Source organism: Nibribacter koreensis (assembly GCF_039541795.1).
Classification (GTDB): Bacteria; Bacteroidota; Bacteroidia; order Cytophagales; family Hymenobacteraceae; genus Nibribacter; species Nibribacter koreensis.
The window spans coordinates 346,029-461,371 of the sequence record NZ_BAABGX010000002.1; the positions used below are offsets into that span (position 1 = coordinate 346,029).

A 115,343-nucleotide genomic window follows, 5' to 3' on the forward strand; every position below is an offset into this window, starting at 1 on the left:
AAATGGCATCATACTGACCGTCTTGCAGCTTTTGGATGCGCGTTTGCAAGTTGCCCCGACACTCGGCGGTAATTACGTCTGGGTAAAAACGCTTGAGCATGGAGCGGCGGCGCGTAGAAGAGGTGCCAACCACTTGCTGGCCTTCGCCCAACTTGAACAGCGGGTCAAACGAAATGACCACGTCATGCACTTTCTCGCGCTCCATAAAGGCCAGCAGTTCTAAATCATCTGGGATAGTGGATTGCACGTCTTTGGCGCTGTGCACGGCAATGTCAATAGAGCCATCCCGCAGGCTTTCCTCCAGCTCTTCGGTGAAGACGCCTTTGGCGCCTATTTTGTCCAGAGACTTATCCAAAACTAAGTCGCCTTTGGTGGCGATGGTGACAATGTCAACTTCCATGCCGTGGGCCCGCAGGGTGTCGGCTACGTGGTGGGCCTGCCAAAGCGCCAGACGGCTTCCGCGGGTCCCGATTCTTATGATGGGTGAGTTTGTATCTGCTTGCATAAGTTCTATTTAAGCGACTGGCCTGATTAAGTGCGCAATCTGAATAGACGTATCTAAAAACGTAATCTTGGGATGCGCGTTCCGCTCAATGTGGTAATGCGCCTCATTTATCTGCTCAGAGAGCTGGGCACCGTTGCCCTGGTGAATAAGCTTTGAGAACTTCTGCACAAAGTCCAGTTCGGGCGCTGGCAGAAAGGTAATCAACTGACTGTCCACGCCATACAACAACACCTTACGCAACAAATTCAAGGCAAATTGCAGGAAGTTCTTCTGGTTCTCGCGGCCCAGCTTCTGGAAATCTTCGCTCTGCTCAATGATGCCGTCAAACTTGTGGTTGTAGCACAGACGCATCCAGCTCAGGAAAAACGTGAAGTAGTCTGAGGTCATCTCTTTGCTCAGCACCCGCGCCGCCTGCAAATTCCCTTCGGCCAACTGAGCCACCTGGTATGCGGTGTCCTTGTCAACGTTTTGCTGTTCTGTCAGGTAATAGATGACTTCCTCTTCTGTAAACATGCGCACTTTCACCAATTGCGTCCGCGAAAGAATGGTGGTCAGCACCTTGTCCGTGGAGTTGCTCACCAACAAAAACACTGTCGCGGCTGGTGGCTCTTCCAACAACTTGAGCAGGGCGTTGGCCGTGGTGGAGTGCAACAGCTCGGGTAGCCAGATGATGACTACCTTGTATTTGGCCTCGAAGGCTTTCAACGCGGTGGTTCTGATGAGTTCGCGGCTTTCCTCGCGGGCAATGTTGCCTTGCTTGTTGTCGGCGCCGATGTACTGCATCCAGTCGTTGAGTGTCTGGTACGGGCTGTCGGCCAGAAACGTGCGCCAGTGCTTGATGAAGTTTTTGCTCAAAGCCTCGGACTGGTCCTTGGTCTTGGTCACCGGCATCACAAAGTTAACGTCTGGGTGAATGAGCTTGCTGATTTTGGAACAGCTGGAGCAGGTACCGCAGGAATCTTCTGCCGTGGGCGTTTCGCAGTTGAGGTATTGAGCGTAGGCCAGCGCCAAGGCCAGGTTAGCCCCGCCCTCCGGCCCGAAGAACAGTTGCGCATGGGCCACGTGCTGTGCCTGCACCGAGTTCAACAGCAGTTGCTTGGTTTCCTGGTGGCCGTAAATTTGAGAAAACTGCACGATGGGTTTGGTTTAGAAACTAGGCGGAATGCCTTGTTTTCAAATGAATTGTAAAGATAAGAGAGTGACGGCGTTTTTAGGCTATTTTTCAGAAATCAAGCCAAAAACGGTTTTCTCCTGCCTTAGTTCTCTTTGCCAACCACGGATTCTCCCCTTGAGGATTATTCAAACGAGAGTTTGAGATAGCGAGCGTAGCTCAGCAGAGGGGTGTTTACATCAGTTGGTCATCCCGCCCACCGTTGTTGGTGTTCTCACCAACGACCTATACGGCCTATCATTGAGCAGTTACCTCCAAACTCTTCACTACTAATTACTCTTTCATACTTCCTATTCAGGTTTGTCACTTTTCTCCTTGATGAGAAAAGTAACCAAAAGAATCAAGAGCCCCCGAACTCGCTGACCGCTCAGACAGGGCGGGGGCTCACAGAGGTGCACCGTGAGAAGTGACTTGTTGCATTGTGAGCTTACGCCACTGCCACTTTATGAGTCACTGCTTTCTCCCTCGCGAAAAGAGACTTAAATTGACCAGTCTCTTTTCCCTCGGTCAAGGGCTGGCGGGCTGCTGCTGGAGGGGCTGCAATGCCGTCATCGCCCTGCAGGCGGAATGTTTCACAATAAAACTCCCGTTTTTGGCCTGTTTCCAGAGAAATAAGCCAAAAACGGGAGTTTCTGTTGTAACTGTGACTTATATCTTAAGCCGTCTTCTCCCAGTTGCGGGAAGGCTTGGTTTGTTCAAAGACGTGGGTGAGAATGTTTTTGTCTTCCTCAGTCAAAGTCAAACCGCGGCGCTCCAGGACTACTTGGACTACTTCAAAGACTTTGCGCAGCTGGAAGGTCTCATAGCCGGTAACGCCACCCCAAGAAAAGGATGGAATGAAATTTCTGGGATAGCCCGCGCCAAATACGTTCGCGCCCACGCCTACCACCGTGCCGGTGTTAAACATGGTATTGATGCCGCACTTGGCATGGTCGGCCATCATGAGGCCGCAGAACTGCAAGCCAGTGTCCACGAAGCGCTCTTTGGCGTGGTGCCAGAGTTTTACCTTGGCGTAGTTGTTCTTGAGGTTAGAGTTGTTGGTGTCTGCGCCAAAGTTGCACCATTCGCCTACTACCGAATTACCCAGATAACCTTCATGGCCTTTGTTGGAATACCCGAAGAACACGCAGTTGCCTACTTCACCGCCAACTTTGCAGTGTGGCCCTACGGTGGTATCGCCGCGCATCTTGCCGCCAATGTTGATGGTACTTTCTTCGCAGAGCGCAAACGGCCCTCTAATCACAGCACCTTCGTGCACCTGGGAGTTTTTGCCCAGGTAGATAGGGCCGTCCTCAGCATTGAGAATGGCGGCTTTGATTTTAACGCCTTCTTCAATGAAGACATTCTCTGGCGCATAGACAATGGTATGCGCGTCGTTGACCGGTTGGCTGGTTCTGCCTTTGGTCAAACGGGCGAAGTCTGCTTTAATCTGTGCCCCGTTGATTCTAAAAATATCCCATGAATTCTCTACCAACACCACGTCTGCGTCTTCCACGTTCATTTTCTCCGTGCTGAAGTTGGCATACAACTCCTCTATAGATGCATAGGAAGTAGCGCCGGCGTTGATGGCCAACAAGGTTTCGCCGCTGTACAACGCCTGGCCTTCTTTCAAGTCCTGTACCTGGGAGAACAGACCGTCTGTTGGGCACAAGGCGCCGTTCACATACAAATTGGCGTCAGTGATTTTCTGCGCGAACTTCTGCTGCAGGTAGTCCTGCGTCAGGAAGGAAACCTGTCCTTGGGAGAGATGCGCCCATTTCTCAGAGATAGTCTGGATTCCTACCCGTATCTCCGCTACGGGGCGGGTGAAGGTGAACGGCAATAGGTTGGCCCTAAGGGTGGGATCGTCGAAGAGAATGATGTTCATAGGTCAAAAATAAAAAAGTCTTCCCGAATATTTTCAGGAAGACCTTTATACGTTAGGGCGCAGAAAGCGCTTATTTCTTGTAACGCTGCTTGAACTTGTCAATACGTCCTGCAGTATCCACGAAAAGGTTTTTACCAGTGTAGAACGGGTGCGAAGCAGAAGAAACCTCTACTTTAACCACTGGGTAAGTCTTGCCGTCTTCCATGGTGATGGTCTCGTTAGAGTTCATGGTAGAGCGGGTGATGAATTTAAAATCTGAGGAAGTATCTTGGAAAACTACTTCTCTGTACTCAGGATGAATGTCCTTTTTCATTGTATTGCTGTATTTTTAAAGACGCATTTCTAGAATCAGGTGGCAAAATTAAGAATATCTTCTGCATATTAAAACTATATACCTAAAATATTTCAGAGCGTTGGTTTACGCCACACATGGCCGGATTGGCAAATATTTCAGTAATTTGGCTGCATATATCATGTTTAACTCTTGCCTTAGCCGATTATGGTCTATACCACTGACAACCTGATTCTGGACCGACAGGCCATCCTTCAGAAAATCACGCGCATTGCCTATGAAATCTATGAGCGCAATTTTGAGGAAGAGCGCTTGGTATTGGCTGGCGTGTATGAGAACGGCTACATCCTGGCCCAACTCCTGGAACAGGAACTGAAAAAGATTTCGCCGTTGACGGTTGAACTGATGGAGGTGCGCCTGCACAAAACCCAGCCCTTACAACATGAGCTTAACCTCACCCCCAGCCCAGAATCTTTGACAGACACGGTGGTGGTGCTGGTAGATGATGTCTTGAACACCGGCAAAACCTTAGCCTATACAGTAAGAGCGTTTCTGGACAAGGACTGCAAGAAACTGGAAATAGCCACGCTGGTAGACCGGCACCATCCCCTCTACCCCATTTCGGCTACCTATACCGGTTATTCCTTGGCTACTACTATTAAAGAACACATCAAAGTAGAGTTGGACGAAGAGAACTTTGGCGCGTACCTTATGTAATGATTAGTGAGTAATGAATAATGACTAATGAAAACAGGTTAATTCTCAATTATTCAATCATCATTCGTCATTACAAATTATTAATCATTGGTCATTAATCACTAATCATTATTATCATGAAAATCTGCTTCGCGTCTAACAATGCCTATAAACTTAAAGAGATACAGTCTTTGCTGGGTGCACCGTTTGAGTTGGTGAGCTTAGAGGAATTGGGTTGCACGGAGGAGTTAGCCGAAGACCAGGACACCTTAGAAGGCAACGCCCTGCAGAAGGCGCAGTATGTTTGGGAAAAGTACAAGACGCCTTGTTTTGCTGATGACACCGGGCTGGAGGTAGAAGCCTTAAACCAAGAGCCAGGCGTGTATTCTGCCCGCTATGCAGGACCAGAGCGCGACAACCAAGCCAACATGCAGAAGGTCTTGGACAATCTGAAGGGAAAAGAAAACCGCAAGGCGCGTTTCAGGACGTCAATTGCCTTGATTATGGAAGACGGCGAACCACATTACTTTGACGGCATCGTGGAAGGCCATATTCTGGAAGCACCCCGCGGCACTAACGGTTTTGGCTACGACCCCATCTTTGCGCCAGAGACCAGTTCGCTCTCCTTTGCCGAGATGACTGGTGAGCAGAAGAACGAAATCAGCCACAGGGCGCGTGCGGTGAAGCAGTTGGTTTCTTTCTTACACCACCGCTACGTGCAAACCGGCACCTGAGCAAATTCTTTTGGGGCATCGTTAGGCGGGGTACGTGTAAACACGTAATTTTGCACCCCGTAAACCAACTGCACTTATGCATCAAAAGCCGTTCATTGTAGGCATTACGGGAGGGAGCGCCTCAGGAAAAACCACCTTCTTGAGTAGATTACTGGCTTCATATGCACCTGAGGACATCTGCCTCGTCTCACAGGATAACTATTACCACGACCGTGACAAGCAGTTCAAAGATGACCAGGGCGTTCACAACTTTGACCTGCCCACCTCTATTGACAGCCACGCCTATGCCCAGGACATCCTTAAGCTAAGCCAAGGCCAGACTATCCACCGTCAGGAGTACACCTTCAACAATCCCAACGTGGTTCCGCGTCAACTAGAATTCAAGCCGGCGCCTATTGTGGTGGTAGAAGGCATTTTTGTATTCTATTTTGAGGAAGTGGCCAAGCTCCTGGACTTGAAAGTGTACATAGACGCCAAAGAATACATTAAGCTGCAACGCCGCATCATCAGGGATAAGGTAGAGCGCGGCTATGACCTGGATGACGTATTGTACCGCTACACCCACCACGTAGCCCCTACCTATGAGAAATACATCAAGCCGTTTAAGAACGATGCGGATGTGATCATCCCCAACAACCGCAATTTTGACAAAGGCCTAGAAGTGCTGGTAACCTACCTAAACACCAAAATAGGCAAATAATCCAAGGCGGTTTTCAGCCCCGCCGGAACTCTTTCTGAAAGCCTCTGCTTTACCTAGGTGTAAGGCAGAGGCTTTTGTTTTATGCAGGATTCCTATATCTTTGCTTATACAGATGAAAACCGGACAAAACATATCTCATCATTGGCGCCTGCTATGGACTAGCTTGGCCCTGCTGTTGGTATTGTCTGTAAACCATCAGGTACTGCCGGCGTTTGCCAAGTCTGCCGCCTCTACTGAGAAAACGTCAGTTAAGGCGCATACAACCCAAGAAGGCACTATTGTCAAGCAGAAAGTATCATTTGAGGCCACTACCTCTTTTGTAGACCTTGTTCTGGCAGAGCCAGATACACTTCCTACTTTTACCTTTTCAGCACCAGCAACCCAGAAACTTAAAACTGAGGCGCCGCTGGCCTATTGGACTTTTTTCCTACAGCAGCAGGCTACCCAACCTATTTCGCCCAACGCGCCCTAACGCGTCTTTGCCGCACTCATAGCTTTTCTGGCTATGGAATAGGCGTTCCCCTTCGATTTCTGCTTTACAACTGCCCAAATGTCCTGGTAAAACCTGGTCATAAAGCTGTTGAAGGCCTCTTTAGCATTATCAATACTTTTCTATACATTTTACAAAACCCATGCGTAACAAAGGATTTATTATTTTCCTGACGGTGATAGTCACGCTTCTGTGCTTGCACTACCTATCGTTCACACTAGTGTCACGCAACGTGGAGCAAGACGCCGCCACGTTTGCCACTGATGCCAAAGGCAATGTAGACCACTATAAAAAGCAATCTTATCTGGACTCTGTCTGGAAGACGCCGGTGTACAACTTCTTAGGTATGAAGAATTATACCTATCAAGAAATCAAAGAAAGCGAGCTAGGACTTGGTCTTGACTTAAAAGGCGGCATGCACGTAACGCTGGAGGTTTCTCCGGTAGAGATCATCAAAGCGATGGCCGGCAACCGCAAAGACCCGGCGTTTGAGCAAGCCATTGCCCAAGCGCAGAAACTGCAGGTAAACAGCCAGGAGAACTTTGTAGACCTGTTCTACCGCTCTTACCGCGAGATTGCCCCTAACGCCAAGTTGTCTTCATTGTTTGCCAACAGCGCCAACCGCAATTTGAGCTACGCCTCTACAGACCAGCAGGTATTAGCAGAGATCAACCGCGAGGTAAACGATGCCGTTGCCCGTTCATTTAACATCCTGCGCACGCGTATTGACAAGTTTGGCGTAAACCAGCCTAACATTCAGCAACTGAAAGGTACCAACCGCATCCAGATTGAATTACCAGGTGTAGACAATCCAGAGCGTGTTCGTAAATTATTGCAAGGAACTGCCAACCTGGAGTTCTGGGAAGTATGGCGCACAGATGAGTTCGCTCCTTATTTCACGCAGTTGAATGATTACCTGGTAAAAGAAGAGTCTGCCAACAAATTGAAGGGCACTTCTAAATCTGGCGCTTCTACCCTGGCCGCCGCCGCCGCTCCGGCAGACACTGCCCTTGCCAAAGCTTCTGGCGATACTACTGCCCTGGCTAACCAATTGGCCAAAGCTGACACAGCTGGTGCTAAGACTGATTCTTTGAACACGAACCAAAGCTCATTGTTGGCACGTTTGTTCACGCCGCTTCCGGGTGGCTTGGGTTCTAACGTACGTGACACGGCTAAAGTAAACGCCTTGTTTGCCAAGGAAGAAGTACGTGCCCTGTTCCCGCAGAACATGAAGTTCTTATGGGGTGTGAAGCCTATCGTGGCCAATGACGGTGCTGAGTTCCTAGAGCTTTTCGCGGTTAAAAAAGGACGTGATGGCAAGGCGCCTTTGACCGGTGAGTACATCGCTGACGCTCGTCAGGATTACAGCCAAACGGGTCAGCCAGAAATCAACATGGCCATGAACGTGGCCGGTTCTAAGAAATGGCAGCGTTTGACGGCAGATAATATTGGTCGTCAGGTAGCCATTGTGTTGGACAACTATGTATACTCTGCCCCTGTGGTACAGAATGAGATCAGCGGTGGTAACTCTTCTATCTCTGGTTCTTTCACTATTGACGAGGCTCAGGATTTGGCCAATATCTTGAAGGCTGGTAAAATGCCAGCTCCTACCCGTATTGTAGAAGAAGCCATTGTAGGTCCTTCTTTGGGTCAAGAGGCCATCAACCAAGGTTTGCTTTCTTCTTTAGCCGGTCTTGCGCTAGTGGTTATCTTCATGATTGCCTACTACGCCAAAGGCGGTATGATTGCTAACATTGCCTTGTTCTTTAACATCTTCTTCATCATTGGAGTGTTGGCACAGTTTGGCTCTGCCTTGACCTTGCCTGGTATTGCCGGTATGGTCTTGACCATGGGTATGTCTGTAGATGCCAACGTACTTATCTTTGAGCGTATCAAAGAAGAACTAGCCAGCGGCTTAAGCGTACCAGAAGCCATCAAGCTTGGTTACAGCAGAGCGTTCAGCTCTATTTTTGACTCCAACGTAACCACGTTATTGGCCGGTATCATCCTGTATTTCTTCGGATCTGGTCCAGTAAAAGGATTTGCCATCACGTTGATGATTGGTATTGCTACCTCTTTCTTCACGGCCGTTTACGTTTCTCGTATTCTGGTTGAGTGGATGTCTGCCGGCAAAAACGCCGACAGCCTTTCTTTTGCCACTCCGCTTTCTAGAAACTGGTTCAAGAACATCAAGTTTGACATTCTGGGCAACCGCAAGAAAGCCTACATGTTCTCTTCTGCCTTCATCATCTTGGGTATTGTGGCCATGGTGATCAACGGTGGTTTAAACCTGGGCGTTGACTTTAAAGGAGGCCGCGCTTACGTGGTAGACTTCCCTACGGCCATAGCCGCCTCTGACGTGCGCACCAACTTGTTGGATGAGTTTAAGGGCAGCGGTACCGAGGTTAAAACCTTTGGCGCCAGCAACCGCTTAAAAATCACGACCAGCTACCTAGCCGAGGATGAGTCTGCTCAGGCAGATGAAACCGTTCAGGCGGCGTTGGAGACTGGTTTACAGCAGTATGCAGGTCATAAAATACAGAGTTCTTCTAAAGTAGGGGCTACCATGGCAGATGACATCCAGAAGACGGCGTTGATCTCTGTGATCTTGGCCTTTGCCGGTATCTTCATCTACGTGGCCTTCCGTTTCAGCAGATGGCAGTACAGCTTGGGTGGGGTAGCCGCCTTGATCCATGACGTGTTAGTGGTGTTCTCTGCTTTTGCCATTGCAGACCTGCTAGGTTTCTCTTTTGAGATTGACCAGGTGTTCATTGCCTCCATCCTGACCATCATTGGTTATTCTATCAATGACACGGTGGTAGTGTTTGACCGTATTAGAGAGTACACCAGAGAAAATCCTCGTCTTAAATTCAGAGACATTGTCAACCCAGCCTTGAACAGCACGTTCAGCCGTACCATCATTACCAACTTAACGGTATTATTGGTGGTGGTTGTGTTGTTCATCTTCGGCGGTGAGACGTTGAGAGGCTTCTCCTTTGCCATGTTGATTGGATCATTGACGGGTACGTATTCTACCTTGTTCATTGCTACGCCAATTGTAGTAGATACTACCAACATTGACAGAGAGAACGTAAGCACGTCTGCCAAGCCAGTGGTTGTGTCTTAAGTACAACAACAGCATAAGTAAAAGGGGAGCCTAGCACATTGCCAGGCTCCCCTTTTTGTTTAATCTAAGCTTAGAGGAAAGGCCAAAGATAAGGTCGATTAAATTCAGCAACCGTTTTTGGCCTGATTTCCAGAAAACACGCTAAAAACGGAGAATCAATACCCAAACAAAAAGCCCCGGCATCACTGCCGGGGCTTTATTATATGCTTAAAGTCAAGCTTACAGGGTAACGCCTTCAGCTACTACTTCTTTCACTTCTGGCACCATGCGCTTTAACAGGTTCTCGATACCGGCTTTCAAAGTCACGGTAGCTGATGGACAGCCACTGCAAGAGCCTTGCAGGTTCACGGTTACAATACCGTCATTGTAAGACTTGAACGTGATGTTACCCCCGTCTTGCTCAACTGCCGGGCGCACGTAGTTTTCTAACAAGTCAATCACCTTCTGCGAGATGTCAGCGTCTTCAGCGGACAAGTTTGCAGGTAGTTCTGTAGTGGCCGCGCTGGTAGCCGCCGGGGTACCAATGAAAATTGGGCCGCCCGCCTCTACGTAAGACTTGATGAACGTTCTCAGCTCAGGGATCAACGTAGGCCACTGGTCTGCGGTGTTCTTGGTCACGGTCACAAAGTTGCTCGCAATGAACACTCTGGACACGTACTCAAAGTTGAAAAGCTCCTGCGCGAACGGCGAGTCCACGGCGGCCTCTACGTTGGCATAGTCTACGCTCTGCCCTTCTCCCAAAAGAGAAGAGTTGAGCACAAATTTCATGGACTCTGGATTGGGGTTGGCCTCTGCATACACAGAAACCGCTTTGGCTGTATTATCAATCATGGCTATATCTTGCTTTGTTATAAAAACCTGAGGCACTTGCTTTAAGTTTCCAAAATTAGGTAGAAATACAATAGGTTCTGCTTTACGCCCAAGCCAGACCGGTATGTTTTCTGAAACCAGCCTAGAAACGCCTGCCTGTTTGCCGCATAAACCGTAACTTTACCCCCATACCTGTTCCATCATTGCCCATCATCCATGTTTAACGTTTCTGTCCTGTTGTCTGTCACCCCGCATGACATTCCTGGTTTTCTCATCATTCCCTTTGTTCTCTTAATTGGCTTGATTGCCACCGGGCCCATCTTCTTTGCGCACTTCTGGCACAAGTACTACAAATACATTGCCGTGGCCTTAGGACTCTTGGTACTGGCCTATTATCTGGGCGTACTCCATGATACCCACCTGCCCGCCGAGACCCTGGCGGAATATGCTTCCTTTGCCGTCTTACTAAGTGCCTTGTACATAGCCGCCGGCGGAATTTACATCAACGCCAACGCCAATGCCACGCCCATCATCAACGTGGTCATCTTGTTTGTGGGCGCGTGTCTGGCCAACGTGATTGGGACCACGGGCGCGTCTCTCCTGTTAATCAGGCCGTTCATCAGGTTAAACAACCACCGCATACAGCCTTACCAGATTGTGTTCTTCATTTTTATAGTGAGCAACGCCGGTGGTATGCTCACGCCGCTGGGTGACCCGCCTTTGTTTATTGGCTTCCTGAAAGGCGTGCCTTTCTTCTGGACGTTCCAGCATTTACTAACGCCTTGGTTTATGGCCGTGGGTGGTCTTTGCGCCATCTTCTTCTTGAGAGACAGAATGAACAAAGAAGTCTTTCAGCCACGCGCCGAAGTGAAGGCCCGCCTGGAGGCCAAAACCGAATTCTACTTTACCGGCAAGCGCAACATTCTGTGGCTGGCCGTCATCATTGGCGCCACCTTCCTGAACCCTTCTACCTATGAATGGCTCCCGTACATTCCCTTAGAGGGCGGCATCAAGGTTTCTTTTGTGCGCGAACTGGTGCAGTTGACGGCCGCGTTCCTGTGCTATAAGTTTGCCAGTAGAACCGCCTTGAACGGTAACCATTTCTCTTTTGACCCTATTCTGGAAGTAGTGTTTCTGTTCTTCGGGATCTTCTTCACCATGATGCCGGCTTTACAGCTTTCTGCCGAGCTGGCTTCTAGCCCAGAATTCTCTGCCTACCTCACGCCTAGCATGCTGTACTGGACTACGGGCTCCTTGTCTGGCGTCCTGGACAATGCCCCCACCTACGCCAACTTCCTGTCACTGGGCATGGCCAAATACGGCATGAACTATGGCAGCGTGGACCATGTACAGCAATTTGCCCATGGGTTGAGCAACGCCCCTGAGACCTTATTGTCTTTAGAAGCCATTTCTATTGGCGCGGTATTGTTTGGCGCCATGACCTACATTGGCAACGGGCCCAACTTCATGGTGAAAGCCATTGCCGAGCAGGCCGGGGTCAAGATGCCGCCATTCTTCACCTACGTCTACAAATATTCGCTGGTGTATTTGTTACCCATCCTGTTCCTGATCTGGCTGGTGGTCATTTTGTAGATAAACCCTACATAGCAGTAGTCCCGTTTTTGGCCTGGTTTCTAGAAATCAGGCCAAAAACGGGACTACTGTTTTAAAAGGAACGCAGGACTGAAAACCGAATTAAAAGATGCGCCCGGACACCGTTTTTTGCCTCTTTTAGCCAAAACAGGCAAAAAACGATATTAGGCTAATCTATTGGCGCGTTGTCTCAAGACAAAGTCTGCCAGCACCAGCGCGGCCATGGCGTCTACAATGGGTACGGCTCTTGGCAATACGCACGGGTCATGACGGCCTTTTCCTTCCAGAAGGATTTCCTGCCCGCTCTGGTCAATGCTGGTCTGCGGTTGCAAAATGGTAGCCACCGGTTTGAACGCCACCCTGAAATAAATGTCCTGCCCATTCGAGATGCCCCCTTGAATTCCGCCGCTGTGGTTGGTGCGTGTTTTCACTTGGCCGGCTTCATCTGTGTAAAAAGCGTCATTGTGCTGAGAGCCGTACATACTTACGCCAGCAAAGCCGCTGCCGTATTCAAAGCCTTTTACCGCGTTGATGCTGAGCATGGCCTTTCCTAGTTCGGCGTGCAGTTTGTCAAAGACGGGTTCTCCCAAGCCTGCCGGCACGCCCTTGATTACGCAGGTCACCACGCCGCCAACGGTATCCAGTCTGTCTCTGGTTTCTTCTATGAGCTGAATCATGGCCTGGGCCGTCTCTGGGTGCGGGCAACGTACTATGTTGCTGTCCACTTGCGTTAAATCCAGCAACGCGTAATCTGCCGGGGCGTGGATGTTTCCTACCTGTGAGACATAGGCGGTGATTTGAATGCCTTGCTGCGCCAAGAACTTCTGGGCCAACACGCCGGCGGCTACGCGGGCCAGCGTCTCACGGGCCGAGCTTCTTCCGCCGCCGCGGTGGTCACGGGAGCCGTACTTGGCGGTGTAGGTATAGTCTGCGTGCGAGGGCCGGTAGGCTTGCTCAATATGCGAGTAGTCATGGCTGGCCTGGTCCTTGTTGAACACCGTGAGCGCAATGGGCGTACCCTGCGTCTGGCCGTTGAAAATACCAGATAGAATCTGCACCTGGTCTTTCTCGTCGCGGGGCGTAGTGATCTTGGACTGTCCTGGCCGGCGCCGGTCCAGGGCCTGCTGAATTTCTTCTAGGGTAATAGGGAGCCCCGCGGGGCAACCGTCCACCACCACGCCCACTGCCGTCCCGTGTGACTCCCCGAAGGTGGTAATCTTAAAGATGGATCCGTAGGTGTTGCTCATGAGTTCTTCTTGATGAATATAAAGAGGGCCACCACCAGCAGCACGCCTAAGGCAATGTTACTGTAGCGGCGGGCTTCCTGCATTTGGTCCAACAGGGTAATCCTGTTGCTTTCAGTGGCAATGATGTCATAAAAGCCGCCCACGCTTTGTGCCCTGATGGAGGCATTCTGGTCTTCTTGTCCCCGCACCCGCACGGTCATGGAAGGCCTAAGCGTGTCATACCTGGCGGTTACCGGATTAAAATACACCCATTGAAAAAGCGTGCGCATGGGGTACGCCCCAGGATGACGACCTACAATAAAATACCTGAACGTCTTGGTACCGGCTATTTTACCGTTGGCTCTGTTCACATACTGCCGTACCTCGGGCGGATAGATTTCAATGCCGCTAGACGCCCATAAGGTCTGCGGCGAAGGCATGGTGCCTATGCTTCCCTCACCGGCTATCATAAACTGGTACACGGCATTCTGGTTCACGGAAATTGTGCCTCTTGACAGCTGCTCCTGTAACCTGAACACGCCCACCGGCACCTGGTCCCTGAGCGGGTGCGGCGGCAAGGCCTGTACCGTGACAGTCTGCGCCCCAGATGTGTAGATTTTATATTCTGGCAGGCGGTTTTGGGTTAACAGGCTTGGATTCTTAGCCACCTTGTACTTGACCATCTGCAATTGCACCCCCGGAAAACTGAGCGCCTGTGCCGTGATGGGAAACAAGACCGCCTCATACAGTTTGTAGCGGGTAAAGGCCTTGTCGCCCACTTTTATTTTCTCAGGCTGAATCTCCTGCTGCTCCAACACTTCTTCCCAAGCGCTTTTCTGCTTTAGTTGTCGCACAATTTCTAGGATCTGGGTCTCAAACTGGTAGAAGTCCAGCAAGCCCAGATCTGTGTCTGCCACATAAAACCAGAGAGACACGGGCACGCTCTCGCCTACGTAGGCGCGTTTTTTGGGCACGTGCAAGGTAAGAAAGGCGTTCTCCTTTACGTCTACAAACTCGGGGGCAGGTGCTACCACGGGAACTGTAGGCAGGAGCGTGTCTGCCGCGGGCTTGACGGGTTGCGCTGGCCCCACTTTTAACTTATAGGCTTTGCCGGATACCGTCTTGCCGTCTATGGTAAGGGTAAAGGGCTTCACGGTCACCTCGCCTTCTTTTAAAGGGGCGTAGCGTTGCGTGAGCGTATAGACCACGGTAATCTGCTCACCGGTCTTGTAGGTAGAAGAAGACAGTTGGCGCGTGCTTTTCTGCAAACCCTCTACCTCTGGAAAGCCTTCTACCTTGACAGGCTTGGTAGGCGATACCTTTACGGAGATGGTAAAATACTGGTCTATGGGAATAGCGGCCGGGCCATACTCAATGGAAAGACTCTGCGCCAGGCCCGTGACCGCCCAAAGCAATAACATCCATACAAGTAACAGTGCCTTTTTCATCTAATTCTCCAGAAACAGGCCAAAAACGCTCTTTACTGTTTTGCCTGAATTCAAAAATACGAAATACTGCCGTAGTGCCCTCTCTTTCTGTGCAAAAGAGGCCAGAACCTCAAAGAATCCACGATTTGTAAAAAAAGTTTGCCCGGTCAAAATCCGGATGCGCTGGTTAGCCCGTAGGTCTCGCTGAAATCTGGTTGCCAAGGCACCTAAAATCTAAGGGCCCTCCCTTTTCACCAGAGAAGGAAGCACCAGCTTTGTTACACCTTCAAACTTTAAAACTATGGCAGAAAACCTAGAACCAACTCCTGTGGACGAGACCAGCAACAGGATCAACACCCCCTTCAACAGACGCAACTTTTTAAAGTACACCGGCCTGACCATGGCTGCCACCGCCATTGTGCTCACGGGTTGCGACGATGATGATGATGACACTACCCCTATGGCCGAAGGCTCAGTGAACCTGGGCACCGGTGACGTAGGAATTTTGAATTACGCCTACGCGCTAGAGCAACTAGAGGCCGCCTTCTATACCCAAGTGGTAGCCAACGCTGCGTTCTCTACGGCCTTCCCAAGTGCTTTGGAGCGTTCCATCCTCACAGACATCAGAAACCATGAGGTAGCCCACCGTGAGTTCTTCAAGGCGGCCATTCCGGCGGCGTCCAGAATTCCAGACCTAACGCCAGACTTCAGTGCCGTTAACTTCTCAAGCCGTGCTTCTGTGTTGGCCACTGCTAAAACCTTTGAAGACCTAGGCGTAGCCGCTTATAACGGTGCCGGTAAACTATTCACAGACACAGGCAACGGTCTTACTTATTTGACCCTGGCTGGCAAGATTGTTTCTGTAGAGGCCCGTCATGCGGCAGAGATCAGAGACTTGATCAGCAACGGCGACTTTGCCAAAGGAGACTCTGGCATCATTGCGGGCCGTCAAATTGTAGACACCAATGGACTGGATGTGGCTTTAATGCCTTTAGAGGTGTTGCAGCGCGCGCAACCGTTTATCAAGCAAACAATTGTAGCAACTGGTTTACCAACACAATAATCTAAAGAAGAAATAAAGCCATGAATATATTCAACGTAATTCAAGAGATTGAAAAAGTAGATCCAGAAGTATTTGACCGCCTGGATGCCCGCAGATCTGTTTTCAAGCATTTTGCCGGGTTTAGCAAAAAGTTGGTAGCCACGGCCGTTCCTTTGGCCTTCGGTTCATTCTTGAACAAAGCCTATGCCCAGACGGGCAGCAACAGCGCCATTGTAGAAGTACTGAACTACGCCTTGACTCTGGAGTACTTGGAGGCCGAGTTTTACAAGCAGGCCGCAACTGCTTCTGCCGCCGTGGGCGCCCCTGCCGCTGCGCAAGGAGCTCTGGCCCTGATCAGAGACCATGAGGTGGCCCACGTGGCCTTCTTGAGACAAGCCATCACTAGCTTGCAAGGCACGCCGGTTATGTTTACCGCGGCTAGCTTTGACTTTACCGCTGGCGGTGCGTTTGCAGACGTGTTCACCAACTACGGTACTATGCTGGCCGTAGCCCAGGCCTTTGAAGACACAGGCGTGAGAGCGTACAAAGGACAAGCCGGCAATCTGGTAGCCAACAATACCATTTTACAGGCTGCCTTGCAGATTCACTCTGTAGAAGCCCGCCACGCAGCCCACATCAGAAGAATGCGCAGAGACACGCCAACCATCATGGCCTCTGTAAAGCCTTGGATTACCGGTAAAGACAGAGGCGGATTGCCAGCTGCCACCCAACCCATCTATGACGGCGAGGAACTGACCACCCAGGCTACCGTTAACATCATCATGAACGCTGGTGGCATTAACATCAACGCAGATTCTGCCTCTGAGGCCTTTGATGAGCCATTGACCAAAACCCAGGTGTTGGCCATTGTGGATCCGTTCATAAGATAGACCATCTTTTTAACAGATTATTAACAAAATAAAAAAAGGTAGCCTTGCAGGCTACCTTTTTTTATTAAATTTGTATAAAATCACCCATTTATAGAGCATCTTTTACAATTTTAGCACGTATAGGTTAATCCATTCAATCTATACCTTACCTATAAACACTTATACACGCCATGTTGGAGTATGTGAAAATGATCTTGGACAAAGTGAGCTTTGATCAAAAACTATTTGAGAAAGAGCTTAGAAAAGGTCTGCGGATGCTCGTGAGAAAAGAACTGGAAAGCTTGAGAGAGTGGTGCTATAAGCGCTACGGCAACAACTATGACAGTATCTTAAACCGGGTCTTCGGCAACGTGATGGCTGCTTAGGCAGTTAGACGCATCGGCTACAAATCGCACGTTACGCAGTAAGCCACTGTACCCTGTGCGCTTGACGGCAGATTTCCTGAACAAATCCTGAAATACATCTTGAGTGAGCTCTTGCCAATCCCCCATGGTGAGGCGGAGCAACTCTGGATGTGGCGAAAACGCCGGCTCTTGGTGCGGTTTACTGAACCGGTTCCACGGGCACACATCCTGGCAGATATCACAGCCAAACACCCAGTTCCCAAACTTCCCGTCTACCTCATTAGGGATCTGGTCCTTCAATTCAATGGTAAAATAAGAAATACACTTGCTGCCGTCCACCACGTACGGCTGTGAGATGGCGTCTGTGGGGCACGCGTCCATGCACTTGGTACAGGTGCCGCAATAGTCTTTGATGGGCCCGTCTGGCTCCAGTTCCAAATCCAATATCAATTCGGCAATAAAGAAGAAGCTACCGGTGCCTGGCCTGATCAGGTTGCTGTTCTTGCCTACCCAGCCCAAGCCGCTTTTTTTGGCCCAGACCTTGTCCATGACCGGCGCCGAGTCCACAAACACCCTGCCGCCCACTTCGCCAATCTCTTCTTGAATGTAATTGAACAGCGTCTTGAGCTTGTCCTTGATGACAAAATGGTAATCCTGCCCGTAGGCGTACTTAGAAATCTTAAGCGTATCCTCAGCCTGCGTTTCCTCTGGAAAGTAATTCAACAGCAGACTCACCACCGACTTGGCTCCTTCTACCAACAGCCGCGGGTCCAGCCGTTTGTCAAAGTGGTTGGCCATGTACCCCATCTGCCCATGCTTGTTCTGGTTGAGCCAGTTCTCCAGCCGGGGCGCTTCCTCTTCCAGAAACTCGGCCCTGGACACGCCGCAGTACATAAAGCCCAATTCCTGGGCCTTCTGCTTGATGAGCTGCGTGTGTTTTGGGGCTAGGTTGATCATAGAAAAGAAGAGGTGCGTCTGTTGGGGAAACAAAATTGGCTGAAAAGAATTTCACTTGCCCTATAAATTCCGTTTTTGGGTTATTTTCTGGAAAACAGCGAAAAAACGACGGCGTCTGCCACTCCTAAAGGTGAATGGTTAAAAAGCGTTAAAATAGACGCGCATACTATTTTCTTTCGTTTCTTTATTTAGCTAAACTCACCTACCTATGAGAAACACCGTCATTGTTCTTCTTTTCCTGCTCATTGCCACCGCCCCAGCCTGGGCGCAAGACAAAAAAGCCGTGCCAACCCATGTGCCTGAAGGCACGTCCAAGACTTTCAGGGCCAACCAGGAGTGGAATTATGCCCAGGCCTACAGAACCGGCAACCTCTTGTACATCTCTGGCACGGTAGCGGCTGGCCCTATGGACAAAGCCATGGACCAGGTGTACAAAACCTTACAGGCAACTTTAAAGCAGTACAACCTAGATTTTACGCACGTGGTCAAGGAGAATTTGTACACCACCAACATGGACGAAACCGCCAAGCACAAAGACGTCCGGAAGAAGTATTATGGCACCCACACACCCGCCGCCACCTGGGTGCAGATAGTGCGCCTGCTAGAACCTAACACCGTGCTGGAAGTAGAATTAATCGTGGAGATTAAGAAGACCGAGTAACCAACTCATTCTTCCGGTTTTAGCCTACTTTTTGCAAAACAGGCCAAAACCGGAATCTAAATTTTGATAATAGATTAGGAGAATCACTAGGCTGATAGATTCTTTTATCTGACGCTTGAAACAACAAAAAAACCTCACAGGGTTTAAGCCTGTGAGGTTTTTCACTAAATGAGATATTCTAAGACTTTATCATCTGCTTAGCCTTTTACAATGGGCATGTCGTTTTTGGTCTTTTTTCCGGGAAACAGACCAAAAACGCCCTTATTCTGCCTGGTCAAACAAGGTACCGCTGCGCACGTGGTTAGGAGCAATCTTACCCAGGTGACGGTACGCGGCCTCAGTGGCTTCACGGCCCCGGCTAGTGCGTTTAATGTAGCCTTCCTGGATTAAGAACGGTTCATACACCTCTTCAATCGTTTCGGCCTCCTCACCGCAAGCGGTGGCAATGGTAGAAAGACCCACCGGACCGCCTTTGAACTTGTCAATGATGGTGCTCAGGATGCGTTTGTCCATTTCGTCCAGACCGTTGTGGTCTACGTCCAGGGCGTTCAAGGCAAACTGGGCAATGTCTACCGTAATGGTACCGTCTCCTTTAATCTGCGCGAAGTCACGGGTACGGCGCAGCAGGTTGTTGGCAATACGCGGCGTACCGCGGCTGCGGCGGGCAATCTCAAAGGCGGCGTCCTCATAGATAGGCGCACCCAGAATCTCTGAAGAGCGCATCACAATAGAGGTCAACAGCTTGGAGTCATAATATTCCAGACGCGAGTTGATGCCAAAGCGCGCACGCAACGGCGAAGTCAGTAAGCCAGAACGCGTAGTGGCACCAATCAGAGTAAACGGATTCAAGGTAATCTGCACAGAACGGGCGTTGGGGCCAGAGTCCAGCATGATGTCAATCTTGTAATCCTCCATGGCCGAGTACAAGTACTCCTCCACGATGGGGTTGAGGCGGTGAATCTCATCAATAAAGAGCACGTCGTTGCGCTCCAGGTTGGTGAGCAAACCGGCCAAGTCACTGGGCTTGTCCAACACCGGGCCAGACGTGATTTTGATGTTGGAACCCAGGGCGTTGGCGATGATATGGCTTAGCGTGGTCTTGCCCAGGCCGGGAGGTCCGTGCAAGAGCACGTGGTCCAGGGCCTCGCCGCGCATGATGGCCGCGCCCACAAAAATCTTGAGGTTCTCCACCACCTTCTCCTGACCGGTAAAGTCGCCAAAATCTAGCGGCCGAAGGGCTTTGTCATATTCCTTCTCTACGGGTGACAGGTTATCGGCGGAGCCGCTTAAATAATCTTCTCTCATGTGTAAAAATCTCTTGGCAGTTCAGCAAAGATTCAGTTGTAAAGATAACAGCTATTGAGGTAAAAACGCTCCATCCGGGCCGTCAAAAGCCCATCTTTTTGCTAGTATTTTTACCAAACAAAGCATGATTTCTAATATATTTAGCACACCTTTGCCTGCTCCCATCCGCCAGCCAACTCAGACACCAGAATATAAAACAATTAAATGGACCGATTATGGCATTGCCCTTGTTACCAAGCTATACCGGCTTACATTTACTAATACCCTAGTCATGAATATAGACACATTCGCCTCTTTAAAGGTCCTGATGGACAATCTGGAGTGCGAAGCCACAGACGAACAAAAAGCCTTGCACGAGCTACAGAAGCAGTGCAATGAAATTCTGTTCCTCATCAAAAACCTGCAGTTCAACAATGATTCTGCGCACGTACAGCTGGCTACCCGTCAAGCACTCCAGTACATTCATCGGGCTATTTCTGAAATTGACACGAAACGGATAGAGAACACTCCTGTGGGGCCAAACTCCAAAGTTGATTTACAGGATATTTGCGGCCCGGCCCATGCCAGCTTAGAGATCATCTTGAACCTGAACTATAAATAAAAGTCGTTTTCTGGCTGTTTACTAGTAAACAGCCAAAAAACGAAAAGGCCACTACAGAAATGTAGTGGCCTTTTTTATGCTCAAATCTGTAGCAAGTCCGCAGTATGCTCTGGGCAGGGAGCTTACTAACCTGTGTTTAGTCTGCTCATCCTGTTTTTGGACTAGCCCTATTTAGACTCATGCGCTTGCCACTCGTCTAACAATAAAATGGTTTGGTCTGCTGCCTGTTGCAAAGCGTCATATGGAACTCCAACCATGTAAGAAGCAAGCGTAATATTGGCCCAGACAATCCCGTGTTGAGCCGCATTGTATCCTGCAAAAGAAGTAACCTTAGAGTGATGGACCAAGTACTTTATTCCCAGACTATCCAATAGTTGTAGCGTGGTGCCCGTAACTGCGTCATCAGAAAAATCAATGACGGCTAGTTTGCCTTGAGCATAAAAAGCAGTTTCATCACTTAACACATTAGAGATGAGCGTAATATCATGTTTTTTATGGTTAGCTTGAGCCAACACGCCTTTCTCTGATGAATGAATACCATAGGCGACTACTCTCATAGCTCTGTATCTGTAAAACACAAAGCTACGTCACCCCGCAATCTGAAGGTTTGCTGCCTGACAGATTAAAGATTGACAGTGGTCAATTTTTGATATTGGCCAAGCGAGCCAAATCTAGAATCTGGATTTGCCTACCCTTTTTGACAATAAGCTTCTCACAAGTGAAATCTGACAGAATGCGGCTCACGGTCTCGGTGGCCATGCCCGCCATGGAAGCCATGTCTTCTCTGGATACCTGCAGACACTCCTGAGGCAGTATTGCCTTCTGTTCCTGTGCTAAACTAACCAATACGTTGGCCATGCGCTTGCGCACAGAATGGTAAGCCATCTGTAGCAACTGGGTTTCTCTCTCCCGGATATTCTGCGAAAGGATATGGATGAACTTCTGCCCAACGTCCGTAAAACGGTCAAGAAATGAGTCAATGGTAGCTTTGGGCAACAGACAGAAAGAGCTGTTCTCCATGGCAGTGGCATTGTCTGTATAGGGCTCACTTAACAAAAGGGCCTCTATGCCCATGTACTCATTCTGGGTGTACATGCCAGTAATGAGCTCACGGCCGTCATCTGCCATTTTACTGGTTTTCACGCGGCCGCTCATGATCAGGTAGATGCCTTTGGGTTGGTCTTCTACTTGGTAGATGTCCTGGCCTTTTTTCACCTGCCTTATTTTTAGACCCGCAATGACGTCCTGTAGTTGTGTAAGGCCACCTGACGTAGCGGCCAGAGCCCCTAGGCTCTCCAAAGGTTGGCTATAATAGGTCTGCTGTTGCTTTTGTTTGGCCAGGCGCCTTTCTACAGCCACCAGCAGTTCCATATCATCAAAGGGTTTGGTGAGGTAATCATCGGCACCCATTTCCATGCCTTTTCTTATGTCTACGCGCTCTGCCTTGGCCGTCAAAAAGATGAAAGGAATGTTGACCGTGTCTGGGTTTTTATGCAAGAGGTACAGAACCCCAAAACCGTCCAGCTCAGGCATCATGATGTCACAGAGAATGAGGTCTGGCAACTGGGCAAACGCCAGGTCTACCCCGGCTTTACCGTCTGGGGCCTGCAAAACGTCATACCCGCTCAACTCCAGAATTTCTGTAGAACTCTCTCTAATGTCAACATTATCTTCAATGATTAAGATGCGCTTTTTCATGGTTGTACCGGAAAAGTGAAGGTGACAGAAGTGCCATTATTTATATTACTCTCAAAGGTGATGGAGCCATTCATAAGCATAACGTAGCGGCGCACAATGTGTAGCCCCAGCCCCGTGCCTGGAATGGTACCCGTATTATGCGCCCTAAAAAAGGGTTCAAACAACTGGGCGTGGTCTTTTTCTGGGATGCCAATGCCGTAGTCCTTAATCACTACGGTTAGCACATTGCCCTCTATCTTGGTGTTAAACTCAATAAAGGTGTTTTCACCAGAGTATTTGATGGCGTTGGAGATGAGATTGATGATGCAGTTTTTGAGCAGATAGGGATCTAGTTTGTATTCACTCTCCACGCCGGTGTGCTGGTAAATAATATCCTGCCCGTCTTTTGAGACGAGTTGCATCTCCTCGGTGACTTCCTCGCCCAGGTGCACTACGTTGAACCGCGTAAAAGAAGGCTCTACCTTGCCTGCGTCCAGGCGCTCATGCAATAAGAAGTCATTTAAGATATTGGTAAGGTTAGTGACGGCGCTCTTTATCTTGTTGACATGCTTGGTGATGTTAGGATTCTCTGACAAGGCGTACCGCTCAATAAGCGATGCTGACAGTTGCACAGAGCTTAAAGGCGTCCTGAACTCATGCGAGGCCATAGACACAAACCTGCTTTTGAGCTGGCTCAGATCTATCTCTTTTTGCAGCGAGTTGCTTACGGTGTCTTTTGCGTTCTGCAGTTCCTTTAAAGACTTTTGAAGGGATTTGGTACGCTCTTTTACCAAGCCTTCCAATTCTATAGAGTGTTGCCTAAGTTGTTCTTCGGCTTCCTTTTCACGGCTAAGGTCATGGATAAACCCTGTGTAGATAATCCTACCAGCCAGTTGCACTTCGCTTAAAGCTAGCCTGAACGGAAACACTACCCCGTCTTTCTTAAGTCCTTTCACTTCGCGACCAATACCAATCATATGCGGGACCCGCGTCTGCTGGTAGCGCGCCAGATACTGGTCATGGTGGTCTCTGTCTGGCGAGGGCATTAAAATACAGATGTTTTGGCCTATCACCTCTTGTGAGGAATACCCAAACAAGTCACAAGCTGCCGGATTGATGCTTTCAATGATGCCCCGCACATCAATGGTGATGATACCATCAATGGCGTTTTGGATGATAGCTTGTACTAATGCGGTATTGTCTGAGCTAGATGTAGCCATAGTGGCCTAATAACACGAAAGCGTTTGACATCGTGCGTTTTAATTCAAACCACATCCCTCTTGACCAGCATCAAGTTTGGGCATAACCAGCGTCAGGTGCCGTGCCAAGGCCCTCCTCTACCTTTGTTTCAAATAAAACCTGACCGTTATGAAAGTTTCTTATACCAACTCCCGCCTTTCCTTTTTCGCATTCTTATATATGGTAGTGATGCTGGCGGTAGTGCCAGGACAAGCCAACTCCCAATCATATAGCCTGGTGCCCAAAGCGCAGACCTTCATGAAGGTTACGGGCACTTCTAATGTACACAGTTGGGATATGACGTCTACCACCATGCAAAGCAAAGGCGATTTTAAGTTTGACAAAAACCACCTGCTTACCTCTATCCAGAACTTTCAATTGTCTTTGGATGCCAAGACGCTAAAAAGCAAGCATTCTTCTCTAGACAATCGGGCTTATAAAGTAATGAAAGCCAGCCAGCACCCTAAGATTGTCTACAACCTTCGCTCTACAGATGTGACCACGCTTTCTAAAAACAAATACTTGGTAAAGGTCTTAGGCGACTTGACCATTGCCGGTAGCCGTCAGGTAATTTCTATGGATGTAAACGTGCAAGTAAACGCAGACAACAGCATTACCTGCACCGGCACAGAGAAAATAAAACTGTCTGACTACAATATTGCAGCGCCTAGTTACATGGCTGGCACTATGAAAGTAGGCAATGACCTCACCATTGGCTTTGCCCAGACTTACCATAAATAAAGATATCCATCTCAATCTCAGCATAACGCACACTATTATGAAACGCACCTTTACTTCTGCCTTCGCTTCCTTTTTTATAGCTGGCTGTTCTATTGCCTCCCTAACTGCCCAAGCCCAGGTTTTTGGGCCTGTTTCTAACCTGCGTCCGTATGACAAAAGCGGCATCAATGTGTTTGAAGACCCCAAGCAGGACAGCCTGGAGTTTGAGGGCATACGGGTGAAACTGGGTGCTGGCTTCACGCAGTCTTTTCAGGCTTTAAAGCACAGCAACAACGCAGGTAACCTCTATAAAATCACGCCGGGCCTGAACACGGCCAACGCCAACTTGTTCCTGGACGTGCAACTGGCAGACGGCATTAGGTTGAACTTGACCAGTTACTTGTCGTCCCGTCATCACAATGAGACCTGGGTGAAGGGCGGTTACATGCAGTTTGACAAGCTTCCTTTCAAGGGTGACATCTGGGAAGACATCATGAGGTACACTACCATCAAGGTAGGTCACATGGAAATCAACTACGGAGACCAGCATTTCAGGCGCTCAGATGGAGGTCACACGTTTTACAACCCCTTCGCAGAGAACTACATCTTAGACGCATTCTCTACTGAGATTGGCGGGGAGGTGTTAGTGCGCAAGAATGGTTTGTTTGGGATGGTGGGCGTGTCTAACGGCATGATCAAAGGCAACATTGACGAGCTGGCCCCAACCGCGGTAGATGACAACACGCATAAGTCACCTTCTTTCTACGTCAAGGCTGGCATAGACAAGCAAGTGAAGCCTGAGTTTAGAGTGCGGGCCTCTGCCTCTTATTACACCAACAACAGTTCTGGCGGACAGACCTTGTACGGCGGGGACCGCACCGGTTCCAACTACTTTATGGTGATGGAAAAACCGGGAGGAACTTACGCAGGCAATGCCTTCTCAGGCCGATTCAATCCTGGGTTCAGCAAGAAGGTGGATGCGGTGCAGGTAAACGGTTTCATAAAAGCCAGAGGGTTGGAACTGTTTGGGACGCTGGAATCTGCCCAGGGCCGCAGCAAAAACGAAACAGAGATACGTGACGTGAGTCAGTATGCCATTGATGCCGTGTATAGATTCGGGAGTAATGAAAACCTGTTTGTAGGCGCTCGTTACAACACAGTTTCTGCCACCTTGGCCAATGTGCCCGCTACCCTTACCACCGAAGCCATTGTCTACAACAATGACGTGAAGATTAACAGAATGGCCTTTGGTGCTGGCTGGTTTATGACCAAGAACATTTTGCTAAAAGGTGAATATGTAAACCAGGAATACAAAGACTTCCCGGCAGCAGACTACCGTGATGGTGGCCGCTTCAAGGGATTTGTAGTACAGGCTGCAGTCGGTTTCTAATCCTTAATTGAATGAACCAAGGGCCGAGCGGGAAGCATACTCCTTTTCGGCCTTTATTCACTTTTAACCTCTTCTTTTAATGCGTCCAACCTATATTTTTCTGCAAAGCCTGTTCTTCCTGCTTCTGCTGGGTAGTATAGCTTGGGTGCCCGTGGGCAAACCAAGACATAAGAACTATTGGGCGGTGAGCAGCAGTAGTAGCCTACAAGTAAAAGGCAGTACCAACCTGAACAAGTTTTCCTGTGAAATAAGCTCGTATGACCGGTTGGACACTTTGGAGGTCACCAAGAACAAAGACGCAGTAGGGCTCTCTGGCAGGTTAAGGCTAAACCTTAAAAGCTTTGACTGTCACCATCCCATCATGACCAAAGATTTGCGCAAAACGCTTAAGACAGACCAATTCCCTCACCTTTCCATCACCTTCCTTTCCCTGAACAAACTGCCAACATTAAGCCAGAAGCCAACCCCCATCACCGGCTGGGTTGACATTGACCTGGCAGGCACGCGCAAACGCGTAGAAGTGAAGTACCAGATTTCTGTAGACGCCCAGAACGTAGTGCATTTAGTGGGCCTGCGTGAGGTCAATTTCTCAGACTTTAACCTGGTACCGCCCACAAAGATGAAAGGCATGGTCAAGACGCACCAGAAGCTGGCCATTAGCTTTCACCTCAAAATGAAGCCCCTGGAGAATTTCATCTAAATGCGTTTTTGGCCTGTTTTCTGGAAAATAGCCCAAAAACGAAGTCTTAGTAAAAGGCCTGGCTCGTGGCATATTTGAATTTGGCAGAAACGCCCCATAGTTCCCCTGGCTTCTTGACGTATATCAATCTTTCTGGCAATAGGCATCAAGGGACAGCCCTTTCCTGCAAGGTACTTTTGTACACTATCCTAGCTACGCCATATGAAAGCATCTACGTTTCTCTCCCGCATCACTTTATCCATTTCCTTTACCATGGCTGTAGCGCTGGTAGGTTTCCCTCAGCTTTTGGCGGCCCAAACCATGTACAGCACCAATTCAGAAAACGCAGGCACTGTCAAGGTAAAGGGCACCTCAGATTTGCAGACCTGGACCATGACGTCTAAAGAGATAGAAAGCCAAGGCCTGTTCTTTCTGGATAATAAGAACCAACTCAAGAGTATTACTCAGTTTAGCTTTTCACTTAAGGCCAAAAGCCTGAAAGGCGGATTGAGACCCATGGACCACAAAGCGCACAAGGCCTTGAAGGCCAGCAAGCACCCAGACATCTTCTTTCAATTAGACAGTGCCGTTGTCTCACTCAATCAACTAAACCAACAACTCATCAAAGCTACTGGCTCGCTTACGCTTAAAGGCATTGCTCATACTGTTTCCTTAAACTTAATAGCGGTAACCAACCCAGATCAAAGCCTTACCATCACGTGTTCTAAAGCCCTGAAGTTCTCAGACTACCTCATCAAAGCTCCTAGTTTTATGGGAGGCGCCATGCAAGCGGGCAATGACATCACCATTGACTTTCTGCTCGTCTATAGCCCGCTGACCCAGATTCTGGCCGAAGTCAAGTAACATACCACCACCTCACGCATACAAGAGCATATCCGTACATCCTCAAAATGAAGACTCAGGAAATCATGAACACTGAAACATTCACTTCCTTACAGGAATTGATGAAAAACCTTAATTGCAAGGCCAAGAACACCCCCACTGCGGTGTTGGCCTTAAGATACCAGTGCGAGGAAATATTGGAACACATTGAGCATTTAGGGTTCACTAACAACTCGGCCCACGTACAGCTGGCCACCAAGCAGGCCTTGCAATATATCCACAGAGCCCTAGAGCAGGCAGATGCTTTTACCTTAGGAAAAGGCTCTAGGACGGGCAACCAGAAGAAGAACCTGATGGACATCTGCGGTCCCGCCCACGCCAGCCTGGAAATCATCCTGAACCTGAACTACAACTAAACCACCGACATCGTTTTTGGCCTGATTCCCAGAAAACAGGCCAAAAACAAAAAGGCCACTACATTTCTGTAGTGGCCTTTTTGTTTAAAATGATATTTAGAGACGTGTGGGCAATTTGTAAAGGAGGTGCCTTTTACTCTTTATGCACGTCCTTGAACTTAAGCATATCCAGAAGCTTTTGCTCTTTGTCATTGTCAAACCCACAGGAGGTCTTAAACTCCTTAGGGTTTTCATAAGTACCAAAAAGCATGTCCCACCAAACTATGTCGCCGTAGTTGTTGGTGTGCTTGTTGTACTCATGGTGGATTCTATGCATCTCTGGCCGCTGGAAGACATACCCCACCCACTGCGGCGTCTTTACATTGGTGTGGTAGAAGAACTCGCCCAAGGCTGTACACAAGGTGTAGATGGCCCCGGCCTCAACGCTTAAACCCAGAAAAGTAAAGACTAGCAAACTGCCAATAATGGAGTTCACCGTCATCTCCAGCGGGTGCTTATAGAAAGAGGTGATTACTTCTATGCGCTGGGGACTGTGGTGAATCTGGTGAAAATGCGTCCACAAAAAGTCTACCCTATGCCTCCATCTATGCCACCAGTAAAAGATAAACGTAGCAATGAAATAAGCGATGGCGCCGCCCACATAAGGATTGACATGGTCAGAGAGATTGAACACTGAGTATTGTGAAAACCATTTCTCCCAAGTGAGGCCTGCCACCGTCACTACCGCCAACTGCACAAAATTGACCGCCAGCACCCGTATGGTCCAGGTGGGCACTTCTGGTAATTTCCACCCCGGCACCATACGCTCCAAAATGAAGCAGAAGACAAACACCGCAAATATAATGAGGAGCATCAGGTCAGTTTCTTCTAAAAGCTGGACTATTATTTAAACGCCTGAATGCCTGTAATATCTGCACCGGTAATGAGCAAGTGAATGTCATGGGTACCTTCATAGGTAATCACGCTCTCCAAGTTCATCATGTGGCGCATAATAGGGTACTCACCCGTAATGCCCATACCACCGTGGATCTGGCGGGCTTCGCGGGCAATGTGCAGGGCCATGTCTACGCTATTGCGCTTGGCCATGGAGATTTGCTGGGTAGTGGCTTTGCCTTCGTTCTTGAGAATACCTAAGCGCCATACCATCAACTGGGCTTTGGTGATCTCCGTGATCATCTCGGCTAGTTTCTTCTGGATAAGCTGGAAACTGGCAATGGGCTTCCCGAACTGAATGCGTTCTTTGGCATATTTCAAGGCAGACTCATAACAGTCAATGGCAGCGCCAATGGCTCCCCAGGCAATACCGTAACGGGCAGAGTCCAGGCAACCCAAAGGTCCTTTCAGACCGTCAATGTTAGGTAACAGGTTCTCCTTAGGAACTTTCACGTTGTCAAACACCAGCTCGCCAGTCACCGACGCTCGCAAGCTCCATTTGTTGTGGATCTCTGGGGCGGTAAAGCCTTCCATGCCGCGTTCTACAATGACCCCTTTGATTCTACCTTCCTCGTTTTTAGCCCATACTACCGCCACTTGGCTTTCGGGTGAGTTGGAAATCCATAGCTTGGCACCGTTCAACAAGTAATGGTCGCCCATGTCTTTGATGTTGGTGGTCATGCCGCCCGGGTTAGAACCGTGGTCTGGCTCCGTCAGGCCAAAACAACCCAACCACTCGCCGCTGGCAAGCTTTGGCAGATACTTGTTGCGCTGTTCCTCAGACCCGTAGGCATAGATGGGGTACATCACCAGAGACCCTTGCACCGATGCCGTAGAACGCATCCCGCTATCGCCGCGCTCAATCTCCTGCATAATGAGACCGTAGCTGATGTAGTCCAGTCCGCCACCGCCGTATTGAGTGGGAATAGTAGGGCCAAACGCGCCTACGTCGCCAAATTTCTTAACAATCTCTGTAGGGAAATGCGCGTCCTGTGCCCACTTCTCAATGTTAGGAGAGATTTCACGCTTGACAAAGTCACGCATGGTCTGCCGGATGAGTTTGTGCTCATCTGTCAGGAGGTCATCTATGTTGAAGTAATCTGTGAAACCGGAAGTATCAGAAGCCATGAGAAATTGAGTTATTACTTGGTTAATGAGGACTATTGCCAAACTTAGCAAGAATTGAGGTGCCACCCAACAGAAAAAGAGTTGAGAGTTATAAGTTGAGAGTGAAAAGTTTGGCAACTTATCTAATCTAAAACAACTAGACCGCGCCGTTGTTGGTGTTCTCACTAATGACCTAGACTGTCTGTCAAGCTGCTTTTAATTCACTACTACCGTTGCAGTGCACTTCCGCTGGCTGTTCCCTTGGCATTACCGTCTATTCCGGTGCGCACTCACTGTCTTGTTGCATATTGTCAGGTAAGCGCTCAAGGTCGCGGGGCCCCGTCCCGGCCCTTCGCACTGCTGTTGTTTGTGGGACTTCGTCCCTGCCGCCGCTCGCCGCGGCGCACAAACACCAGAGGCGCTCAGGACTAAGGCTGGTTTCAGTACCAATGCTTCTAGGGCTGCTTGGTTGGTTTAGCTGGTTGCAAGCAATGACTGTTCCTGTCGCTGCAAAGTCACTAGTACTTAAGCACGGTCTGATTTAGCTTGGCTCACGGGGACGGCCGGGCCTGTGGCCAGACGACCTCGGGAATCGGGCGGTCTTTGGCTGCCGGAGGGTGCCTGCCCCGTAGCGGCGTTATACATAACGCCGTGTGCCCATGCAAAAAGTCAGCCTCCCGTTGAATGGACTGCCCTTCCCCAGTGCCTCTTTTGGAGAATATATAACGGCTGCTGGTGGCTTGTCAAGTCGTCTCTGCGCAGAGGCACGGCGTTATGTATAACGCCGCTACGGTCCAGCTAACTATGCAAAACCTTAGCTTCATTTTCAGCCTCTTTTCTGGAAACCAGGCTAAAAACGGGACAGGCATAAAAAAACGGCATTTCCTGCCTGCGCAAGAGATGCCGTTTTTGGGGTGTTTTCTGGAAATCAGGCTAAAAACGAAGGCTTACCTGAGCCAGGAAGTTTCTGGGCGCCTGGGGGAAATAGTAGTTATAGTCATAGCGATTCGGGTCTCCGCCGTACAGCTCGGTGAAGGTGTAGCCATTGGCCTCATATTCTTTACTGAAGACGTTATTCACCAAAAGTCCTAACTCTACTTCCTTCATCCAAGAAACTGGCTTAAAGATGTAAAACACCCGGGCATCGGCTACGCCATACGGCGATAATCTACGGTTCTGGTTGGCGGTGTTGTCCAAAAACTGCTCACTTACGGTCTTGTACTGGAAGGCCACGCGCAAGCCAGTCACCGGTCTTACTTGAATCTGTGAAGACGTTACCACGCTTGGTGAGTAGGCAATGGTGGTTTCATCGTACTTGTTCACCACCACGTCCTCTGGGTTGTAGTCAATGGGCAAAACCTCTGTGAACTGTTTGATGCGGTTTCTGGAGAAGGACAAGTTGGTGGTCAGGTCAACCAACTCGCCTATGAATAAGTTACCAGAGAATTCTACGCCGGTCCGGTAGCTTTCTGGGATGTTTGTTCTAAGTGCCGTGCCTACATCATTCAACTGACCCGTCAAGACCAGCTGGTCTTTGTAGTCCATGTAGAAGTAGGTTAAGTCTGAACGGAATAGTACGTTCTGCCCCGCCACCTGGCCCAGGCTGTGGTTAAACCGATAACCAGCTTCCCAGTCTACCAGACGCTCTGACTTGGCTTTGTCTCCGGCTGGCCGGTCTGTAAAGTCTGACCGCGTGGGTTCTCTATTGCCCACCGCCACTGACGCGTACAGATTGTGGTTGTTGGTGAGGTTGTAGGTAATACCTGCTTTGGGGTTGAAGAAAGCGTAGTCCGCACGGGTGGTCACGTCGCGGCGGTCATCATCAAAGCCGTCAATTTTATAGTCTACGGTGCGCAGCTGCACATCGCCAAACAAGCCTAATTGGTCAGTGACGGCCAGGTTTACTTTGCCATAGACGTTAAAATCGGTTTTATGGGCCTGGTTCTCATAGTAGCGGTGGTTTGGCCGAATGGTAGACGCGTATTGCGCCCAGATGACTTCGCCAAAGTGGTCACCGTCATAGCGGTTCCAGCCACCGCCCAGCGTAGCCGACAGTCTGCCTAGGCCTTGGTACTGCAAAGAGAAGGTGGTCCCGTAGAAATGATTGTCCAGCCACTTCTGGCGCACCAAGTCCGTTCTGGAAATGGTACTGCCTGGCGCCACCGGAATGGCATAGTTAGAAAAGCGCTCATTGACTTTGAACTGCTCATAAAACCCGAAGCCCCGCGTGTAATGCAAGGCGCCGTTCAACGTCCACTGCGGGCTGAAGGAATGTCCGTAGTGTAGTTGGTAGTGGTTTTGCTGGTAGTTGTCTACCTCATTGTCATACGGGATGTCTGTACTACCATAGTCGGTACCCGCGGAGTTGAAGGTGCGGTTGGTTTTGAGCGTCTCTTCATCCACGCCGTTCCAGGCCTGGTAGGTAATTTCCTTGCCACCAAAGACCACCAGTTTTAGGAAGTCATTCTTTCCGTGGTAGCTTCCAGATACATAAAAAGACTTAAGGTCTGAGGTGGCGCGGTCAATGTAGCCGTCAGAAGAAACCCTGGACAGACGACCGTCCACCGCGAACTTTCCGCCCAGCAAGCCGGTGCCAAACTGCACGTTGTTCTTAAAGGTGTTGTAAGAGCCATAGGCATTGTCTGTACGCGCATAGGCTTCTGGGCTGGCATCCTGGGTCTGCAAATTTAAACTGGCCCCAAACGCGCCCGGTCCATTGCTGGAGGTTCCCACCCCGCGTTGAATCTGCACGTCTTGCAGTGAAGAGGCAAAGTCTGGCATGTTCACAAAGAATACGCCGTGGCTTTCGGCGTCATTCACGGGTATGCCGTTCACCGTCACGTTAATGCGGGTGATGTCTGAGCCTCTAATGCGCAGGCCGGTGTAGCCCACGCCCGCGCCTGCATCTGAATTGGTCACCAAGGACGGCGTATTCTCCAGCAGATAGGGCAAATCCTGGCCAAAATTGCGGCTTTGGATTTCTTCTTTGCTCACGTTGCTGTAGGTGGTGCCGGTTTTCTCATTGGCGCGGGAGGCTGTTACCAACACTTCTTTGCTAGCCATGCTCCCCCGTGTCAAGGCAAAGTCTTTGGCTAGGCTTTCTTGTAAAGACACCAATTCTGTGGTAGTGGTAAACCCCACGTGGCTTATTTTAACGGAATAGTTGCCCGGCTGTACGTCTGAGAATTGAAAACTGCCGTCGGCCGCGGTTTGGGTGGTTAAACTGATTTCTGAAAGGGTGATGGTACTTCCAACCAGGGGTTGGCGGGTGGCGGCGTCCAAAACACGGCCAGATAAGGTGATTTGTGCCATGGCAAACCAAGGCAGCAGACAGCCCATAACCAGGGCTAATACTCTTTTCATGTGAAAGATGGTAATGGTAAAACATACAGGCCACACCAGGGGTCGGTGCACCCAAATTGTTTTGTTTCCCTTGTTTTTCCCTTCGCCGGTACTAACCGTATCAGGTTCAATGGGTATGATCTCAGCCCGTATTATTAAGGCACCCCTAAAACTAGGACAAAGCTAGCTCCCTGTTATTTTAAAAACAAACCAAGAACCTGTTTCATCCTGCCTATTTTTTTGACGCTTGCCCTAACATAGAGCCCCTGCTATACGTTGAACAAAAGACCCACTCCCCTGACAGTGAGTGGTATGTAAGACTCCTAACAGTTGATTCTTATGATCAGTATTGTATACTCCTTGGTAGTGCTGGCCATGCTGGCATTTTTTGCGCTGGTTCCGCGCAAGAAATACCGAGTGCCGCCCCAGGACGACAGCGACGACGATGGAGGCGAACCGCTCAATGACGGCTTGCCAGATTTAGACCTTCCGCCAGGCATCTGCCTGCCCATTAATGACTGGGAACCCACCTACAACCGTCCCCGCATTAAAGAGACCTTCTAAAGACAGAACCCCCTTCATGACAAACCCGAAAGCCTGGCGACAAGAACGCTGAGCTTCCGGGTTTTCTGCTTTATGACCCATCCTGGCAGGCATGAAAAAGCCGCCCGTCTTAGGCAGACAGGCGGCTTTTTTAGTAGGTATGGCGCAAGATTAGCTTTTGGCTACTTTTTCTTTGCCGGCTTTCTCTTTTTTAACTTTAGTCACCACTTCTTCCTTGGCCACCAGGTTAATCTTCAGCTCAATGTCATCCTGAATGGTTTTGTCACCCAGGTTCTCAAAGAAGTTGCCAGACCGGAACTTGATGTCAAACTTGGTACGGTCAAACTTTAGAGTGCCGGTAGCCGTGGCTACGCCTTTCTTTACCCACACCGCCGCCGGGAACACAATCTCATTGGTAATGCCTTTAATGGTTAGGTTACCAGTCACAATGAAGTTGGTAGAACCTACCTTGGCGTTTGCTTTTGGGGCAATGTTGGTGATGAGGAAATTGGCCGTAGGGTACTTGTCTACTGCAAAGAAATCATCTGCCTTTAAGTGATTCACCAGGTTCTTGTTGGAGTTGCCCTGTAAATCATTGCAGGTGATGGAGGTCATGTCCATGACAAAAGAGCCGCCGCGCAGGGCGTTTCTGTCAAACAGGATGGTACCGCTGGTCAGTTTCAGGTCGCCGTTGTGCTCACCGGTTACTTTACGACCTATCCAGCCTAGTTTGCTCTCAGAGGTCACCACCTTGAACGTTTGGATGGCCACGGCTGCTTTGGCAGGCGCGCTGGCCTCATGTTTGGCTGGAGCTAAGGTTGTAAAGGCGGTAGCACCTACAGAGGCGGCTACTAATACAGAAAGTAATGTCTTTTTCATGGGCTTAAACTGGGTGTATGTCCTGTAAAGGTTAGTCGCGTATTTTATCTAAGAGCAAGCTCAGCTGCTCGGCTTCCTCAGCGGAAAGGTTTTGAATGCCGTGTTTAGTTCCTTCCTGGATCTTGTCCAGCTCTTCCAGCATCTTCAGGCCCTTCTCTGTGATGACAATGTCTACCGTGCGGCGGTCTGACGGGCATTGCGTGCGGGTTACCAACTGCTTGGCCTCCAGCTTGTCTACTATGCGCGAGGCGTTGGACGTTTTGTCCAGCATGCGCTCAATTAACAGGTTAACGGTAGCCGGCTTGGGGTATTGTCCTCTAAGAATGCGCAGGATATTATATTGAGGCAAGGTAATGCCGTAGCTTTTTAATACCGTAGACTGGCCCAGCTGCAAACCGTTGGCCGTGTACACAATGTTGATGTACGCCTTCTGGAACGAATCCTTAAAAGTGCTTTGCTTTATTTCGTCTTCAATCTTCATATCACTACAAAATTAGCATATTAGCAAAGCAATATATGTTTTGTTATAAAGATTTTCCAAATCACGCTAAAAAAGGCTTTTCACCTAGCACCCTTAGGTTACCGGTTAACACGCATTGGCATTTGTGCGTATGGGGGTGAGATAGTTTACCCCGGCAGTATGGTCCTTTTGATTCTTTTAGCTTCTTTCTCAGATATTTTCTCCAGCCCAGAGAACATGATCAGGTACGGCGGGCTGGCCCTTATCTTGGCGGTGGTCTTTGTAGAGACGGGACTGCTTATTGGCCTGGTGATCCCGGGCGGCGATTCGCTTTTGCTGGCTACCGGCCTATTGGCGGGCGCCGATGTCCTGACCATTCCTTTGGGCTTGCTCTTAATCAGTATGACGGCCGCGGGCGTGGCCGGAGATCTGCTTGGCTACAGCATTGGTAAAAAGATGGGCAAGAAGCTTTACAAGAAGGAAGACACCTGGTATTATAAACGCAAGCACCTGGACAAGGCAGAGAAATTTTATAAGGAGAAAGGCAAGTCTGCCCTCATTCTGGGTAAGTTTGTGCCCGTGGTGCGCACCTTTAATCCCTTGCTGGCCGGAGCCACTAGCATGGAGCTGCCGCGCTTTGTGGCGTTGAGTGCCGTAGGTACGGCTTTGTGGGTTTGTTCTCTGGTGGTGGCCAGCTATTACCTGGGCCGGCAGTTCCCGCAGTTAAAAGACTATTTGCACTACGCTATCCCAATTATCATTGGCTTGTCTATCTTGCCAGGAATTATTCAGTACTTTAAGGAACGAAACGCCAAAACCAAGACAGAGCACTAGGCTTCCGTTTTTGGCCTGATTTTCAGAAAACAGCATAAAAACCATCATAAACCAAGTACAGACATGACCCGTTCTTTTGTTTTTACCCTTCTCTTGTTGCTTTGTTGTTTAGCGGGCTTCCAGAGCCAGGCCCAGCAAGCCTCTGTTTCTACGTCTATTAGTGGCAAAACCGTCACGCCCAGCGTCACTCCTTTTAGACAGGGCGTTATGATGCGCAACGGCAAAATGGTAGAGGTAAACAACCAGCAGATGACCCCGCTAGAAGCAACCAAGCGTTTCCCTAATGGTTCTACCGTTACGCCCAACGGGGTCTATGTAAACCGCGCCGGCCAGGAGATACAGATGCAGGAAGGTGACCGTGTAGACTTGATTGGCGTCTTCTCTAAGTCTCCTGTGATTATCAATGAGAGCACCGTGGTGACCGGTGACACCGCCGCCCTGCGCAATGAGTTACAACACGCCCAGCGCCTGCAAAACCGCCTGGATCTGCTGCAACGCAAACGCGAACTGCTGGAGCAGAAAAACGCCTTATTGGAGAACGCCGCTCAAAACAAGGCCAAATCAAAGGACCTCATCAAAGTAGAGGCAGACTTGAAAAAAGTACAGCAGCAACTAGGCCAAACGGATAAGAAACAATAGTGAATATTGATTACTGACTAATGATTAATTTCTGACTCTAATCATTAGTCACTGGTCATTAATCATTCGTGGCTTCGTTTTTGGCTTGTTTCTTAGAAAACAGGCCAAAAGCGAAGCCACGAATGAGTTAGAGGCTACGGTTGTTTTATGGGAGTGAGGATGCCGTCTTGCTCAGTAACATATTTAAACGGCTCGTCTTTGACCACCAGCATGCCGTCTAGGTCCAGGTAGTCTACGCCGTGGGCCAGTTGAATAGCCGACCAGATGCCCATAGACGTTTCCATCATGCAGCCAATCATGGTTTTCAGGCCCAAGGACCGCGTCTTCTGTAGAATGGCCAGCCCGTTCAGATAACCGCCCGCTTTCATGAGTTTCATGTTCACGCCATGGAACTGTCGTTTGAGCAGATCCCAGTCGGCGTGGTCTGTGACAGACTCATCTGCAAACAAGTCATAGGGCGAGTATGGTTTTAAATACAAATACTCCTCATTCAAGGCAGCGGGCATGGGTTGCTCCAGCATGAGAATGGAAAACTTCTTGAGCCCTTCCATGAACCTGATGAGCGCGTCTGGGTCTTGCCAGGCCTCGTTGGCGTCTACAATCAAAGGCTGGGCCGTGGCTTTAAAGACTTCAGACATCATGTCCAGGCCAGATTCTTCGTTCACCTTCACCTTTAAGTATTGGAACCGCTTAAGCTCATGCTCCTGGGCAAAGGCGGCAATCTTGCCCGGCTCCATGATGGGGAAGGTGAACGCCGTGGGCGTGGCGGTTACGGCAGGCACGCCTAAGAACTCAGGCACGGTCTTGCTGGCTTTTCTAGATAGGTAATGCACCAGGGTAGATTCCAGCGCAAACCGCAGGGCGGGCATCACGTTTTCGCGCTGGGTCAGATACTGCAATTCCTCTACCGTTTCTACGCTGGACAATCCGTTCTTTTGCAGGTTCTCAAACTGTTCCAATAAAAGGGCCGGGGTCTCGCCGTACCGGATGTTGGGCGCCGCCTCTCCCCTGCCTTGCACGCGCTCGTTGCCCACCGTCACAATGAGGTTGGTTTTAACGTCTGTGGCGTTTCTGGAGATTTTCCAGGTAAACTTTAGCGCCAGGTCCAGGGTCTCAATTTGCCAGGTCAACATAGGGGGTTCTGTAGATGAAAGCTAAGTTTAGAGCAAAAAAGCTGTAAATGCCAGAAAAAAGAGGGAAACTATCGCGGGCCTGTCCCTTTAGGAAACCATAGTTTTAAATTATATTTGGCATCGCTTTGGCGGGCTCCTTTCTTTTCATGGCCTGCTTGCATTCATCTAACTCACTGCCTAGCACCTTCTTCTGGGTGCGACCGCGAAACATCTTATGAAAAACTCTACTCTTGCGCTGGTGGCGTTTGTGGTGCTTACCATCTCTGCTGTCCTCACCGTTATGCACAACCACGCCATGGTGGCCATTCCGGACATGGTGTTGAACATTGCCCGCTGGATTGGCATCCTTGTCCTCATCCTGTTTGCCTACCGCAAAAGATCCCTCACTACCTGGATTCTGGTGAGCATGGTGATTGGCGCCGAGATTGGCTACAGCTTCCCGGAAACGGCCCAGAGCCTGAACGTGTTAAGCAAAATCTTCCTGAAGATGGTGAAAACCATCATTGCGCCATTGGTATTCGCTACACTGGTGGTGGGCATTGCCGGTCACTCTAACTTGAAGCAGGTTGGTAAAATGGGGGTAAAGGCCCTGGTCTACTTTGAGGTGGTGACTACCATTGCCCTATTCATTGGTCTGGCCGCCATCAACATCAGTAAGGCCGGCGAAGGCATTGTCCTGAAAGGCGAAACCAGCAACGAAATAAAAGCCGCAGAGCCGCAGACCTGGCAAGACATCATCCTGCACATCTTCCCAGAGAACATCGCCAAATCCATCGCCGAAGGCCAGGTTTTGCAGATTGTGGTGTTCAGTGTGCTGTTCGGGATTGGCCTGGCCATGCTGAATGAGCGCAAGCGCCGTCCCTTGTTAGAAGTGACGGAGAGCTTGGCAGAGACCATGTTCAAGTTCACCAACATCATCATGTACTTTGCGCCTATTGCCGTGGGCGCGGCCATTGCCTACACGGTGGGTCACATGGGCTTTGGTATCTTGATTAACCTGTTTAAACTTCTGGCTACGCTCTATGTGGCACTTATCTTCTTCCTTTTAGTGGTGTTGTTACCAATGGCCCTGTTCTTCAGGATTCCCATCAAGATGTTTGCCAAGGCCATTGCCGAGCCGGTGTCCATTGCCTTTGCCACCACCAGTTCTGAGGCTGCCCTTCCGCGCGCCATGGAAGCCATGGAGTCCATTGGGGTACCGCGTAAAGTAGTGGCGTTTGTAATGCCTATGGGGTACAGCTTTAACCTGGATGGAACGACCTTGTACTTGTCGCTGGCGTCTATCTTCGTGGCGCAGGCCGCGGGCATTAACCTTACCTGGGAACAGCAGTTACTAATGGTCTTTACCCTGATGCTTACTAGCAAGGGCGTGGCCGGCGTGCCAAGAGCGTCTCTGGTGATTTTGCTGGGTACGGCCGCCTCGTTTAACCTGCCGGTAGAACCAATCTTTATCATTTTAGGTATTGATGAACTCATGGACATGGCCCGCACTTCTGTGAACGTGATTGGAAACTGTCTGGCCACCGCCGTCATTGCCCGTTGGGAAGGCGAGTTTGTGGACCTAGACGAGCCAAGACCTATTGAGTCTGTCTAACTAAGTTCAGCTGCGGGTGTATCTATAAACTGAGAAGCTTATGAAAAATTACCTTCTTCTTTTTGCCACGGCCTTGGCCTTAGCCAGCTGTGCCGGTACTAAACAAAGCACCAGCACTACTACCGCGCATACAGGCATCAACCCCAATGAAAACCGCGAGGAGAAAAGCCCGGCCGGTGAGACCATCTTAATTGGCCCCACTACGCGCGTGGCCTTTGACCAGGCGCCGCACAGCAACTGGTTTCACCCCACGTACCAGCGGTACACGCCCAATGCCAAGATCATGGAAGAGCTGACGCCTCTGCTGGAGACCGTCACCTTTAAGGCCTTTGTAGGCAGCTGGTGCATTGACACCCAGCGCGACCTGCCCCGCTTCTTTAAGGTATTGGACATGGGCCGCGTGCCGCTTACCAAGCTGCAGATGTATAGCCTGCGTGAGGACAGAACCAGCCCTACCGGCGAGGAGAAGCCCTATAACATCACCGCGGTGCCTACCTTCATCGTGTATAACAAAGACGGCAAAGAGCTGGGCAGAATTGTAGAAGTAGCCTACCCTACCATTGAAATGCAGCTACTCAACATCATCAAAGGCACAGAGAAGAAGTAACCTCTGGGCTACAGATAACAAGAGGAGGAAGAACAGCGGTGACATGCTGGCTCTTCCGCCTCTTTTCGTTTACCACGCTTTGTCCTTATCCGTTTTTGGCCTGATTTGGCCAAAACAGACCAAAACCAAAGCGGCCTGCCTTCTAACAAGATGGGCAGGCCGCTTTGGTTTATCACTTGGTAAGAAAGGGATTAGTGCAAAGGTCTGCGCTTGATCATGCCGCCCTCTGTGTCATCAATGCTGTGCTGGAAGATGAAGGCGTTGGGGTCCAAGAGTTTTACCTCGTTCTTAAGGTCTAATAGCTCAAAGCGCGTCACCACGGTAAAGACAATGTCAATGTCTACGTTGGTGCTACCCCGCTTGCCAAAACCGCGCTTGCCCTGATAAATAGTCACGCCGCGCCCCAGCTTCTCTGTGACGGCCTGCCGTATCTTTTCACTGTGCTCAGACACAATGGTGACACCCGTATACTGCTCAATACCTTGTATAAAGAAGTCAATCATCTTAGAGGCGGCAAAGTACGTGAGGATGGAATAAAGCGCCGTCTCAGTGCCTAGCACCAACATGGCAGACAAGAAGATGAGAATGTTGAGCAGCAAAATCAAATCACTCACCTTTAACGGGTAGCTTTTGCTCACCACCAGGGCCGCAATCTCTGTACCGTCCAACACCGCGCCGCCGCGCATGGCCAGACCAATGCCAGAGCCAATGAACACGCCCCCAAAGATGGCTGTCAATAAGGTGTCATGGGTCACCTCCGGAAACTCAATGAACACCAACGCCAGGGACAGCCCAGAAATGGCCGCTGCACTCTTCAAGGTAAATCGCATACCCATCTGCTTGTAGCCCAACACAATGAACGGCAGATTAATAACCAGGATGAGAGCGGCCAGCGGCAAACCAAACGCCACCGAAAGCAGCATGGAAATGCCCGTCACGCCCCCGTCAATGAGGTGACTGGACAACAAGAAACCCTTTAAGCCAAACGCCGCCGAAAGAATGCCTAATACAATGAGAATGAAGTTTTTGATAGTGTTACTGAGGTTGTTGACGTTTTGATCCATTGGGGAATAAAAAGAGGGTGCTAATGGCCAAATCAAGGCTATTCACAAGCAGACGTAGCTAGACTGGTTAAAGATGCGAAATTAAAAAGACAACATTTTCTTTCTTTTAGCTCAACAAAGGCAAAAACGCCCTCTCAGGCAGGCTTGCCACGGTAGGCGCCGGTATCTTGAAAGATAGCAGCCCGTTTTCAGCCTGTTTTCTGGAAACCAGACCAAAAACGAAATCGATTTCTTGAGGGTTTAGGCTATTTTTGCATTTTATTTGCCTGTCACCCATGAGCCTATCCCCTTCCCTACCGTATTCGCGTCGCACCTACCGGGTGGCAGTGGGCTTCCTGTTCTTTCTGCTGGGCCTTTGTTTTGCCAGTTGGGGCTCCCGCATTCCCAGCATTCAGGCCAACCTACATCTCTCAGAAGCCCAGCTGGGCCTCATTCTGTTTTCATTGCCGGTGGGCCTGATGCTGTCGCTGCCGTTCACGGGCTGGTTGATTCCCAGGGTAGGCAGCCGAAACGCCGTGACGGTAGGCCTGTTGTTTTACAGCCTGGTACTGGTATCCATTGGTCTGGCTGAGACCACGTTTCAATTAGTGATAGCGCTGTTCTTCTTCGGGTTTGGGAGCAACATGGCCAACATTGCCGTGAACACCCAGGCCGTGGGCGTGGAGAACATGTACCGCAAGTCCATCATGGCGTCTTTCCATGGCTTATGGAGCTTGGCAGGCTTTACGGGCGCGGCCATTGGCACGTTCATGATTGGCGCCAACGTTATTCCCTTCCATCATTTTCTGCTCATCCTGGCCATGGTGGTAGTAGGCGTGGCGGTTTGCTTCAGGTATATTTTACCCCAGGATGATACGCCCAAAGAGAAGCAGCCGCTGTTTGTAATGCCAGACAAATCCTTGGTAGTGCTGGGCATGATTGCCTTCTGCTCGCTTATCTGTGAGGGGGCCATGTTTGATTGGAGCGGCATCTACTTTAAGAAAGTGGTGGGCGCTGAAAAGGCCTGGGTAGCCGCCGGCTATACTGCCTTCATGAGCACCATGGCCGGGACCCGCTTCATTGCCGACTGGCTCACCACCAAACTGGGCCTCCAGAAAGTCTTAGTCTTGAGCGGCTCACTCACCGCAGTTGGCCTGATGGTAGCCGTTTTGTTCCCGTACTTAGTGACAGCCATTATTGGGTTCTTGCTGGTGGGCATGGGCGTGAGTGCAGTGGTGCCCTTGGTGTACGGTGAGGCGGGCAGATCCAAGACCATGTCTCCCAGTACCGGTCTGGCCGCGGTGACCACCATTGGGTTTGCCGGTTTTTTAGTGGGTCCGCCGTTGATTGGGCTGGTAGCCGGCATGAGCAACCTGCGCATCTCCTTCGCGCTCATTGCCGTCATGGGCGTTACGGTGGCAGTCCTTTCCTCCAGAGCCAAAATGGAGTAAACACCCGTTTTTAGCCTGTTTCCAGTAAAATACGCCAAAAACAGCTTTCCTTTATTTCGTCTTATGTCCTTAAAAGGGTCTGCGCATGAAGTGAAGATAGAAGAAGCCAAAACCACACTTTCTTACACTTAGCGCCTACTATTCATAATAAAAAAAGCCTGCAGCCCACGTAGGCTTTTTTTTATTGCTGTGCTTTTTAATTTCAGGCTATTTTCCGTAAAACACACTAAAAACAGAAACACCTAAATGCATAATTCGCCCATGTTTCATTCATAAATAAAATATTTTTTCAATTTTAAAATCCAGTGGTAGAAGCGGCCTCGTAAGTGAAGCATTACAACACCAAAGCAATCTACCTCATTATGAAAAAGTCTATTGTATTTTTCGCGTTGGCAGGAGTTTCTTTCTTTGCCATTGACGCCTCAGCCCAAACCACTTCTAAAACCAAGATGGACAAGACCACTGGTATGGAGAAGAAAGAAGGAGTGCTGGTGGGCGGCGCCATGATGGTGCCTTCTAAAAACATCGTCACCAACGCCCTGGGCTCTAGCGACCACACTACCCTGGTAGCCGCCGTAAAGGCCGCCGGCCTGGTAGAAACCTTAATGGGACCCGGTCCTTTCACGGTATTTGCCCCTACCAACGCTGCTTTTGAAAAACTGCCTGCCGGCACGGTAGAGTCGCTTTTACTGCCAGAAAACAAGGCTAAACTAACGTCTGTGCTTACCTACCACGTTGTGCCCGGCAGACTGCAGGCCAAAGACTTAAAGAACGGACAGAAACTAAAAACTGTAAATGGAGCCACCCTAACTGTTACCCGCAAGGGCAACATGGTCATGATTGACGGTGCTACGGTTTCTATTGCAGACGTAATCTCTAGCAACGGCGTGACCCACGTAATTGATGCTGTAGTTTTACCTACTATGTAAACTTTGACAGATTTACATATGCATAAAAATCAGCCTGCTTTTAGTGGGCTGATTTTTTATATACATCCTATAATCATTACCCTTATCACGCAATTTAATAGCTAATTATTTACCATATTCAAACATTAGCGCAAATAAACTGTTTAGCTATTTTCTTAAATAAAACACGTATTAAACCACTTATTTAACTACACGCTTAGCACCTATTAACAGCTCACATTAAATCCTGGAATGCTTGCCTTCTTGTCTTGAGTTTATGGCGGGGAGCAGGGACTGGTGCTTGCCTGGTTCTAAATACAGTACAAGACCTTAAATATTCTTTAAAAACGGGCAGAGTAAATCTTCATTTTGCCGTACTTACTCCAAGAATTCTCGTTTAAAGCCGTGTATGCACTCCCAAGAATACCAGATAAGCGTTTCCACGTTTCCGTTTAAGGCGCTTTTCAGCCTTGTTCCTATCATCACTTACTGGCAAAATGAGCAATCTGGCTGCCGTAGTAGCTTTTCTCTCTGCTCTGATGAAATAAAGCGCCAATTGAAGGCCGCCCCAGAATTATTGCAGCCCATAGAGGATTTAAGCGTTTTAGAGAAGCACCACTGCCTCATAGACTTGCTCATGACGGCCATTTTTCCGCCGGCCACGCAAGAAGTGGAGGCCATTGGCACCGTGGGCCCCTTGTATGACGCCAGCTTCTACTACACAGACCTGTTTAAGCAGATCATCCTCAATGACCACAACCACCTCAAGCGCCCGCTCAACATAGATGAGAACCGCATGCTGTTTAACCGCGTGCGCATGATCTATTTTCTGGTGCTGGAGAAGTTTTACGGTGTGCAGGTACCCCATGAGGAGTTCCTGATCTACACCGTGCCAGACTACCAACTGGGCTTGTACCGCCACTTCAATGTGGAGATTAACACCCAGTTCCTGGAGATAAACGCGTTGCACACGCTCCCAGAGCTAGCTGAGTCTGACATCCAGTTTCTGTTAGACAACATCCGGGACATGGACACTTGGATGCAGGCCCTTCCGCCAGAGCTGTTTGAGATAAGCGGCTTTTACACCTTGCACCTGGTAGACGTGACCGTGCAGGAAGTACTGTCTTCACTTAAAAACGACCTCTTGGAACGGGACGTGATGCTGGCCCCAGACCGGTTTGAGCAGCTCCAGGAAAAAGTGCGCATCTTCTTTAAGCGTCCGCACTTGCAGCTGGGCGTGGCGGCCTTCCATAAGAATAGGAGCACGTTTGTCAACTTCGGGAATAAGATCAACCACAGCTTTTTGTTGCAGAGTGACCCAGACAGCAGCAGCTACGCCGGTTTCAAGTCCATCTATGACAACCTGGTGCGGGACGGCAAACCCCTGGTGATTAAAGACGTGTCTGTCACGCAGATGCTGCCAGACGGCGTGCGCGAAGAAATGCTGGGCATGGGCATTAAAAACATCATACTGGCCCTGTTGCGCTACGGCGACGAACCCATTGGCATTCTGGAACTGGGCTCGCCTAACCCCGGCGACCTGGATAACTTCTCCCTGGCCAAAATGGACCAGTTCCTGCCCTTGTTTGCGGTGGCGGTGAACAGAAACTCAGAAGAAGTTGAGTCACGCGTGCAGGCGGTCATCCGGGAGAAGTTCACGGCCATCCATCCGGTCCTGGAATGGCGCTTTAGAGAAGCCGCACTCAACATGCTCAACCGAGCCAACCAAACCAACGGACCCGTAGAGATGGAGCCCATTGTGTTCCCAGACGTGTACCCTTTGTATGCGGTGGCAGACGTGCGCAGTTCCAGCACAGAAAGAAACACCGCCATTCAAGGCGATTTAGCCGAGCATTTGCACCTGGCCGAGCGCATTCTCAAGAAAGCCATTGAAGTGCACACCCTGCCTATTTTGGACGAGCTGCGCTTCTCCGTGTCCAAGCATCTGCGCCAATTGAAAAAAGGTGTGCTTTTGCAGGACGGCATCTTGATCTTTGAGATGCTGCGCACGCAGGTAGAACCCATGTTCACGTTTCTGGAGGCCACGCATGAAGACTTAATTCCCTTCATCCAGAACTACCGCAACGCCATGGATCCGCAGCTAGGCATCCTGTACAAGCGTAGAAAAGCCTTTGAAGAAAGTCTTACCCTCATCAATGAAACGGTCTCTAAGTACATTGAGGAAGAAGAGCTCAAAGCGCAGGAGATGTACCCGCATTATTTTGAGAAGTTCAAGACAGACGGCGTAGAGTTCAACATCTACGTGGGCTCATCACTAGAGGAGAAACAGCCCTTTGACATCATGTTCCTGCGCAACCTGCGCCTCTGGCAGCTCATGGTCATGTGTGAAGTGACGCGTCTCACTGCCGCCTTAAAACCGCAGCTAGAAGTGCCCTTAGAAACCACACAGCTGATCTTGATGCACAGTCAGCCGCTGGCCATCCGGTTCAGGCAGGACGAGCGTAAATTTGACGTGGACGGCGCCTACAACATACGCTATGAGATTGTCAAAAAGCGGGTAGACAAAGCCTACGTGCGCGGTACGGATGAACGCCTCACCCAGCCTGGCAAGATTGCCATTGTCTACTCCCAGGCCCGCGAAGCCAATGAGTACCTGGAGTACGTGGAGTACCTGCAGAACAAGAACATTCTCACCGATGACGTAGAACAACTAGAAATTGAAGACCTGCAAGGCGTAAGCGGCCTAAAAGCCCTGCGCGTGAAAGTGAAGTGTTAGTTTTAGTGATTGAGAGAATGAATGATTGAAAACCCGTTTTTTGCCTGATTCCTGAAAAATAGCCCAAAAACGCCATGCCCAACAGCCACAGAATTCATCTGGTACAAGGAGACATCACCAAGGTACACACAGAAGCCATTGTCAACGCGGCCAACAGTAGCTTGCTGGGCGGCGGCGGTGTAGACGGGGCCATCCATAGGGCTGGCGGCCCCGCCATCTTAGAAGCGTGCCGTGCCATTGTAGCCAGACAGGGCGGCTGCAACACCGGCGAGGCGGTCATTACCACGGGGGGCAACCTGCCTGCCAACTATGTCATCCACACGGTAGGGCCGGTTTGGCAAGGAGGATCCAAGGGAGAACCAGAACTGCTGGCCAATTGCTACAGAAACTCCTTACTGCTGGCCGCGCAAAACGGCGTCAAGTCCATTGCTTTTCCTAACATCAGCACGGGGGTATATGGCTATCCCAAAGACCAGGCAGCCAAAATAGCGGTTGAGACCGTGCAAGCCTATCTGCAACAACATGCCTTTCCTCAAGAAGTATCTTTTGTAGTGTTTGACGCAGACAACCTGGCCTTGTATCAGAAGCTCCTCAAAAAAACTGACTAGGCCGCCAACCAAAGCTTTTCGTTGACTTTTGCTGAGATTTGGTTTTTGACCTGTTTCCAAGAAAATAAGCCAAAAACGGTCGCACCACCCTCATAAACCCTTGATTATAAAAAATGTATAGTTAGCTCTTTATTGTTCACTGCTACCTGCCCCCTATGTTTCATTCTCTCTGGAAGGCCTCTTCTGAGATGTGCTCGTCGCTCACCTCTTCTTCTACTTTGCGGCCCATGCGTTTCTGTACTTTTTTGAGCAGGTTAATGGCCAGAATAAGCCAGAAGAACCCCGCTCCCCAACCGGCCAGCACATCAGAGGCATAGTGCACGTTTAAATACACCCGGCTAAACCCAATCAGCAGGATCCAGATGGCAAACAGCGCGCTGAGCGACCAGCGCAGCCACCCACGCTCTAGGTTGGTCCAAATCAAATACAAGAGCAAGCCCCAGAAAGCGCCCCCAATCATGGCATGTCCGCTAGGGAAACTGTTGCCGCCCTGCTCTAGAAACGCCGTCTCGGGTCTGGGTCTGCCAAAAAGCCATTTCATGGTCTGGTTGAACAAGGTGGTGGTGGCGGCAATAGAGATGATCTTGAGCGCGTAGAACCGCCATTTCTGAAAGATGAAGAAGAACAGCGCCAAGCCCAGAGACCCAAAAATCAAGAAATACTTAGACCCGAAGAACGTGACAAAGTACATGGCGTCCGTGAGCTCTGGCGTGGTAAAGTCCCCCACAAAGGCAAAGGCAGCCTGGTCCAGCGCCTTTTCCTGCTCTACAAAGACTTTGGTCACCATCCAGAAAAACAACAGCGCACAGCCCACAAACACCAGCCAGATTAACAGCACCTGGATAGACAAGGCGGCAACCAACGCGCCTATTCTTCTGGCCCAATGTTCTTTTTTAGTTTCTGGTGGCAGCATGTACAACGGCTAGAATGATTGAATATGCCCTACGCTGGGGCTACGGTATCCAGCTATATACGCACCTTGCGGCAGAAGGCTTCTAGCGGCAAACGAAAATCCGGTCTAAGAATCCAGACGTATTTGCGGTTTCGTATATGTAGCATGAGGCACTTGGTACACTTTCTATGTTCAGACTTGGCGGGCCGGGCAGATTACCTGCTCACACATGGCAGGTTTCTGATGCTCAGCACCGAGCAGGACCAGGAAGTGCGCCTATACTGGACCCGTTATTTCTTGGCCGAAGTCTATTTCTGCAAAACCCACCACAGAACCGAGAAGATTGTAGCGCTCACAGATCACGCCGGCCTGGAACGCTACGTGGCCCACCTCAACGTTACTCAGCTTTTGCCCAGCAACTTCTAACCGCAAGAAAACCTGCATCTTACCACCACATCATCTAAAAACAAAAAGCCGACCTCCTAAGAGATCGGCTTTCTTTTTGTGCGCTGGGGGAGACTCGAACTCCCACACCCGAAGGCGCTGCCACCTGAAGACAGTGCGTCTACCAATTTCGCCACCAGCGCAACAAATGTCCCCTGCTTTGCCACAGGGAGCACAAAGGTAATAGTTTCTGAAAACCTACAAAGCCTGCGGGCCCACATTTTCAAAAGATTTTTAGGCTAGGCCACGGGCAGTTCGCCGTCTACCACCACAGGGTTGAGGGTGCGCTTGGAGTACTTCTCAATGACGCGCAGCAGGCGCACGGCCAGAATCACCCAGCCCAGTCCGGCGGCCAGGCCGGCCAGCACGTCTGTGGCATAGTGCACGTGCAAATACACCCGGCTAAACCCAATGAACATGATAAGGACACTCAAGAAGCCAATCAATGACCAGCGCACCACCTCGTTCTTCACGTTGTTGTACACCAGGTAGATCAAGAGGCCATAGAAAGACGCACTGATCATGGCGTGGCCGCTGGGAAAGCTCAACCCATATGAATCCACTAAATGCGGAATAAGGGGCCTGGGCCGGTTGAACAGGTATTTGAGCAACAAATTAAGCGAAATACTGCCCACGGCGATGACCGGCACTTTCAAGGAATACCACTTATGCTTTTTCACGAACAGGAAATAGGCAATGAGCATGAGCGCCGCCCCCGTGATAAAGTGCCTGGAGGCCAGAAACGTGACGCCCTTGATAAGTTCTGTCAGAAAGGTGCTGTTGATGCTGTCTGCCCAGGCAAAGGCGCGCCGGTCAAATCCCAGCTCGTGGCCGGGCAGCACTTCTTTGGCCAACCAGAAGAACACCACCAGGCACAGCAGAAACACTACCCAAATGACTACCAGCTCCAAGGTAAACAACGCAGAGGAGGCCAGGAATTTTCTTATTCGTTTTGTCATAGTAGCAGAGAGGTTCTGGGCTTTCGTTTTCGGGCTCTTTTCTAAAAATCAGGCCAAAAACAAAGCCAACCCCTAGAATACGTGCATCTGGACGGTACGTTGGCCCATGGCGTTCAACAGGCAACCCCCGGCGGCAAAAGGGAGTATGTTTTGGCAACGCCATCTACCTTGCCCATGAAACAGAAAGACCTTACCCCGCTGGTGCTCAAACTGAAAGACCGTAACCTTACCCTGGCCTTTGCAGAGAGCTGTACCGCTGGCAGCCTGGCCGCCGAAATCACCAAGGCCACCGGCACCAACGGCGTCTTTCTGGGCAGCATGGTCACCTATGACGAGGCCGTCAAGCAGAAGGTGCTCAAGGTCAAGAAGAAAACCCTGGACCTCTACACCGCCGAAAGCCAGCAAGTCACCAATGAAATGGTGCTGGGCCTGCACAGCCTACTGAAAGCCGACGTCTGCATTGCCGTGACGGGTCTCTTTGGCGGGGGCGCCTCAGAGACGGTAGAGAAACCGGTGGGCACGGTCTTCGTGTCCCTCCTTTTCCAGAAGAAGGTAGAAGAGTACCGCGAGGTGTTCAAAGGCACGCCAGAGAAAATGCGCGAGCAGACCGTGGCGTTCATCTTTCAGAAGCTCCATGACACCATGGAACGCCATTTTCTGCATGATTGATGGGGGTTGATTGGTTTTTGATGGATAGCTAATTGAATGCTCTGCTACAGGGCATGTGTTGGCTTTTCCTGCCGTAGTATGTGTTATCACGGCCGCCGTGGTTGGTGCCCTTACCCACCACCTTTACTAACCAACGGCTACGCTGTTCGGGATTTCTAATCCCGAACTACTCTGTCGGGGATTTCCAATCCCCTGAGGCATGTGCCTCACCCTGCGTATGCCCAGTCTATGCTACCGTCTGTTGTTGTTGTTGTTGTTGTTGTTGTTGTTGTTGTTGTTGTTGTTGTTGTTGCATAAGACCAACTTACGCCGTTGTTGGTGTTCTCACCAACGACCACTACTGCTTCACCAGCCGCCTTTCACTGAAATAAGGCTTTGGTGCACGCCTTTGGCTGTTCCCTTGGCAATGCCGTTGGCTCCGGTGCGCACTACCTTTCTTGTTGCATTTTGTCTGAAAAGCGCTCAAGGCCGCGGGGCCTCGTCTTGCCCCTTCGCACTGCTGTTGTACTCTGGGCCTTTGGCCCCGCCTTTCAGGCGACGAAACAACAGAGGCGCTCAGGACCAAGACTGGTTCTGGTTCCATTCTGCTCAGGCTTGTTGGTTGATTCTGGTGGTTGGAGGTAACTCCTGTCTCTGTCGCTGCAGAGTCATGCGTGCTAAGGCACGGTTGTAACTATCTGCTTGCACGGGGCCATGGTTCAAGTCTTTGACTTGGACCCATGATGGCGGGCAGTTTTCAACTGCCCTGAAGCGCTGGCTTAAGGCTACGCATTCCGTCCCCCTTCGGAGGGGGTAGGGGGAGGACAGGTGCTCCTTCAGACTTATGACTCAAAACTCAGGACTAGACAAGTAGCGTACGGCAGGACCTGCGAGCGTCTGTGCCATTGTCCTCACCATCTGCAGAATCCTCCTAAAGAGAAAGATAAGGTATATCCACCTCAGACAAGCACCACTACAGAATGGCTATTGGGGCGAGGTGGAGAGGCATCTGACCATCACCTCAAGGCTAGGCCTTTTTTCCTGTCATCGTTTTTGGCTTACTTTAGAGAAAACAGCCCAAAAACAGCTTCCTCTTTTGCCTATGCCGCAGCAACGCGCTTCTCCAGACTTTAACCTGATCGCTCCCGTGTATGATGGGTTGGCTCAGTTGGTCTACGGGAAAGCGCAACAGCGGGCCCAGCAGCATTTCCTGTCCTCCATCCCTCAAGGTGCCCGTGTGCTAGTGGTAGGCGGCGGCACGGGCTGGATTCTGACAGAACTATTGAGAACTGTTCAGCCGGCTCACATCCTTTATGTAGAAGCTTCAGAGAAAATGCTGGGCAAGGCCAGGGCCAGATGGCACCAAGGACCAAACTCTGCCAGCAATTTGGTTGAATTCAGGCTGGGCACAGAAGCTGACCTGTTACCGCAAGAGAAGTTCCACGTGGTGATGACGCCGTTCGTGCTGGACTTGTTCTCTACCCCAGAAGCCCGCCAGATGATGCAGAAGCTAAATACGCACTTACTCCCTGATGGGCTTTGGCTGCACACAGATTTTCAAGTGGCCCAAGAGATGTGGAGAAGGCTCTGGCAAAAGCCCATGCTGTGGGGCATGTACACGTTCTTCGGCTGGGTGAGCCATCTCTCGGCCCAGAAACTGCCGCCGTTCAAGCTGCTCTTTAATGAATTGGGATTGGTATTAGAGGATGAGGCTTTCTTTTACAGCCGTTTCCTCTGCGCACAGAAATACAGACAGCCCAAGGCTTAAAATCAGGGTGGCGCGCTATAGCAATCCTGTGTAACTTGAGGCGTAAATCTACGCTTCTATGAAAAAGAGCATCTGTGCCGCGGTAGCGGTCGCTATCTGGGGCTTCACCTCTCCTGCCCTGGCCCAACAGCAAATTAAATATACCGTCTCCTTTGAAAACGCGGTGCACCATGAGGCACAGATCCAAGCCGTTTTCCAAGGCGTGAAAACGCCGGTGCTGGAAGTGCGCATGAGCCGGTCTTCGCCGGGCCGCTATGCCCTGCATGAGTTTGCCAAGAACGTATACAGCGTGCAGGCCTTTGACAGCCAGGGCAAACCCCTTGCTATTACCAGGCCCAACCTGCACCAATGGAACGTGTCTGGCCATGACGGCACGGTACGCATGACCTACACCCTCTTCGCAGATAGGCCGGACGGCACCTACGCCGGCGTAGACAACAGCCACGCCAAGTTAAATGCGCCCGCCACCTTCATGTACGCCCACGGTTTTGAGCAGGCTCCGGCTATTGTAGAATTCAAAACCAACGGTGACAAAACGCAGTGGACGGCGGCTACGCAGTTAAAACCAGAACAGGAGGGCAAACTGACGTTCACGGCGCCCAACTTCCAATACCTCATGGACAGCCCCACCGAACTGGCCAATTTGCAATGGCGCGAGTGGAACATAGACGAGAAAGGCCGCTCCCAGAAAATACGCATTGCCATGCACCACCAGGGCACCGAGCAGGAACTGGACGATTACACCACCAAGGCCAAACGTCTGGTGACCCAAGCACAAGCCGTGTTTGGCGAGCTTCCTACGTTTGACTACGGCACGTACACCTTCCTGTCCTGCTACATGCCCGGCACACCCGGCGACGGCATGGAACACCGCAACTCTACCAGCATCACCAGCTCGCGGCCTCTGCGCACCGGCATGAGCGGCAACCTGGGCACTTTGGCACATGAGTTCTTCCATGCCTGGAACGTGGAGCGCATCAGGCCTAAAAGCCTGGAGCCGTTCAACTTTGCAGATGCCAACATGAGCGGGGAGCTTTGGCTGGCCGAAGGCTTCACCAATTACTACACAGACCTGCTTATGCACCGTGCCGGCGTCATCTCTGCAGATGAATACCTGCAAGCCGCGGCAGATGAAGTGGGATACGTTATCTACGCACCAGGCAAAAACTATTTCTCACCAGTAGAGATGAGCCAGCAAGCCCCGTTTGTAGACGCGTCCCGTTCGGTAGACCCGGTCAACAGGCACAATACGTTTATCTCTTACTACACCTTTGGCAGTGCCGTGGGTTTTGGGTTGGACTTGACGTTGCGCACCAAGTTTCAGGGCGTGACCTTAGATGACTACATGCGCCTGCTGTGGCAACGCCATGGCAAGCCAGAGAAACCGTACACCCTGCCAGAGTTAGAACTGGCGCTGGCTGATCTGACCAAAGACCCCGGCTTCGCAAAGGACTTCTTTCAACAGCATGTGTATGGCAAAGCATTGATGCCGTATGAGACCTTAGCCAAGAACATGGGCGTGGCCCTGCGCAGTGCGCACCCTGGCAAGGCCGTTCTGCACATGGAGCAACTACAGTTTGCCAATGACCAGGCTACCCTCATGAGCGGCACGCACATTGGCAGTCCTTTGTACAAGGCCGGTCTGGATAGAGAAGACGTATTAGTGGCCGTCAACGGTAAAAAACTGAAAGACCAGAAAACGCTCAACGAGGTACTGGCTAAGTTAAAACCGGGTCAAACCGTACAAGTAGACGTAGAGCAAAAAGGAGTTAAAAAGCAGGTGGCCGTCACCTTGATGCAAGACCCTAAGATTGAGATGGTGCTGTTGGAGAAAACCGGACAATCGGTAGCGCCAGAGGTGAAAGCCCGCCGAGAGGCCTGGCTGGGCAGCAAGACGGTTCAGTAGGACGTTCGTTTTTGGTCTACTTACTGAAAAACAGGCCAAAAACGATGTTCACGTTTAGGCAATTTTACAAGCTTATTTCGTTAGATTTGTAGAAACCCCGTTGGGTGTCAATGCTATGACTAAAAAGATAACTCTATATACTGCGCTGTTTACTGCCTTTTTACTGGGTGGTACAAGTGCGCAGGCGCAAGACCTTACGCATCTGCCAGAGGTAAGCAGCCAAGCGGCCGTGACCACCACTACTAAAGCAGACTCTGTTCAAGCCATTGCTTCGCCTAAATTCTCTTGGGTAAGTTACAGCCTGTCTGCGGGAGCGGCATTTAGTAACTTTGGGTCTGCCTCTTACCTGGAGCCGAGGGTGCAATACCATGTCACACCCAGGTTTAGCGTGTTTAGCAGTCTGATGATGGTGCAGGCTTGGGGCGGTCCCGCTATTTCTTCTGCCCAACATGAAGGGGGAGCTTCTCATTCTGTGATGGGAGATCCGGCTTCGCGCTCTTATCTGTTGCACGTGGGCGGCTCATATGCCATGTCTGAGAAGCTTTTGCTTTCTGGCAGCGTCTGGAAGAACATAGGCCCTACCTCGCCGGCACGCTATATGGCCAATCCGTTTACTTATGGCGGCTATCCGCAGCAAGGTTTCAATTTTCAGGCCCAGTACCAGTTGGCGCCTAACGTGACCATCTCGGGGGGTGTGCGGTACGGAAGCGGCAATACTGGCTATTTTGGAGCGCCGGGTGCTTTTTACAACAACGGCTCTGCTTTTGGCAATCCTTTTTAAGCCAAACTTAAATCCTCTTTCCCGGATAGTTATTATCCATGAAGCTCCTCCACGGCAAGACCTGGAGGAGTTTTTTGTTGGCGAGCCACCGGTAGTAGCAAAGCCTATCACTAAGCATGGTATGGTTTTTTGGTTATATTTGTCCTTAGGCCCTTGTTCATCTTAGGCCGATTCACGCTCCAACCTTGACTAAGCTATGTCATCAACGCTCATCTTAGGGATTATTTCTGCCTACTTCTGTGTGCTCATTTTAATCTCCTTCCTGACCAGTAAAAAAGGCGAATCTACAGACAGCTTCTTCCTGGCCAATAGACAGTCGCCGTGGTATGTGGTGGCTTTTGGCATGATTGGCACCTCCTTGTCTGGGGTGACGTTCATCTCCATACCGGGCATGGTAGAAAAGGCGCAGTTCTCTTACCTGCAGCTCATTTTTGGCAACATGCTGGGTTATTTTGTGGTGGCCCTGGTCCTAATGCCCTTGTACTACCGGCTTAATCTGGTTTCTATCTATACGTACCTAGAAGAGCGTTTCGGGTTCTGGTCTTACAAAACCGGGGCGGCGTTCTTTCTGCTATCCCGCACGCTAGGCGCCTCTATTAGAATGTTTCTGGTGGCGGGCGTGTTGCAACTGGCGGTGTTTGATGAGATGGGCGTACCGTTTGAGGTGTCTGTGGCTATTACCATTGCTCTGATCTGGGTGTACACGTTTAGGGGCGGCATGAAAACCATCATCTGGACCGACACCTTCCAGACGCTGGCCATGCTCTTATGCGTGGGCATTAGCATTTCCATGATCTCTAATGAGCTCAACCTGTCTTTCTCTGGCATGGTAGACACCATCAGTGACAGCAAGTACTCTCAGGTGTTTTTCTGGGACGTGAAAGATCCGCGCTACTTCTTTAAGCAGTTCTTCTCTGGCGCTTTCATCTCTATTGTGATGGTGGGTCTGGACCAGGACATGATGCAGAAGAACCTAAGCTGTAAAAACCTGAAGGAGGCCCAAAAGAACATGTTCACGTTCACGGTCATCATCATGATTGTAAACATCCTGTTCCTGAGCCTGGGGGCGTTGTTGTATCTGTACGCGGGGGCCAAAGGCATTGGTCTGCCTGCCAAAGGCGATGACGTGTTCCCGTTCCTGGCCTTGAACTATTTCTCTTCTTTTGCGGGCATTGCGTTTATCTTGGGCATCACGGCCATCACCTATGCCTCTGCAGACTCTGCCCTGACGGCCTTGACCACCTCCTTCTGCGTGGACTTTCTGGATTTCAAGAACCGCCCCGAGACAGAGCGCATCCGGTTGAAGAACTGGGTACACTTAGGCTTCTCGGTCTTTATGGGCCTCATCATCATTGCGTTTAAGTATTTGAACAATGAGAGCGTGGTGCAGGCGGTGTTCAAAGTGGCCGGTTACACCTATGGGCCGTTGCTAGGCTTGTACGCCTTTGGGGTGTTTACCCGTCTGGCCGTGCGTGACCGTCTTACCCCCGTGGTGTGCGTGCTGGCTCCTATCTTAACGTATATCATCAGCTCTAATTCTGTGCAATGGCTCTGGGGTTATGAGTTTGGGTTTGAGGTCTTGATCTTGAACGGCGCGTTGACCTTCTTAGGCCTGCTTTCCATCTCTTACAAAAAGACTGAGTTCATAGACACCTTGGCTGACTCTTAGATTTGTCCTTTTACCAGGGCTTCGTTTTTGGCCTGTTTTCTGGAAAACAGGCCAAAAACGAAGCCCTGGTTCTTTTACAAAGCGCTCAAATCTCCTTTACCTTTGCGGCAAGCCGACGGCGTTATTGTTGGTTAAAATCTTCCTTCGTTCACAGCATACATGTCACCCATTCTAATCCTTGGCATTATTGCCGCTTACTTTTGTCTGTTGCTGGGCGTCTCCTTTCTAACCAGCAAGCAAGGCGAGTCTACCAACAGCTTCTTTCTGGCCAACCGGCAATCGCCGTGGTATGTGGTAGCCTTCGGGATGATTGGGACAACGCTGTCTGGAATCACCTTTGTGTCAATACCGGGGATGGTACAGAAGGCGCAGTTCACGTATTTGCAGTTGGTATTGGGCTACGTGTTGGGCTATCTGGTGATTGCCACCGTATTGTTGCCATTGTACTACCGGTTGCAAAGCGTTTCTATCTACACCTACCTGGAGCAACGGCTGGGGAAATGGTCCTACAGATCAGGCTCGGCGTTCTTTCTATTGTCCAGGACTTTGAGCGCCTCATTACGATTGTACCTGGTGGCGGGCGTGCTTCAATTGGCGGTGTTTGACCCGCTGGGCATTCCGTTTGGCGTGTCGGTGTGCTTGACCATTGGGTTTATCTGGCTGTACACGTTTAGAGGCGGAATGAAGACCATCATCTGGACGGACACGCTGCAAACCACGGCCATGTTGGTGTGCCTGGGCATTAGCATCTACCTTATCTCTACAGAATTAGGCCTCTCTTTCAAGGGGTTGTTTTCTATTGTAGCAGACAGTCCTTATTCTAAGGTATTTGACTGGGAAGTGAATTCGCCCAGTTACTTCTGGAAGCAGGTGGTCTCTGGCGCGTTCATCACCATCGTGATGACGGGACTGGACCAGGACATGATGCAGAAGAACCTGAGCTGCCGCACCTTAGGCGAGTCGCAAAAGAACATGGGTTGGTTTACCGTCATTCTAGTTCTGGTCAATGTGCTTTTCCTGGGCTTGGGAGCGCTGCTGTATCTGTATGCGGGCACCAAGGGAATTGCTCTGCCAGAGAAGGGAGATGACGTATTCCCGTTCCTGGCGCTTACTCATTTCTCTGCCCTGGCGGTCGTTGCGTTCATTCTGGGCATTACGGCCATCACCTATGCCTCAGCAGATTCTGCCTTGACGGCTTTGACCACGGCTTTCTGCGTAGACTTTCTTTCTTTTAAAGACAGGCCAGAACAGCAGCGCATTCACCTCAAGAACAGAGTGCACCTGGGCTTCTCCCTGTTACTGATTGTGTTCATCTTGTTGTTTAGGGCCTCTCAGAATGAAAGCCTGATCCTGCTGCTCTTTAAGATTACGGGGTATACCTATGGCCCGCTGTTGGGGCTTTTTGCTTTTGGTTTGCTGACCAAGCGCGCGGTAAAGGACCGTTTGGTGCCAATTATCTGCCTATTGGCTCCGGTTCTCACGTATGTATTGGCGGCTAATTCTAAGGAGTGGCTGGGCGGCTATGAGTTTGGCTTTGAGGTCTTACTGCTCAACGGGCTGCTGGCATTTTTTGGATTATGGCTGGCCTCCTCTTCTTCTACTGAGAAAACCTCTCTGCGGCCCAGATAACTAGACTGTGGCAAATCAACAGGAATCTCTACCTTTGCAAGTTGCTGACGCTGGAGGGCTGGTTCGTTTTTGGCCTACTTTCTAGAAAACACCCCGAAAACGGTTGTTCAGCAACCCCAATTTTTTTACTTTTTAGTATTACATGGCAAAACGCGGATTTGGGCCAAGCGCGGCTACAGGACCTGAGACAGAAGGCAAGGCAAAGCTGAACAAAGAAAACCTTCGTCGGGGTTTGAGCATCTTTCGGTTTGTACTCCCTTACAAGCGCAATTTCATCATAGGGCTCACGTTTCTGCTGTTCTCCAGTTTAACCTTTATGGCGTTTCCGGCTTTGACGGGCATTCTGCTGGACGCTGCCGTGGGCAATGCCAAGTTCTTCACGCAAGACTTAGACATCATTGCGCTTTTGTTGTTTGCCGTCATTCTCTTGCAGGGCATCTTCTCTTTTTGCAGGGTCTACTTTTTTGCGCAGGTAAGCGAGAACTCCATCGCAGATATTAGAAGAAGTTTGTATTCCAGGTTCATGGGCCTGCCCATCACTTTTTATGAGCAGCGCCGCGTGGGTGAGATTACCAGCCGCATTACCTCAGATGTGAGCTACATCCAGGACGGCTTCTCCATCACGCTGGCAGAACTGTTCAGACAAATCACCACCTTGCTAGTAGGCATTGGGTTTATCATGTACATCTCCGTGAAACTCTCTTTGTTCATGCTGGCCACGTTCCCGCTGCTGATCATTCTGGCCATGGTGTTTGGAAAGCGACTTAAGAAACTTTCCAGAAAGACGCAGGATCAACTGGCCACCACCAACGTGATTGTAGAAGAGACCTTGCAAGCCATACAAGTGGTGAAGGCGTTTACCAATGAGCTGTTTGAGATTAAAAGATACGGCAACGCACTGAGCAAATCTGTAAAAACGGCCATCAGTACGTCTTTCTACCGGGGCGCTTTTATCTCCTTTATTATAGTGGGATTGTTTGGCGGCATCATTCTGGTGATTTGGTACGGTGCCACCCTGGTGCAACGCGGCGAACTGACCATTGGCCAATTAACGTCCTTTATCTTATACACTACCTTTATTGGGGCCTCGGTGGCTGGATTGGGCGATTTATATGCCAAAGTGCAGGTTTCCATTGGGGCCTCTGAGCGTATTCTGGAGATTCTGGAGCAGGAAACTGAACAGCCAGAACTAGAGATGACCACGCCTACCCAATTACGCTTGAACGGACACGTCTCTTACAACCACGTGGGCTTCTCCTACCCTACCCGTCCAGACCTGGCGGTTTTGCAGAACATCCATTTTGAGATTGAAGCCGGCGAGAAGATAGCCTTGGTGGGGCCTAGTGGCGCAGGCAAGTCTACCATTGTACAGCTGCTCATGAAGTTCTATGCCGTTGACCAGGGTGCCATCTCTGTAGACGGCAGAAACATCTCTTCTTTACCTTTGCATGAGCTACGGCATAACATAGGCATTGTGCCACAAGAGATTCTGTTGTTTGGTGGTACTATTAGAGAGAACATTGCCTACGGCCGGCCAGACGCCTCTGAAGAAGAGATTTGGGAGGCCGCGCAGAAAGCCAATGCGCTGCAGTTTATCCAGTCGTTCCCAGAGGCTTTTGACACCGTGGTGGGCGAGCGCGGCATCAAGCTGTCTGGCGGTCAGCGCCAGCGCGTGGCCATTGCCCGGGCCATTTTAAAGAACCCGGCCGTTCTCATTCTAGATGAGGCCACCAGCTCCCTTGACTCTGAATCTGAGAAATTAGTACAGGAGGCCATGGATGAATTAATGAAGAACCGCACCACCATTATCATTGCCCACAGACTGGCAACCATCAGAAAAGTAGACAAGATTCTGGTAATTGATAAGGGACAGATTGCAGAGCAAGGAACCCATGACCAACTTTCCTCTGACCCTAACGGCATGTATACCAATCTACTACGCCTGCAGTTTGACCACCGGTAAGACAAGCGCCTTTTAGTTAAAGCCTTAATTAAACATAATGTATTATGTTTAATTAAGGCTTTTTAATTTTTAATTGTTGCTAACTATTCGCTTTTTAATTCGTTTAATTAAACTGTCAATTCCACTAATAATATTTTACCTAATTATTTAGAATTAAATCCCCAATTCTCAAATAAACATTATGTAAAATACAAATTCAAAACAGGTGGCACAGGGTATTGACGCGCTCCTCTCCTCTCTTTTGCTCTGCCTCCCGGCAAAGCCTTGCATAAGACATAACTAAGATTGCATTATACCTTACTAATTCTATTCTACCCATATTTAATTGCAGGCCATTCTGCAGCAATAGTGCAAAAACCAAATATTACCTGTCACGCAAATCAGTTAAGCAAAGAATTTCTGTTCTAGTTTTCATTTTTTATTTTAATTAAAGGTTTAATTAAAATAGTAGGCAAATGACTTGTGGTTTCTTGAATAATGACGCCAAATAACCAGCCACCGGCCAATGATTCAGCAGAAAGTTTTTGTTTTACCTGAATTCTTCTTATCATTAACCATTCATTTATTTACACAAACCATTAAACCAAACCAACATGAAAAAAATCTTACTCTTGAGTCTTTTCTTGTTGTCGGTGCTTCTGAACGAAGCCATGGCACAAAATAGGACTATCACAGGAAGGGTGACAGATGCTGGCAACAACGAAGGGTTGCCAGGTGTTACCGTTTTGGTGAAGGGCACTTCTAATGGCGCCTCCACTGATGCGAATGGAAACTTTCAGTTATCCATTCCAGCAGGCAACGCCACTTTGGTATTCAACTACATTGGATACGTTGCTCAAGAACGCGCAGTAGGTAACTCTACTACTATTAACGTAGCCTTGTCTTCAGACACTAAGGTATTGCAAGAAGTAGTAGTAACGGCCTTGGGTGAATCACGTGAGAAAGAAACTCTTCCTTACTCTGTAGGGGTGGTAAGCGGAAACCAATTGACGTTAGCTAAGTCTAATGACGTGAGTTCTTCTCTTGCTGGTAAAGTTTCTGGTGTTCAGCTACAAGGTTCTCCTTCTTCTACTTTTGACAACGCGTCTATCGTGATTCGTGGTGCTAACAGCATCTTGCCAGGCAACCCGCTTTACGTAGTAGACGGTGTTATCACTGAGCAGCAGAACGTGATCATGGACAACGTTGCTAACATCTCTGTTTTGAAGGGTGCTGCTGCAACGGCTCTTTATGGTAACCGTGCTGCCAACGGTGTGGTTATCATCACCAGCAAAAAAGGAGAGAAAGGCAAAACAACAGTTGAACTTAACTTGAGCGCAACTGCTGAGAAATTGTACTTGTTACCTCCATACCAGAACTCTTACGCAGGTGGTTATACCTCTTCTGTAAACAGCCCAGCCTCTTACGGCGCTGGTCCATCTGGTAACTACCTGGATGAGGCTGGTAACTACATCTTCCGTTACGATCCAGACGCAGGTCACCCTGCTGAGTGGGCTGCTTTTGACGGTCAGAAAATCCTTGAGTACGGTGCAGATGAGAGCTGGGGTCCAAAAATCACTGGCCAGACGTACCGTCCTTGGTACTCTTGGTACCCAGGTGAAGACTTTGGCAAGCAAATCCCAATGACAGCACAGCCAGACAACATCAGAGATTTCTTTGAGACTGGTATGTTCTTGAACAACTCTATTGCCTTCTCTGGCGCAAGTGATGCCGTTAGCTACCGTTTAACGTATGCCAACCAGCACAGAACACTTACTATCCCAGAAGCCAAGCGTAACCAACACCAATTAGGATTGAACTCATCTTTCACAGTTTCTCCTAAAATCACGGTTACTACAGATGCAACTTTCACTTACACAGACACGAAAGGTGCTCCAGCGGAAGACTATCGTAATGATGGTTTGAACGTAACTCAAGGTTTCAACCAGTGGTTCCAGCGTCAATTGAACCTGGACGATCTTAGAAACTACAGAACGCCAGACGGCCGTTTCAAGTCTTGGAACATTGGTGACCCTAATGCTTCTGGTGACATTGACGCTATCTTGACACCACAGTACTGGGAGTCTCCTTACTTTGTACAGGAGAACAACTTTACTACACAGCAAAACACTCGCTTATCTGGTAACTTAGGTTTGAACTACAAACTGACTGACCACTTAAGCGTACAGGGTAACGCTAAAATGTTCTACAGAGGTGGTAGAAATGATGGCCGTATCGCCTTCGGTTCTATTGCCACTCCTCAGTATACCTTAGCTCAGTTCACCATCCGAGAATTCAACTATGAAGGTTACTTAAACTACAAGAGAGAGTTTGGTGATTTCTCATTTGATGGCTTTGTGGGTACCGCATTGCGTTTGAATGACACTGATATCATGTCACAAACTACTCAAGGTGGTTTGAGCGCTCCAGATTATTTTGACATCTCTGCTTCTGTGGCTCGTCCGCTTTCTACTAGAACTTTTGAAGAAAGAGAAGTACGTTCATTATTGGGTCGTGCGTCTGTGGGTTACAAAGGCTTCTTGTTCTTAGACGGTACCTTGCGTAACGACTGGTTCTCTACCCTTCCTACAGAAAACAATAGCTTTATGTATGGTTCATTGGGAGGTTCATTGGTATTCACTGAGCTGTTGAACAATGAGAGCTTGAAGCGTGTGCTTTCTTCTGGTAAATTGAGAGGTTCTGTGGCTCAGGCTGGTCAGGACATCGGGTTTAACCAAGTGAATATTGTAAACAACAACGAGGTTGCTTATGGCAACAACTCTTCTGCCTCTGTGGGTAACCAATACAGAAGTGGCCAGATCAAGCCTGCTTTGACTACCTCATGGGAAGTTGGTGCTGACTTTAGATTCTTCAACCGCTTTGGCCTAGACTTCACGTACTACAATGACGTGAGCGAAGACCAAATCCTTGGTTTAGAGATTGACCCTACCACTGGTTACAACACTGCCCAGGTAAACGCCGGTAAATTTGTTAGAACTGGTATTGAATTGTCATTGAACGGTACTGCCGTACAAACTGACAACTTCACTTGGGATGTAATGATCAACTGGTCTAAAAACCGTTCTAGAGTAGATGAGCTAGTTGAAGGCGTTACTACTTACCTGGTAGGTACTGACTGGAACAACACTCGTTTAGAGCACAGAGCTGGTCAAGACTGGGGTATGTTAGTAGGTAGAAGATGGAGAAGAAACGACCAAGGCCAGATCTTGGTTGGTGCCAATGGTGTTCCTCAATATGACATAGGACAAGAAAGAGGTTCTGTACAGCCAGATTTCACTGGTGGTGTATTTAACTCTTTCTCTTACAAGGGCTTTAACTTAGGCTTCTCGTTAGACTTCCAGAAAGGTGGCTTGTTCTACTCTTCTACCAAGCAGTTTAACTTAGGTGGTGGTCTACATGAGGCTACTGTAGGTCTAAATGATAAAGGCAATGACTGGAGAGACTACCCATCTAACGGTGGTGGTTACAAGATTCCTAATGCGGTATTCGCGCCAGGTACTCCTAAAGCTGGTCAGCCAAATGATGTATACATGCCAGCTCGTCGTTACTTCTACACCTCATTGCAGGCAGGAGCCATTGACGAGTTTGTATTGGATGGTTCATACTTGAAACTAAGAGAAGTTCGTTTAGGTTATGAAGTTCCTAAGTCTATCTTGGGCACGCTGCCAATCTCTGGTGCTAACATTAGCTTCATTGTAAACAACGCTTGGTTAATCAGTGCTCCTGCCAAGGAGTATGGTATTGATCCTTCAGAATTAGAAGACTACTGGACAGAAGGCGGTCAGTTGAGCTCAACTCGCTCAATGGGTGTGAACTTGAGACTTACTTTCTAATCAGTAAAAAATTACTAAGATGAAAAAGAGAATTTTATCAATTGCTACGGGTCTTCTAGTATTCCTAGGAGCCTGTGATTTCAGCGACTTTGGTGACACCAACGTGGATCCAACAGCTTTGCCGGCGGTTTCCAACAAGGCCTTGTTGACTTTTTCAGAGCAGGCCATCTCTTGGACTACCTGGAGTGCCCCCGCTAGACAAGGTGCCGTAGGTACTGCTTCTTCTACTGCTGGTTATGCCAATGATTACATGGTATTGTACGCGCAGTATCTGTCTGAAGGTCCATACCCAGAGTCTCAGAACTACAGTGACCGTAACTTGTCATGGACTGAGTGGTACAGAGGCCCTTTGGCTAACTTGCAGACCATTATTGACAACAATAATGCTGGTAACGCTGCTGCAGATCCTGCCAACGGTTCTAAGAACAATCAGATTGCCGTTGCCCGTATCCTTAAGGCTTATTACTTCTGGTATTTAACAGATACCTATGGTGACATTCCTTACTCAGAAGCTTTGAAAGGTAATGAGAATAGAACTCCTAAGTATGATGCTCAGGAAGCTATCTACAATGACCTTTTCAAAGAAATGACTGAGGCTCAGGCTCAAATTGAGTTGGCTGGATTCCCGGTACAAGGAGACATTTTGCTGAACGGCGACATGGCTGGTTGGAAGCGTTTTGCTAACACGGCCCGCATGTTCATGGCATTGCGTTTAATTAAGAAAAACCCTGCTAAAGCAAAGGCTGAGTTTGAGGCTGCTATGACTGCTGGTGCCATCACTAGCAACGATGAGAACATTGTTTATCAGTTCTTAGGTGGTGATCCAAACAACTGGAACCCATGGTATGAAAACTATAGCAATGACAACCGTAATGATTATGCCCTTAGCGACAGAATCGTTACTGCCATGCAAGGTGATCCACGTTTGAAAGTATATGGTGAGTCTATCAACGGCAACATCATTGGTCTTCCTTACGGTACTGCGGTAGCTAGAAACATTCCTTCTGCTTACAGCCGTCTAGGTGAGAGATTCCAAGGTGCTGGTGTTATCGCTCCTATCTTCACGTATTCTCAAGTATTGTTTGCAAGAGCTGAAATGGCCAACCGTGGTCTTACTTCAGAGAACGCTGGTGCATTGTATGAGCAAGGCATTGAAGCTTCTGCTGAGTTCTACGGTGTAGGTCCAATTCCTCACGGTGCTTACGCAGGTAACAACGCCGCAGGTTTACAGCAAATCATCACCGAGAAATGGAAGCACCAATTCTTGAATGGTTTTGAAGCATGGACAGACTGGAGAAGAACTGGTTACCCATCTTTCTTGGTACCAGGTGAAGGTTCACTAGATGCCCGTGGTATTCCACGTAGAATGAGCTACCCAGCTAACGCTAGAACTGTGAACCAGGCTGGCTATGACGCTGCAATTGCTCGTCAAGGTGCAGACACTAACTACACCAGAGTATGGTGGGATGTTCAATAGTCTGAACTAACCTTAAAATTACAAAGAGCCGGGCACCTTGCCTGGCTCTTTGCTTTTAACCCAGTTCCTACTCCCCATCTCTGCCACTCACCTTATATCTCAAGGCCAACTATACCCAGATAATTGCATTCCTTTCATATTAAATAAAACCCAAGTCACATAATGGGGAATAAGGAAGGAAAAATGAACCAAGGCGTTGCAATTCTCATTTTTTATCTGAAAACTTTGCAGACAAGCGGTCGCCGCATTTATAGCTTTATCTAACAAAATGAATAAAAAGTCTATTTTATCAGTTGTGCCCACAACGGTAAAACGCTCCCTCACCGGGAGTGCGCTTTTTTCTGTTCTCTCCAGAACAGTTTTTTCTTCTGCTATTATCCCTACCCGATCCAGGCGCTAGGCCACCGGCTGGCCTAGGTTACTAAGCGTAACCATACCGGATGCCCTTTCATGCCCGCATTTGACTGCGGACAAAAGGACCCTATTTACCTTTCTCTTTTACTCATTTTAATACCATTGCGTATGAACGCTACGGCTATACAGTCGCAGCCTATTGCCTCTGTCTTCATGGAAGTACAACCTGATTTTACAGTGGTGGTAGCCTCACCAGAGCACACCCCCTTCGCCCAACAAATCTGTGATGAGATGGAAGCCTCTGCCAAGGCCCGTGGCACCGGTATTGCTAAACGCTCGCCGCTCTACGTGGCCCAGAAAATGGAAGAAGGCAAAGCAGTCATTGCCTTTGATGCGCAAGGCGCATGGGCTGGGTTCTGCTACATTGAAACCTGGGGCCACGGCGAGTACGTGGCCAACTCCGGGCTGATAGTAGCCCCGCACCTGCGCAAGAGCGGTCTGGCCAAGCGCATCAAGGAGAAAATCTTTGAACTGTCGCGCACCAAATACCCACACGCCAAAATCTTCGGGTTGACCACGGCCTTGGCGGTCATGAAAATCAACTCAGACCTGGGCTACCGCCCTGTAACCTATTCAGAGCTCACCAAAGACGAAGAATTCTGGAAAGGCTGCCGCAGTTGCGTCAACTTTGACATCTTAACCATGAAAGAGCGCAGCAACTGCCTCTGCACGGCCATGCTTTTTGTTCCGCCAAAGGCGGAAGACAATGAGTGATTGAGAGATTGAATGAATGAGAGAATAATATTTCCTACTCATTCATTCAATCTCTCAATCACTCAATATAAATCTCTCAATCATTCAAAAGTATTCAATCTCTCAATCACTCATTACCACCATGAAAAAAGTAGTTCTCGCGTTCAGTGGCGGCTTAGACACATCCTTTTGTGTGAAGTACCTACTGGAACAAGGTTATGACATCTATTCGGCCATTGTGAACACCGGCGGCTTCTCTGAGGAGGAATTGGTGGAAATAGCCCGAAGGGCCGAGAATCTGGGCGTGAAACAGCACGTAACCTTAGACGAAACCGATAACTACTACCAGTCTTGCCTGAAGTACCTCATCTTCGGGAATGTGCTCAAAAACAACACCTATCCCCTATCGGTGAGCGCCGAGCGTATCTCGCAGGCCATGGCCATTGCCAAATACGCCCAAGAAGTGGGCGCCGAGGCCGTGGCCCATGGAAGTACTGGCGCCGGCAACGACCAGGTGAGGTTTGACATGGTGTTCAACATCCTCATTCCCAAGGTAGAAATCATCACACCCATCCGGGACCTGAAACTGTCCCGCGAGGAGGAGATTGCCTACCTGAAAGAGCGTGGTGTGGAGATGGATTTCCAGAAGGCGCAGTACTCTATTAATAAAGGTATCTGGGGAACATCCGTAGGCGGTAAGGAAACCCTGACCTCCCACCAGGCTTTGCCTGAATCGGCGTACCCTACCCAACTGACTAAAGAAACACCAGAGCGCATCACGCTGCATTTCAAAAACGGTGAGCCGGTAGGTTTGAACGATGAAATGTTCGAGAACCCCGTGCACGTGATTCAGAAACTGCAAGAGATTGCCGGAGCCTATGCCATTGGCCGCGACATTCACGTAGGCGACACCATCATTGGCATTAAAGGCCGCGTAGGGTTTGAGGCGGCGGCCCCGATGATCATCATCAAAGCGCACCATGCCCTGGAGAAACACACCCTTACCAAATGGCAACTGTACTGGAAAGACAGCCTGGCCACCTGGTACGGTAACTGGATGCACGAAGGCCAGTTCCTAGACCCTACCATGCGCAACATTGAGACCTTTCTGGAAGACACGCAGAAAACCGTGACCGGAAAAGTGTACGTGTTGCTAGCGCCTTTCCGCTTCCAGGTGGAAGGCATTGAGTCAGACCATGATTTGATGTCGTCTAAGTTTGGCTCTTACGGCGAGATGAACAATGCCTGGACAGGCGAAGACGTGAAAGGTTTCTCCAAAATCTTCGGGAACCAGACTATGATGTACCGCTTAATCAACGGCGAAGATGGCGCAAAATAACAAGATACAAGTGGGCATAGTGGGCGGAGCGGGCTACACCGGTGGTGAGCTCCTGCGCCTGCTGGTGCACCACCCGAACGTTGCCATCAGCTTTGTGCATAGCCAAAGCCAGGCCGGCAAACCGGTGGTAGACACCCATACAGATTTGCTGGGTGATACGGAGTTGGTCTTTACCAACGAGCTGGGCACCAATGTAGATGTGCTGTTTCTCTGCGTAGGCCACGGCGATGCCCGGAAATTCCTGGACACCAACCCCATTCCGGACTCGGTGAAAATCATTGACCTGAGCCAGGATTTCCGGTTAACGGAGAAGTCCAGCATTGGCAACCGTCAGTTTGTGTACGGCCTGCCTGAGCTGAACCGCGAGCAGATTAAAACCGCTTCTAACATCGCCAATCCGGGTTGTTTTGCCACTGCTATTCAGTTGGCCTTGCTCCCGCTGGCGCAGAACGGTTCTCTGCCCACTGAGGTGCACGTGAGCGGCATCACCGGCTCTACCGGCGCGGGTCAGAAACTAGCTGAGACCTCTCACTTCAGCTGGCGCAACAATAACATCTCCAGCTACAAGGTCTTCGGGCACCAGCACCTAGATGAGATCACGGAGAGCCTTCAGACTCTGCAGGCAGACGCCCAGCCAGCCATCCGGTTTGTGCCGTACCGCGGTAATTTCAGCCGGGGTATTCTGTGCACTACCTACATGACCTCAGATGTGAGTCTGGAAGAAGCCCAGGTTTTGTTCACACAGTTTTACCATGGCCACCCTTATACCCTGGTCACCGACAAGAACCCAGACTTGAAACAGGTAGTGAATACGAACAAATGTCTCTTATATATAGAGAAACACGACGACCAACTGGTCATCACCAGCCTGATTGACAACCTGTTGAAAGGCGCCTCGGGCCAAGCCGTGCAAAATATGAATCTCATGTTTGGGTTGGAGGAACGTGCCGGTTTGCAGTTAAAGGCCATTGGGTTTTAGCCTCCTTTTTTGGCTTGTTTTGCAGAAAAGAGGCCAAAAACGGGAAACATCAACTAAGCTGAAAAATTCAAAACAAAGCCACAATATCACTTCTTTTTTGTCATCCTGAAAGAATCTTGTGGGCGAACTAGCATTGCTTTCATAAGCGACTTTACCGTTGGCCCTCAAGATCTTTCCAAGATGACAAAGCTGGTTAGATTGTTCAGCTACTCCTGAAGGCACAGGTCTGAAGGCTCGCGTCAGAAAATAACACACCCTCCGTTTTTGGCTTGTTTTCCTGAAAACAGGCCAAAAACGGAAAGTCTTACAACTTGAATCTTACGTCTATAATATGAATCTCTTTGACGTTTATCCCCTTTTTGACATAACACCGGTTCGTGCCCTGGGCTCCAAGGTCTGGGATGCCAACGGCATTGAATACCTGGATTTGTACGGCGGTCATGCCGTGATTTCCATCGGGCACAGCCATCCGCATTACGTGCAACGCCTAACCGAGCAGTTGAACAAAATAGGGTTCTACTCCAACTCCGTGAAGATTCCGCAACAACAAGAACTGGCTGACAAGCTGGGGCAACTGAGCGGCTACCCAGATTACCAGTTCTTCCTGATAAACTCTGGCGCCGAGGCCAACGAAAACGCCCTAAAGCTGGCCTCGTTTCATACTGGCCGCAAGAAAGTGATTTCGTTCAGCAAGTCCTTTCACGGCAGGACCTCAGCAGTAGTCGCTGCCACAGATGACCCAAGCTTGATAGCTCCGGTAAATGAGACAGAGAATATTTTGTTCCTTCCATTCAATGATTCTGCCGCTGTAGAAGAAGCCCTGGCAACCCATGAAGTGGCCGCTATTCTGGTGGAAGGCATACAGGGCGTGGGCGGCGTGAACATACCTACCGCTCAGTTTTTGCAGGATTTGGAAAAACTAGCCAAAAAACACGGCGCCCTTCTCATCCTAGATGAGATTCAGTCAGGCTACGGGCGCTCTGGTAAGTTCTTCGCGCACCAGCATGCGGGAATCCGGCCAGACTTGATTACCATCGCCAAGGGCATGGGCAACGGATTTCCGGTAGCGGGTGTTTTGATTTCACCTGAGATTAAGGCTAAACACGGCATGCTGGGTACTACCTTCGGGGGGAATTACCTGGCATGTGCCGCCTCTCTGGCGGTGCTGGAAGTGATGGAACAGGAAAACCTGATAGAAAACGCGGCTACCATGGGGAACTACCTCATAGAGAAAGCAAAGACTTTACCGGGCGTGCGCGAAGTACGCGGCCAAGGCCTAATGGTGGGCATTGAATTGGAGCAACCCTGCGCCCCGCTCCGCAAGGCCCTGCTAGATGAGTACCGCATTTTCACCGGCTCAGCGTCCAACAAAAACACCATCCGTATCCTGCCTGCGCTCAATGTAACGCAAGTGGAACTGTACAGATTCCTGGAAGCCTTCGCAGAGTTAGTTAGTAGATAAATAGACACAAGATGTAAGACATAAGACGCAAGGCTTTGGGCATTGGATTAAAATCTTGTGTCTTGAGTCTTACGTCTTAAATCCTAAATAAAAATGAAGCAATTCACCTCGGTACACGACGTACAAGACATAAACGCGCTGGTGCAGGAAGCCCTGGAGCTGAAAAAAAACCCGTATGCCCATGAAGACTTAGGCAAACGCAAAACCCTGGGCCTTATTTTCCTGAACCCCAGCTTACGTACCCGTCTGAGCACCCAAAAAGCCGCGCAGAGCCTGGGCATGAATGTGATGGTGATGAACATGGGCCAGGAAGGTTGGGCCCTGGAAACCCAGGACGGCGCCATCATGAACGGCACCACCGTGGAGCACATCAAAGACGCCGCCGCCGTCATGGGCGAGTACTGTGACGTGCTGGGCCTCCGCTCCTTCCCCAAACTGCAAAGCGTGGAGGAAGACTATTCAGAGGATATCCTCAAGAAGTTTATCCAGTACGCCAACGTGCCCTTCGTGAGCCTTGAATCAGCTACCCGTCACCCATTGCAGAGTTTAGCAGATTTAGTGACTATCACAGAGCATGCCCCTGCTGGCCGTCGGCCAAAGGTAGTGTTGACCTGGGGGCCGCACGTGAAAGCGCTGCCGCAGGCCGTACCCAACTCCTTTGCCGAATGGATGTGCGCCGCCGACGTAGATTTTGTCATCACCCACCCCGAAGGCTACGAGCTGGACCCGCAGTTCACCAACGGCGCCACCATCACTTACAACCAGCAGGAAGCCTTTGAAGGCGCCGACTTCATCTACGTAAAAAACTGGTCTACTTTCCAGCCTAACTACGGAGAAGTACTCACCCAAGACGCGAACTGGATGCTCACCAACCAGCACCTGGCCAACACCAACAACGCCAAAGTCATGCACTGCCTCCCCGTTCGCCGCAACGTTGAACTCAGCGATGAAATCCTGGACGGCCCCAACTCTTTAGTTGTACAGGAAGCCGCCAACCGTGAATTCGCCGCGCAGGCGGTATTGAAGCGGTTGCTGGAAGGGATAAAGTAATAGAACTGAAGACCTCATAGGTTTTAAAAACCTGTGAGGTCATACTTACCCCCTCATCTGTCATCCTGAAAGGACCTTGTGCGCAAGCTAGATAGACAATTGCTAAACGCAAAAAACCATTTTTGGCCTGTTTTAATGAAAATAGCCCAAAAACAAAAGCAAGCTTGTAGCTACTGCTTCTCTAACAGGCCCACAAGGTCCTTTCAGGAGGACAAAAAAATAAAAGCATTGAGTAGAGAGGAAAGATTGAATAGAAAGGAAAGGTTAAGTACCGCTGTTCCTGCTGCTAGGGATTTCCTGCTTCCGCTGTTCGGGATTTACCAATCCCGAACTACTCTGTCGCGGATTTATCAATCCGCCGGGAACCACGGGCAAGTTAGCAGAAACGGGGAGTAGGAACTCCCCTACAGATAGCTTCCGGATTATAAATCCGGAAGAGCAAGACATGGAAAACTATTTAGTTATTAAAGAAATCTAACGTTTAACATCTAGTGTCTACCAAACTCAACGTCATCAAAATAGGTGGCAACGTATTGGACAACGCCGACAAGCTGGAGCGGTTCATGACGGATTTCGCGCTGTTGCCGGGCCCGAAGGTGCTGGTGCACGGCGGCGGAACCATTGCCACAGAGATTGGCAAGAAAATGGGCATGGAAACTATCATGATCAACGGTCGTCGCGTCACTGATGCCAACACCCTGCACCTGGTGACCATGGTGTACGGCGGTCTCCTGAACAAGAACTTGGTGGCGCAATTACAGGCCAGAAAATGCAATGCCCTGGGCTTGACCGGCGCCGATGCCAACGTCATTCCCGCCCACAAGCGCCCCGTCAAAGACATTGACTACGGGTTTGTAGGCGACGTGGAAAGCCCAGACCAAGTGAATGTGCCGTTCCTAGCGTCTCTGGCCCAGCAAGGCATTGTCCCGGTGTTTGCGGCCCTCACCCATGACGGCGAAGGCAACATGCTTAACACCAACGCCGATACCATTGCCTCTACCCTGGCCGTGGCCTTGAGCCAACAGTTTGAAGTGAACCTGGTGTACTGCTTCGAGAAAAAAGGCGTGTTGTTAGATGTAGAAGATGAAACCAGCGTGATTCATCACCTCCAGCCTAGTTATTACCAAGAACTGAAGAACAAAGGAGCCATTTTTGCCGGCATGCTCCCCAAACTGGACAATGCGTTTTCTGCGCTGGAGCAAGGCGTAAAAGCGGTAATTATTGGCGATGCGGCAGACCTACAAGAGATCGCTAGAGGAAGAGAAGCTGGAACGAGGATTACCTTGTAAGACACTGATAGGAGCTTCGCACATTACGAGGCCATAGAGTTGAGCGTGTAAGGTGCGTTTTTGGCCTGTTTTCCAGAAAACAGGCCAAAAACGGTTGCATCTGGAGCGAGACTCCCGTCTTGTCACTTGGGATGAGGCGAGTCTCCAGACTCGCTATCTAATATAATTTAAAAAGGGAGTCTGAAGACTCCAACCATCTACAGACACGAGTCCAGAGACTCGCGCCGGAAGAACTTAAATTGTCAATGACCAACACCTTATATCAAGACGCCCTCAACCTGCTTCAGCAGCTCATCTCCATCCAGTCCTTCTCCCGCGAGGAAAGTGGGACGGCTGAGGCGATTGCGCAATTTTTACAGGCGCGGGGCGTGGAAATTCACCGCAGGGAGAACAACGTCTGGGCCTTCAATAAGCACTACAACCCAGCGTTGCCCACAGTACTCCTCAACTCACACCATGACACCGTAAAGCCGCACCCCAGTTGGACGTTTGACCCGTTCACGCCTACCGTGCAGGACGGCAAGCTCTACGGCCTGGGCAGCAATGACGCGGGCGGCTGTTTGGTCTCTTTGATTGCCACGTTCTTGCACTTTTATGACCGCACATATTTAACCTATAACCTGGTGCTGGCGGCTACCGCCGAAGAGGAAATCTCCGGAAGGAATGGCATTGAGCTGGTGTACCCAGAACTGGGGAACGTAAAATTTGCGATAGTAGGCGAGCCTACCCAGATGCACCTGGCCGTAGCCGAAAAAGGCCTGATGGTGCTGGATTGCGTGGCCCATGGGCAAGGCGGACATGCCGCGCGGGAGGAAGGCGTGAATGCCATTTACGAGGCGCTGACCGATATAGAATGGTTCAGGACGTATAGATTCCCAAAGGAAAGCAGTTTTCTGGGCCCGGTAAAGATGAGCGTGACCGTAATCCAAGCCGGTTCTCAGCATAACGTGGTGCCCGACCAATGCAAATTCACCGTGGATGTGCGCATAACCGATGCCTACCAGCCCGAGGAAGTGTTGAGCATCATAAAAGGGCACGTGAAGAGTGAGGTCACGCCTAGGTCCACGCGGCTGCGGCCCTCGTCCATTGACCGGGAGCACCCTATTGTGCAGTCGGGCATCAGGCTGGGCCGGAACCTGTACGGCTCCCCTACCACCTCAGACCAGGCGCTGTTAAACATCCCATCGCTCAAAATCGGGCCCGGCGACTCGGCCCGGTCGCATACCGCCAATGAATTTGTTTACATTTCCGAACTGGAAGAAGGCATTGCCCTGTACATTCAATTATTGACACCCGTAATTACCGCTTAGCATGAAACTCTGGCAAAAAGAAACCTCCGTAGCGCAGAACGTTGAGAAATTCACCGTGGGCAAAGACGCCGAAATGGACCTGCAACTGGCACCTTTTGACGTGCTGGGCTCCTTGGCGCACACGCGCATGCTGGAGAGCATCGGGCTCATGGAACCTGAAGACCTGGCCGCTGTGCAGCGTGAACTCAAGGCCATTTACCAGAGCATTGAGCGCGGCGAATTTGAAATTGAGCCCGGCGTAGAAGACGTGCACAGCCAGGTAGAGTTGCTGTTGACCCGCCGATTAGGTGAGGCCGGCAAGAAAATCCACAGCGGCCGCTCCCGTAACGACCAGGTGCTGGTGGATTTGAAGCTGTTCATCCGTCATGAGATTAGACAAACCGTGGAGGCCGTGCACACGCTGTTCACCACCTTGCAGGAGCTCAGCGAGAAGAACAAAGACGTGCTACTACCTGGTTATACTCACTTGCAGGTGGCCATGCCCTCCTCGTTCGGGTTGTGGTTTGGCGCGTACGCCGAGAGTTTGGTAGACGACCTTCAACTACTGCAAGCCGCCTATAAAATCAGCAACAAGAATCCGCTGGGTTCGGCGGCTGGGTACGGTAGTTCCTTCCCGCTCAACCGCCAGATGACCACGGACTTCCTGGGCTTTGATTCGCTGAACTACAACGTGGTGTACGCGCAGATGGGTCGGGGCAAGACCGAGCGCAGCGTGAGCATGGGTTTGGCGTCCATCGCTAGCACCGTGGGCCGCATGGCCATGGACGTGTGCCTGTACATGAGCCAGAACTTCGCCTTCGTGACGCTGCCCGATGAACTGACCACCGGTTCCAGCATCATGCCGCACAAGAAAAACCCAGACGTGTTTGAAATCATGCGCGGCAAGTGCAACCGCCTGCAGGCCCTGCCCACCGAGATTCAGATGCTGCTGGGTAACCTACCCTCGGGTTACCACCGTGAACTGCAATTACTCAAGGAAAGCTTCTTCCCAGCCTTCACAGAAATCAGGAACTGCCTGGAGATGATGACCTTCATGCTCCCCCACCTCAAACTGAACCCAGATATTCTAAAAGACGAAAAGTACCAGTACCTCTTCAGCGTGGAAGTGGTGAACAACCAGGTCTTGAGCGGTGTGCCGTTCAGAGATGCTTACAAAAATGTGGGCTTGGCCATTGAGAAAGGCGAGTTTGAACGGCCTGAGAAAGTGCACCACACCCACGAAGGCAGCATTGGCAACCTGTGTACCGCCGAGATAAAAGGCCTGATGGACGAGGTACTGAGCGGCTTCCAGTTTGAGAAAGTGGATAAGGCGATAAAGGAGTTGCTAGCGTAGGTTGTTTTTGGCCTGTTTTCTGTAAAAGAGGCCAAAAACGCAATAACGCAATTCCTTCTTCCTGAGGGAGAAGGTTAGGATGAGGGGGTTTAGGTTGCAGGTAGTACAGCCTTTGCTATGAATGGCCGCTTACCCTCTCTATAATTAACATTTTTGGTCTGTTTTACGGAAAACAGGCCAAAAACAAGAAAGCCTCTTGAGCCTATTAGCTCAAGAGGCTTTCCTGTTTTTAACTTAATCCCAAACTTACACCTTCACCAGCATCTTGCCTTGGTTCTGGCCAGTGAACAATCCTAAGAACGCATCTGGTAGTTTCTCAAAGCCATCCAGAATGGTTTCTTTATAATGGAGTTTGCCTTCTTTGACCCAGATGGCCAGTTGTTGCATAGCTTCGGGGAAGCGGGTGTGGTAGTTGCTCACAATAAAGCCTTTGATGAGCGCGCTGCGGGTTAAGATGAGGGGCAGGAACCGAGGTCCTAGTTGTGGTTGTTGGTCGTTGTAGTGGGCAATCTGGCCACAGATGATGAGGCGGGCGTGGAAGTTGATGAGCGAGATAACGGCATCAGTGATTTCGCCGCCCACATTGTCAAAGTATACATCCACGCCGTTGGGGCAGGCAGCTTTTAACTCTGCACGCAGGTTTTGGGTGGTTTTGTAGTTGATGACTTCATCATACCCGAATTCCTTTTTCAAGAGCTCTGCTTTTTCATCAGACCCGGCCAGACCTACCACGCGGCAACCCTTGAGCTTAGCAATCTGGCCTACCACCATGCCCACGGCTCCGGCTGCGCCAGAAACCACCATCGTCTCGCCTTCCTTGGGCTGCCCAATGTCCAACAACCCGAAAAAGGCGGTGAGGCCGGGCATGCCCAGAATACCCAAATAGTAGCTGGCCGGTGCCAGGTTGGTATCAATCTTTTGTAGTTTCTTGCCATCTGCCACAGTCTGCGTAGCCCAGGGCAAAGCCCCCAAGACCACATCGCCGGGTTGCAATGCCTCGCTCTTAGATTCTACTACTTTGGCTACTACGCCACCTTCCAGCGGGGCGTCTACCTGAAAAGGCGGCGTGTAAGACTTAGCATCGTTCATGCGGCCGCGCATATAGGGGTCAACGGAGATGTATAGCGGTTTTAATAGCACCTGCCCTTCCTGCAAGGCTGGTAACTCAGCTTTCTCAAACCTGAAATTCTCTGGTGTGGGGTTTCCTTTCGGCCGACTGGCCAGTACTATTTGTGTTACTTCCATGATGTCTCTTTACAAGGTTGACTCAAGGCCTAAGCCTTACGTATTGATTAAGAAACGGCTCCATACAGGAAAGGGTGTGAAACCAATAGGTAGCGTAGAGGAAACTAACCTAGATTGAAGATTTAGGGCAAGAAATGCTTTTTCAGTTTTTTGGCTGATTCCTGGAAAACAGGCCAAAAACAGGAATTCATATTAAAATTTCTGCATGAATTATTTTACCTTTTGCTGGCAAATGATATAAAGAGGCAAAGAGGTGGTGTTCTACAAATGTGACGGACACTTTGATTAGCCCCCTCACCAAAGCCATATGATTTGACGCAAGTTTCACCTCTAAAAATAGTCAGTATGAAAAAGTACTTTTTCCCACAACAATTGGCTGTTCTAAGGATTCTTGTAGTCTTAGGCTTTCTTATGGTTAGCTTGAACGCGCACGCTACCCATAAAAGAGCTGGTAACTTATTCTTTAAAAGCGACACCACTGCTGCTAGAAACCCGCTTCGGTTCTTCTTTAAATTAGTAACCTATACGGTTAAAGCACCCGGTGCCATAGAAGACGTAGAGGCAACTCTTTATTTTGGAGACTGTAGCACCCCTCAAACTTCTAATAGGACCGTGCGAGCTGAGCTAGTGAATGGGGAGTACTCTAGCTGGGTCAACACCTATTACTTTGAGCATACCTACGCCAGTGAAGGCACCTATACGGTCTCTTATGTAGCTGAAAACCGGAATTGGGGAATTATAAACGTTACCAACTCCGTACAACAGACCTTTTTTCTCACCGCTACCATCACCGTTGACCAGTTTTTAGGCTTGAACAGATCACCTATCCTACAGGTACCACCCATTGACGTGGCCGATATCAACAGCGTCTTTACGCACAACCCTGGCGCTTATGATCCTGACGGGGATAGCTTAGTGTTTAGGATGGTGGAGCCTAAAATTGATGGTGGCAGAAATGCTTGCGGAGATCCGGTTTGGAGAACCGCTCTTGGCTATACTGGGTTAGAAAACTTTCTGGGAGTACCCACAGATGCTACCGTGGCTTCTTTCAGGCTAGACCCAAACACGGGGCAATTGACCTGGAACACACCTAGCAGACTGGGCGCATACGCGGTAGCCATTGTGGTGGAAGAGTGGCGGGCCGGCCGTTTGATTGGACGCGTGGTGCGGGACATGCAGATTCTGGTAATGGACATTTCTAACAAACCACCCAAACTCTTACTGCCTGCAGACATCTGCCTGGTAGCCGGTACCAGCGTCCAACACGTGATAAAAGCCACTGATCTAGAAAACCAACCAGTTGTTATAAAATCCTATCTAGGAAATCTTTCTTCTACATTTGTCAAATCTGCCACTGAGGAGAATTCCTATTCTTTTAGCTTGCCATCAGAATGCCTGGCCGTACGCCGGCAACCCTATCAAGTAGTCTTTAGAGCAGTAGATGTTCCACCGGCTGGTGTGCAACCGTTGGCAGATGTACAGGCCTGGCGCGTTACCATGGTAGGCCCTGCGCCGGTGCTTTCCTCAGTGGTAAGGCAGGCCAACAACAGCATACGTGTCGCCTGGCAAGCGTATGCCTGTAGCGGCGCCAGAAAAATTTACATTTATAGAAAAGAAGGGCCTTCTACGTTCTCACCGGGAGGCTGTGAGACGGGTATTCCGCCCAGTAGCGGTTTCATTAAAGTGGGTGAGGTGGCCGCCAATGCCACCTCTTTCCTAGACAGCAACAACGGGCAAGGACTTCCGGTAGACAAAACGTACTATTACCGCATCTATGCAGACTTTGATGGACCTGCCGGCGGAAAAAGCTTAGCCTCCACTGAGCTAGGCAGTACCATCACGGGTTTAGCCGAAGAATTACAACCGCAACTCACGTTTTACCCTAACCCCGCTCAAGACTTTTTCCAGGTTAAGACAACTGCTTCTATTAAAGTTTTTGGGGCCGAGGTCTACACTCTGCAGGGTAAGAAAGTTCAAACATTACCCGCTCAACAGACCATAGACGGCCTTAGCTTTTCTGTGCAAGGTTTAGCCCAGGGAATGTACGTCATTAAGCTACAGACCAGCCAAGGCCAATGGGTTCAAAGGCTGATCATTGCAAGATAAACTCCATCCATTTTTAGGCTGATTTCTGGAAAACAGGCCAAAAACGACGGCACAAAAAAGGGAGCTGACCAATGTGGCCAGCTCCCTTTTTATTACATACGCTTGCTGTTTAGTTGAAGTCTGCGGCAGTTACGCCTTCGTTCAGTTTCACAGATTGGGCTTTCATTTCTAACACCTGCTGTTGACCAGCCGCAGTCACGGTCAGGGTGATGGCATGCGGGTACAAGATGTTGCCTACTTTCTTGTAGTCATTGTACTCGGTGCTGTTGTTGATGGTCATGTTGTTGGCAGTGGTGGATTCTTCGCTTTTCACTAGCAACTTGCTGGCCACGTCATAGAACTCGGTTTTGGTCTTACCGGCTGGGTAGGTAATAGCTACTTTGTAGGCATCAGAACCATTCACTTTCTCTACGCCCTTCACCTCGGCCTTGAACGCTGGGTTCTTCACGTAGTCCAATTGCTCAAACAGGCCGGTGATGTCGGCTTTCTCTTTGATCTGCTCTGGCGTCATTGGCTGTTTCTGGCCCATTTGCTCCTGATAGCCGGCTTTGCCATTGAAGCGCGTTTTCATAACTGGGTTGCCGCCCATGGACATCGTCATAGACTCCATGTTTGGCGCCATTTGCTTGGCTTGCACATCTAGGGTAGCACCTTGCATGCTCATGGACATGTTAGCGGCAATAGACTTCACTTTTTTCAACTCAGCCTCGCCGCCAAGGGCTTTCAAGTAGTTGTTGAAAATATCCGTGGCTTTCACGTTCACTGGCGCCGAGGTAGACGCCGAAGAAGCAGCACCAGCGGTGATAGGATTGGCGAAGGTGTCAAACTGCTTGATAGGGTAGTTGAGTCTCTTCAAGCCATCCAGCATCTCACTGGTGTTACCTACAATCACCACGCGGGTGTTGTTGCTGTTAAAGTACTTCTGGGCCACGCGCTGAATGTCTTCTTTGGTCACGGCGTTGATCTTCTGCAAATAGGTCTTGTAGAAATCCTTAGGCAGGTCATTGATTAAGATATTACGCGCGAAACCGGCGGTGCGGCCTTTGTTCTCCATACCCAAGGCGAAAGAGCCGTTGGCTAAGGCTTTGGCGCTAGCTAGTTCCTCATCAGTCACTTTCTCAGTGCGCAGTTTCTCAATTTCCTTGATGAATTCTACCACGGCGCTGTCCGTTTTGGCAGTTCTTACTGAAGCGGTAGCCGAGAAGGCGTTCTGGAAACGACCAGACCCGATGCTAGAATACGCTCCATAGGTGAAGCCGTGCTTCTCACGCAGGTTGTTGAACAAGCGGGCATCGCCGCCGCCGCCCAGAATCTGGTTGGCCAACAACACCGGGAAGAAATCTGGGTTGTTCATCTTCAGGTCTACCAGGTTCACCACGGCAATCTCAGATTGCACCGCGTTGGACATGTTCACCACGTTGATCTCGGTTTTAGCTGGATTAGGCACCATGGCCAGCGTAGGCAATTTCAAGGCAGGGCCTTTCAAATCACCTAGCACTTTCTCAGCTAGTACCTTGGCGGCGTCTGGCTTTATGTCACCAATGATGGTTAGGTAGCCTCTGGATGGCGTGATGTATTTGTTGTACGCCTCTTTCACATCGGCCAGGGTGATGGCGTTGATGGTCTCCTCAGTGGTGAACTCGCCAGACGGATGGCTTTTGCCATAGGCCAAGGCGTTCACAACTCTGCCAGAAACGGCTTTCACGTTTTTCTCATTGCTCTTGATGCCCGTCAACGCCTGTGACTTGATCTTGTCAAAAGACGCCTGGGTGAAGGCTGGGTTTTTCAGGCCCTTGCCCATCAAGGTGAAGGCCTCATTGAAATAACGGGTCAAGGCGGCGGCACTTCCTCCCGAAGAAGAAAGGCTCACACTGGCCCCCATGCGGTCTACGGCCTCATCAAAAGCGGCTTTGGACATGTCTTTGGTGCCTTCGTTCAGCATCTGGCCCATCAGGCTCAGCACTCCGGCCTTATTGCCTTCAGTGATGGGACCTGCGTCAATAAAGTAAGAAGCAGAGACACGCGGCAGTTTGTGGTCTTCCACTACCAACACGGTAATGCCGTTCTTGAGCTTAAACGTAACCGGGTCTTGCAACTTGACAACCGGCGCCGGACCGGCCGCTGGCTTCTTTGATCTGTCTATCTTAACCTGCGCTTCTGCATTGAATAGAAGAAAGGCACCGGCCAATAGTAAAAAATATTTTTTCATCATGATGTTCTGTATGTAAAGCGAATCAAACTAGCTAAGGCCAGGAAGAGCCGCGTTCAAACCTTAATTATTTAGATGCTTTGGCAGAGGCTGGCAAATAGTACAACACTACGCGCGCATTGGGTTGCAGGTATTTCTTGGCCGCCGCCTGGATGTCCTGACGGGTAACGGCTCTGATCTTGTCCAGCTCCTGGTTAATGTTGTTGGTGTTCTTGTTGTGGAAGGTATACCCCGCCGCCAGGTTCTCAGCCACGCCCAGCATGGTAGAGTTGGCCGTCACGTAGTTGTTCTCAAACTGGTTCTGAATCTTCTTGTATTCCTCTTCAGAGATCAGGTTGTTTTGCAGGCTGGCTACCTCGGCGTCAATGTCTTTCAAAAGCTCTGGAAGCGGCGTGTTGTTGTTAGGCAAAGCCAAAGTCAGGTAAGCACCGTAATCCTCCAGGCTGAAGTTGAAGGCCGCCACTTGCAGGGCGTTCTTCTTCTCATCCACCATTTTCTTGTAAAGCTTAGAGCTGGCACCGCCAGACAGGATGGAAGAGATCATTTCCATAGCCTTAGAATCCTTGTCGGTCATGCCCGGTACGCGGTAGCCTGCAAAGATGGCCGGGATCTGAATGTTGGCGTCATAGGCGGTGTCTACTATCATCTTAGTGATAGGCTCCTCAATCACTTTCTTATAATCCACCGGGGCACCTTTAGGCACGGCACTGAAATAAGCACTTACCAGGTCCTTGGTTTTAGCGATGTCTATGTCACCGGCAATGGAAAGCACGGCGTTGTTAGGCACGTAATATTTCTTGAAGAAGGCCTGAAACTCTGGCAAAGTAGCCGCGTCCAAATCTGCCATAGACCCGATGGGCTGCCAGTTGTACGGGTGCTTGGTGAATAGACGCTTGAACATCTCATTGGCAAACCCACCGTACGGCTGGTTGTCAATACGCATGCGCTTCTCTTCCTTCACTACCTCGTTCTGGGTTTTCACGCCAATCTCATTGATAACTGGGTGCAACATACGCTCGCTTTCCAACCACAGACCCAACTCCAACTGGTTAGACGGGAACACCTCATAGTAGAAAGTACGGTCATGCGAGGTGGTGGCATTGTTCTGGCCGCCGTTGCTGGACACCAACTTGAAGAACTCGCCGCGTTTAATGTTCTGGGTACCTTCAAACAGTAAATGCTCAAAGAAGTGCGCGAAGCCAGAGCGGCCCACTTGTTCGTTTTTAGAGCCCACGTGGTACATCACAGACACCGCTACCACGGGGGCAGTTTTGTCCTGGTGTAGAATTACGTGTAAGCCATTGGGTAAATCATACTCTGTGAACTCTACTTTCTGGGCTTGCGCCGCCGTAGAAGAGAGCATGGCCGCTGCCGCCGCAACGAATAAATGCTTCTTTGAAAACATAGGGTTGTGTGTGGGTTTGTGAAAATTTACTAGTGGGTTTTGGATTTGTTAGACGAAATTGGGCAATTCTTTTGGAACCACCTCCCTTTCTGGATGAATATTTAATATTTGCTAAATGCCAAATTATTCAATCCAGTTCCATCTTTGTGGTTGCTTGCATGACCGTTACAGGTCATTCTGCCTATTAGTAGTGGCAGGTTGCGTTTTCTTACAACCAGCGTAAAAGAATACTCACTTTATTTTCAGCACTTTCAAGCCACCGCATAAGAAAGCCGTTTTCAGCCTGTTTTCGAGAAAATAGGCTGAAAACGGCTTTCTTAAAATCTCAATGACTTTATAGTTTCTCTCTGTCTTTGATGAGCTTGAAGAAGCCGTCGCGGTAGGTTTCTCCTATGGGAAGAGAAGTGTCCTGGATGTAGAGTGTGTTGCCGTCTACCATGCTCACCTTGTCAATGGAAATGATGTAAGATTTGTGCACCCGGTAGAAAGGTGGCTGCGGCAGTTGTTCCTCTAAATCGCGCAGGGTTTGGTAGGTGACTACCCGTTGTTGCGGCAGGTACAGAGACACGTAGTTCTTGAGGCCTTCAATATAGAGGATGTCTGCGTAGTTGATGCGGAGGAATTTGTTCTTGCTCTCGCCCTTCACAAACATATAATCTGCCGGTGCACTGGTCACGGCGGGAGTACTTGGCAAGGTTACAAACGAAGGTGCCGCCTGAACAGAAACCGTTGCCGGTTGCAATAAAGCCTGCGCCTTCTGCACTGCTTTCAAGAACCGGTCAAACGCGATGGGCTTGAGCAGATAATCCACCACGTCATGTTCATAACCTTCCAGGGCGTATTCTGGGTAGGCGGTGGTGAGAATGACCTTGCATTTGTTGCCCGCCAGTTTCAAGAACTGCAAGCCGGTGAGCTCAGGCATCTGAATGTCCAGAAACACCAAATCACAGCGGCCGTCGCTCACCCAGCCCAAGGCCTCTATGGGACTGGTGGTACTGCCCGCAAACTCCAGAAACGGAATCTTGTCTATGTACGCCTTGAGGAGGTTGGACGCGTAGGCCTCATCATCTACACAAATGCACCTGATCATTTTCAATAACGAATTAAGAATTAGGAATGGAAGATAAGGGAACGCGCGGGAATGAACTAGAGCAGGGCACATCGTTTTTGGCTTGTTTTCACAGAATCAGGCCAAAAACGTCTTTACTGTACGTTCAATTCCAGTTTGGCTTCATACACGCCGTCTGTGTTCTGCACCTCTAGGTGGTGTTGGCCGGGGTACAGCAGGGCCAGCCTCCGCTTGATGTTCACCAGGCCAATACCGGTGCTGTGGTCTTTCTGATGGCTGTTGATATGGTTGCGTACTACAAAGGACAGCGTGTTGCCTACCACCTGCAACTGGATGTCTACCGGTGTGGCGGGGTTACTGACCACCCCGTGCTTAAAGGCATTTTCTACAAAGGGAATCAAGACCAAGGAAGCCACCCGCTGTCCATCTACGTTGCCTTGCACGTCAAAATTCACGAAGAACCTGTCCTCAAACCGTAGCCTGAAAATGTCAATAAAACTTTGCAAGTAATCCACTTCTTTCTGCAGTTCTACTTTGCCGTCTGGGCTGTCATGGAGCATGTAGCGCATCATGTCTGAGAGCTTCATGATGGCCTCTGCCAATTGCTCAGAAACAGGATACGCCAGGGCGTAGATGTAATTGAGCGTGTTGTAAAGGAAATGCGGGTTGACCTGTGATTTGAGAAATGCCAGCTCGGCCTGGTTCTTTTCTAGACGCAATAGCTTGTTTTCTTTCTCTTTTTTAAAGACGTTCTCCACGCTCCAAACCACTGCGCTTAGGGCCATCATGGGCGTAGCCCTAAACAGGTTGTCCAAGATGATAAATCGGAGGCTGGTGCCCACCGTATAGTTCTGAAACCCCAGCACTGCCGGGTACAGGTTCTCTTCAATCAGGTACCGGGTGGCCACAAAAATGGCGGGAGCCCAGCCTAGCGCTAAAAGGAAATACAGAATGCGCTCTCTATTCAAATACCTAGGGTACACAAACAGGTAACAGTAATAGAACACCGCCATCAGGGACAGAATATAAGAGAACTGCAACCACATCATCACTGACCGTTTCTGGAGCGGCTCCAAGTAAAGGCCCACCAGACAGTACAGCAGATACAGGGACCAGGCAGCTATGTGCAGAAGAAGGGTTCTGTGCTTTTTCATCCCTCAAAACTACACAGCCTTCTCAGCCTTTCTAACTTTTTTACACCAACCCCCGCTTTTGTGATGTGAACGTCCGTTTTTGGGCTCTTTTGGCTAAAACAGGCCAAAAACGGCGGTTGGGATAATAGTTAGAGGTGTTGGGATATTATTTTTTAAGGGGTGCGCGGGCTTCTTCACCTTTGGGCAACAATACTACAAGACGCTGTTGCTATGAAAACATTCTCTACTTCCACCTCCACCTGGCTACTGGCCCTCACCACTTTTCTGCTCTCCTTTTCTGCCTTGGCGCAGACCGGCCCTACCACTGTGAAAGGCACCGTGCAAGACGCCAAAGGCCAACCGGTTGCCTACGCCACTGTGATGCTGTTGCACCTACCGGACTCAGCAATTGCCCTCGCCCAAACCGCCGATGAAGCGGGCGCCTACGCCTTTGAGAAAGTGACAGCTGGAAGATACCTTGTCAAAGCCACCCGCATTGACTTAAACTCCGCCCTGAGCGCTTCTTTTGAAGTAAAAGCTCAGCCGGTGCAGGTGCCGGCCTTAGTGACTTCTGAGAAAAGCACTGCTTTAAAGGAGGTGATGGTGCAAGGCCAGCGTCCTTTACTGGAACAGCAGGCTGACAGGCTGATCCTGAACGTGGAGAAACTGAACACCGCCGGTGACAATGCCCTAGAAGTGCTTAAAAATGCGCCAGGCGTACGGCTGGACAAAGACGACAACATTGTGTTTAGAGGCAGTTCCAGCGTGAACGTGATGATCAATGGCAAGATGACCTACATGACTGGCCAGGAGTTGAACAACTACTTAAAGTCCCTTCCGGCGGCCAGCGTGAGTAAGGTAGAACTCATTGCCAACCCGCCCGCCTCCTTTGACGCCGCCGGCACCGCGGGCGTTATCAACATCCAGCTTAAGCGCGAACTCACCAAAGGCATGAACGGAAGCATGAACCTGGGCACGGGCTACGGCACCTATGAGAAGGTATGGGGCGGCCTGAATTTGAACTACAACCTGGGCAAAGTGAGCTTCTTCTCGCGCGTCAACGCCGGGCATTACAACTCCTACAACCGCCTGACCATGGAGCGCACCATCCGGGACAGCGTGTACCGCTCGGTCAACTACTGGCACCCGGTTACCAAGAGCGTAAACGTAGCGGCGGGCATGGATTATTTCATCAGCAAAAAACACACAGTGGGTCTTATGCTGAAAGGTTATTCTTCACCTGAAGAAGCGGTCACCACCAGCAACTCGGTGAGCTTTGACGTGCCGGGCAAGGCCATTGGTAGTACGCTCATGAGCAACCCCAACACCCTTTCCTCCAGCAACTACAGCCTTAATTTTAACTACCGCTTCGAGATAGACACCACCGGCCGCACGCTCACCCTTGACACCGACTACGTGCGCTACCAAAACGGAAAAGACGAGCATTTCACCAATCAATACTTTGAGTCCTCTATCCAGAACGGAAAGACCTTGGAGCAACTAAGAAGCTTCTCTGAGGCCGCCGTCCGCATTTACGCTGTTAAGTTGGATTACGTGCATCCGCTGGGCAAAAACCTAAAGGCTGAAACCGGCTGGAAAAGCTCTTGGGTACGCACTGATTCTGATCTGCATTTCCAGACGCAGTCCGCTGAGAACACCTGGCAACAGGATGACCGCCGCACCAACCATTTCATCTATGACGAGAACATCAACGCAGGGTACATCAGCCTGAGTCAAAAAGTAAGCAAAGCCCTGAGTTTGAAAGCCGGCTTGCGCGCCGAGCAAACCGTTTCATTAGGCAATTCGCTTACCGCAGAAAACGTGGTAGACCGCAACTACTGGCAGTTGTTCCCTAGCCTGTTTGCCAGCTTCACGCCGCATGATGACCACCAGTTTTCTGCCTCCTATAGCAGAAGAATCAGTAGACCGTCTTACCGAAGCCTCAACCCGTTCACCTTTTTCTCAGACCCGTATACCGGCCTCAGAGGCAATCCTTTTTTGCAGCCTTCCTTCTCCAATTCGTTGCAGTTCAACTACACGTTCAAGAACTTCCAGTTGCTGAGCGTCAGCTATCTACAGCAGAAGGACTTTGTGATGGAGGTGGTCACCCAGAATGACCAGACCAAGGAGAGCATCAGTACGCCGCAGAACCTGAGCCGCGCTTCTTCCCTGAGCTTGAGCAGTGGCGGTACCTTGCCCGTTCGTACCTGGTGGAGCGCCAACGTACAACTACAAGGCAGCCTGGACCAAGTTAACACGCCAGTCCAGAACACGTCTTACAACCAAAAGCAATTTGCATGGAGTGCCAGCACCGATCATAACTTTACCCTGCCCAAAAAGATTACGTTGCAGTATTCAGCGTACTATAGCTCACCGTCAGTATCTGGTTTGTTTAATGTGAAAGCCAATTACGCCATGGACTTAGGCGCGAAGAAAACTTTCTTAGATGGCCGGGCCACCGTGGCCTTGAAACTACGCGACGTGTTTAATACCGTCCGGTTCAGAAGCACCCTGGACTACGCCAACGTGAACATGACCTGGCAGAACGAATGGGAAAGCCGCCGCCTAAACCTCACCTTTGACTATAAGTTTGGCAACAGCAAAATAAAGACCGCCCGCAACAGAAAAACCGGCACCTCTGAGGAAGAGAACAGGGTGAATTAAGAGAAAGTAATTATCTGTAACTGGTTTCCATTAGTACGCGGCGTGGCAAAGCTCATTGCAATTTCTACGTTGCGAGGGACTTTGCCACGACATCGTTTTTAGCCTGTTTTCCAAGAATAAGACCAAAAACGAAGAATGGCATTACTCCTTTCCTCTTGGTTAGGAACTAAGAAACTACCGTAACACCCGTCATTTGTCCTATCCTCCACCGTAAAAGGAACGTACCTTTGTAGAAGACAAACGCCCAGAAACCATGTTAGGAAAAGGTTCTAAACTCTACAGCATTGCAAGACTCAAATGCCCCCGTTGCCACGAGGGTGATTTGTTTGTGAACAACAGTTTACTCAGTTGGAGCAAGATGTCTGAAATGCACCCCAACTGTCCCGTCTGCCAGCAGGTCTTTGAGCCCGAACCAGGCTATTACTACGGCGCCATGTTTGTGAGCTATGCCTTAACCTCTGGACCTACCCTGGCGGTGGTGTGGCTCATGATGCTGTTCTCAGATGAGATTACGCTCTGGATGTTCATTGGCGCTTTGCTGGTATCTCTGCTCTTGTTCTTGCCGGCCATCTTCAAGCTTTCGCGCGCTATCTGGATCAACATCTTCATTGGCTATGACCCAACAGCGGCTTCTAGTCCCCAAGCCCGGGGGCATTAATTTCTGATTCGTTTTTAGGCTATTTTTCTGAAATTAGGCCAAAATCGGCACCCGTGTGTGCAGATGTGCCTATGCCCCAAAAACTGCCCGTTTACCGTATCCCTGACTTTACCGCCGCCAAGGCCCTGGCCCGCGGGTTTCATATTGTAGACTTGCAGACGCACCGCCAGAAGCACGCCTTCGTGCAGGCCCCGCACAAGCATGACTTCTACCTGTTGTTGCATGTCTCAGCGGGGCAAGGTACGCACACCATTGACTTCACGGAGTACCCGGTTCAGGCCGACAGCTTCTATTTCTTGACGCCCGGGCAAGTACACGCCTGGGAATTATCAACAGACACCCAAGGCACGTTGCTTTTCTTCACCCCAGAATTTTACCAGGGCGCTTACTCCACAGATACGTTGAGGCGGTTCCCCTTCTTCCAGTCCTGGCAATATGCGCCGGTGCTGTTCTCTAGTAAAGAAGCCTTGCACCCCGTCGCGCAACTGCTCCAGCAAATGCAACAAGAATATGCGCAGGTAAAGGCATTCCAACAAGAGGCATTACGGGCTCACTTAGAACTACTTTTGATTCAACTGGCAAGACTTTATCCTGTGGCTACTGTCCAACCTGACGCACAGAGTTGGCCGTTCCAGTTGTACCAGTTAGAGAGCCTGGTGGAACAGCATTACCTGGAGCACCAGCCCATTTCCTTCTACTCAGAGGCCCTCCATCTCACCCCCAAATACCTCAACGAACTCTGCAAGCAGAACTTGGGCAAAACCACGTCTGATCTCTTGCAGGAGCGCCTCATCCTGGAAGCCAAACGACTCCTCACCCATTCTCCGCACCTAACCATTGCGCAGATTGCCGGTCAGTTAGGATTTGAGGACAATTCCTACTTTAGTAGATTCTTCAAGAAACAGACCGGTACCACGCCAGAGAAATTCAGGCAGAAGGCATAGAAAAAGCCGGTGATTAGGTCACCGGCTTTTTCTATGCTTTGAGTGAAAGCATCGTGCTTTAAAAGACGATGAATTCATTCCTTTTTTGTGTTTGCATCCATATTCCCATGCTAATCCCTAGCGCTGTAAGTGTTTGCCAGCAAATAAAGAATAATGTTGGGTCAAGCGCGAGAGCAATTGGAGCATCGAAATTGGGAAAGGTTTTATTTATTATACCAACGGTTGGGAAAGAGCCTAATGCTAAGAGAGCCGTAATGACTAATCCGACTTTAAAGCTTCTCATTTTTATATAAAGGCTATGTACCAAAAACATGATAGCTGCCGCAACTAAAGAAATCAATGGGATGGAATAAATGCCTATCCAATGACCTAGCCCAATTGTAGAAAGCAAAGCCATATAAAATACTGGAAGTGTCAAAGCTAATCCTAGTAAAATAGCTCTGTACTTATTCATTCCAACCCTATCCAAGTTGGTTAAAATAATAGCCAACGTAAACAGAAATGGGCTAACAAGAATGATATCACCATTAAACAGAGTTAAACAAAGTGTGGCAATCATAAAACATGCGGAGGTTGTAAAAGCTACTCTCTTACCATTTACTACAATCCTCATATTAAATTGCTCAAAGTCTTGTGTCTTATATCTAACGTCTTGCGTCTGGTCTACAACCCGTACTTGTCCATCAGGTAAATCAAGGCGGCCATGGAGGCACCGCCAAGTTCCAATTCGCGCTGGTTTACTTTATCAAAGGTATCTGCGGCGGTGTGGTGAATCTCAAAATAGCGCTGGGAGTCTGGCACAAATTCCATGACGGCGGCGCCGTTGGCTCTGAGCGGCGTCACGTCTGCTCCGCCTCCGTCTTGCGTGATGTCATGCAGACCATAAGGTGCCAGCAACGGCTTCCAACTCACAATCTTCTGGTACACGGCTGGCGTAGCGTCCATGCTGAAGCCTCTTGGCGTAAAGCCTCCCCCATCTGATTCAAGCGCGGCAATGTGCTTTTCGTTTTTGGCTTTGGCTTCCTGGGCGTATTTGGTACCGCCACGCAACCCGTTCTCCTCGTTCATGAACATGACCGCCCGGATGGTGCGCTTTGGTTTGTAGTTCATAGCCCGCATCATGCGCAATACCTCCATGGACTGTACGCAACCGGTGCCATCATCATGCGCACCCTGGCCGTTGTCCCAGCTGTCCAGGTGACCGCCTACCACTATGATTTCATCAGGACGTTCAGAGCCTTTAATCTCTCCAATTACGTTGTAGCTGAGTACGTCTGGCAACCATCTGGAATTGACTTTCAAATGCAGTTTCAAGTCTGCGTCTTCTTTCAAGAGCTTGCTCAGCAATTCAGCGCCTTTGGTAGAAATGGCCACCGCCGGAATCTTAGGCGCATCCTCAGCGTAGCGCAAGCCACCCGTGTGCGGTTCATCATCTAGGGCAGAAGACATGGACCGAACCACTACACCCACCGCTCCTAGCTTGGCCGCCTCAGAAGGTCCTTTTGAACGCTGGTCCACCGCACCGCCATAGGCTTGGCCCGTTCTGATATGCGTTTGGTCAAAGGCTCTGCTAAAGAAGACAATCTTACCCTGTACCTTTCGTTTGCCCAGTTTCTGCAGTTCGTCCAGGCTTTTCACTTCCACTACCTCGGCCGTGAGTCCCTGACCCGGCGTGGGTACCGAACCGCCCAAGGCAATAACATTCACTTTCTGGTTAGGCGAAATTTTGGAGTTGACGATGTAGGCCTCCTCCTTCTCGCCGCGCTGCCAATGCGGTACCATTACTTCTTGCAGGTACACCCGGTCCAAGCCCATCTTTTCCATTTCCTGACGGGCCCACTCTACCGCCGCAGCCGCCTGCGGAGAACCGCTCAAGCGTCCACCAATGCGGGTGGTGAGGTAGCGCAACTGCTCATAGCTTTTGCCATTAGTGAGCGCCTCGTCATAAATTTTTCTAATGTGCAAAGAGTCTTGGTTCTGCGCCGAAGCACCTAATGAAACTGCCAGCATACCGGCCAACGCGAAGTGTTTGAAGGAAGAAAACATTTTATAGAGTTCTGAGTCTTGAGTTCTGAGTCCCGAGTTAGCAGGAAGAATTCTGAATGCGAAATAAAAAGTTAAAAATATAGCTCCTCAGGTTTCCAAACACTCCCGTTTTCGGGCTATTTTCTGAGAATTAGGCTAAAAACGAAGGACCGAAAAGCCTAAATCAAAGACGTTGTTGTCATCCCCCTACCCCCTTCAAAGGGGGACGCAATGCGCAGGTAAAAGCAAGTGTTACGAGGCAGTTACAAACTGCCTCCATCATGGGTCCAAGTCGCAGACTTGAACCATGGTCACGGTATACCAGATCAAGCAAACCGTGCGCAGCACGCGTGCCTCTGCAGCGACAGTACCTGAATTTGCCTTCAAGCAACAAACCCACCATCAGGCCATTACAGAATTGGAACCCAAACCAGTCCTGATCCTGAGCGCCTCTGTTGTTTCGTTGCCGCAGGCAGGGCTCCTGAGCCCAGAGTACAACAGCAGTGCGAAGGGCCGGGACGGGGCCCCGCGGCCGTGAGCTCTTACTGGAAGAAATGAAACAAGGTTGATCATTCGCACCGGATCAAACGGCAACTACAAAGGAACAGCCAAAGCAAATGCACTTAGAGGACTCCAGCCGGAGAAGCTTTACTTGGCATTCAAAATCTTCTTATAATCCGCCGGCGACACCGTCAACAACCCTACCTCTGGAAGACGCTCCGTCAAAATCAACCAGTTCTTATCAGCCTTAAACACCGGCGCGAGAATCTTCACCGCCTCGTCTATTTTCCCTGTATTGGCCAAGGTGATTCCGTGCCAGTACTGCATCTCCAGGTTGTCGGGTTGCAGGGCTTCGGCGGCGCTGTACTCTTTCATAGCCAGGGCCATGTCATTTTTCTCCACGGCCAGATCGCCGTTGTTCATATGCTGGTAGGCGCGTTGCACCGTCAACAAGCGGCGTAATTCTTTCAAGGGAACGGGGTTGTCGTCTACCCGCAGGTCAATGAGTCGCTCCTGCCACGGCTGGTCACTTTTCTTGCCAGATACTACCAGCAAGGCCGCGCTTTGCTTACCCCTGATGTCACCGCCCTGTGCTTCGGCGGCATCCATGGCGGCTAAGACGCGTTCTGCCAAAGGCAAGTGGGCATTCTGCTCAAAGGCGCGGCTCATGGCGGGCCATACCTGGTCAGAGAGCATCATGTTGGCCTGCACCGAAAACTGCTTGCCCGTAATGTGCCCGGCGTACTTAATGCACTTGTTACCAGTGTGCGTGGCCACGTTTCCTTTGGCGTCCAGAATGGCGACTTGGCGCACCTCGCGGCCTTCATCAGTAGACAACAGAATCTTCAAGGTTTCCTGCGCCGTCTTGCCCTGTTTCATCAAGGCCAAGCCGCGCGGCCCGAAGGACTTGTTGGTAAACGACTGGGTAGCCACCACGCCTACGCCGGCCTCGCCCCAGCTCACCGAGGTGCCCACCGAAAACCAGTGACTCTGCACGGCCACGGCCATCTCGCCGGTAGCAGGGTCACGGGCTACAATGGAATAGGTGTGCGCCAAGGGTTCATTCGGTTTGTAGACAGAAGTAGTTTGTGCTTGGGCTGTGGTGGCTCCTAACAGGGAGCCTATACCTAATAAGTAGAATATCTTTTTCATAAAATTGAGGTCAGGTTTAAAAAGGAAAGATACCGAAAAAGGAAGGACCTTGAACGTTCCGTTTTTGGCCTGCTTTCCAGAAAACAGGCCAAAAACGGAAATGCGGAGTCGGCTTCAGAATTAATTATATAATTTACAAAACTTTACACCGTCAACCAACCTACCAACAATGCTCCTTTTCCTTCATTCCCTGCTGGCTTTATGGCTGGCCTTTACTCCCGCCACCAAAGACCAGAAACAGTTTTTCAAAGCCTTAAAAGCTCATCATGGCAAGTCGTATACCGGCACAGTGGTAACACCCTTGCGCGACAATGACCCGTTTGCGGGCAAGGAGCTGAAAATCTTTTTCCAGAAAGCGTCCTCAGATTCTTTGCGCGTGCCGTTTTGGGTAGGAGATGATACCTCCCGCACCTGGCTCATCACAATTGATAAGAAAACCGGCCTTCTGCTCAAGCATGACCACCGGCACGCAGACGGCTCGCCAGACTCGGTGACCATGTACGGCGGGCATGCCAAACCTAACGGAACGGCCCTTAGTCAGAGCTTTCCGGCAGACGCTTTTACGGCCCAGCTGTTGCCGGCCGCGGCCACCAATGAATGGACCTTGCAACTGTCTTCAGATAAAAAAGTGCTGTCTTATATCTTGAAAAGGAACGGGCAATTGCGGTTTCAGGCAGATTTTAAATTACAGTAAGCGCCTAAGGCTGAGATTAAAGATTCTCTTTCTTATCTTTCAGGACTAAATCACAACAAACCGTATGCTCTCTCATTCTCCCCTTAAGGCAGTCATTACTAGCCTGGCCTTGTTGCTATGCCTTACCCTTGCCACCAAAGCACAAACGTCTACTACTCCTGCCTCGTCTGCCCTGCAGGAAGACACTTCCAGAGTCTATAATTTTGTGGAGAAGATGCCCGAGTTTCCGGGAGGCACGGACGCCATGTACCAGTACCTGAACAGCAGCTTTAAATACCCAGAGGCCTTACAGCATGACGGCCAGCCGGCTACCATGCAGTTCTCCTTCATCATTAGCACCACCGGCAAGGTGCATGACCTGCACAAGGTAAAAGGCGTGCATCCGTTGGTGGATGCTGAGTTAACCCGGGTCTTGCAGAACATGCCTGCCTGGAAACCCGGCGAACAGAACGGCCGCGTACGAAGAGTCAAATACACGCTTCCCTACCAAGTGCCCGGCACGCCCATCCAGAAGGACGCGCCCGTAGAAGAAAAAATATACGTGGCCACTGAGGTTGCTCCCGCGTTCCCAGGGGGTAACAAGGACTTGGCCTCTTTCCTGAAAAAGAACTTTAAGTCTACCATGCGCCTCACCGATAAAAACATGGAAGGCACCATCATCCTTAGCGTCATTCTCAATAAGGACGGCTCTGTTAGAGAAAAAGAAACCAAAATCTTAAAGGGAATGGGCTACGGCATGGACGAACGCATGGTAGAAGTGGTCAGCATGTTGCCTAACTTTTCGCCGGCCATGCAGAACGGCGAGGCTGTTACCTACAAACTGGTCCTGCCTATAAGACTGGATGAGAAAGGAAATGTGAAGGAAGTGCTGGAAGGCGCGCAGAAGTAATTTTGAGACTTTAAACCTTGAGAGCCGTTTTTGGTCTGTTTTCTGGAAAACAGACCAAAAACGGTTTTTCTTTAGGTGTCCCTATTCCTATTTATGAAAGCTAACATGTATTCCCAGTTTATCAAGTCCTTTTTTCTGCTGTTGGCTTTTGCGCTAGGCTACGCAAACCTAACCTTTGCGCAAGGCAAACCGCCCGTTGCTAACCCCCATGTAGAGGATACGTCTAACGTTTACATTGCGGTAGAAAAGATGCCAGAATACCCGGGTGGCGAGAATGCCATGTTCAATTATCTAAGCTCTCAATTTGTGTACCCAGAGACGTTAAAAAAAGACAGCATCACGGGTACAGCAGTGGCTACATTTATTGTGGGCATCAATGGCAAAGTGCATGAGGTGCAGATACTTCGTAAAGTCCACCCGCTTATTGATGCTGAGCTTGTCCGTGTGTTGCAAAGCATGCCACACTGGGTTCCGGGTCAACAGAACGGCCGCGTCATAAGAGTAAAGTATGCTATACCCTATAGAATAGTTAGTTCTAATGTGCAGAAGCCGGCTGTAAAAAATGAGGAGGGGAAAATTTACGCTGCCACAGAAGTGCCCCCTGCTTTTCCAGGAGGCCAGAAAGCACTAGAAAGGTTCCTGAGAAAGAACTATACCGCCCCTAGCCACGTCGCCATCAAGAACCCTTATAAGGTAGTGGTAATAAGCACCATCCTCAACAAAGACGGTAGCATTAGAACCACAGAGACCAAACTGCTCAAAGGCGTAGCCGCCGCAGTAGATGATCGCTTGATACAACTCATTAACTCTCTGCCTTCTTTTGCGCCCGCATCACAGAACAACCAGCCCGTGGCTCATATACAGGTATTTGCTATTAAGATAGATGAAAGCGGCCATTTTGTAAGACTAGAACAGGGTCATACTGTACCTGCAGGCAATTTAAAGCAGTAACCCCCGTCACCGCCTGCATGTAAACACAAACCCGTTTTTGGCCTAGTTTCTAGAAAACAGGCTGAAAACGGGTTTCTTTTTGTCTGCGCTTCACATCTTTACCTATATTTAAACACCAATCCAACCAACAAACTTATTCCTTCAACTTATATGAAGAAGCACGCTTCGTTGTTTCTGCTGTTGTCCTTTTTGGGCGTATGGCAGACGCAGGCCCAGAAATTGAACACCGCCGTGTTCCAGCAAATGAAGGCACGCAACATTGGGCCGGGCGCCATGAGCGGACGCATTACTGCCGTTGAGGCCGTAGTCAGCAATCCAGAAATCATCTATGCGGGCGCGGCGGCAGGCGGCGTCTGGAAGAGCGAGAACGGAGGCGTTTCCTTCACTCCTGTTTTTGACGAGCAGCCCAACATCAACATCGGCTCCTTGGCCATTCAGCAGAGCAACCCTAGCGTGGTATGGGCAGGCACCGGCGAGGGCAATCCCAGGAACTCGGTGAACATGGGCAACGGCATTTACAAGACCATAGACGGTGGCCGTACCTGGAAACACATGGGCCTGGACAAGACCTTCAACATTCACCGCATTCTCATTGACCCTACCAACCCAGACGTTGTGTACGCTGGTGTGATTGGTTTGCCTTTTGGTGACCATCCAGAGCGTGGCGTGTACAAAACCACCAACGGTGGGCAGTCTTGGGAACGCATTCTGTTCACCAATGAGAAATCTGGCGTGGCCGAAATGGTGATGGACCCCAGCAACCCCAACAAACTGGTAGTGAACATGTGGGAACATCGCCGTACGCCCTGGGACTTCAAGTCGGGTGGGCCGGGTTCAGGCTTGTACATCACCTATGACGGTGGCAAGACCTGGAAAAAGAAAGGAGCACAAGATGGTCTGCCAGCCGGCGACTTCGGGCGTTTGGGACTGGCCATTAGCCGCAGCATGCCTAACAGGATTTACGCGTTGGTAGAGGCCACTAAGAACGGCTTGTACCGCTCAGATGACGGTGGGGAGAAATGGACCAAGGTCACCGAAGACCCTTCTATTGTGACCAACCGCGCCTTTTACTTCAATGAGATTTTTGTGGACCCCCAGAATGAGAACCGCGTCTACATGATCTACCAACCCATTGCCGTAAGCGAGGATGCCGGCAAAACATTCAAGGTGATTGCCACCCTGGAGCAGATTCACGCCGATCATCATGCCTTTTGGATCAACCCCAACAATCCCAATCACCTCATTGACGGCAACGACGGTGGTATAGCCATCAGCAAGGATAGAGGCAAGACCTGGTATTACCCAGAAGGCATTCCCATTGGGCAGTTTTACCACGTGAACGTAGACAATGAGGTGCCTTACAACATCTACGGTGGCTTGCAGGACAACGGCTCCTGGACCGGACCGGCCTACACGTTTAGCAGAGGCGGCATTAGAAACCTGCACTGGATGAACGTCTTGGGTGGTGATGGTTTTGACGTGGTACCAGACCCAGAAAATGCCCGTTACGGCTATGCCATGTCACAGGGCGGCGGCCTGAACCGCTTTGACAAAGTGACCAACAACTCCTACAGCATCAAACCTACGCACCCAGACGTGAAGACGCGCCTGCGCTTTAACTGGAACGCCGCCATTGCCTTAGACCCGTTCAACAACGGAACCCTTTATTATGGTAGCCAGTTTGTGCACAAGTCTACAGACAAAGGCATGACCTGGCAGCTAGTGTCGCCAGATTTGACTTTGAACAACCCAGAGCACCACAAGCAGAACCTGAGCGGTGGCTTGAGTCTGGACGTGACCTCTGCAGAGAACCACAACACCATCTTGACCATTGCCCCCAGCACCAAACAACAAGGCGTGCTATGGGTGGGCACGGATGACGGCAATGTGCAACTAACGCAAGACGGCGGAAAGACCTGGACCAATGTAACCAGCCGTATCAAAGGCCTGCCCAAAGAAGCCTGGATTCCGCAGATTACGGCCTCTAAGCACCGCGCCGGCGAGGCCTTTGTAGTGGCCAACCATTACCGCATGGGTAAGGACTTTAACCCGTACATCTTCAGGACCACCGACTTTGGCAAGACCTGGACGCGTCTTGTTGACGAGAAGCAGGTGCGCGGCTATGCGTTATCTTTCTTGCAAGATCCGGTAGAACCAAAATTGATGTTTGCGGGCACGGAGCACGGACTTTGGGTAAGTTTGGACGAAGGCAAGAACTGGGCCCAGTGGACCAGCGGCTACCCATCTGTGCCTACCATGGACTTGGTCATCCAAGAAAGAGAAGCAGACCTGGTGATGGGAACGTTTGGCAGAGGCATTTACGTCTTGGACAACATCAGGCCGTTGCGCCAGCTGGCTTCTAGTCAGGGCAAGACGTTAGAGAAACCTTTGGCAGTCTTTGCGCCATCTGAGGCGTATCTGGCCAGCTACGGTCAGGCCCCAGGCAGTATGAACGAGTCTGAGAATCTGTATCAGGCGGCCAATCGTCCGTCGGGGGCGCAGATTACTTACTATATTCAACCTAAGCGCAGTACGCCAGTAGCCAAACCTGCAGACGTTAGAAAACAGAAAGAAAAACCCAAAGCCACTACTACCAGGAACATGGAAACCGGGGCGGTGCAGGCGACCGTTTTGCCAGCCAAAGACACGCTAGCGCCAAAGACTACCAACAGAAAAGACACCTTGTATGTGCGGGTATTCAATGAGAGCAACCAGCTCATCAGAACCTTGCGCCAAGTACCGGATTCTACCTTGGGTGTGCAGAAGTTTAGCTGGAACCTGACGGAGCGCGGCATTAGGCAGCCCAACAACAACCGTCAGCCTCAGCGCAGCGGCGGCGGTGAGCCATCAGGTAACCAGGTACTGCCAGGTAATTACAAATTGGTGTTCCAGTATGCCGGGGCCAAGGACTCTACCCTACTTGCCGTGAAGCCAGATCCGCGCGTGCCGTACAACCAGCAGAACATGGTGGCTAGAAGAGCCTTGCAGGAGCGTTTGAACAACAGCATTCAGCAAGTGACCGCGGCGGCAGATCGTCTGTTAGAGGCATCAGAAGCCACAGAGACCTTAATGGCCCAACTCAAAGGGAAGCCGGGTAAAGAAGCGTCGGCCTTGCAGCGCAGCGCCAAAGCCATGCAAGATTCCATCAAGTTGCACCAGGAATCCCTCTTCGGGAAGGGCTTGGAAAGACAGGGCTACGGCCGTCCGTTCTACCTGACGGCCACCGTCAAGTTGAACGAGGCCCGGTCCTACATCAACGGACGCACAGAACCGCTCACTTCTACAGAAACCCAACTGGTAGAACAAGCCGAGGCCATGACCCGCGAGACGCTGGCCAAAATCAACGCCTTCTTCGCTACGCAATGGGTAGCTTTCAGAAACCAGGCGCAGGCTACTCCAGTCACCATTTTAAAAGAGTATTCTACCATTCAGTAGAGAGGCTCATTTGTAGAAATAGAAGACCCGGCACTTTTGAGTGCCGGGTCTTTTTTTATGCCTTTTTAGAGGTCTTTTCAGATTTTATGCTTCTCCATGCTCTAGAACAGGGAGATGACCTGCCTCTGCTTATCATCTATTTTTCAGCCACTTACCAAATCACTATTATTCATTAAATTATATTCTATTACATCTTTACAAGAATCTTCATGCAAGGCCAGAGACGATGAACCAAAAATGAAAATTTATGGATTACCTTTACCAACAGCACTCCTAGTGCCATCAAGAATATAAGAATAATATGAAAAGAATCTTACGCAAAGCCATCAAACCCTTTCTTCCTAAGTATCAGGTAATCACTACATCTTACCAAATCATTCCGGGTCAGCCTATTACTAAAAAACACTCAACTCACGCGTTTGAGAAGGGTGCTTCTAAAGAGGCTAAAGAGTTTTATCAAAAGGTGATCACCTCAGACATCACCAAGGCTTTGGCTCCTATTGAGGTTAAATTGAAAAGAAGTTTCTTCACGGTAGGCAAAACGCACATTGGACCGGTAGAGAATTTCAAGAAGGTAAAAGCGGTTTCAGCAAACTAAGCCTGGCGCAAAATATCCATCCTATAAAAAAAGCCCTTTCCAGTTTTTGGCCGGGGCTTTTTCCTTTACCCGCACCCAAGGCGTTTTTAGCCTGTTTCCTGAAAAACAAGTCAAAAACGAGAAGGAGGGCAACCATCACAACATCAGACTCTACCGGTGAGCAGAAGTGGTACTGCTATTTAATTTCAGCCACTACTTCAATTTTAAAATAAAGTTTCAAAAAGCGGGAGCAAGCATTAAACCTTTCACCTGCGCGCTTGTCTATTGCTTGCAACCCTGGTTGCAAAATGCCACACACCAAACAAATCCTTTACTAACAAAACACCATACACCCGTATGAAGAAATTCTTATTAACCCTTGGCTTGGTAGGTTCTGTTGCAGGAGCAACCATGGCCCAAGGCCGCACCCAGCCCGCCGATTCAACGCGCCGGGTAGCAGGCGCCGCCGGTATGGCAGGCACCGCCAACAACAAAGCCAAGCCGAAGCCCTACGCTGACGTGATCACGGACAAAGCCCAGACCAAAGCCGGCTTCTTCAAAACCCACAAAGTAGATGACAAATACTTCTTTGAGCTGGCTGACTCCGTTCTGGGGCGTGAGCTTTTGGTGGTAAACCGCATCTCTAAAGCCGGCGCCGAAGTTCGTTCTGCCTCTGGCTACGCTGGTGACCAGATTGGCTCTGCCGTGATCATGTTTGAGAAAGGTCCAGATGATCGCATTTTCATGCGCAAGATCTCTTACGCCACCTACAGCCCAGACAGCACCAAGAGCATGTACCAGTCTGTACAGCGCTCTAACGTGCAGGCCATTGTAGCGGCCTTCAACGTGGCGGCCTACGGTCCTAACAACAAGAGCACGGTGGTAGACATGACGGACTACATCAAAGGCGAGAACGAGATCTTCTCTTTCAGCAACGCGGCTGGCAAGACTCGCTTTAGATTAGGCAACTTCATCTCTGACCGCAGCTACATCCAGAACGTACGCAGCTTCCCGCAGAACGTAGAGGTAACCACGGTGAAAACCTATGTCTTGACGCCTCCTACTACTGGTTTTGGCGCAGCTCCGGCTGGTGGCGGTGCTGGTTCTACCTTGAACGGCTCTTCTACCATTGAGATCAACACGTCTATGGTGGTATTGCCTAAAAAGCCGATGCAGCCAAGATTCTTTGACCCGCGCGTGGGCTACTTTGCCGTAGGTTATACAGACTTTGACGCCAATCCACAGGGCGTAAAGGAAATACAGATGGTAAAACGCTGGAGACTGGAGCCTAAGCCCCAGGACATGGCCAAGTACAAGCGCGGTGAGCTGGTAGAGCCCATCAAACCTATCATCTTCTACATTGACCCAGCTACGCCTAAGCAGTGGGTGCCGTATCTGATTGCCGGCGTAAACGACTGGCAGAAGGCCTTTGAGAAGGCTGGTTTCAAGAATGCCATCATTGGCAAAATGGCACCTACAGAAAAAGAGAATCCAAACTGGAGCTTAGATGATGCGCGTCACAGTGCTATTGTCTACAAGCCTTCTGAGATTTCTAACGCCAGCGGTCCGTCTATCTCTGACCCACGCAGCGGCGAGATCATGGAAAGCCACATCAACTGGTACCACAACGTAATGAAACTGGTGCGTGACTGGTACTTCATCCAGGCTGCCGCGGTAGATCCGCGTGCCCGTAAGATGGAGTTCCCAGAGGAATTGATGGGTGACTTGATCCGTTTTGTGTCTTCACATGAGGTGGGCCACACCTTGGGTCTTCGTCACAACTACGGCTCTAGCTCTACGGTTCCTGTAGAGAACCTGCGCAACAAGAAGTGGGTGGAAGAGCACGGGCACACGCCGTCTATCATGGACTACGCCCGCTTTAACTACGTGGCCCAGCCAGAAGACAACATCTCTTCTAAAGGCATCTACCCAAGAATTGGCGATTATGACAACTGGGCCATTGAGTGGGGCTACCGTGTGTTACCAAATGCCAAAGACGCGCATGATGAGGTGGCTATCCTAAACAAGATGACCATTGAGAAACTGAAGAACCGTCGCAACTGGTTTGGTACCGAAATCAACCCTGATGATCCGCATTCTCAGAACGAAGATTTGAGCGACAACGCCATGAAAGCTTCTGAGTACGGCATCAAAAACTTGCAGCGCATTCTGGCTAAACTGCCTGAGTGGACCAAAGAACAGAACGAAGGCTATGACAACTTGGAGAACATGTATGGTCAATTGACTACACAGTTTAACCGGTACATGGGCCACGTAGCCAAGAACATTGGCGGTATCTATGAAAACCCGAAGACGGTGGAGCAGGAAGGTTCTATCTATGAGCGCACGCCAGCGGCCACCCAGAAAGAGGCCATGGCTTTCTTAGACAAGCAGTTGTTTAGCACGCCTACCTGGATGATCAGCCCAGCGGTTTTAAACAACACCGGCGCTAACCCGATGGTGATTGTTTCCCGTAGCCAGCAGGCAGTTCTAAACAGATTGGTAAGTAACAGCACGCTTACTAAACTGATTGCCGCTGAAGCCCTGGACGGCAACAAAGCCTACAAGGTAACCGACTTCTTTACCGACATGAACGGTGCTATCTTCAAAGAACTGAAGAACAAGCAAGCCATTGACGTGTACCGCAGAAACCTGCAGAAGATCTACGTTGAGGAACTGATTGACCTGGTGAAACCAGCTCCAGCCCCCACCGCCGCGCAAGCAGCCGCCGGCGCTGGTAGAGGTGGTGCCACGCCAACCATGGCCATTGGGCAGAGTGATGTTATCTCTGTAGCCAAGGCTGAGTTGCGCAACATCAACAGCATGATCAAATCTGCCTCTACCCAGACGGATGCTTTGAGCAACTACCACTTGCAAGACCTTTCTGACCGTATCACAGAGGCTTTGAACCCAAGAGGATAATTTACTTTAATGCTTACAAAAAAGGCTGTCCCATTTCTGGGACAGCCTTTTTTGCATTTTGGTCTATGGCAATTCATTTAACAATGTTTCTGCTCATTGTGGCTATTCCTACCTTGCCAAGGTATATTTTTTTCAGTCAAGGCTTACCTGTTACGACTAAACCCTATTAACAGAGCATCCTAATTTTAACTACATGAAAAGTGTCTTCTACATCAGTATTTTACTATTCACCATTCTGACCATTTCGTGCAAAGAAGATACAACGGAGGAGGTAGTACCTCAGATTTTGCGTCTCACAAAAATGAGCGAAACCTCTCCAATCTACGATCCTTCCACTCACTTATTTAAATACAACCAAGAAGGAAAACTAATAGAATACAACTTTCAACCTGGCAGGTATGTTTCCAATGAGGTAGACATGCATTCCTACAATTCTCAAGGGCAATTGAGTGAGATCCTGAGCTATGACACTAAGAGAAGCTCTTCTTATCTAAGCAAAACAACCCATACTTATAATGCTTCCAATCAGCTAATAAAGCTCACCAGAGACGAAAGCGGATCTTACTACGCAATTGACTATAATTCTCAAGGTAATATTTCTGAAATAAGATTCTACTATGATGGGTCTACTACTGCTTCTCAATGGTACATCCTTGAATATGATAGCAGAGGAAATATGACTAGTCAGAAAACGTACAGATCAGAACAAGGCAAAGCTGCCATGTTAAGTCAACATAGCATTGTAGAATACGACGACAAGCCGAATCCCTTCCACAAATTAGGGTCTCCTCTTTTAAGGAGCTATGGTCAAAACAGCATCCTTGAGGGCTTCTTAATTGGCTCTCTCAGCCCCAACAATCCCACTAAGGTGGAGCTACGCATGTACCTCCAGCAAAGCGGTCAAGTGATGGAATGGGTGAAAACAATAAACTACCTATACAAATACGGCGCGGGAAATCTGCCTATTGAGATTACTTATTCTAACTCTATGGGAGTCAATGTACAAACGCTAGAGTATGCTGTTCAATAGTTAAGAAATCACCAAACAGAGTCATCCGTTTTTGGTCTGTTTTCTGTAAAACAGACCAAAAACGGCTTTCCCCTACTCAAATAACGAGCAACGAATAACCAATAACAAAATCTACCCTTCCTCGTGGCCGCTTTCTATGGTTTTGGAGCCTTCGGTAGGCTTTACCTCTGGGTTCAGGTTCCACTCGTTGTTGAGTTGGACAATGGCGTGGGAGGCGGTCATGTCAAACTGGCAAGGCACTACAGAGACGTAGTTCTGGGCTAAAGCCGCTTCATCGGTATCGGCGCCTTTGTCAAAATTCACGAATTTACCGGTGAGCCAGAAGTAGCTTCTACCCATGGGGTCCTGGCGCTCGTCAAACTCTTCTTCCCATTTGGCGCGCGCCTGGCGGCACACCCGTATCCCGGCAATGGGCTTGTCAGATTTCTTCGGGAAGTTCACGTTCAGGGCCACGCCATGTGGAATTCCAAACTCCAGCGCCTGACGCGTGATCATCTCCACGTATTTTTCGGTATGTGAAAAGTCTATGTCATGGCCGTAGTCACAGAGTGAGAAACCAATGGCGGGCAAGCCTTCAATGGCCGCCTCAATGGCCGCCGACATGGTACCAGAATACAAGACGCTGATGCTGGAGTTAGAACCGTGATTAATGCCGCTCACCACTATATCTGGTTTTCTGTCTCGCAAGACATGGTGCTTGGCAATCTTGACGCAGTCAGCGGGCGTGCCAGAGCATTCATAAGACTCTAAATCTGGGAAGATAAGCGACTTATCCAAGCGCAGGGTGTCCCCAATGGTAATGGCGTGGCCCATACCAGATTGCGGTCCGTCTGGCGCCACTATCACCACGTCACCTATCTTGCGCATTACTTTTACCAGCGTATGTATGCCCGGTGCAGTAATACCATCATCATTGGATACTAAAATCAGAGGCTTCTTTGCCATGTCTTCAAGAATTAAATGCGCCGCCAAATTACCTTGAATACGCGCCATCGCCAAAAAAGAGCAAAGCAACTTGCCTTTTACCCTTGCGTTATCTTCCTATAACTTGTATTTATGTGACCTGCAACCTAGACCACTATGAGAAAGACCCTCTTTGCCTTAGGCACCTGCCTTTTCTTAGCCTCATGCGGCACCGACAGCGCCACTACTACCACCTCGGCTCAGGAAGACTCAATTGCTGCCGCCGCTGAAGAAGCCAAAGAAGAGGAATTAACCCCAGAACCAGACGCCACCGAAACCGAAACCATGGACGACAATGCCATGGAAGCCGTCATTGCTGAGGAGGTGTCTGCCGGTACGTCCACCTCGGCCAGCAAAGCGCCAACGTCAGACAATCCCTTGTTCAACCTGAGCATCCAGAAAGGTCAGGCCGGCGCCGTTAAGATTGGAATGCCTATTGAAGAATTGCAGAAGCAGTATGGCTACAACAAACTCAAAGAAGTAGAACTGCAACAGGAAGGCACTGCCGTGAAAGCCTATGAAGTGCTAGGCGAACGCAACCGCACCGACCTACGCGTGGAACAGCAGTGTAAAGGAACGGCCTGCAAGGTATGGCGCATCACCGTGCTCAACCCTGCTTTCAAAACCCAAAGCGGTATTGGCATTGGCTCTACCTACAAAGACTTAAAAACCAACATGAACATTAAAAGTGTAGCCCAGGGCGAAGGCAATTTTGTGGCCATCTCAGAGGATAACAAGATGAGCTTCGTGTTGGATGTGAGTAGTATGCCAGCGGGTAACGTATCAAAGCTGAAGGTGAACACCGTGCCTGGTGATACTAAGGTGACCAGCGTGATGCTCTTTTAATCAAAGATGAATATGAGGCTCTTGCTTGTACCATTTGTTTTCTTTGTCTCTAGTTTTTCCTTATTAGGTCAAACTAGAGATACAAATCAAAAGGAAGTAATAGCTTTGGATGAGCAAAACTCACAATGGCTGGCCGCCTTGAAGGGTTTGGAGCAGGGTGAACAATGGGTCATGATTAAAGAAAGACTATTGCAAAACAGAGGTTCCTCCAGTGCAAAAATCATAACACCACTTCTAATCATTGATGGAGTAGTAATTCCGATAGATTCATCTACTTTCACATACACTCAATTAGCATCTACCTTAACCGAAGATAAAATCAAACAGATAACTGTAGTGGACAAGGAATTAAGTAATACACTTTTTCACAGGCCTTTTACTAGTTGGATTATAATCAATTTAAAAGACAGAAAAACTAGCAAGGAATTTCATAAACGCTATAAAGCACTTTAAACAGAAAGGGCGGCCACTTCACAGTAGCCGCCCTTTCTGTTATCACAATAACCTACTACTTAGCTACTTCAATTAGAGATGCACTAAGCTTGGAGTTGTTGACTTTGGCGTATTTCACGTCCAAGTCACCAGTCCGAGTGGCGCCGGTGAACTTCACGTCGCCTTTTAGCTGGGAATATTTAAAATCGGCGAAGCCGGTGAAACGAGCCTTCTGGAAATCTGCACCGTCTCTAAATTCTGCATATTTAAAATTGGCGACGTCTGCAAAGGTAGCGCCGGTGAACTTGGCCGCTTCTGGGAACTTGACATACTTGAAGGTGGCATCACCTAAGAACTTGGCCTTGCTGAAATCCACAGACTCCTGCACTTTGATGTACTTGAACAGCGCTTCCTTTTTGAAGGTACTTCCGGCAAAAGATACAGCATCTTTAAACCTGGAATACTTGAACGCGGTCTTTCCTTCAAAGACGCAGTTGGCGAAGGTCACGGCCTCTTCAAAATCTGTGTTGTAGATTTCATTCTTCAGGTCACGCTTTTCAAGTTTGATGTTCTCACCTTCCAGGTTGTCTGGGTTGTAATACGCCAACACGTCGCCTTGAAAAGTGCAGTTCTCAAACATAAGTGGAGCGGTCACCTTGCTCAGATATTCGCGTTGCGGAGAAATGGCGTCAGTCCCTTTGTTATTATTGGTGACCAGCGTTTTGTTTTGCAACTGCGTCAGGTCCAGGTTACCCGAAACAGTCACGTTTTTGTAGCTTATGCGCTCGCCGCGGTTAATGCGGGCAATGACCTCCGAGGCGGGCACGATGGTTTGCGCCCAAAGAGAAACAGGTACGGCTATAAAAGCCAGTAAGAGGATAAACAGGTTTTTCATATGCTTTTGGTTTTAATGTATGCTGAGAATGGTCTTAGAATAAGCCGTCTTAGGCTCCTTTCTTCAATTATTTTGGAGCTTGTTGTTGAAAGACATGCTTTCCTGAAGAGGGATGCACCATGGTAAAGATTTTTTTCAGATTTTAGCCTGATATTCTAATCTATATTATCAAACACCGCTCCTACACTAACATGCAATTCTTGAAAAACAACTACCGCTACCAAGACCTCGGGTTATTGATTCTCCGGGTAGGCATTGGCTTTATGTTCATCGTACACGGCTGGCCAAAAATAACGGGCGGCCCCGAGATGTGGGCCAAAGTGGGCGGTGCCATGGGCACGTTGGGCATCACGCAGGGCGCTGTCATATGGGGCTTCTTAGCCTCCTTCGCCGAGGCAGGTGGTGGCTTGCTGATGATTTTGGGCTTGTTTTTCCGTCCGGCCATGGTTTTGATGTTTCTCACTATGTTGGTGGCGGCTTATATGCACTTTGCGTCGGGTGATGGTTTTGGCGGCTACTCGCATGCCTTAGAGGCGGCTATTCTGTTCTTCAGCTTGTTCTTCATTGGACCCGGCCGGTTTAGCTTGGACCAAAGCGTTTTCGGGACAACGCCTGCTCGCCGATACTAACTCAATACTTAATCCCTTCCTTCGTTTTTAGCCTGATTTCTGGAAAACAGGCCAAAAACGGATTTTCTTTTCCTTTTAATCAACACGCAATGCTTCTTACGCTTCTTACCCTTCTCACCAGTTTCTTGTTGCAAACCTCGCCTACTCTAAACTGGCAGACACCTTATGAGAAAAGTAAGAAGACGCAGACCGCCACCTATGAGGAGTGCATTGGGTATTATCAGCGTCTGGACCAGGCTTACCCAGAGATAAAGATGTCGCCTATTGGCATGACAGATGCTGGCAAGCCTCTGCACACCGTGGTCATCTCTACCAGTCAAGATTTTGACCCGGTGTCTGTCCACCAGAAAGGCAAGACGGTGATTCTGATTCAAAACGGCATCCATCCGGGAGAGCCCGAAGGCATTGACGCGACCATGATGCTGGCCCGCGACCTGATGCAGAACAAGAAGCTGAAGGCGCAACTGGACAACGTAGTGCTGGTCATTATTCCTATCTACAATGTAGGAGGCGCTTTAAACAGAAACAGCCACACGCGCACCAACCAGAACGGACCAGTGAGCTATGGCTTTAGGGGTAACGCCCGCAACCTGGACCTGAACCGCGACTACATCAAGGAAGACTCCAAGAACGCCAAGACCTTCGCAACTATCTTCAGGACCTGGGACCCCGAGATTTTTATAGACAACCACACCAGCAATGGCGCCGATTATCAGTACACCATGACGCTCATACCTACCCAGCACAACAAACTGGGCGGCGCGTTGGGCAAGCACTTGAAACAACAGATGCTTCCGGCGCTTTTCAAAGGCATGGAGAAGCGCAAATGGCCCATGGTACCGTATGTGAACTCGCGCGGCGAGACGCCAGAGACCGGCATCTTCGGTTTTGCTGATTTGCCGCGCTATGCCTCTGGCTACACCACTTTGTTCCAGACGCTGGGCTTCATCCCGGAGACGCACATGCTCAAGGCCTTTGACCAACGCGTGGCCTCTACCTATGACCTCATGCTGGAGTTTTTGGATTACACCGCCAAAAACGGAAAGACCATCCAAACTGCCCGCCAACAAGACCGCGCCGCTTTGCTCAGCCAACAACAATTTGCCTTGAACTGGGCCCCAGATACCACGCAGGTAGAAACCATCCAATTCAAAGGCTACGAGGCCAAGTACAAAGCCAGCGAAGTAAGCGGCCTGGAGCGCCTGTACTATGACCGCAAAGCACCCTTCACACGTCCGGTACAGTACTTTGACACCTACAAACCTACCTTGACAGTGACCAAACCGGTAGCCTACATCATTCCGCAGGCTTGGACCGAAGTAATTGAACGCCTCCAGCAGAACCAAGTCACCTTGAAGCGCCTAGGCAAAGACACGGTGCTAACCCCAGAAACCTATTACATCACCGACTATAAAACCGGTCAGCGTCCTTATGAAGGCCACTACCTGCATACCGACGTGCAGGTGCGCAAAACTCAGCAGCCTATCCAATATTACGCCGGCGATTATGTGGTGTACCTGAACCAAGTGAGCAACCGCTTTTTGGTGGAAGTGCTGGAACCGCAGGCGCCGGACTCCTACTTTGCCTGGAATTTCTTTGACTCCATTCTGGGCCAGAAGGAGCATTTCTCTGCCTACGTGTTTGAGGACTTGGCCGCCCAGTACCTCAAGCAAGACCCCAAGTTGAAAGCCGCCTTGGAAGAAGCCAAAGCCAAAGACCCCAATCTGGCCAAAAGCGCCCAAGCCCAACTCAATTTTATCTACCGCAACACCCCGCATTATGAGAACACCCACAACCGGTATCCGGTGGCCCGCTGGTTAGGGGGTGCGTTGCCGGTGCAGTAATCAATTCCATTTTTGGCTAGTTTTACCAAAAACAGGCAAAAACGGTTAGGACTCTCCCGCAAGCTTATAGCTTGTGGGTACAGTTGAGGCAAGCTTTCAACTTGCGTTACGTATTATGCCTTCACGCAAGTTGAAAACTTGCTATCTATCAAAGCTCCAAGTTGAAAACTTGAAGCAGGGAAAGAGGAGAAAAAAAGGAAGCATTTTTGAGCTGTTCCTCAGAAAACAGATTAAAAATGCGAATACCTCAGAACCACTGGTTATCTAGCTGGCCACCAAGATCCTTTCAGGATGACAAAGGTGGTGAGGGGAAAGGTGGTGGAAGGATGAAGTGCTGCAGAATAAGAAAAGATTGCAGATTGAGGAAAGATGGTGGAATAGTAATAGACTTAGAGAAGAAGGAAGAATTTGGGGCTACATTCTTTTAGTTACTTTACATTTGGGTTGACATGCCTTTAGTAATCTTACCCTTCAACAAAGCCAAGCCCGCGCCATTGTTGGTGTTATCACCAACAATCCAATAAACCTTTAAAAAATTTCAACACATAAAAAGCCTCTTCTCCTACATAGAAGAGGCTTTTTATTTTTCTTGAAAAAATATTTCACCCAAAACGCATTACTTATTACGAATTTTTCGTAGAATTACTAAACAATCGTAACACTACGAACATCTCGCATAATAAAATAAAACCCATGGAAAAGCTGACGCAACAAGAAGAGGAAGCCATGCAGGTCATATGGGAAACCCAGGGCGGCTTCATCAAGGATTTCCTGGACAAGCTCCCTGAGCCCAAGCCGCCTTACACTACCCTGGCCTCTACCGTCAAGAACCTGGAGAAGAAAGCCTTCGTGCAGGGTGAGAAACTGGGCAACACGTACCGCTACTCCCCGCTCATTAAAGCCGAGGAGTACAAGAAGAAGTTCATGAAGGGCTTTGTGGGCAACTACTTCCAGAACTCCTACAAAGAACTGGTGGCCTTCTTCGTGAAGGAGAAGCAGCTGAGCCCCGAGGAGCTGAAAGAAATCATGGACATGATTGAAAACCAAAAAACCAATTGATATGCCAGCGCTCCTCCTTTATCTGCTTCAGGTGAATATTGGGATTGCCCTGTTGTATCTCACCTACCACCTGCTGTTGCGGCCTACCACCTTCTTCCAGCTGAACCGCTGGTTCCTGTCGGGCGGCCTGGTCCTAGCCAGCGTCCTGCCGCTGTTTGACTTTTCTGCCCTGTTTACCAAAAACGAGCAGGTGTACCAGACCTTGGCTACGTTTTCTGGCACCTGGACATTGCCTGCCGCCAGTGCACCGGTAGAAACCGCCTTTGACTATTGGCTCATACCCATATACCTCTTTTGGCTGGGCGTAGGCGTGATGGCTGTCCGGTTGCTGGTGCAGATGGTCTCTTTGTACAGACTGCACAGACAGTCCCAACATGCGGCATTCCAGGGTATTCCCTTTAGAGAGTTGCCGGTGGCTTTTCCGCCGTTCTCTTTTGCCAACACCATTTACTTTAACCCCAGCCTGCACCCCGAGCAGGATTGGCTGCCCATTCTCAAGCATGAGCACACGCACGTGACCCAGTGGCACACCCTGGATATCCTGCTGGTGGAGTTGACCTGCCTGTTCCACTGGTTTAACCCGGCCGTCTGGCTCTTGCGCATTGCCCTCAAGCAGAACCTAGAGTTCTTAACCGACCAGCAAACCCTGGAGGCCGGCATTGACCGAAAGCAGTACCAGTTCTCGCTTCTGCAAACGGCAGGGGCACCGCCAATAGCGTTTACGTCTTCCTTTAACTACCATTCACTTAAACACCGAATCATGATGATGAACAAAGCTCCCTCTACCCGGGTACAGCAAGCGCGTTTCTTGGTAGCTATCCCGGCCCTGGCCCTCTCGCTTTTCTCGTTGCAGGGAATGGCGCAGACTTCACCTGTCTCCATCTTAGAGCAGACCACCCAAGACGGTCAGAAAATCATTTCTCAACAGGATGATTATGATGTATTCAAGCGAAGGAATCCTACAGTTGATAAGCTAGGCTGGAATCAAGAGAACCTTTATGTACACCTAAAATCTGGCAAAACCGAAGTCTATCCTAGAACGGCAAAAGGGTTGGCCGAAGCTGAGAAGAAATACGGCACATTGCCTTCACCACCTCCCCCACCACCGCCTGCCCCAGCTGCACCTGACGCACCAGATGCCGCCTTGGCCCCACCGCCGCCTCCACCGGCCATGAACGTAGACTTGCCGGCAGATTTCAAGAAGCGCAACCCAACGGTAAAAGGCATTAGCGCCAGCGAAGACACTTTTTATGTGATTTTTAAAAATGGCGAAGTGGAATCATTTGATGCTACGGCAGAAGGCAGAGCGGCCTTTGAGAAAAAGTATGGGGCCTTACCGCCACCTCCACCGCCTACACGCGTAGAGGTAAACGAGATGGCTCCTCCGCCACCGCCAAAAGTTAAAAAGAAGAACCAGCCACCTTCACCACCCACTATAATCGTGGATGAAATGGCACCGCCGCCGCCACCGAAGCGCAAAAACAAGTAAGCTCCGTTTTTGGCCCCTTTTGGCCAAAGCAAGCCAAAAACAGAAAGCCCGCTCTAAGAGCGGGCTTTCTGTTTTTCAGGGATAAATATTCAAGATTCGTAATTCTCTTAAATCCTTCTAGCTTTGTAGAAAGGCCAAAGTAGGCCGCTCTTTAAGCAAAGACAGATTTGGCAAACGTATTAGACATACAGGGGCTCAGCAAGCGGTACAAGTCCGTGCAGGCCCTGGACCAATTAAGCATCAGCGTGCCCGAGGGCAGCATCTACGGATTGCTGGGCCCCAACGGAAGCGGCAAGACCACCACGCTGGGCATTGTACTGGACGTGATTAACCCCACTGCTGGTACGTTCCAATGGTTTGGGCAGCCGCTCTCCAAAGAAACCAAGCGACGCATTGGCGCCCTGCTGGAAACGCCCAACTTCTACCCCTACCTGACAGGCCTTCAAAACCTGAAGATTGTTGCTGACATCAAGCGCGTAGACCACAGCCAGGTGCAGACCGTGCTGGAAACCGTGGGCTTGGCCAACCGCCAGCACAATGACTTTAAGGGCTACTCTCTGGGCATGAAACAGCGTCTGGCCATTGGCGCCGCCTTGCTGGGCAACCCAGAGGTACTGGTCCTGGATGAGCCCACCAACGGTCTGGACCCAGAAGGCATTGCTGAGGTACGGGAGCTCATTCTCAACGTGGCCAAACAAGGCAAGACTATTCTACTGGCCAGTCACCTGTTAGACGAGGTAGAAAAAGTCTGCACCCACATGGCCGTGTTGCGCGCCGGGCACCTCAAAGCCGAAGGACCGGTAGGCACAATCATGTCAGCGCATGACCTGGTGATTATCAACGGCGGCGCGCCGCTGGAGAAGTTGGAGGAGATTGCCCGCTCCCTACCTATTGTGACAGATGCCAAGATTATTCACCATCAGGTACAGCTCATCCTGCAAACCGGCGTGGACAGCGCAGAGGTGAACAAGGCCTTCTTCGCGCAGGGCATTGCCTTGAGCCAACTCACCGTGCGCAAGAAAACCCTGGAAAGCCAGTTCATGGAAATCATTAAAGCCGATAAAAAGATATGACCCCGTCCCTCCTCCGTGTAGAGCTCAGAAAGCTATTACCCTATAAAACTGCTTGGGTAATTCTGGCCATCTTCGCCGCGCTCCTGTTTTTGATTCTGCACATCAGTAGTAACGTGACCATCAATGGCCAGACTGCCGGGCCCTCCTTCTATGAATTCCCTGGCCTATGGCCGAAGGTGACCTATGTGGCCAGTTACTTCAATTTACTACTTGGTATCTTGATTGTAATTGCCGTCACGGATGAGTTCACGTTCAGGACCCTGCGCCAGCAAATTATTGACGGTTATACCCGCGCCGATGTGGTGCAGGCCAAATACTCCGTGGTCTTACTTCTGGGTTTTGCCTGTGCGCTGTATGTATTTGTGCTGGGCTTGTTCTTTGGTATTACCAGAGCCACCGAGGTGCCCTTTTCTAAAATGTACGTAGACGCAGAGGCGGTGCTGTATTACCTGGTGCAGGCCATCGGGTACATGTCCCTGGCCATGCTCTTCGGGTTCTTGATTAAGAAAAGCGGTCTGGCCATTCTGGCGTTCTTGATTTACGCCAAAATTCTGGAGCCCATCATCCATTACCAACTGCCAGACCACATAGACAAATACTTTCCCATGAAGGTGCTGTCCAGCCTCACGCCCATGCCGGGCAAAGAGATGTTTGAAATGGTGACCGGCGCCTCTGAGGCCCTAACACCCATGCACGCTTTGTTGCCAGCCGTCCTGTACATTGGTCTATTCAGTTTCCTAAGCTACTTTTTACTGCGCTTCAGGGATTTGTAACTGTTGTGACACAAAAAAGCCTCTCATGAATGAGAGGCTTTTTTGTGTCACAACAGTTACTTGACCAATGAATTGAGATGTTCTACTATTCTTATCAAATGATTGGGGTCTTCATAGTCAAGTTCATGAAGTTTGATAAACCTTCGCATCTCATTAGCATGAACGCCATAGAGAGAGGTTAAATCCTTCCTTGGTTTTTCTAAGGCCATAATATCTTGGCCTTTCACCTGTAAGAAGAATTTGTATATCATTTGATCTTGGTGCTTAGGGTTAGTGGTTTTCCCATTAAGTTCAAAACCAATAAATGAGGCAGGTACTTCCACGGGTTTGGAATACACCGTCCTTGAGTTCCTGCGTAAAAGCAAGGCATAGGTACCCGGCACTATTTCTTCAAAATAAGTAGGCATGGATCTATAGTCATTCCCCATCCTGTAACCATACGGCAAGACTTTAAAAAGCCGCGGGTAGCCGTCATGCTGATCTATTCCCTGAATAAATTGAACGGCAATAGGAGCAAAAGCGGCTTCTGTGCTGTCTGCCAGCTTTACGCGCACCAAGTCAAGTTGGTGATAAATAGTAATGGTGCCTTCAATGGTCTGTCCAGTAGCCAGAAACACTTTCCCTTTCAACTTTTGATTAATACTCACCTCCTTCATCTCATCACTATCAGCAGATGCGGCGACAGCATTCTGGGCGCAAATGGCATGTGCAAAGAACAATGAGAATAGGACAGGACTAACCAGTCTTAATGAACGCAGTATAGATGGCATAAAGGATATATAAAATTTTAGATTTAATTATTTCATTTAAATATAAGAATCTACTCCTACCCTACCTGCCAAATTCTAAGAAATACTATCAAAATAGGTGATAATCTTCACCAAATCTGGTAGCCTTGTCAACTTGAGCCTGTTCTTCATGATATAAGGTCTCATCTGTCTATTCTTCTTCCCAAAAACTACTTTTAGGTCTTTCTTTACATCTCTGAGTTGTTTTACCTTGCCCGTAGGCATTAGAATGAAAAAGACGTCTTGTCGCTTGTCAGTGTAAACTACTCCTCTAGGAATGCCTGGTTCAATGGGGGACCCGCCTAATAGGGCGCTGTAAAAGGGATTATCGAGCATATCTTTCCTAACAATAGCTTCTTTGCGTAGTAGCCCGTATTTGCCAATGGTAATCTGCTCAAAGAACGAAGGGGCCAATAAATCACTGTAATCCTGCCCGAAGTTCCACCGGTGGGTGATAAATACCCTCCTGAATTTTCCGTCTTTGTCTACTGCCTCAAAACCGCTCACTGCCTTTGGAGTATACTCGGCGGCGACATCGTTTGCATTAATTACCCTAACTATTTCTTCGGTGCGGTAATAGATGATTTTGCCATTTACAGAATCACCGTTGGCTAAATATACCTTTCCTAGAAACCATTCCTCTACCAGCTTAGAATCCCTAACTGGACCAGTATAACCGTGCTGTGCCCACAATACATTACAGCAAACAAGTGATAGGATTAAGAAGAATACAAATTTTATAGGAAGGAATGCCTGCTTCATACAAAGGCGTTTACATCTTGTATTAATTCTTTAAAGTAAGAAAAATTACAAAGCCCTTCAAAGCAAGACGGCGTGCTATATAATCACGTTAAGAAATCGTCCCGAAGTACGTCACAATCTTCACCAGGTCTGGCAGGCTGGTGTACTTGAGTTTGTTTTGTTTGATGTAGGTTTTCATCTGGCCGTTCTTCTTACCAAACACCACCTCCAGGTCCTTCTTCACGTTTCTGAGTTCTTTCACCTTACCGGTTGGCAGTAACAAGAAAAAGATGTCTTGCCGTGCGTCCACGTAATACGGCCCAGCCCCCGGGTACCCGCCTGCTGGATAATAACCGCCCATGTTTCTGTAATATGGGTCACGGCTTATGTCTTTTCTGACCATGGTTTCGCGGCGTAGCAACCCGTACTTGCCCATGGCAATCTGCTCAAAAAAGGCCGGCGCCTGAAAATCACTGTAGTCGTTCCCGAAGTTCCACTTATGCGTCACAAACACCCTTCTGAAACGACCGTCTTTGTCAACGGCCTCAAAGCCGCGAACGGCCACCGGTGCTAAGGCCACCACGCCACCGTCGTCTTTGACTACTTTAATCAAATCCTCGGTGCGGTGGTAGGTGATTTTTCCGTTGATGGAGTCTCCGTTGGCCAGGTAGATTTTACCCATTGACCACTCGTCCACCAACCCAGACGCTTGCGCCATGCCTTGGGTTGAGAACAGGACTGCCAGCACCAAAAGCCCCAGCCCTTTCCAAACTGTTTTCTTCAAATCCATCATATCCCCCAATTATATCTTATTAATACTATATACCAACAAATCAACTAGAAAGTTGTTTTTGCTCAGTCTATTAAAACGAAGAAGGGAAGCCAGAACGTATCTCCAAATCCAATGAGAAGATGCCAAAAGTTCTATTTCCTTTTACGTGGTAAAAGCAAGAATCAGGCCTAAACCAACTAGAAAAAGAAAAGGCGAAAAGCGGATTCCCTTGGGTCTCCGTTTTTCGCCTCATTTGGTAAAAACAGGTCAAAAATGACTTCTTTCTACTTCTTCATAATGGTATGCCCCAGCTTGTCGCGCTTGGTAGTGAGGTACCGCTGGTTGTGCTCATTGGCGGCAATCTCAATAGGAATTTGCTCTACAATCTCCAAACCGTAACCAATAAGGCCTGTGCGTTTTCTGGGATTGTTAGACAGCAGACGCATCTTGGTCACGCCTAGGTCGCGTAAAATCTGGGCGCCCACGCCATAGTCACGCTCATCTGTGCCAAAGCCTAATTGCAAGTTAGCTTCAACGGTATCCAAACCTTGCTCCTGTAGTTTGTAGGCTTTCAGTTTATTCAAAAGACCAATACCGCGGCCTTCCTGGTTCATGTAGACAATCACGCCCTTGCCTTCTTGCTCAATGATTTCCATGGCGCGGTGCAGTTGCGGTCCGCAGTCACAACGGCAAGACCCGAAGATGTCACCGGTCACGCAAGATGAGTGCACGCGTACCAATACGGGCTCGTTCTCCGCCCAGGTGCCTTTCACCAAAGCCAGATGCTTGGCATTGTTACTGCGCTGGGTGTAAGCGTATAGGTCAAAGTTGCCGAAGTCCGTAGGCAGTTCCACGGCAATCTCGCGCTCAATGAGGCTTTCCTTCTGCAGTCTGTATTGAATGAGGTCCTTGATGGAAATCAATTTGAGGTCGAAGCGCTCGGCTACTTTCTCCAGGTCCGGCATGCGGGCCATAGTGCCGTCTTCGTTCATGATTTCTACCAACACCCCGGCTGGTGCCAGACCCGCCAACAAGGCTAAGTCAACGGCGGCCTCGGTGTGGCCAGCTCTTCTAATCACACCTTCTTTGCGTGCACGCAAAGGGAAGATGTGGCCCGGCTTGCCCAAAGAAGCAGGGTCTGTCTTAGGGTCTGCCAAGGCCAGAATGGTTTTAGCGCGGTCACTAGCAGATATACCCGTGGTACAGCCATGGCCCAACAAGTCCACACTTACGGTGAACGGGGTAGCGTGCAAAGCGGTGTTGCGGCCTACCATCAGTTCCAAGCCCAGCTCGTCGCAGCGCTCTTCGGTGAGCGGGGCGCAGATAAGGCCGCGGCCGTGGGTGGCCATGAAGTTGACAATCTCTGGGGTTA

Annotated in this window: 98 protein-coding genes, 1 tRNA gene, 1 pseudogene and 1 riboswitch (2 of these 101 cut by a window edge); of the genes and pseudogenes, 63 read left to right on the top strand and 37 right to left on the bottom strand. The window is 49.8% G+C overall.

The genetic code is table 11. The features are described 5' to 3' along the window. The 4 genes from hemC to ABD880_RS08700 form a co-directional block, all read right to left on the bottom strand. Positions 1 to 505 carry the 5' portion of a hydroxymethylbilane synthase gene (hemC, locus tag ABD880_RS08685; protein WP_345164698.1) on the bottom strand. The gene continues 440 nt to the left of window position 1, outside the view, so 505 of the gene's 945 nt are visible here — the first part of the coding sequence; its start codon is at positions 503 to 505; its stop codon lies beyond the left edge, outside the window. A 9-nt stretch (positions 506 to 514) separates the two neighbouring features. Continuing rightward, on the bottom strand, positions 515 to 1,639 hold the full coding sequence (locus ABD880_RS08690) for a DNA polymerase III subunit (protein WP_345164700.1): 1,125 nt from the start codon (positions 1,637 to 1,639) through the stop codon (positions 515 to 517). A 692-nt stretch (positions 1,640 to 2,331) separates the two neighbouring features. Continuing rightward, entirely contained in the window at positions 2,332 to 3,543 is a 1,212-nt protein-coding gene (locus ABD880_RS08695) for a GlmU family protein (RefSeq protein ID WP_345164702.1), read from the bottom strand. Positions 3,544 to 3,613: 70 nt separating this feature from the next. After that, entirely contained in the window at positions 3,614 to 3,856 is a 243-nt protein-coding gene (locus ABD880_RS08700) for a type B 50S ribosomal protein L31 (RefSeq protein ID WP_345164704.1), read from the bottom strand. A 186-nt stretch (positions 3,857 to 4,042) separates the two neighbouring features. Here ABD880_RS08700 and ABD880_RS08705 point away from each other — a divergent pair, with 186 nt between their 5' ends. The 5 genes from ABD880_RS08705 to secDF all read left to right on the top strand — a co-directional run bounded on the left by ABD880_RS08705 (position 4,043) and on the right by secDF (position 9,582). Next, positions 4,043 to 4,552, top strand: coding sequence for a phosphoribosyltransferase family protein (locus ABD880_RS08705; RefSeq protein WP_345164706.1), 510 nt, complete (start codon positions 4,043 to 4,045; stop codon positions 4,550 to 4,552). A gap of 116 nt (positions 4,553 to 4,668) precedes the next feature. Further along, positions 4,669 to 5,265: a non-canonical purine NTP diphosphatase gene (locus tag ABD880_RS08710; RefSeq protein ID WP_345164708.1), complete on the top strand. Its 597-nt coding sequence runs from the start codon at positions 4,669 to 4,671 to the stop codon at positions 5,263 to 5,265. A gap of 76 nt (positions 5,266 to 5,341) precedes the next feature. Next, positions 5,342 to 5,965, top strand: coding sequence for a uridine kinase family protein (locus ABD880_RS08715; RefSeq protein WP_345164710.1), 624 nt, complete (start codon positions 5,342 to 5,344; stop codon positions 5,963 to 5,965). Between the two features lie 112 nt (positions 5,966 to 6,077). Next, on the top strand, positions 6,078 to 6,437 hold the full coding sequence (locus tag ABD880_RS08720) for a hypothetical protein (protein WP_345164712.1): 360 nt from the start codon (positions 6,078 to 6,080) through the stop codon (positions 6,435 to 6,437). Between the two features lie 160 nt (positions 6,438 to 6,597). Then, entirely contained in the window at positions 6,598 to 9,582 is a 2,985-nt protein-coding gene (secDF, locus tag ABD880_RS08725) for a protein translocase subunit SecDF (RefSeq protein ID WP_345164714.1), read from the top strand. A gap of 219 nt (positions 9,583 to 9,801) precedes the next feature. Here secDF and ABD880_RS08730 read toward each other — a convergent pair whose 3' ends face one another. Further along, positions 9,802 to 10,413, bottom strand: a complete 612-nt coding sequence (locus ABD880_RS08730; RefSeq protein WP_345164716.1) for a NifU family protein — start codon at positions 10,411 to 10,413, stop codon at positions 9,802 to 9,804. Between the two features lie 195 nt (positions 10,414 to 10,608). On the opposite strand from ABD880_RS08730, the gene ABD880_RS08735 reads away from it, so the two are divergent. Continuing rightward, positions 10,609 to 11,985, top strand: coding sequence for a sodium:proton antiporter (locus ABD880_RS08735; protein WP_345164718.1), 1,377 nt, complete (start codon positions 10,609 to 10,611; stop codon positions 11,983 to 11,985). Between the two features lie 164 nt (positions 11,986 to 12,149). Here the strand turns inward: ABD880_RS08735 and aroC are convergent, their stop codons facing one another. Both aroC and ABD880_RS08745 read right to left on the bottom strand, forming a co-directional pair. Beyond that, the gene (gene aroC, locus ABD880_RS08740) at positions 12,150 to 13,232 is read right to left on the bottom strand and encodes a chorismate synthase (RefSeq protein WP_345164720.1); all 1,083 of its coding nucleotides are present in this window, start codon (positions 13,230 to 13,232) and stop codon (positions 12,150 to 12,152) included. Next, positions 13,229 to 14,659 carry a BatD family protein gene (locus tag ABD880_RS08745; protein ID WP_345164721.1) on the bottom strand — a complete coding sequence of 477 codons (1,431 nt, stop codon included), beginning with the start codon at positions 14,657 to 14,659 and terminating at the stop codon, positions 13,229 to 13,231. The genes aroC and ABD880_RS08745 overlap by 4 nt, the downstream gene beginning before the upstream one ends. A 280-nt stretch (positions 14,660 to 14,939) precedes the next feature. On the opposite strand from ABD880_RS08745, the gene ABD880_RS08750 reads away from it, so the two are divergent. The 3 genes from ABD880_RS08750 to ABD880_RS08760 all read left to right on the top strand — a co-directional run bounded on the left by ABD880_RS08750 (position 14,940) and on the right by ABD880_RS08760 (position 16,935). Next, entirely contained in the window at positions 14,940 to 15,701 is a 762-nt protein-coding gene (locus tag ABD880_RS08750) for a ferritin-like domain-containing protein (protein WP_345164723.1), read from the top strand. Between the two features lie 20 nt (positions 15,702 to 15,721). Further along, on the top strand, positions 15,722 to 16,570 hold the full coding sequence (locus ABD880_RS08755) for a ferritin-like domain-containing protein (RefSeq protein WP_345164725.1): 849 nt from the start codon (positions 15,722 to 15,724) through the stop codon (positions 16,568 to 16,570). Positions 16,571 to 16,740: 170 nt separating this feature from the next. Continuing rightward, positions 16,741 to 16,935, top strand: coding sequence for a hypothetical protein (locus tag ABD880_RS08760; RefSeq protein ID WP_066509101.1), 195 nt, complete (start codon positions 16,741 to 16,743; stop codon positions 16,933 to 16,935). Here ABD880_RS08760 and queG read toward each other — a convergent pair. Next, positions 16,900 to 17,871 carry a tRNA epoxyqueuosine(34) reductase QueG gene (gene queG, locus ABD880_RS08765; protein WP_345164730.1) on the bottom strand — a complete coding sequence of 324 codons (972 nt, stop codon included), beginning with the start codon at positions 17,869 to 17,871 and terminating at the stop codon, positions 16,900 to 16,902. The genes ABD880_RS08760 and queG overlap by 36 nt on opposite strands. Positions 17,872 to 18,079: 208 nt before the next feature. Between queG and ABD880_RS08770 the strand changes: the two genes are divergently transcribed. Then, on the top strand, positions 18,080 to 18,532 hold the full coding sequence (locus tag ABD880_RS08770) for a RidA family protein (RefSeq protein WP_345164732.1): 453 nt from the start codon (positions 18,080 to 18,082) through the stop codon (positions 18,530 to 18,532). 261 nt (positions 18,533 to 18,793) lie between these two features. Here the strand turns inward: ABD880_RS08770 and ruvB are convergent, their stop codons facing one another. Continuing rightward, positions 18,794 to 19,837, bottom strand: a complete 1,044-nt coding sequence (gene ruvB, locus ABD880_RS08775) for a Holliday junction branch migration DNA helicase RuvB (RefSeq protein ID WP_345164734.1) — start codon at positions 19,835 to 19,837, stop codon at positions 18,794 to 18,796. 271 nt (positions 19,838 to 20,108) lie between these two features. On the opposite strand from ruvB, the gene ABD880_RS08780 reads away from it, so the two are divergent. Further along, entirely contained in the window at positions 20,109 to 20,438 is a 330-nt protein-coding gene (locus ABD880_RS08780; protein ID WP_345164736.1) for a hypothetical protein, read from the top strand. 167 nt (positions 20,439 to 20,605) lie between these two features. Here the strand turns inward: ABD880_RS08780 and ABD880_RS08785 are convergent, their stop codons facing one another. From ABD880_RS08785 to ABD880_RS08795, 3 genes are all read right to left on the bottom strand, one after another. After that, positions 20,606 to 20,995 carry a Rossmann-fold NAD(P)-binding domain-containing protein gene (locus tag ABD880_RS08785; protein WP_345164738.1) on the bottom strand — a complete coding sequence of 130 codons (390 nt, stop codon included), beginning with the start codon at positions 20,993 to 20,995 and terminating at the stop codon, positions 20,606 to 20,608. Between the two features lie 82 nt (positions 20,996 to 21,077). Next, positions 21,078 to 22,136 (bottom strand): response regulator, encoded by a 1,059-nt coding sequence (locus ABD880_RS08790; RefSeq protein WP_345164740.1) that lies wholly within the window; start codon positions 22,134 to 22,136, stop codon positions 21,078 to 21,080. Then, positions 22,133 to 23,335, bottom strand: coding sequence for a PAS domain-containing sensor histidine kinase (locus ABD880_RS08795; RefSeq protein WP_345164742.1), 1,203 nt, complete (start codon positions 23,333 to 23,335; stop codon positions 22,133 to 22,135). Before ABD880_RS08795 ends, ABD880_RS08790 begins: the two co-directional genes overlap by 4 nt. 148 nt (positions 23,336 to 23,483) lie before the next feature. On the opposite strand from ABD880_RS08795, the gene ABD880_RS08800 reads away from it, so the two are divergent. The 5 genes from ABD880_RS08800 to ABD880_RS08820 all read left to right on the top strand — a co-directional run bounded on the left by ABD880_RS08800 (position 23,484) and on the right by ABD880_RS08820 (position 27,402). After that, complete coding sequence (locus ABD880_RS08800; RefSeq protein ID WP_345164744.1) at positions 23,484 to 24,095, top strand: YceI family protein; 612 nt, start codon at positions 23,484 to 23,486, stop codon at positions 24,093 to 24,095. Positions 24,096 to 24,132: 37 nt separating this feature from the next. Further along, on the top strand, positions 24,133 to 25,464 hold the full coding sequence (locus tag ABD880_RS08805; protein ID WP_345164746.1) for a hypothetical protein: 1,332 nt from the start codon (positions 24,133 to 24,135) through the stop codon (positions 25,462 to 25,464). Positions 25,465 to 25,543: 79 nt separating this feature from the next. Beyond that, positions 25,544 to 26,164 (top strand): YceI family protein, encoded by a 621-nt coding sequence (locus tag ABD880_RS08810; RefSeq protein WP_345164748.1) that lies wholly within the window; start codon positions 25,544 to 25,546, stop codon positions 26,162 to 26,164. Between the two features lie 201 nt (positions 26,165 to 26,365). Next, complete coding sequence (locus ABD880_RS08815; protein ID WP_345164750.1) at positions 26,366 to 27,007, top strand: YceI family protein; 642 nt, start codon at positions 26,366 to 26,368, stop codon at positions 27,005 to 27,007. A 65-nt stretch (positions 27,008 to 27,072) separates the two neighbouring features. After that, complete coding sequence (locus tag ABD880_RS08820) at positions 27,073 to 27,402, top strand: hypothetical protein (protein ID WP_345164752.1); 330 nt, start codon at positions 27,073 to 27,075, stop codon at positions 27,400 to 27,402. A 133-nt stretch (positions 27,403 to 27,535) separates the two neighbouring features. Here the strand turns inward: ABD880_RS08820 and ABD880_RS08825 are convergent, their stop codons facing one another. From ABD880_RS08825 to ABD880_RS08835, 3 genes are all read right to left on the bottom strand, one after another. Next, positions 27,536 to 28,255 (bottom strand): sterol desaturase family protein, encoded by a 720-nt coding sequence (locus ABD880_RS08825; RefSeq protein WP_345164754.1) that lies wholly within the window; start codon positions 28,253 to 28,255, stop codon positions 27,536 to 27,538. A gap of 29 nt (positions 28,256 to 28,284) precedes the next feature. Continuing rightward, entirely contained in the window at positions 28,285 to 29,463 is a 1,179-nt protein-coding gene (locus tag ABD880_RS08830) for an acyl-CoA dehydrogenase family protein (RefSeq protein WP_345164756.1), read from the bottom strand. Between the two features lie 912 nt (positions 29,464 to 30,375). Further along, positions 30,376 to 32,805 (bottom strand): TonB-dependent receptor, encoded by a 2,430-nt coding sequence (locus ABD880_RS08835; RefSeq protein WP_345164758.1) that lies wholly within the window; start codon positions 32,803 to 32,805, stop codon positions 30,376 to 30,378. Between the two features lie 60 nt (positions 32,806 to 32,865). Beyond that, a riboswitch (TPP riboswitch) is annotated at positions 32,866 to 32,962 on the bottom strand. Positions 32,963 to 33,123: 161 nt separating this feature from the next. Here ABD880_RS08835 and ABD880_RS08840 point away from each other — a divergent pair. Then, complete coding sequence (locus ABD880_RS08840) at positions 33,124 to 33,348, top strand: hypothetical protein (protein WP_345164760.1); 225 nt, start codon at positions 33,124 to 33,126, stop codon at positions 33,346 to 33,348. A gap of 150 nt (positions 33,349 to 33,498) precedes the next feature. Here the strand turns inward: ABD880_RS08840 and ABD880_RS08845 are convergent, their stop codons facing one another. Together ABD880_RS08845 and ABD880_RS08850 are read right to left on the bottom strand one after the other, a co-directional pair. Continuing rightward, positions 33,499 to 34,206, bottom strand: a complete 708-nt coding sequence (locus tag ABD880_RS08845) for a YceI family protein (RefSeq protein ID WP_345164762.1) — start codon at positions 34,204 to 34,206, stop codon at positions 33,499 to 33,501. A gap of 31 nt (positions 34,207 to 34,237) precedes the next feature. After that, positions 34,238 to 34,687, bottom strand: a complete 450-nt coding sequence (locus tag ABD880_RS08850) for a MarR family winged helix-turn-helix transcriptional regulator (RefSeq protein ID WP_345164764.1) — start codon at positions 34,685 to 34,687, stop codon at positions 34,238 to 34,240. A 159-nt stretch (positions 34,688 to 34,846) separates the two neighbouring features. Between ABD880_RS08850 and ABD880_RS08855 the strand changes: the two genes are divergently transcribed. Beyond that, positions 34,847 to 35,500 carry a DedA family protein gene (locus ABD880_RS08855; RefSeq protein ID WP_345164766.1) on the top strand — a complete coding sequence of 218 codons (654 nt, stop codon included), beginning with the start codon at positions 34,847 to 34,849 and terminating at the stop codon, positions 35,498 to 35,500. A gap of 63 nt (positions 35,501 to 35,563) precedes the next feature. Continuing rightward, positions 35,564 to 36,139, top strand: a complete 576-nt coding sequence (locus ABD880_RS08860) for a DUF6799 domain-containing protein (protein ID WP_345164768.1) — start codon at positions 35,564 to 35,566, stop codon at positions 36,137 to 36,139. Positions 36,140 to 36,273: 134 nt separating this feature from the next. Here the strand turns inward: ABD880_RS08860 and ABD880_RS08865 are convergent, their stop codons facing one another. Continuing rightward, positions 36,274 to 37,272, bottom strand: coding sequence for a dipeptide epimerase (locus ABD880_RS08865; RefSeq protein ID WP_345164770.1), 999 nt, complete (start codon positions 37,270 to 37,272; stop codon positions 36,274 to 36,276). A 214-nt stretch (positions 37,273 to 37,486) separates the two neighbouring features. On the opposite strand from ABD880_RS08865, the gene ABD880_RS08870 reads away from it, so the two are divergent. Together ABD880_RS08870 and ABD880_RS08875 are read left to right on the top strand one after the other, a co-directional pair. Then, complete coding sequence (locus ABD880_RS08870; protein WP_345164772.1) at positions 37,487 to 38,866, top strand: dicarboxylate/amino acid:cation symporter; 1,380 nt, start codon at positions 37,487 to 37,489, stop codon at positions 38,864 to 38,866. Between the two features lie 40 nt (positions 38,867 to 38,906). Beyond that, complete coding sequence (locus ABD880_RS08875) at positions 38,907 to 39,473, top strand: TlpA family protein disulfide reductase (RefSeq protein ID WP_345164774.1); 567 nt, start codon at positions 38,907 to 38,909, stop codon at positions 39,471 to 39,473. Positions 39,474 to 39,664: 191 nt separating this feature from the next. On the opposite strand, the gene ABD880_RS08880 is transcribed toward ABD880_RS08875, so the two are convergent. Beyond that, positions 39,665 to 40,537: a YitT family protein gene (locus ABD880_RS08880; protein WP_345164776.1), complete on the bottom strand. Its 873-nt coding sequence runs from the start codon at positions 40,535 to 40,537 to the stop codon at positions 39,665 to 39,667. Between the two features lie 275 nt (positions 40,538 to 40,812). Here ABD880_RS08880 and ABD880_RS08885 point away from each other — a divergent pair, with 275 nt between their 5' ends. The 4 genes from ABD880_RS08885 to ABD880_RS08900 all read left to right on the top strand — a co-directional run bounded on the left by ABD880_RS08885 (position 40,813) and on the right by ABD880_RS08900 (position 46,220). Further along, positions 40,813 to 41,967: an MFS transporter gene (locus tag ABD880_RS08885; protein ID WP_345164778.1), complete on the top strand. Its 1,155-nt coding sequence runs from the start codon at positions 40,813 to 40,815 to the stop codon at positions 41,965 to 41,967. 449 nt (positions 41,968 to 42,416) lie between these two features. Next, positions 42,417 to 42,896: a fasciclin domain-containing protein gene (locus tag ABD880_RS08890; protein ID WP_425575835.1), complete on the top strand. Its 480-nt coding sequence runs from the start codon at positions 42,417 to 42,419 to the stop codon at positions 42,894 to 42,896. 388 nt (positions 42,897 to 43,284) lie between these two features. Further along, positions 43,285 to 45,612, top strand: a complete 2,328-nt coding sequence (locus ABD880_RS08895) for a GAF domain-containing protein (RefSeq protein WP_345164781.1) — start codon at positions 43,285 to 43,287, stop codon at positions 45,610 to 45,612. A 74-nt stretch (positions 45,613 to 45,686) separates the two neighbouring features. Then, positions 45,687 to 46,220 (top strand): O-acetyl-ADP-ribose deacetylase, encoded by a 534-nt coding sequence (locus tag ABD880_RS08900; RefSeq protein WP_345164783.1) that lies wholly within the window; start codon positions 45,687 to 45,689, stop codon positions 46,218 to 46,220. 160 nt (positions 46,221 to 46,380) lie between these two features. Here the strand turns inward: ABD880_RS08900 and ABD880_RS08905 are convergent, their stop codons facing one another. Further along, complete coding sequence (locus tag ABD880_RS08905; RefSeq protein WP_345164785.1) at positions 46,381 to 47,133, bottom strand: phosphatase PAP2 family protein; 753 nt, start codon at positions 47,131 to 47,133, stop codon at positions 46,381 to 46,383. A gap of 144 nt (positions 47,134 to 47,277) precedes the next feature. Here ABD880_RS08905 and ABD880_RS08910 point away from each other — a divergent pair, with 144 nt between their 5' ends. Continuing rightward, positions 47,278 to 47,538 carry a hypothetical protein gene (locus tag ABD880_RS08910; protein WP_345164787.1) on the top strand — a complete coding sequence of 87 codons (261 nt, stop codon included), beginning with the start codon at positions 47,278 to 47,280 and terminating at the stop codon, positions 47,536 to 47,538. Positions 47,539 to 47,617: 79 nt separating this feature from the next. Here the strand turns inward: ABD880_RS08910 and ABD880_RS08915 are convergent. Further along, positions 47,618 to 47,699, bottom strand: a tRNA-Leu gene (locus ABD880_RS08915). Between the two features lie 96 nt (positions 47,700 to 47,795). Further along, positions 47,796 to 48,515 carry a phosphatase PAP2 family protein gene (locus ABD880_RS08920; protein ID WP_345164789.1) on the bottom strand — a complete coding sequence of 240 codons (720 nt, stop codon included), beginning with the start codon at positions 48,513 to 48,515 and terminating at the stop codon, positions 47,796 to 47,798. 174 nt (positions 48,516 to 48,689) lie between these two features. Here ABD880_RS08920 and ABD880_RS08925 point away from each other — a divergent pair, with 174 nt between their 5' ends. From ABD880_RS08925 to ABD880_RS08955, 7 genes are all read left to right on the top strand, one after another. Beyond that, positions 48,690 to 49,184 carry a CinA family protein gene (locus ABD880_RS08925; RefSeq protein ID WP_345164791.1) on the top strand — a complete coding sequence of 165 codons (495 nt, stop codon included), beginning with the start codon at positions 48,690 to 48,692 and terminating at the stop codon, positions 49,182 to 49,184. 1,081 nt (positions 49,185 to 50,265) lie between these two features. Beyond that, entirely contained in the window at positions 50,266 to 50,931 is a 666-nt protein-coding gene (locus ABD880_RS08930; RefSeq protein ID WP_345164793.1) for a class I SAM-dependent methyltransferase, read from the top strand. Positions 50,932 to 50,989: 58 nt separating this feature from the next. Then, a complete protein-coding gene (locus ABD880_RS08935; protein ID WP_345164795.1) occupies positions 50,990 to 52,837 on the top strand; it encodes a M61 family metallopeptidase in 1,848 nt (615 codons plus the stop codon). A 115-nt stretch (positions 52,838 to 52,952) separates the two neighbouring features. After that, positions 52,953 to 53,618 (top strand): hypothetical protein, encoded by a 666-nt coding sequence (locus ABD880_RS08940; RefSeq protein WP_345164797.1) that lies wholly within the window; start codon positions 52,953 to 52,955, stop codon positions 53,616 to 53,618. A gap of 196 nt (positions 53,619 to 53,814) precedes the next feature. After that, positions 53,815 to 55,287, top strand: coding sequence for a sodium:solute symporter (locus ABD880_RS08945; RefSeq protein WP_345164799.1), 1,473 nt, complete (start codon positions 53,815 to 53,817; stop codon positions 55,285 to 55,287). 159 nt (positions 55,288 to 55,446) lie between these two features. Continuing rightward, positions 55,447 to 56,916: a sodium:solute symporter gene (locus tag ABD880_RS08950; protein WP_345164801.1), complete on the top strand. Its 1,470-nt coding sequence runs from the start codon at positions 55,447 to 55,449 to the stop codon at positions 56,914 to 56,916. 142 nt (positions 56,917 to 57,058) lie between these two features. Continuing rightward, positions 57,059 to 58,879, top strand: coding sequence for an ABC transporter ATP-binding protein (locus ABD880_RS08955; RefSeq protein WP_345164803.1), 1,821 nt, complete (start codon positions 57,059 to 57,061; stop codon positions 58,877 to 58,879). Positions 58,880 to 59,283: 404 nt separating this feature from the next. On the opposite strand, the gene ABD880_RS08960 is transcribed toward ABD880_RS08955, so the two are convergent. Continuing rightward, positions 59,284 to 59,430, bottom strand: a complete 147-nt coding sequence (locus tag ABD880_RS08960) for a hypothetical protein (RefSeq protein WP_345164805.1) — start codon at positions 59,428 to 59,430, stop codon at positions 59,284 to 59,286. 42 nt (positions 59,431 to 59,472) lie between these two features. Here ABD880_RS08960 and ABD880_RS08965 point away from each other — a divergent pair, with 42 nt between their 5' ends. From ABD880_RS08965 to argH, 10 genes and pseudogenes are all read left to right on the top strand, one after another. Continuing rightward, the gene (locus tag ABD880_RS08965; RefSeq protein ID WP_345164807.1) at positions 59,473 to 62,712 is read left to right on the top strand and encodes a SusC/RagA family TonB-linked outer membrane protein; all 3,240 of its coding nucleotides are present in this window, start codon (positions 59,473 to 59,475) and stop codon (positions 62,710 to 62,712) included. Between the two features lie 19 nt (positions 62,713 to 62,731). Further along, positions 62,732 to 64,189 carry a SusD/RagB family nutrient-binding outer membrane lipoprotein gene (locus ABD880_RS08970; protein ID WP_345164809.1) on the top strand — a complete coding sequence of 486 codons (1,458 nt, stop codon included), beginning with the start codon at positions 62,732 to 62,734 and terminating at the stop codon, positions 64,187 to 64,189. Positions 64,190 to 64,756: 567 nt separating this feature from the next. After that, positions 64,757 to 65,311 (top strand): annotated as a pseudogene (locus tag ABD880_RS08975) (GNAT family N-acetyltransferase); the annotation flags it as partial. 127 nt (positions 65,312 to 65,438) lie between these two features. Further along, positions 65,439 to 66,635, top strand: coding sequence for an argininosuccinate synthase (gene argG / locus ABD880_RS08980; RefSeq protein ID WP_345164811.1), 1,197 nt, complete (start codon positions 65,439 to 65,441; stop codon positions 66,633 to 66,635). Next, positions 66,622 to 67,614: an N-acetyl-gamma-glutamyl-phosphate reductase gene (gene argC / locus ABD880_RS08985; protein WP_345164813.1), complete on the top strand. Its 993-nt coding sequence runs from the start codon at positions 66,622 to 66,624 to the stop codon at positions 67,612 to 67,614. Before argG ends, argC begins: the two co-directional genes overlap by 14 nt. Before the next feature lie 331 nt (positions 67,615 to 67,945). Next, on the top strand, positions 67,946 to 69,076 hold the full coding sequence (locus tag ABD880_RS08990; protein WP_345164815.1) for an aspartate aminotransferase family protein: 1,131 nt from the start codon (positions 67,946 to 67,948) through the stop codon (positions 69,074 to 69,076). A gap of 93 nt (positions 69,077 to 69,169) precedes the next feature. Next, positions 69,170 to 70,126 (top strand): N-acetylornithine carbamoyltransferase, encoded by a 957-nt coding sequence (locus ABD880_RS08995; protein ID WP_345164817.1) that lies wholly within the window; start codon positions 69,170 to 69,172, stop codon positions 70,124 to 70,126. Positions 70,127 to 70,617: 491 nt separating this feature from the next. Beyond that, the gene (gene argB, locus ABD880_RS09000; RefSeq protein ID WP_345164819.1) at positions 70,618 to 71,415 is read left to right on the top strand and encodes an acetylglutamate kinase; all 798 of its coding nucleotides are present in this window, start codon (positions 70,618 to 70,620) and stop codon (positions 71,413 to 71,415) included. Positions 71,416 to 71,660: 245 nt separating this feature from the next. Beyond that, on the top strand, positions 71,661 to 72,725 hold the full coding sequence (locus ABD880_RS09005; RefSeq protein WP_345164821.1) for a M20 family metallo-hydrolase: 1,065 nt from the start codon (positions 71,661 to 71,663) through the stop codon (positions 72,723 to 72,725). A 1-nt stretch (position 72,726) separates the two neighbouring features. Next, positions 72,727 to 74,058 carry an argininosuccinate lyase gene (gene argH / locus ABD880_RS09010; protein WP_345164823.1) on the top strand — a complete coding sequence of 444 codons (1,332 nt, stop codon included), beginning with the start codon at positions 72,727 to 72,729 and terminating at the stop codon, positions 74,056 to 74,058. Between the two features lie 246 nt (positions 74,059 to 74,304). Here the strand turns inward: argH and ABD880_RS09015 are convergent, their stop codons facing one another. Then, a complete protein-coding gene (locus ABD880_RS09015; RefSeq protein ID WP_345164825.1) occupies positions 74,305 to 75,303 on the bottom strand; it encodes an NADP-dependent oxidoreductase in 999 nt (332 codons plus the stop codon). A gap of 345 nt (positions 75,304 to 75,648) precedes the next feature. Between ABD880_RS09015 and ABD880_RS09020 the strand changes: the two genes are divergently transcribed. Then, positions 75,649 to 77,409 carry a T9SS type A sorting domain-containing protein gene (locus ABD880_RS09020; protein ID WP_345164827.1) on the top strand — a complete coding sequence of 587 codons (1,761 nt, stop codon included), beginning with the start codon at positions 75,649 to 75,651 and terminating at the stop codon, positions 77,407 to 77,409. Positions 77,410 to 77,518: 109 nt separating this feature from the next. On the opposite strand, the gene ABD880_RS09025 is transcribed toward ABD880_RS09020, so the two are convergent. From ABD880_RS09025 to ABD880_RS09040, 4 genes are all read right to left on the bottom strand, one after another. Next, positions 77,519 to 79,621, bottom strand: coding sequence for an insulinase family protein (locus ABD880_RS09025; RefSeq protein ID WP_345164829.1), 2,103 nt, complete (start codon positions 79,619 to 79,621; stop codon positions 77,519 to 77,521). 64 nt (positions 79,622 to 79,685) lie between these two features. Then, entirely contained in the window at positions 79,686 to 81,023 is a 1,338-nt protein-coding gene (locus tag ABD880_RS09030) for a M16 family metallopeptidase (RefSeq protein ID WP_345164831.1), read from the bottom strand. A 334-nt stretch (positions 81,024 to 81,357) separates the two neighbouring features. Then, complete coding sequence (locus tag ABD880_RS09035; RefSeq protein WP_345164833.1) at positions 81,358 to 82,113, bottom strand: LytR/AlgR family response regulator transcription factor; 756 nt, start codon at positions 82,111 to 82,113, stop codon at positions 81,358 to 81,360. Between the two features lie 113 nt (positions 82,114 to 82,226). Then, entirely contained in the window at positions 82,227 to 83,246 is a 1,020-nt protein-coding gene (locus tag ABD880_RS09040; protein ID WP_345164835.1) for a sensor histidine kinase, read from the bottom strand. Positions 83,247 to 83,456: 210 nt separating this feature from the next. Between ABD880_RS09040 and ABD880_RS09045 the strand changes: the two genes are divergently transcribed. From ABD880_RS09045 to ABD880_RS09055, 3 genes are all read left to right on the top strand, one after another. Then, positions 83,457 to 85,889 (top strand): TonB-dependent receptor domain-containing protein, encoded by a 2,433-nt coding sequence (locus ABD880_RS09045; RefSeq protein ID WP_345164837.1) that lies wholly within the window; start codon positions 83,457 to 83,459, stop codon positions 85,887 to 85,889. A 253-nt stretch (positions 85,890 to 86,142) separates the two neighbouring features. After that, positions 86,143 to 86,547 (top strand): DUF983 domain-containing protein, encoded by a 405-nt coding sequence (locus ABD880_RS09050; protein ID WP_345164839.1) that lies wholly within the window; start codon positions 86,143 to 86,145, stop codon positions 86,545 to 86,547. A gap of 71 nt (positions 86,548 to 86,618) precedes the next feature. Beyond that, entirely contained in the window at positions 86,619 to 87,491 is an 873-nt protein-coding gene (locus ABD880_RS09055; protein WP_345164842.1) for a helix-turn-helix domain-containing protein, read from the top strand. A gap of 58 nt (positions 87,492 to 87,549) precedes the next feature. On the opposite strand, the gene ABD880_RS09060 is transcribed toward ABD880_RS09055, so the two are convergent. Together ABD880_RS09060 and ABD880_RS09065 are read right to left on the bottom strand one after the other, a co-directional pair. Beyond that, positions 87,550 to 88,050 carry a hypothetical protein gene (locus tag ABD880_RS09060; protein ID WP_345164844.1) on the bottom strand — a complete coding sequence of 167 codons (501 nt, stop codon included), beginning with the start codon at positions 88,048 to 88,050 and terminating at the stop codon, positions 87,550 to 87,552. A gap of 104 nt (positions 88,051 to 88,154) precedes the next feature. Next, entirely contained in the window at positions 88,155 to 89,537 is a 1,383-nt protein-coding gene (locus ABD880_RS09065) for a M20/M25/M40 family metallo-hydrolase (RefSeq protein ID WP_425575829.1), read from the bottom strand. Between the two features lie 286 nt (positions 89,538 to 89,823). Between ABD880_RS09065 and ABD880_RS09070 the strand changes: the two genes are divergently transcribed. Further along, on the top strand, positions 89,824 to 90,054 hold the full coding sequence (locus ABD880_RS09070; RefSeq protein WP_345164846.1) for a hypothetical protein: 231 nt from the start codon (positions 89,824 to 89,826) through the stop codon (positions 90,052 to 90,054). A gap of 110 nt (positions 90,055 to 90,164) precedes the next feature. Here the strand turns inward: ABD880_RS09070 and ABD880_RS09075 are convergent, their stop codons facing one another. Further along, entirely contained in the window at positions 90,165 to 91,169 is a 1,005-nt protein-coding gene (locus tag ABD880_RS09075) for a DUF1028 domain-containing protein (RefSeq protein WP_345164848.1), read from the bottom strand. Positions 91,170 to 91,338: 169 nt separating this feature from the next. Here ABD880_RS09075 and ABD880_RS09080 point away from each other — a divergent pair, with 169 nt between their 5' ends. The 7 genes from ABD880_RS09080 (at position 91,339) to ABD880_RS09110 (ending at position 101,667) form a co-directional block, all read left to right on the top strand. After that, positions 91,339 to 91,863 carry a hypothetical protein gene (locus ABD880_RS09080; protein ID WP_345164850.1) on the top strand — a complete coding sequence of 175 codons (525 nt, stop codon included), beginning with the start codon at positions 91,339 to 91,341 and terminating at the stop codon, positions 91,861 to 91,863. A 64-nt stretch (positions 91,864 to 91,927) separates the two neighbouring features. Next, positions 91,928 to 92,752: an energy transducer TonB gene (locus ABD880_RS09085; protein WP_345164852.1), complete on the top strand. Its 825-nt coding sequence runs from the start codon at positions 91,928 to 91,930 to the stop codon at positions 92,750 to 92,752. Between the two features lie 105 nt (positions 92,753 to 92,857). Beyond that, positions 92,858 to 93,703 (top strand): energy transducer TonB, encoded by an 846-nt coding sequence (locus ABD880_RS09090; RefSeq protein WP_345164855.1) that lies wholly within the window; start codon positions 92,858 to 92,860, stop codon positions 93,701 to 93,703. A 150-nt stretch (positions 93,704 to 93,853) separates the two neighbouring features. Beyond that, complete coding sequence (locus tag ABD880_RS09095; protein WP_345164858.1) at positions 93,854 to 97,138, top strand: WD40/YVTN/BNR-like repeat-containing protein; 3,285 nt, start codon at positions 93,854 to 93,856, stop codon at positions 97,136 to 97,138. Between the two features lie 301 nt (positions 97,139 to 97,439). Then, positions 97,440 to 97,736: a hypothetical protein gene (locus ABD880_RS09100; RefSeq protein WP_345164861.1), complete on the top strand. Its 297-nt coding sequence runs from the start codon at positions 97,440 to 97,442 to the stop codon at positions 97,734 to 97,736. A 336-nt stretch (positions 97,737 to 98,072) separates the two neighbouring features. Next, positions 98,073 to 100,637: a zinc-dependent metalloprotease gene (locus ABD880_RS09105; protein ID WP_345164863.1), complete on the top strand. Its 2,565-nt coding sequence runs from the start codon at positions 98,073 to 98,075 to the stop codon at positions 100,635 to 100,637. 193 nt (positions 100,638 to 100,830) lie between these two features. Further along, positions 100,831 to 101,667, top strand: a complete 837-nt coding sequence (locus ABD880_RS09110; RefSeq protein WP_345164866.1) for a hypothetical protein — start codon at positions 100,831 to 100,833, stop codon at positions 101,665 to 101,667. A gap of 111 nt (positions 101,668 to 101,778) precedes the next feature. On the opposite strand, the gene surE is transcribed toward ABD880_RS09110, so the two are convergent. Next, positions 101,779 to 102,612, bottom strand: a complete 834-nt coding sequence (gene surE, locus ABD880_RS09115) for a 5'/3'-nucleotidase SurE (protein WP_345164868.1) — start codon at positions 102,610 to 102,612, stop codon at positions 101,779 to 101,781. 135 nt (positions 102,613 to 102,747) lie between these two features. Here surE and ABD880_RS09120 point away from each other — a divergent pair, with 135 nt between their 5' ends. Together ABD880_RS09120 and ABD880_RS09125 are read left to right on the top strand one after the other, a co-directional pair. Beyond that, positions 102,748 to 103,476, top strand: coding sequence for a hypothetical protein (locus tag ABD880_RS09120; protein ID WP_345164870.1), 729 nt, complete (start codon positions 102,748 to 102,750; stop codon positions 103,474 to 103,476). 12 nt (positions 103,477 to 103,488) lie between these two features. Continuing rightward, positions 103,489 to 103,929: a hypothetical protein gene (locus tag ABD880_RS09125; RefSeq protein ID WP_345164872.1), complete on the top strand. Its 441-nt coding sequence runs from the start codon at positions 103,489 to 103,491 to the stop codon at positions 103,927 to 103,929. 55 nt (positions 103,930 to 103,984) lie between these two features. Here the strand turns inward: ABD880_RS09125 and ABD880_RS09130 are convergent, their stop codons facing one another. After that, positions 103,985 to 104,803, bottom strand: a complete 819-nt coding sequence (locus ABD880_RS09130) for a pentapeptide repeat-containing protein (protein ID WP_345164874.1) — start codon at positions 104,801 to 104,803, stop codon at positions 103,985 to 103,987. A gap of 191 nt (positions 104,804 to 104,994) precedes the next feature. Between ABD880_RS09130 and ABD880_RS09135 the strand changes: the two genes are divergently transcribed. The 6 genes from ABD880_RS09135 to ABD880_RS09160 all read left to right on the top strand — a co-directional run bounded on the left by ABD880_RS09135 (position 104,995) and on the right by ABD880_RS09160 (position 111,670). Further along, entirely contained in the window at positions 104,995 to 105,432 is a 438-nt protein-coding gene (locus tag ABD880_RS09135; RefSeq protein WP_345164877.1) for a DoxX family protein, read from the top strand. Positions 105,433 to 105,521: 89 nt separating this feature from the next. After that, entirely contained in the window at positions 105,522 to 107,276 is a 1,755-nt protein-coding gene (locus ABD880_RS09140) for a M14 family metallopeptidase (protein WP_345164881.1), read from the top strand. A gap of 693 nt (positions 107,277 to 107,969) precedes the next feature. Next, entirely contained in the window at positions 107,970 to 108,335 is a 366-nt protein-coding gene (locus tag ABD880_RS09145; protein ID WP_345164884.1) for a BlaI/MecI/CopY family transcriptional regulator, read from the top strand. 1 nt (position 108,336) lies between these two features. After that, positions 108,337 to 109,824, top strand: a complete 1,488-nt coding sequence (locus ABD880_RS09150) for a M56 family metallopeptidase (RefSeq protein WP_345164887.1) — start codon at positions 108,337 to 108,339, stop codon at positions 109,822 to 109,824. A gap of 167 nt (positions 109,825 to 109,991) precedes the next feature. Then, entirely contained in the window at positions 109,992 to 110,897 is a 906-nt protein-coding gene (locus ABD880_RS09155; RefSeq protein ID WP_345164891.1) for an ABC transporter ATP-binding protein, read from the top strand. Then, on the top strand, positions 110,894 to 111,670 hold the full coding sequence (locus tag ABD880_RS09160) for an ABC transporter permease (RefSeq protein WP_345164894.1): 777 nt from the start codon (positions 110,894 to 110,896) through the stop codon (positions 111,668 to 111,670). The genes ABD880_RS09155 and ABD880_RS09160 overlap by 4 nt, the downstream gene beginning before the upstream one ends. 56 nt (positions 111,671 to 111,726) lie before the next feature. Here the strand turns inward: ABD880_RS09160 and ABD880_RS09165 are convergent, their stop codons facing one another. The 4 genes from ABD880_RS09165 to ABD880_RS09180 form a co-directional block, all read right to left on the bottom strand. Continuing rightward, on the bottom strand, positions 111,727 to 112,440 hold the full coding sequence (locus ABD880_RS09165; protein WP_345164896.1) for a hypothetical protein: 714 nt from the start codon (positions 112,438 to 112,440) through the stop codon (positions 111,727 to 111,729). 75 nt (positions 112,441 to 112,515) lie between these two features. Beyond that, positions 112,516 to 113,220 carry a hypothetical protein gene (locus tag ABD880_RS09170; protein WP_345164898.1) on the bottom strand — a complete coding sequence of 235 codons (705 nt, stop codon included), beginning with the start codon at positions 113,218 to 113,220 and terminating at the stop codon, positions 112,516 to 112,518. Between the two features lie 88 nt (positions 113,221 to 113,308). Continuing rightward, positions 113,309 to 113,992, bottom strand: a complete 684-nt coding sequence (locus tag ABD880_RS09175) for a hypothetical protein (protein ID WP_345164901.1) — start codon at positions 113,990 to 113,992, stop codon at positions 113,309 to 113,311. Positions 113,993 to 114,255: 263 nt separating this feature from the next. Continuing rightward, positions 114,256 to 115,343 carry the 3' portion of a bifunctional 3,4-dihydroxy-2-butanone-4-phosphate synthase/GTP cyclohydrolase II gene (locus ABD880_RS09180; RefSeq protein ID WP_345164903.1) on the bottom strand. 115 nt of this gene lie beyond the right edge of the window, so only the last 1,088 of its 1,203 coding nucleotides appear in the window; its start codon lies beyond the right edge, outside the window; it ends in the stop codon at positions 114,256 to 114,258.

What these genes read in the sequence shown, in the direction of transcription:
- ABD880_RS08695 (WP_345164702.1), bottom strand. Translation starts at nt 3,543, where the DNA reads ATGAACATCATTCTCTTCGACGATCCCACCCTTAGGGCCAACCTATTG.
- ABD880_RS08700 (WP_345164704.1), bottom strand. Translation starts at nt 3,856, where the DNA reads ATGAAAAAGGACATTCATCCTGAGTACAGAGAAGTAGTTTTCCAAGAT.
- ABD880_RS08705 (WP_345164706.1), top strand. Translation starts at nt 4,043, where the DNA reads ATGGTCTATACCACTGACAACCTGATTCTGGACCGACAGGCCATCCTT.
- ABD880_RS08710 (WP_345164708.1), top strand. Translation starts at nt 4,669, where the DNA reads ATGAAAATCTGCTTCGCGTCTAACAATGCCTATAAACTTAAAGAGATA.
- ABD880_RS08715 (WP_345164710.1), top strand. Translation starts at nt 5,342, where the DNA reads ATGCATCAAAAGCCGTTCATTGTAGGCATTACGGGAGGGAGCGCCTCA.
- ABD880_RS08720 (WP_345164712.1), top strand. Translation starts at nt 6,078, where the DNA reads ATGAAAACCGGACAAAACATATCTCATCATTGGCGCCTGCTATGGACT.
- secDF (WP_345164714.1), top strand. Translation starts at nt 6,598, where the DNA reads ATGCGTAACAAAGGATTTATTATTTTCCTGACGGTGATAGTCACGCTT.
- ABD880_RS08730 (WP_345164716.1), bottom strand. Translation starts at nt 10,413, where the DNA reads ATGATTGATAATACAGCCAAAGCGGTTTCTGTGTATGCAGAGGCCAAC.
- ABD880_RS08735 (WP_345164718.1), top strand. Translation starts at nt 10,609, where the DNA reads ATGTTTAACGTTTCTGTCCTGTTGTCTGTCACCCCGCATGACATTCCT.
- aroC (WP_345164720.1), bottom strand. Translation starts at nt 13,232, where the DNA reads ATGAGCAACACCTACGGATCCATCTTTAAGATTACCACCTTCGGGGAG.
- ABD880_RS08745 (WP_345164721.1), bottom strand. Translation starts at nt 14,659, where the DNA reads ATGAAAAAGGCACTGTTACTTGTATGGATGTTATTGCTTTGGGCGGTC.
- ABD880_RS08750 (WP_345164723.1), top strand. Translation starts at nt 14,940, where the DNA reads ATGGCAGAAAACCTAGAACCAACTCCTGTGGACGAGACCAGCAACAGG.
- ABD880_RS08755 (WP_345164725.1), top strand. Translation starts at nt 15,722, where the DNA reads ATGAATATATTCAACGTAATTCAAGAGATTGAAAAAGTAGATCCAGAA.
- ABD880_RS08760 (WP_066509101.1), top strand. Translation starts at nt 16,741, where the DNA reads ATGTTGGAGTATGTGAAAATGATCTTGGACAAAGTGAGCTTTGATCAA.
- queG (WP_345164730.1), bottom strand. Translation starts at nt 17,871, where the DNA reads ATGATCAACCTAGCCCCAAAACACACGCAGCTCATCAAGCAGAAGGCC.
- ABD880_RS08770 (WP_345164732.1), top strand. Translation starts at nt 18,080, where the DNA reads ATGAGAAACACCGTCATTGTTCTTCTTTTCCTGCTCATTGCCACCGCC.
- ruvB (WP_345164734.1), bottom strand. Translation starts at nt 19,837, where the DNA reads ATGAGAGAAGATTATTTAAGCGGCTCCGCCGATAACCTGTCACCCGTA.
- ABD880_RS08780 (WP_345164736.1), top strand. Translation starts at nt 20,109, where the DNA reads ATGAATATAGACACATTCGCCTCTTTAAAGGTCCTGATGGACAATCTG.
- ABD880_RS08785 (WP_345164738.1), bottom strand. Translation starts at nt 20,995, where the DNA reads ATGAGAGTAGTCGCCTATGGTATTCATTCATCAGAGAAAGGCGTGTTG.
- ABD880_RS08790 (WP_345164740.1), bottom strand. Translation starts at nt 22,136, where the DNA reads ATGAAAAAGCGCATCTTAATCATTGAAGATAATGTTGACATTAGAGAG.
- ABD880_RS08795 (WP_345164742.1), bottom strand. Translation starts at nt 23,335, where the DNA reads ATGGCTACATCTAGCTCAGACAATACCGCATTAGTACAAGCTATCATC.
- ABD880_RS08800 (WP_345164744.1), top strand. Translation starts at nt 23,484, where the DNA reads ATGAAAGTTTCTTATACCAACTCCCGCCTTTCCTTTTTCGCATTCTTA.
- ABD880_RS08805 (WP_345164746.1), top strand. Translation starts at nt 24,133, where the DNA reads ATGAAACGCACCTTTACTTCTGCCTTCGCTTCCTTTTTTATAGCTGGC.
- ABD880_RS08810 (WP_345164748.1), top strand. Translation starts at nt 25,544, where the DNA reads ATGCGTCCAACCTATATTTTTCTGCAAAGCCTGTTCTTCCTGCTTCTG.
- ABD880_RS08815 (WP_345164750.1), top strand. Translation starts at nt 26,366, where the DNA reads ATGAAAGCATCTACGTTTCTCTCCCGCATCACTTTATCCATTTCCTTT.
- ABD880_RS08820 (WP_345164752.1), top strand. Translation starts at nt 27,073, where the DNA reads ATGAACACTGAAACATTCACTTCCTTACAGGAATTGATGAAAAACCTT.
- ABD880_RS08825 (WP_345164754.1), bottom strand. Translation starts at nt 28,255, where the DNA reads ATGCTCCTCATTATATTTGCGGTGTTTGTCTTCTGCTTCATTTTGGAG.
- ABD880_RS08830 (WP_345164756.1), bottom strand. Translation starts at nt 29,463, where the DNA reads ATGGCTTCTGATACTTCCGGTTTCACAGATTACTTCAACATAGATGAC.
- ABD880_RS08835 (WP_345164758.1), bottom strand. Translation starts at nt 32,805, where the DNA reads ATGAAAAGAGTATTAGCCCTGGTTATGGGCTGTCTGCTGCCTTGGTTT.
- ABD880_RS08840 (WP_345164760.1), top strand. Translation starts at nt 33,124, where the DNA reads ATGATCAGTATTGTATACTCCTTGGTAGTGCTGGCCATGCTGGCATTT.
- ABD880_RS08845 (WP_345164762.1), bottom strand. Translation starts at nt 34,206, where the DNA reads ATGAAAAAGACATTACTTTCTGTATTAGTAGCCGCCTCTGTAGGTGCT.
- ABD880_RS08850 (WP_345164764.1), bottom strand. Translation starts at nt 34,687, where the DNA reads ATGAAGATTGAAGACGAAATAAAGCAAAGCACTTTTAAGGATTCGTTC.
- ABD880_RS08855 (WP_345164766.1), top strand. Translation starts at nt 34,847, where the DNA reads ATGGTCCTTTTGATTCTTTTAGCTTCTTTCTCAGATATTTTCTCCAGC.
- ABD880_RS08860 (WP_345164768.1), top strand. Translation starts at nt 35,564, where the DNA reads ATGACCCGTTCTTTTGTTTTTACCCTTCTCTTGTTGCTTTGTTGTTTA.
- ABD880_RS08865 (WP_345164770.1), bottom strand. Translation starts at nt 37,272, where the DNA reads ATGTTGACCTGGCAAATTGAGACCCTGGACCTGGCGCTAAAGTTTACC.
- ABD880_RS08870 (WP_345164772.1), top strand. Translation starts at nt 37,487, where the DNA reads ATGAAAAACTCTACTCTTGCGCTGGTGGCGTTTGTGGTGCTTACCATC.
- ABD880_RS08875 (WP_345164774.1), top strand. Translation starts at nt 38,907, where the DNA reads ATGAAAAATTACCTTCTTCTTTTTGCCACGGCCTTGGCCTTAGCCAGC.
- ABD880_RS08880 (WP_345164776.1), bottom strand. Translation starts at nt 40,537, where the DNA reads ATGGATCAAAACGTCAACAACCTCAGTAACACTATCAAAAACTTCATT.
- ABD880_RS08885 (WP_345164778.1), top strand. Translation starts at nt 40,813, where the DNA reads ATGAGCCTATCCCCTTCCCTACCGTATTCGCGTCGCACCTACCGGGTG.
- ABD880_RS08890 (WP_425575835.1), top strand. Translation starts at nt 42,417, where the DNA reads ATGGACAAGACCACTGGTATGGAGAAGAAAGAAGGAGTGCTGGTGGGC.
- ABD880_RS08895 (WP_345164781.1), top strand. Translation starts at nt 43,285, where the DNA reads ATGCACTCCCAAGAATACCAGATAAGCGTTTCCACGTTTCCGTTTAAG.
- ABD880_RS08900 (WP_345164783.1), top strand. Translation starts at nt 45,687, where the DNA reads ATGCCCAACAGCCACAGAATTCATCTGGTACAAGGAGACATCACCAAG.
- ABD880_RS08905 (WP_345164785.1), bottom strand. Translation starts at nt 47,133, where the DNA reads ATGCTGCCACCAGAAACTAAAAAAGAACATTGGGCCAGAAGAATAGGC.
- ABD880_RS08910 (WP_345164787.1), top strand. Translation starts at nt 47,278, where the DNA reads ATGAGGCACTTGGTACACTTTCTATGTTCAGACTTGGCGGGCCGGGCA.
- ABD880_RS08920 (WP_345164789.1), bottom strand. Translation starts at nt 48,515, where the DNA reads ATGACAAAACGAATAAGAAAATTCCTGGCCTCCTCTGCGTTGTTTACC.
- ABD880_RS08925 (WP_345164791.1), top strand. Translation starts at nt 48,690, where the DNA reads ATGAAACAGAAAGACCTTACCCCGCTGGTGCTCAAACTGAAAGACCGT.
- ABD880_RS08930 (WP_345164793.1), top strand. Translation starts at nt 50,266, where the DNA reads ATGCCGCAGCAACGCGCTTCTCCAGACTTTAACCTGATCGCTCCCGTG.
- ABD880_RS08935 (WP_345164795.1), top strand. Translation starts at nt 50,990, where the DNA reads ATGAAAAAGAGCATCTGTGCCGCGGTAGCGGTCGCTATCTGGGGCTTC.
- ABD880_RS08940 (WP_345164797.1), top strand. Translation starts at nt 52,953, where the DNA reads ATGACTAAAAAGATAACTCTATATACTGCGCTGTTTACTGCCTTTTTA.
- ABD880_RS08945 (WP_345164799.1), top strand. Translation starts at nt 53,815, where the DNA reads ATGTCATCAACGCTCATCTTAGGGATTATTTCTGCCTACTTCTGTGTG.
- ABD880_RS08950 (WP_345164801.1), top strand. Translation starts at nt 55,447, where the DNA reads ATGTCACCCATTCTAATCCTTGGCATTATTGCCGCTTACTTTTGTCTG.
- ABD880_RS08955 (WP_345164803.1), top strand. Translation starts at nt 57,059, where the DNA reads ATGGCAAAACGCGGATTTGGGCCAAGCGCGGCTACAGGACCTGAGACA.
- ABD880_RS08960 (WP_345164805.1), bottom strand. Translation starts at nt 59,430, where the DNA reads ATGATAAGAAGAATTCAGGTAAAACAAAAACTTTCTGCTGAATCATTG.
- ABD880_RS08965 (WP_345164807.1), top strand. Translation starts at nt 59,473, where the DNA reads ATGAAAAAAATCTTACTCTTGAGTCTTTTCTTGTTGTCGGTGCTTCTG.
- ABD880_RS08970 (WP_345164809.1), top strand. Translation starts at nt 62,732, where the DNA reads ATGAAAAAGAGAATTTTATCAATTGCTACGGGTCTTCTAGTATTCCTA.
- argG (WP_345164811.1), top strand. Translation starts at nt 65,439, where the DNA reads ATGAAAAAAGTAGTTCTCGCGTTCAGTGGCGGCTTAGACACATCCTTT.
- argC (WP_345164813.1), top strand. Translation starts at nt 66,622, where the DNA reads ATGGCGCAAAATAACAAGATACAAGTGGGCATAGTGGGCGGAGCGGGC.
- ABD880_RS08990 (WP_345164815.1), top strand. Translation starts at nt 67,946, where the DNA reads ATGAATCTCTTTGACGTTTATCCCCTTTTTGACATAACACCGGTTCGT.
- ABD880_RS08995 (WP_345164817.1), top strand. Translation starts at nt 69,170, where the DNA reads ATGAAGCAATTCACCTCGGTACACGACGTACAAGACATAAACGCGCTG.
- ABD880_RS09005 (WP_345164821.1), top strand. Translation starts at nt 71,661, where the DNA reads ATGACCAACACCTTATATCAAGACGCCCTCAACCTGCTTCAGCAGCTC.
- argH (WP_345164823.1), top strand. Translation starts at nt 72,727, where the DNA reads ATGAAACTCTGGCAAAAAGAAACCTCCGTAGCGCAGAACGTTGAGAAA.
- ABD880_RS09015 (WP_345164825.1), bottom strand. Translation starts at nt 75,303, where the DNA reads ATGGAAGTAACACAAATAGTACTGGCCAGTCGGCCGAAAGGAAACCCC.
- ABD880_RS09020 (WP_345164827.1), top strand. Translation starts at nt 75,649, where the DNA reads ATGAAAAAGTACTTTTTCCCACAACAATTGGCTGTTCTAAGGATTCTT.
- ABD880_RS09025 (WP_345164829.1), bottom strand. Translation starts at nt 79,621, where the DNA reads ATGATGAAAAAATATTTTTTACTATTGGCCGGTGCCTTTCTTCTATTC.
- ABD880_RS09030 (WP_345164831.1), bottom strand. Translation starts at nt 81,023, where the DNA reads ATGTTTTCAAAGAAGCATTTATTCGTTGCGGCGGCAGCGGCCATGCTC.
- ABD880_RS09035 (WP_345164833.1), bottom strand. Translation starts at nt 82,113, where the DNA reads ATGATCAGGTGCATTTGTGTAGATGATGAGGCCTACGCGTCCAACCTC.
- ABD880_RS09040 (WP_345164835.1), bottom strand. Translation starts at nt 83,246, where the DNA reads ATGAAAAAGCACAGAACCCTTCTTCTGCACATAGCTGCCTGGTCCCTG.
- ABD880_RS09045 (WP_345164837.1), top strand. Translation starts at nt 83,457, where the DNA reads ATGAAAACATTCTCTACTTCCACCTCCACCTGGCTACTGGCCCTCACC.
- ABD880_RS09050 (WP_345164839.1), top strand. Translation starts at nt 86,143, where the DNA reads ATGTTAGGAAAAGGTTCTAAACTCTACAGCATTGCAAGACTCAAATGC.
- ABD880_RS09055 (WP_345164842.1), top strand. Translation starts at nt 86,619, where the DNA reads ATGCCCCAAAAACTGCCCGTTTACCGTATCCCTGACTTTACCGCCGCC.
- ABD880_RS09060 (WP_345164844.1), bottom strand. Translation starts at nt 88,050, where the DNA reads ATGATTGCCACACTTTGTTTAACTCTGTTTAATGGTGATATCATTCTT.
- ABD880_RS09065 (WP_425575829.1), bottom strand. Translation starts at nt 89,537, where the DNA reads ATGTTTTCTTCCTTCAAACACTTCGCGTTGGCCGGTATGCTGGCAGTT.
- ABD880_RS09070 (WP_345164846.1), top strand. Translation starts at nt 89,824, where the DNA reads ATGGTCACGGTATACCAGATCAAGCAAACCGTGCGCAGCACGCGTGCC.
- ABD880_RS09075 (WP_345164848.1), bottom strand. Translation starts at nt 91,169, where the DNA reads ATGAAAAAGATATTCTACTTATTAGGTATAGGCTCCCTGTTAGGAGCC.
- ABD880_RS09080 (WP_345164850.1), top strand. Translation starts at nt 91,339, where the DNA reads ATGCTCCTTTTCCTTCATTCCCTGCTGGCTTTATGGCTGGCCTTTACT.
- ABD880_RS09085 (WP_345164852.1), top strand. Translation starts at nt 91,928, where the DNA reads ATGCTCTCTCATTCTCCCCTTAAGGCAGTCATTACTAGCCTGGCCTTG.
- ABD880_RS09090 (WP_345164855.1), top strand. Translation starts at nt 92,858, where the DNA reads ATGTATTCCCAGTTTATCAAGTCCTTTTTTCTGCTGTTGGCTTTTGCG.
- ABD880_RS09095 (WP_345164858.1), top strand. Translation starts at nt 93,854, where the DNA reads ATGAAGAAGCACGCTTCGTTGTTTCTGCTGTTGTCCTTTTTGGGCGTA.
- ABD880_RS09100 (WP_345164861.1), top strand. Translation starts at nt 97,440, where the DNA reads ATGAAAAGAATCTTACGCAAAGCCATCAAACCCTTTCTTCCTAAGTAT.
- ABD880_RS09105 (WP_345164863.1), top strand. Translation starts at nt 98,073, where the DNA reads ATGAAGAAATTCTTATTAACCCTTGGCTTGGTAGGTTCTGTTGCAGGA.
- ABD880_RS09110 (WP_345164866.1), top strand. Translation starts at nt 100,831, where the DNA reads ATGAAAAGTGTCTTCTACATCAGTATTTTACTATTCACCATTCTGACC.
- surE (WP_345164868.1), bottom strand. Translation starts at nt 102,612, where the DNA reads ATGGCAAAGAAGCCTCTGATTTTAGTATCCAATGATGATGGTATTACT.
- ABD880_RS09120 (WP_345164870.1), top strand. Translation starts at nt 102,748, where the DNA reads ATGAGAAAGACCCTCTTTGCCTTAGGCACCTGCCTTTTCTTAGCCTCA.
- ABD880_RS09125 (WP_345164872.1), top strand. Translation starts at nt 103,489, where the DNA reads ATGAGGCTCTTGCTTGTACCATTTGTTTTCTTTGTCTCTAGTTTTTCC.
- ABD880_RS09130 (WP_345164874.1), bottom strand. Translation starts at nt 104,803, where the DNA reads ATGAAAAACCTGTTTATCCTCTTACTGGCTTTTATAGCCGTACCTGTT.
- ABD880_RS09135 (WP_345164877.1), top strand. Translation starts at nt 104,995, where the DNA reads ATGCAATTCTTGAAAAACAACTACCGCTACCAAGACCTCGGGTTATTG.
- ABD880_RS09140 (WP_345164881.1), top strand. Translation starts at nt 105,522, where the DNA reads ATGCTTCTTACGCTTCTTACCCTTCTCACCAGTTTCTTGTTGCAAACC.
- ABD880_RS09145 (WP_345164884.1), top strand. Translation starts at nt 107,970, where the DNA reads ATGGAAAAGCTGACGCAACAAGAAGAGGAAGCCATGCAGGTCATATGG.
- ABD880_RS09150 (WP_345164887.1), top strand. Translation starts at nt 108,337, where the DNA reads ATGCCAGCGCTCCTCCTTTATCTGCTTCAGGTGAATATTGGGATTGCC.
- ABD880_RS09160 (WP_345164894.1), top strand. Translation starts at nt 110,894, where the DNA reads ATGACCCCGTCCCTCCTCCGTGTAGAGCTCAGAAAGCTATTACCCTAT.
- ABD880_RS09165 (WP_345164896.1), bottom strand. Translation starts at nt 112,440, where the DNA reads ATGCCATCTATACTGCGTTCATTAAGACTGGTTAGTCCTGTCCTATTC.
- ABD880_RS09170 (WP_345164898.1), bottom strand. Translation starts at nt 113,220, where the DNA reads ATGAAGCAGGCATTCCTTCCTATAAAATTTGTATTCTTCTTAATCCTA.
- ABD880_RS09175 (WP_345164901.1), bottom strand. Translation starts at nt 113,992, where the DNA reads ATGATGGATTTGAAGAAAACAGTTTGGAAAGGGCTGGGGCTTTTGGTG.